Source organism: Amycolatopsis samaneae, assembly GCF_039541975.1.
Taxonomy (GTDB): domain Bacteria; phylum Actinomycetota; class Actinomycetes; order Mycobacteriales; family Pseudonocardiaceae; genus Amycolatopsis; species Amycolatopsis samaneae.
Genome location: NZ_BAABHG010000002.1, coordinates 403,700 through 516,195 on the forward strand (window position 1 = coordinate 403,700; position 112,496 = coordinate 516,195).

Consider the following 112,496-nt stretch of genomic DNA (forward strand, 5'->3'; position numbering starts at 1 on the left):
GAACCGGACCGGCCGGCCAGACCGAGCAGGGCGGCGCCGACGGCGAGGATCGCGCGGTCGGCACCGTCGAACCGGTCCGCGCGCCCGCACACGACCAGGTGCGACGCGGTCGCCTGCGGGTAGACCGGCTGCGCGACGACGTATCCGCCGGTGGCCAGTTCCGTGGTGGCGCTGCGGATCCCGGTGCCGGCGCGCAGGGTCGCCAGCAGCTCGCGGACCTCGTCCGGCAGCGGTGACGGCGCGTCGTGCGCGGCGGCGGGGACGTCGTCCGCGCCGACCATCGCGACCCAGCCCCGCAGGCGCGTGGCGAGCGCGCCCGTCAGCTCGCCGAGCCCGCCGCCCGCCGCGCGGGTCAGCGCCTCGCGCGCCACGGCGATCCGGCGCTGTTCCCGTTGTCCCGCTTCGGTGAGCGCGACCGACACGGCGCGGCTGATGGCGAGGAACGGTGTCCGCACCGGCACCACCAGCAGGGGCAGGCCGTGCCGGGCGCAGGCCCGGCGCAGCGGTTCCGGGAGCGTCTCGTGCACGGACGGCGTGATCCCGAACCCGAGCGCGGTGATGCCGCTTTCGGCCAGCCGCCGCACATAGCGCTCGACGTCGCGGGGCTCCCCCGGCAGGTTCACGCCGGCGGTGAGCAGCAGTTCGGCGCCGAGCAGGTACGGCGCGGGATCGCCCAGCTCGCTGACGTGCGCCCAGCGGACCGGCGCGTCGAGCGCGCCCGGCCGCACGGTCTCGCCGACCACGTCGAGCGCCAGGTCCGGATTGCCGGTGACCGCCCGTAACGGAATAGTCACCTCGGCGGCCGGAAGATCCAGGCTTCGGGTCATTTCATCCTCGCTTGTCCCTGATTGGGGATGAATCATCCCATCCCCGCGGGCTGGACGATGAACCTACGGTGACCCGGACGACAACACCCCACGACGAGCCAGGGAGGTCACCATGGCCGGTGACTACGCGGTGATCGCGCTGTACATCGCGGGCATGCTCGGGGTCGGCTGGTTCGGCCTGCGGCTGGCCAGGACGAAGTCGGACTACCTCGTCGCCGGCCGCCGCCTGGGCTGGGTCATGTACTCCGGCACGATGTCGGCGGTCGTGCTCGGCGGCGCGTCCACCGTCGGCGGCGTGAAGCTCGGCTACACCTACGGCGTCTCCGGCGCCTGGCTGGTGATCACGATCGGGCTGGGCATCCTCGTGCTGCACGCGGTGTTCGCCCGGCGCCTGGTGAAACTGCGCGTCTACACCGTCGGCGAGATGCTCGACCTGCGCTACGGCGGGGCCACCAGCACGATCTCCGGCGTCGTGATGTGGGTCTACACGCTCATGCTGACGGTGACCTCGACGCTTGCCTTCGCGACGATCTTCAAGGTCCTCTTCAACGTCCCCGGCTGGGCCGGGATCGCGATCGGCGGCGCGATCGTCGTGCTGTACTCGGTGCTCGGCGGCATGTGGTCGATCACGCTGACCGACATCGTGCAGTTCGGCGTCAAGACCGTCGGCATCCTGTTCATCCTGCTGCCGGTCGCGATCAGCTCGGCGGGCGGCTTCGGCGAAATGACGAAACGCCTCGACGCGACGTACTTCGAGTTCACCGCGATCGGTGGCCAGACGATCTTCACCTACGTCCTCGTCTACACCTTCGGCCTGCTCATCGGGCAGGACATCTGGCAGCGGGTGTTCACCGCCCGCACCCCGGCCGTCGCGACCGGCGGCGGCATCCTCTCCGGGGTCTACTGCCTGGTCTACGGCGTCGCCGGGGCACTGATCGGCACCGCCGCGAAGGCGCTCTACCCCGACCTCGGCAGCGCGCAGGACGCGTTCGCCACGATCGTGGAACGGCTCCTGCCGACCGGCGTGCGCGGGCTCGTCCTCGCCGCGGCGCTCTCGGCCATGATGTCGACGGCGAGCGGCGCGCTGATCGCCTGTTCCACGGTCAGCACGTCCGATCTGCTCAGCAAGGTGGGACTGCGCAAGGGAACCGGCGAGCTGCGCCGCAACCGGATCACCACCCTGGTGCTGGGCCTGGCCGCGATCGGCATCGCGATGATCGTCGACGACGTGGTCAACGCGCTCACCATCGCCTACGACGTGCTCGTCGGCGGGCTGCTGGTCGCGATCGTCGGCGCGCTGTTCTGGAAACGCGGTACGCGCCACGGCGCCTACGCCTCGATGATCGCGGGCACGGTCGTGGTGATCACGTTCATGATCGTCGACGGCGTCGACGCGAACAGCCCGATCTACTGGGGTCTCGGCGCGAGCCTGGTCGTCCACGTCGTCGTCAGCCTCGCCACCCCGAGAACCCCAGCGTCTACTTTGGACACCTGGACCGCGCGTCTGAACGGCTCCGCGGCCACCGGGGAAACGCCCGCACCACACCAGGAATCAGGAGCAGTCAGCAGTGTCTGAAACGAGCCCGATCGGCCCCGTCGACTCCTCGCGCGTCCCCCGGTTCGCCGGGTTCGCGACCTTCGCCAGGCTGCCGCGCATCGACCAGGTCGACCACGCCGACGTCGCGGTCGCCGGGGTCCCGTTCGACTCCGGCGTGTCCTACCGCCCCGGCGCGCGGTTCGGCCCGGCGGCGTTGCGCGAGGCGAGCAGGCTGCTCCGGCCGTACCACCCCGGCCTCGACGTCTCGCCGTTCGCCACCGCGCAGGTGGTGGACGCGGGCGACATCGCGGTCAACCCGTTCAACATCGGCGAGGCGATCGAAACCCTCCAGCAGGAGGCGGAAAACCTCACCGCGAACGGCACCCGGCTGGTCACCATCGGCGGCGACCACACCATCGCGCTGCCGCTGCTGCGGGCCGCCGCGAAGAAGCACGGACCGGTCGCGCTGCTGCACTTCGACGCGCACCTGGACACCTGGGACACCTACTTCGGCGAGCCGTACACCCACGGCACCCCGTTCCGGCGGGCCTCGGAGGAAGGCATCCTCGACACCAGCGCGCTGTCGCACGTCGGTACCCGCGGCCCGCTGTACGGCAAGCGGGACCTGGAGGAGGACCGGCGGCTCGGGTTCGGCATCGTCACCTCCGGCGATGTGCTGCGCCGGGGCGTCGCGGAGACGGTCGACGCGCTGCGGCAGCGGATCGGCGACCGGCCGCTGTATGTCTCCATCGACATCGACGTGCTCGACCCCGCGCACGCGCCCGGCACCGGCACGCCGGAGGCGGGCGGGATGACCAGCCGCGAACTCCTGGAGATCCTGCGCGGGCTGCGCGGCCTGAACCTCGTCGGCGGCGACGTCGTCGAACTGGCACCCGCCTACGACCACGCCGAGATCACCGCCGTCGCCGCGTCGCACGTCGCCTACGACCTGGTCAGCCTGCTCGCGCTGGGAAGGGAATCGTGACCCGCATTGGGGGCGACGTCGTCGTCGAGACCCTGCGGGCGCTGGGCGCCGACACCGTGTTCGGCCTGCCCGGCCAGCACGCGCTGGGGCTGTTCGAGGCGTTGCGGCGCGCGGACGACCTGCGGGTGATCGGCGCGCGGGTGGAGAACAACCTCGCGTTCGCCGCGGACGGGTACGCCCGGGCCCGACTCGCGGCCGACCCCGACGGTCCGGTGCCGGTGACGCCGATGGTCGTCTCGACCGGTCCCGGGGCGCTGCTCACGCTCGCTTCGCTCCAGGAGTCGCGGGCCGCTTCGGTGCCGGTGCTGGGGATTTCCAGCCAGGTCCCGGTCGCGGGCCTCGGCGGCGGGCGGCACGGGTACCTGCACGAGCTTCCCGACCAGCAGGCGAGTTTCGCCGGGGTGGTCAAGTCGGTGCACACCGTCCGCGCGGTGAGCCAGGTCCCGACGGCGCTGCGGGAGGCGTGGGAGTCCGCGGCCACCGCGCCATACGGGCCGGTGTGGGTGGAGATCCCGCAGGACGTGCTGCTCGCGCCGGCCTCGCTGCCGCCGATCACCACCGCGACCGCGCGCCCCGCGCCGCTCGATCCGCTGCCCGAACTCGTCGAGGAGGCCGCGCGGCTGCTGGGCGCGGCGGAGAACCCGGTCATCCTGGCCGGGGGCGGCGCGCTGCGCGCCGGCGCGCACGCCGAGCTGAAAGCGCTTGCCGAGGCGCTGCGGGCGCCGGTGCTCTCGACCTTCGGCGGCAAGGGCGTGTTCGGCTGGGACCACGAGCTGTCCGGCCGGTCCTGGCTGGAGGACTGGCATTCCACCGAGTTCCTCGCGCACGCCGACGTGCTGCTGGTGCTCGGCTCCGGGCTCGGCGAGCTGTCCAGCAACTACCGCGAGTTCGCCCCGCGCGGGCGGATCGTGCAGGTCGAGGCCGATCTCGGCAAGCTGGAGTCGAACTACCCGGCGCTGGGCATCCACGCCGACGTCCGGCTCACGCTCGGCGCCCTGCTGGAACGGGTGCCCTTCCGCGCGGCCGACGGGCTGGCCGAAAAGGCGGTCGGCGAGCTGCTGGGCAAGGTGTCGGCACGGCTCGACGCGCAGGACCTCGGCCTCGAACGGAAGCTGCTCGCCGATCTGCGCGCCGCGGTGCCCGAGGGCACGCAGACGTTCTGGGACATGACGATCGCGGCGTACTGGGCGTGGTCGGCGTGGAACCCCGACGGCGCGCCGATACACACCGCGCAGGGCGCGGGCGGGCTCGGTTACGGGCTGCCCGGCGCGCTCGGCGGCGCGGCCGCGACCGGCGGCCCGGTGCTCGCGGTGTCCGGCGACGGCGGCGCGATGTACGGCGTCGCGGAGCTGGCCACGGCGGTGCAGCACGGGCTGGACGTGACGTGGCTGATCGTCGACGACGGCGGCTACGGGATCCTGCGCGAGTACCTGACCGGCGAGTTCGGCCGCACCACCGCGACCGAGCTGGCCCGGCCGGACTACGTCGCGCTGGCCCGCTCGTTCGGCGTCCCGGCCGTTCAGGCCACTTCGGACAACGTCGGCGCGGTGCTGGCCGAGGCGCTGCGAACGCCCGGCCCCGGCGTCGTCGTGCTGCCCGCGCGGCTGAAGATGTTCGCCCCGACCCACCTGGAGAAGTCATGACGCACGTGGAGAACTTCGTCGACGGCGCGTCCGCCGCCGCCCCTGGCGGGCGGACGCTGGAGCTGACCGACCCGGCCACCGGCGAGGTCTTCGGCACCAGCGTCCTTTCCGGACAGTCCGATGTGGACGCGGCGATGGCCGCGGCGGACCGGGCCTTCGCGGTGTGGCGGCGCAGCACCCCGGCCCAGCGGCAGCTGGCGCTGCTGAAGCTCGCCGACGCCCTGGAGTCGCGGGCCGAGGAGTTCGCGGACGCCGAGATCCGGGAGACCGGCAAGGTCCGTCAGGTCGTGCTGGACGAGGAGATCCCGGAGTGCGTGAGCGCGCTGCGGTTCTTCGCCGGGGCCGCGCGGCAGCTGGAGGGCACCGGCGCCGGAGAGTACCTGCCCGGCCACACGTCGGTGATCCGGCGCGAGCCGGTCGGCGTCTGCGCCCAGATCGCGCCGTGGAACTACCCGCTGATGATGGCCGTGTGGAAGATCGCGCCCGCGCTGGCGGCGGGCAACACCGTGGTGCTCAAGCCCGCCGAGACCACGCCGTCGACCGCGGTACTACTGGCCGCCGTGGCCGCGGAGTTCCTGCCGCCGGGCGCGTTCAACGTCCTGTGCGGCGACCGCGACACCGGCCGCGCGCTGGTGCGGCATCCGGTCACCGAGCTGGTCTCGATCACCGGGTCGACCCGCGCCGGGATCGACGTCGCGACCGTGGCCGCGGCCGATCTCAAGCGCACCCACCTCGAACTCGGCGGCAACGCGCCGCTGCTGGTGTTCGCCGACGCCGATCTCGCCGGAACCGCGGCGGGCATCGCGGGCGCGGCGTTCTACAACGCGGGGCAGGACTGCACCGCGGGCAGCCGCGTCCTCGTGCACGCTTCGGTCCACGACGAATTCCTGGCCGAGCTGACGAAGGCCGCCGCCGCGTACACCCCGGGGCGGGACTACGGCCCGCTCAACTCCGCCGCGCAGTTCGACCGGGTGCGGGGCCTGCTGGACCGGCTGCCCGCGCACGCGCGCGTGGAGACCGGCGGCGGACGGCACGGCGACCGCGGGTTCTTCCTGTCCCCCACGGTGGTTTCCGGCCTCCGGCAGGACGACGAGCTCGTCCGGGAGGAGATCTTCGCGCCGGTGCTCACCATCCAGTCCTTTGTGGACGAGGACGAGGCGGTGGCGCTCGCCAACGGCGTCCCCTACGGGCTCGCGTCGTCGATCTGGACCCGCGACCTCGCCCGCGCGACCCGGCTTTCCGGCGAGCTGGACTTCGGCTGTGTATGGGTCAACACGCACGGGCCGCTGGTCGCGGAGATGCCGCACGGCGGGTTCGGCCATTCCGGGCACGGCAAGGACCTTTCCGCGTACTCCTTCGCCGAGTACACCCGTGTCAAGCACGTCATGACCCGTTTCGCCTGAAGCCTCTGAAGGCCACCTTGAGGGACTTGGGTTCCCTCAAGGTGGCCTTCAGAGACTGGGGAAGGAAGCCACGATGAGCGACAAAGTCACCGAAGTCGAGCAGCACGGGATCGCGCCGATCCCGCCGGCGGAACAGACCTCGCGCCCGCGCGACCTGTTCCGGCTGGCGTTCGGCGGGGCGAACACGTTCGCCACCATCATCCTCGGCACCCTGCCGATCGCCTACGGCCTGAGCTTCTCCGCCGCGCTCGCCGCGACGGTCACCGGTGTCGTGCTGGGCGGGCTGGTGCTCGCGCCGATGGCGTTGTTCGGGCCGCGCACCCGGACCAACAACGCGGTGTCCTCCGGCGCGCACTTCGGCGTCGTCGGCCGCTGCGTCGGCTCGTTCCTCTCGCTGCTGACCGCGATCACGTTCTTCGCGATCTCGGTGTGGGTCAGCGGGGACGCCGTGGCGGGCGCGGCGCAACGGCTCTTCGGCTTCGACGGCGGGGCCGCGCTGCGCGGCGTCGCCTACGGGCTCATCGCCGTCGCCACGCTCGTGGTCTGTATCTACGGCTACCGGTTCATGTTGCTGATCAACCGGATCGCCGTCGTGCTGGGCACCACGATCATGCTGCTCGGCGTCTTCGCCTACGGCGGCTCGTTCGACCCCGGCTTCGCGGGAACCGGCGCCTACGCGCTTGGCTCGTTCTGGCCGACCTGGATCCTCGCGACGCTCACCGTGCTGGCCAATCCGATCTCCTTCGGCGCGTTCCTCGGCGACTGGTCGCGCTACATCCCGGCGCGGTACTCCCGCCGTTCGCTGCTCGCCGCGCCGTTCCTCGCGCAGCTGGCGACGTTGCTGCCCTTCGGTTTCGGCATCGCGACGGCGACGCTGGTGGCCGACCCCGGGAACTACATCGCCGGGCTCACCGCGATCTCCCCGCTCTGGTACGCGATCCCGCTGATCGTGGTGGCGCTGATCGGCGGGCTGTCCACCGGCACCACGGCGTTGTACGGGACCGGGCTGGACTTCAGCTCGATCTTCGTGCGGCTGAGCCGGGTCCAGGCGACCGTCCTCATCGGATCGTTGAGCGTGGTGTTCATCTTCGTCGGCAACTTCGTGCTCGACATGGTCTCCAGCATCAACGCCTTCGCGACGCTCATCGTGCTGTGCACCTCGCCGTGGATGGTGATCATGATGATCGGCTTCGCGCAGCGGCGCGGGTTCTACGACCCGGACGACCTCCAGGTGTTCAACCAGGGCCGCAAGGGCGGGCGGTACTGGTTCCACCGCGGCGTGAACTGGCGGGCGATGGCGGCGTGGATCCCGGCCACCACGCTCGGTCTGCTCACCGCGAACACGCCGATGATCGCCGGGCCGCTGCGCGGGATCGCGGGCGGCGTCGACATCAGCCTCGTGGTCACCCTGTGCACCGCCGCGATCGCCTATCCCCTGCTGACGAAGCTCTTCCCCGAGCCCCGCGAGGTCTTCGGCCCCGGCACCGTCGAAGACGCCCCACCGGCCGTGGGCGCCGTCCAGCCCGGTCCGTGAATGCCACATTGAGGGACTCTGAGTCCCTCAATGTGGCATTCACGGACCGCTGGCGACCGGGCGGATACTCCATTCGTCCGCAGGTCGGGTGGAGCAGGCACCACCGGCGCGGGTCGAGCCCGCTGAACCCGGAGCCCGGGTGCTGTCGGCATGGCGGCGAACCGGCCGGGCTTCCTAACCTTGTGCCGACCGGTGGCCACGGGGGCCAACGGCGTTCACAAGGAGGAAATCCTTGCGAGTCAAGCGAATGAGGCGGGTGGCGCTCGGCACGGTGGTGGCGGCCGGCGCCGGTCTGCTGGCCGGGACCGCGACCGCCTCGGCCGAACCGGTCCAGGCCGGGCAGCCCGGCCTGGACCGGTTCTACCACCAGCGCGTCGGCTGGAAGGCCTGCGGCGACAAGGATCTGGACGCGGCGGGGGCGCGGTGCGCCGACGTCACGGTGCCACTGGACTACGCGCGGCCGGACGGCCGGACGATCACCGTGGCGATCTCCCGGTTGAAGGCCACCGACACCCGGAACCGGCGCGGCGTCATGCTTTCCAACCCCGGCGGGCCGGGCGGGGCGGGGCTCGGCATGATGCTGGACGTCCGGAAGGCGATGACCCCCGAGGTGTCGTCCCGCTACGACCTGATCGGCATGGATCCGCGGGGCATCGGCCGCTCGTCCCCGGTCGACTGTGGCTGGCCGGTGGGCATCATGCTCCGTTCGGCCGGGATCGACCGCGCCGGGTTCGACCGGACCGTCCGGCTGCAGGCCGACCTGGCCCGGCGGTGCGCGGTCACCGAGGGCCCGGACATCCGGCAGATCACCACCCGCAACACCGCCCGGGACATGGACGTGGTCCGCGGCGCGCTCGGCGAACGGAAGATCAGCTACTTCGGCTGGTCCTACGGCACCTACCTCGGCGCCGTGTACACCCAGATGTTCCCGCGCCAGAGCGACCGCGTCGTGCTGGACAGCGCCGTCGATCCCCGGCGCTACGGGGTGGGCCTGTTCCAGGCGATGGGCAAGCCGAACGAAGCCGCGCTGGACGACTGGGCGAACTGGGCCGCGGCCCGTGACGCCGAATACCACCTCGGCCGGACCGGGGCCGAAGTGCGGGCGCTGGTCGAGGACCTGATCCGCGGGGCCGCGAAGTCACCCATCCGCATCGGGGACTACCGGGTCGACGAGCACCTGCTGCCGATGCTGGCGTTCAACCCGCTGGCCGATCCCCGGCACAACGCCGCGCTCGCCACCAGCGTCCGGCGGCTCGCCGACGCCGCCGACGGCAAACCCGTCCAGCCCAATCCCGAGCTGGAGGCCGACCTGCGGTTCGTCACCAGGCCGACGCCGGAAACGCAGAACTCCGGCCAGGCGGCCGTGCTGTGCGGTGACGTGGCCGCGCCGCGCGATCCGGAGTGGTACTGGCGGAACATCCAGCGCAACCGCGCCGCTCTGCCGGTGTTCGGCGGTTTCGCCTACGGTCCCAGCGCGTGCGCCTCGTGGGCACCGCCGGTCGAACCGCCGACCGAAGTGCGCAACGCCGTGCCCGCGCTGATCGTGCAGGCCACCGGCGACACCCGCACCGCCTATGAGGAGGGCGTCGCCCTGCACAAGGCGATGACCGCGTCCCGGCTGGTGACGCTCCAGGACGTCCGCGTCCACGCCGTCTTCGGCAACTATCCGAACGGCTGCGTGGAGAACACCGTCAACACGTACTTCCGCGACGGCGTCCTCCCCCGCGCCGACACCACCTGCCGGGAGAACTGACCGGCGGATCGCGGGGAGCCCGAACGCCCCAATGTGGCATTGGGTGCGCTCAACGCACCGAACGCCACATTGGGTGCGTGGAATCCGGGTTGGGCGCGGAGCGTCTCCGTTGAGGGTGGCGGCGGGGGCAAGGGCGGAGCACCGAACGCCACATTGGGGCGCATGGCCCCGGTCGCGACCGCGGTCAGCGGCGGCCTTCCTCCTGCGGGGCGGGCTCGGCGGGGGCGGCGGTGCCGAGGCGGCCCGAGGCCCATTCGGTGACGCGGCGGGCGACATCCTGGGCGGTCAGGCCGACGCGGGCCAGCACCTGCTCCCGCGAGCCGTGCTCGTGGAAGTCCTGCGGCACCGCGAGATCCCGCAGCGGGACGTCGCATTCGGCGTCCCGCAGCAGGGCGGCCAGCGCGGAGCCGAACCCGCCGTGCCGCCCGTTGTCCTCGACGGTGACGACGAGCTTGTGCTGCCCGGCCAGCGCCACCAGCTCCGCGGGCACCGGCAGCACCCAGCGCGGGTCGACGACGGTGACGCCGATGCCCTGGTCGGCCAGCCGGTCGGCGGCCGCGAGGCTGAGCTTGGCGAACGCCCCGACGGCGACGAGCAGCACGTCGGTGTCCCCGCCCTCGGCCGGGCGGCGCAGCACGTCGACCGTGCCGATCCGTTCGACGGCGGGCACCGAATCGACCACGCCGCCCTTGGAGTAACGCAACGCGGTCGGCCCGTCGCCGACGGCGATCGCCTCGCGCAGTTCCTCACGCAGTGTCCCGGCGTCGCGCGGCGCGGCCACCCGCATCCCGGGCACCATGCCCAGCAGCGAGAGGTCCCACATGCCGTGGTGGCTCGGGCCGTCCGGTCCGGTGATCCCGGCGCGGTCGAGCATCAGGGTGACCGGCTGCCGGTGCAGCGCGACGTCCATCAGGACCTGGTCGAAGGCGCGGTTGAGGAACGTCGCGTAGACCGCGACGACCGGGTGCAGCCCGCCCATGGCGAGCCCGGCGGCGGAGGTGACCGCGTGCTGCTCGGCGATGCCGACGTCGTACCAGCGGTCCGGATAGGCCTTCGCGAACTTCTCCAGCCCGCACGAGCGCTGCATCGCCGCGGTGATCGCGACGACGTCGGAACGCTCGGCGCCGATCTTCACCAGCTCGTCGCCGAACACGCTGGTCCAGCTCGGGCCCTTCACCGGCGGCAGGCCGGTCTCCGGGTCGATCGGGTCGGTCTGGTGCATCTGGTCGGCCTGGTCGCTGACCGCGGGCGCGTAGCCGTGGCCCTTCTCGGTCACGACGTGGACGATCACCGCGCCGCCGAAGCTCCGCGCGCTGTGGAACGCCTTCTCCAGCGCGACCAGGTCGTGCCCGTCGACCGGGCCGAGGTACTTCAGGCCCAGGTCGGAGAACATCGCCTGCGGGCTCAGCGCGTCCTTGATGCCCGCCTTCGCCGCGTGCAGCGCGGCGTAGATCGGCTTGCCCACCACCGGGGTGCTCTTGAGGATCTCCTTGCCCCCGTCGAGGAACCGCTCGTAGCCCGGCTGGAGCCGCAGCGAGGCGAGGTGGTCGGCGAGGCCGCCGATGGTCGGCGAGTACGAGCGGCCGTTGTCGTTGATGACGATGACGACCGGGCGGTCGTCCTTGTGCGCGGCGATGTTGTTCAGCGCCTCCCAGCACATGCCGCCGGTGAGCGCGCCGTCGCCGACCACGGCCACCGCGTGCCGCGGTTCGCCGCCCGCCAGCGCGAACGCCTTCGCCAGACCATCCACATAGGACAGCGCGGTGGAGGCGTGGCTGTTCTCGACCAGGTCGTGCTCGCTCTCCGCGCGCGCCGGGTACCCGGTGAGCCCGCCCTGCTGGCGCAGCAGGTCGAAGCCCTCGTGGCGACCGGTGACGATCTTGTGCACATAGGACTGGTGCCCGACGTCCCACACGATCGCGTCGCGCGGGGAGTCGAAGACCCGGTGCAGCGCCAGGGTCAGCTCCACCACGCCGAGGTTGGGGCCGAGGTGCCCGCCCGCGCGCCGCACCTTGTCGACGAGGAAGTCCCTGATCTCGGCGGCGACCTCTTCGAGGTCTTCGACGCTCATCCGCTTCAGGTCCGCCGGTCCGTGTACGGACTCCAGCATCCTCACCACTCCCACGCTCCTGTCCCCGGGTTCCGCCGCAGTCCGGCCAGTCTACGGACGCCCGCCACGCGCCCGCCCTCGCCTGCGGCGGGTACCACACGTCAGACAATCACGAACCGCCACCCGATGGTGTGAACAACCTCTCGTGCGCCAGGTGGCGGTCACCCCCTGTGGTCGTAATAATCGCCTGTCGGGACAGTTGAGGAAGAGCCTGAGTGGAGTGGCTTGATGGCGGATTTCTATATCGGTGGCGAATGGGTCGACGCCCGTGACGGCGGACGACGCGAGATCCGGTGCCCCGCGGACGGGACGCTGGTCGCCGAGGTCGCGGAGGGGACCGGCGCGGACACCGAGGCCGCCATCGCCGCCGCCCGCCGTGCCTTCGACCACGGACCGTGGCCGTCGACACCCGCCTCGGCGCGGGGCGATCTGCTGCTGCGCGCGGCCGATCTGCTGGACCGCGACGCCGAGGAGTTCGCGCGCGCGGAGTCGCTCGACACCGGCAAGCGGATCGTCGAGAGCCGGTACGACATGGCCGACATCGCGGCCTGCCTGCGGTACTTCGGCAAGCTCGCGGCGAACGACGCGGGCCGCGTGGTGGACACCGGCTCGGCGGACTCGTTCAGCCGGATCGTGCACGAGCCGGTCGGGGTGTGCGGGCTGATCACGCCGTGGAACTACCCGCTGCTGCAGACGATCTGGAAGGTCGCCCCGGCACTCGCCGCGGGGAACACCTTCGTGCTGAAGCCGAGCGAGCTGACGCCGCACACCTCGATCATGCTGATGAAGCTGCTGGCCGAGGCCGGGCTCCCGGCCGGCGTCGCGAACCTCGTGCTCGGCGCCGGGCCCCGGGCGGGCGCGCCGCTGTCCGAGCATCCCGATGTCGACCTCGTGTCGTTCACCGGCGGGCTCGCCACCGGGAAGATCATCGCGGCGAACGCCGCGGCCACGGTGAAGAAGGTCGCGCTGGAGCTCGGTGGCAAGAACCCGAACGTCGTGTTCGCCGACGCCGACTTCGAGACCGCCGTCGACTACGCGCTCACCGCGGTGTTCCTGCACTCCGGGCAGGTCTGCTCGGCGGGCGCGCGGCTGATCGTGCAGCGGGAGTGGCACGATCGCTTCGTCGACGAGCTGGTGCGCCGGGCGGAGAAGATCCGCCTCGGCGGGCCGTTCAACGAGAACGCCGAGACCGGACCGCTCATCTCGGCCGCCCACCGGGACAAGATCGAGCGCTACGTGGCGGCCGCACTCGCCGAGGGCGCCGTGCTGCGCACCGGCGGGAAGCGCCCGGACGACGCGGCGCTGGCGAACGGCTTCTACTACCTGCCGACCATCCTCGACCAGGTGAAGCAGGGCTCGACGGCGGTCGTCGAGGAGTCCTTCGGCCCGGTGCTGACGGTCGAGACGTTCACCGACGAGGACGACGCCGTCCGCATCGCCAACGACACCCACTACGGGCTGGCGGGCGCGGTGTTCACCTCGGACGCTTCCCGTGCCCAGCGCGTCGCGAACCGGCTCCGGCACGGCACGGTGTGGATCAACGACTTCCACCCCTACCTGCCGCAGGCCGAGTGGGGCGGCTACAAGCAGTCCGGCTTCGGCCGGGAGCTGGGCCCGACCGGGCTGGCCGAGTACACCGAGGCCAAGCACATCTACCAGAACCTGAAGCCCGCTCCGCAGCGATGGTTCTCGGGGTGACCCGGCGCGTCGTCCGATCGTGATCAACCGAAAGGACCAGCAGCGTGACCACCGACACCGGTGACCGTGAACTGTCGGAATTCGGCTACACCAACCAACTGAAGAGAACACTCGGCAGCTTCCACACCTTCGCCGCCGGGATCAGCTACATCTCCGTCCTCACGGGCGTTTTCCAGCTTTCCTACCTGGGCATCTCCCAGGGCGGCCCGGCCTACTGGTGGTCGTGGCCGATGGTGTTCGCGGGCCAGCTGATGGTCGCGCTGAGCTTTGCCGAGCTGGCCGCCCAGTACCCCGTCGCGGGATCGGTCTACAACTGGGCGAAGAAGCTCAGCAGCGAGCACGTCGCGTGGCTCGCGGGCTGGATGATGCTGCTCGCCTCGATCGTGTCGATCTCCGCGACCGCGCTCGCCTACCAGCGGACGCTGCCGCAGATCGCCTCGTTCTTCCAGTTCATCGGCGACGGCTCGGGCACCAGCGACGCCGCCAACGGCGTCCTGCTGGCCAGCGCGCTGATCGTGTTCACCACCCTGGTCAACGCGTTCGGCGTCAAGCTGATGGCGCGGATCAACAGCGCCGGGGTGTTCGTCGAGCTGCTGTTCGCCGTGCTGCTCATCGTGTTCCTGGCGTTCCACTTCGTGCGCGGCCCCGAGGTGGTCACCGAGACCAACAACACGGGCGCGGGCCACGCGGGCGGTTATCTCGGCGCGTTCCTCATCGCGGCCATCGCGTCCTCGTACGTCATGTACGGCTTCGACACCGCGGCGTCGCTCGGCGAGGAGTCCGTGGACCCGCACCGCAACGCGCCCAAGGCGATCCTGCGCGCGCTGATCGCGTCGTTCGTGCTGGGCGGGCTGATCATCCTGTTCGCGCTGATGGCGGTCGGGAACATCCAGGCACCCGAGCTCGGCACGATCGGGCTGCAGTTCGTCCTCACCGACGCGCTCGGGCCCGAGATCGGCCGGATCTTCCTGTTCATCGTCTTCGTCGCGATCACCGTGTGCGTGCTGGCGGTGCACACCGCGGCCATCCGGATCGCGTTCGCGATGGCGCGGGACAACGCGCTGCCCGGCGGGTCGAAGCTCGCGAAGGTCAACAAGAAGACCGGCACCCCGGTGCTGCCCGCGATCGTGATCGGCCTGATCGCGATCGTGCTGCTGCTGGTCAACATCAACTCCTCGCAGATCTTCTCCGCGGTCACCAGCCTGGCGATCATCCTGATCTACCTCGCCTACCTGCTGGTGACGGTGCCGCTGCTGATCAAGCGGATCCGCGGCGAATGGCCGCGCAAGGACGCGCCGAAGGGCCGGTTCTCCCTGGGCCGCTGGGGCCTGCCGGTCAACGTCCTCGCGGTGCTGTGGGGCGTGGCGATGCTGGTCAACCTGGCCTGGCCGCGCAACGAGATCTACAACGCCACCCCGCCGTATCACTGGTACCTCCAGTGGATCTCGGTGCTGTTCGTCGCCGTGTTCGGCGGTGGCGGCTTCGCCTACTACTGGTTCGTGCAGCGGCACAGGATCGGCGTGCTCGCCGACCACGCCGCGCACGCGGCCGGACCCACACCTGACAACACGCCTGACAAGGAGGCCTCGCAGTGACAGCGGCAGAATTCGACTACATCGTCGTCGGCGGCGGAACGGCGGGCTCGGTGGTCGCCGCGCGGCTGTCCGAGGACCCGGACGTCACGGTGTGCCTGCTCGAAGCCGGACCGTCCGATGTGGACGACCCGGCGATCCTCGAGCTGACGAAGTGGATGGGGCTGCTGGAATCCGGGTACGACTGGGACTACCCGGTCGAGCCCCAGGAGTCCGGTAACTCGTTCCTGCGGCACGCGCGGGCCAAGGTGCTCGGCGGCTGTTCCTCGCACAACTCGTGCATCGCGTTCTGGGCGCCCGCCGAGGACCTCGACGAATGGGCCTCGCTCGGCCTGCCCGGCTGGTCGGCGAAGGACGTTTTCCCGCTGTACCAACGACTGGAGACCAACGACGGCCCCGGCGAGCACCACGGCCGTTCCGGCCCGGTGACCATCCGCTCGGTGCCGCCGAACGACCCGTGCGGGGCCGCGATGCTGGCCGCCTGCGCGCAGGCGGGCATCCCGACCACGGAGTTCAACTCCGGCACGACCGTGACGCACGGCGCGAACTGGTTCCAGATCAACGCGCGCGAGGACGGCACGCGGTCCTCGGCCTCGGTGTCCTATCTGCACCCGATCCTGGGCGAGCGGACCAACCTGGAGGTGCGGACCGGGGTGCGGGCCAAGCACCTGACCTTCGAGGGAAAGCGCTGCACCGGCGTCGAGTACCTGGCACCGGACCTCATCCACGGCGTCGAGCTGAAGGCGCGTCGCGAGGTGATCGTGTCCGCGGGCGCGATCGACACCCCGAAGCTGCTGATGCTCTCGGGGATCGGGCCCGCCGCGCACCTGCGCGAGGTCGGCGTGGACGTGCTGGTCGACTCCCCCGGCGTCGGCGAGAACCTGCAGGATCACCCCGAGGGCGTCATCCAGTGGGACGCGCTGCAGCCGATGGTGTCCGAATCGACGCAGTGGTGGGAGATCGGGATCTTCACCACCACCGAGGACGGGCTGGACCGCCCGGACCTGATGTTCCACTACGGCTCGGTGCCCTTCGACATGAACACCGCCCGGTACGGGTACCCGACCACGGAAAACGGTTTCTGCCTGACCCCGAACGTCACCCGGTCCCGGTCACTGGGAACCGTGCGGCTGCGCACGCGGGACTACCGCGACAAGCCGAAGGTCGACCCGCGGTACTTCACCGACGAGCACGACATGCGGGTGATGACCTACGGCATCAAGCTCGCCAGGAAGATCGCCGAGCAGCCCGCGCTGGACGAATGGGCCGGGACCGAGCTCGCGCCGGGCCGCGACGTCCGGACCGACGACGAGATCGCCGACTACCTGCGCAGGACGCACAACACCGTGTACCACCCCTCCTGCACCGCGAAGATGGGCGGCGACGGGGATCCCCTCGCCGTGCTGGACGCGCGGCTGCGGGTACGCGGCGTCGAGGGCCTGCGGGTCGCGGACGGGTCCGCGATGCCGTTCCTGGTCGCGGTGAACCCGTGCGTCACGACCATGGCCATCGGCGAGAAGTGCGCCGACCTGCTCAAGGAGGACGCCCGCGGCTGACGTTCCCGCGAATACGGAACCCGGGCGGCCCGGGTTCCGTATTCGGGCCCGTCGGCACGCGTGACATCCCAAACCCGGACGTCACGGTTACACACTCGGCCTCCCCTACCGGCCGGTAATAGCGCCCAGCGTGCTTGTACCGGAATACACACACCGGCACAACAGTCCGAAAGTCGGTATTCTCCGCTCGCGAGTACGCATCAGGTACCACATTCCCCATTCGCCACTCCGGCTACACCAATCCGTGACACTTTGGTTTCCGTAAGGGAATCAGAATCCACCTCCCGGCGGTTTACGATTCCGCGGCGCGACGCGCGCATCGCACCGTGGGAAAGGCAGCGCCGGCCAGTGGTTCCACCGACAACAGAACCGTTGCTCCATCCGGAGTATTCCGGGTACCGCCATCGACGAATTCGCGTCGCGAGCGGGGTGACGACATGACCGGCTTCCTCCTCCGCCGCTTCGCGAACTACATCGCGTTGTGCCTGGTCGCGACGTTCGCGGCGTTTTCCCTCGCGTCGCTCGCATTCAGCCCGCTGGACGAACTGAAACTGCGGAACCCGCCACCCCCGCAGGCCACAATCGACGCGAAGGCCGCGGAACTGCACCTCACCATGCCGATCCCGGAACGGTTCTTCGTCTGGCTCGGCGACGTACTCCACGGTAATTTCGGCCGCACGGTCACCGACCAGCCGATCACCGACGAACTGTTCCGCCGGATGGGGGTCAGCCTGCGGCTGTTCCTGCTCGGCATCACCATCGGCATCATCATCGGGGTGCTGGTCGGCGTGGTCAGCGCCATTCGCCAGTACAAGATCAGCGACTACCTCGCCACGACGTTCTCGTTCGTGGTGCTGTCCACCCCGGTGTTCGTCATCGCGACGGTGCTCAAGGCGGGCGCCCAGTCGGTGAACGACAACCTCCTCGGCGGCTACCAGTTCTTCATCGTCCAGGGCGAGACCAGCGGCCTCGACGGCGGTTTCGGCGACGTCCTGCTCGACCGGCTGCAGCACATCATCGTGCCCACCCTGGCCATCGTGCTGACCCAGGTCGCCTACTACAGCCGCTACCAGCGCTCGGCGATGCTCGACGTGCTGGGCTCGGACTTCCTCCGCACCGCCCAGGCCAAGGGCCTCACCCGGCGGAAGGCGTTGTTCAAGCACGGCCTGCGCACCGCGCTGATCCCGATGGCGACGCTGTTCGCGTTCGGCTTCGGCCTGCTGGTCACCGGCGGCATCTTCACCGAGAAGATCTTCGGCTGGTACGGCATGGGCGACTGGCTGGTGACCGGGATCCAGAAGCAGGACACCAACATCGTGGCCACGGTAACCCTGTTCATCGCCGTGTGCGTGCTGCTCGCGGGCTGGCTCGCCGACGTGCTCTACGCGCTGCTCGACCCGAGGGTGAGGATCCGTTGACCGAGCCGTCCCCCACCGCCGCGGCCGCGGCCGGACGCGGCAAGCTGGTACTGCGGCGCTTCCTGCGCAACCGGCTCGCCGTCGCCGCGCTCGGCCTGATCGTGCTGTTCTACCTCGCGGCGTTCACCTACACCTGGTACGCGCCGTGGGCCTACGACGAACTGGACCCGGCGGCGAACCTGCTGCCGCCCGAGGGCAGCCACTGGTTCGGGACCAACCAGATCGGCGGGGACATGTTCGCGCAGACCATGCGCGGGCTGCAGAAGTCGCTGACGATCGGCCTGCTGGCCGCGCTGTTCTCCACCGGGGTGGCCTCGATCGTCGGCGCCGCCGCGGGCTACTTCGGCGGCTGGACCGACCGGATCGCGATGTGGGTCGTCGACCTGCTGCTGATCCTGCCGCCGTTCCTGATCATCTCGATCCTCTCGCCCGCGTTCCGGGGCAAGACCTGGTTCATCCTGGTCGGGCTGATCGCGCTGTTCCAGTGGATGATCACCGCGCGGATGGTCCGCGGGATGACGCTGACCCTGCGCGAACGCGAGTTCGTCAAGGCCGCGAAGTTCATGGGCCAGCCCGCCTGGCGGATCATCGCCAAGCACATCGTGCCCAACATGGCCTCGCTGCTGATCATCGACGCGACCGTCAACGTCGGCGTCGCGATCATCACCGAGACGTCCCTGTCGTTCTTCGGTTTCGGCGTCCAGGCCCCCGACGTCTCGCTCGGCACGCTGATCGCGAACGGCTCGGACGCGGTCCGTACCTTCCCCTGGCTGTTCTACATCCCGGCCGGCTTCCTCGTGCTCACCGTGCTCGCGGTCAACTTCGCCGGCGACGGCCTGCGCGACGCGCTCGACCCGTCCTCCTCCCGTTCCCGGCGCCGCGAACGCAAGCGCGTCGCCGCCGCCACGCAGAGCACTCCCGACTCCGAGACCGCCACCGCAGGAGCTGTCGTATGACCCCCACCCCGCCCCCGGCCACGGACGCGCCCGTGCTGGAGGTGTCCGGCCTCGACGTCTCCTTCCCCTCGGAGTCGGGCCGGGTGCACGCCGTGCGCGGGCTGTCCTACCAGGTCGCCGCCGGCGAGGTGCTCGGGATCGTCGGCGAGTCCGGCTCCGGCAAGTCGGTCTCCTCCCTCGCGGTGATGGGACTGCTGCCGCCGCAGGCGCGGATCTCCGGCTCCATCCGGTTCCGCGGCCGCGAGATCATCGGGCAGTCCGACGCCGAGCTGTCGAAACTGCGCGGCAAGAAGATCGCGATGGTCTTCCAGGACCCGCTCTCGGCGCTCACCCCGGTGTACCCGGTGGGCGCCCAGATCGCCGAGGCGCTGCTCGTGCACGGCAAGGGCACAGTGACCAAGGAACAGGCGAACCGCCGCGCGGTGGAACTGCTGGACCTGGTGGGCATCCCGAACGCCGCGCAGCGGGCAAAGTCCTTCCCGCACGAGTTCTCCGGCGGGATGCGCCAGCGCGCGGTGATCGCCATCGCGATCGCCAACGACCCCGACCTGATCATCGCCGACGAGCCGACCACCGCGCTCGACGTCACCGTGCAGGCGCAGGTGCTGGAGGTGCTCAAGACCGCGCAGGAGGTGACCGGCGCCGGGATCGTGATCATCACGCACGACCTCGGCGTCGTCGCCGGGTTCGCCGACCGGCTGATGGTGATGTACGCCGGGCGCGCGGTGGAACAGGGCCCGGTCGACACGCTCTACGCCCGGCCGCGGATGCCCTACACCCTGGGGCTGCTCGGCTCCATCCCGCGCGTCGACGCGCACGAGAAGCAGCCACTGGTGCCGATCGAGGGCCAGCCGCCGTCGCTGGTGGACCTGCCCGGCGGCTGCCCGTTCGAGCCCCGCTGTCCCCTATCCGCCGACGTCTGCCGGGACACCGAACCGGCGCTGGTCACCCTCGCACCCGCCGCGCCGGACGCGGTGGTCGACACCGCGCACCGCGCGGCCTGCCTGCGCCTCGACGAGGTCACCGCGCACCACGCCGACGCCGCCGAGGTCTACGGCGCCGAGGTCGTCGCGCAGGCACCCGCCGCCCAGGTGCCGCGTGCCGAGCGGGACACCGTGCTCGACGTGCGTGACCTGGTGAAGCACTACGCGGTCACCAAGGGCGCCGTGTTCCGCCGCCGGGCGGGCACGGTGCGCGCGGTCGACGGGATCAGCTTCGACATCGTCGCGGGCGAGACGCTGGGCCTGGTCGGCGAGTCCGGCTGCGGGAAGTCCACCACCCTGATGGAGATCCTCGACCTCGCCATGCCGTCCGGGGGCTCGGTCGCCGTGCTCGGCAAGGACGTCGCCACCCTGACGGCGAAGGAGCGCAAGGCCATCCGCCGCGACCTGCAGGTCGTGTTCCAGGACCCGATGGCGGCGCTGGACCCGCGGATGCCGGTCGGCGACATCATCGCCGAGCCGATGCGCGTGCACGGCCACTCCGCCGGCGCGATCGAGCGGCGGGTACCGGAACTGCTCGGCCTCGTCGGGCTGCGTCCCGAGCACGCCGACCGTTACCCGGCGGAGTTCTCCGGCGGGCAGCGCCAGCGGATCGGCATCGCCCGCGCGCTCGCGCTGGAACCCAAGCTGGTCGTGCTCGACGAGCCGGTGTCCGCTTTGGACGTTTCGATCCAGGCGGGCGTGATCAACCTGCTCGACGAGCTGAAGGCGAAGCTCGGGCTTTCCTACCTCTTCGTGGCGCACGACCTTTCCGTGGTGCGGCACATCGCGGACCGCGTCGCGGTGATGTACCTCGGCAAGGTCGTCGAGATCGGCGACGTGCGCACGGTCTTCGAGGCCCCGCAGCACCCCTACACCCAGGCGCTGCTCTCGGCGATCCCGATCCCCGACCCGGTCAAGGAACGCGAGCGCACCCGCATCATCCTCACCGGCGACCTGCCCAGCCCGGCGGACCCGCCCTCGGGCTGCCGGTTCCGCACCCGGTGCTTCGTGTTCCCCCAGCTGTCCGAAGAGGACAGACAGCGTTGTGTCGAACTGGAACCGCCGCGCACGGCCAAGGCCGACGACCACGACGTCGCCTGCCACTACGCCAAGACCCGTGAAGTCGTGTAGCCACACATCCGTTTGGCGGCACACCCGAAAGGAAGGCAACGCATGAATCGACGGAGAATGGCCGCACTCGTCACGCCACTCGCCGTTCTGGGGCTGGCCCTGTCCGCGTGCAGCGGCGGCGACAGCGCGAAACCCGGCCTCCAGGACGCCGGTAACCAGGCCGTGAAGACCGCCGACATCAACGAGACGGCGCTCGACAAGGTCAAGGACGGCGGCGACTTCAAGTGGCCGGTCGACCAGCTGCCGGACAACTGGAACCAGAACCAGGTCGACGGCACCGTGCTCGCCGGGCAGAACATGTTCGGCGCGATCTTCCCGTACATCTTCCCGCAGAACGCCGACGGCAGTGTCTCGGAGAACCCCAACTACGTCACCTCGGTGAAGATGGTCAGCACCGACCCGCAGGTGATCGAATACAAGCTCAACCCGAAGGCGAAGTGGAGCAACGGCAGGCAGTTCTCCTGGGAGGACTTCGCCGCGCAGGCCAAGGTGCTCAACGGCAAGGACCCGGCGTACCTGGTTTCGCAGACCACCGGTTACCAGGACATCGCCAAGGTCGAAAAGGGCACCGACGACCAGGACGTCAAGGTCACCTTCGCGAAGAAGTTCGCCGAGTGGAAGTCCCTGTTCTCCCCGTTCTACCCCAAGGAACTCAACGCGGACGCGGAGACGTTCAACAAGTCGTGGGCGCAGACCCCGGCGATCACCGCCGCGGCGTTCAAGGTGCAGAAGATCGACCAGACCGCGAAGACCGTGGTGTTCGAACGCGACCCGAACTGGTGGGGTGAGAAGCCGAAGCTGGACACCGTCACGTTCAAGAAGGTCGAGCGGCCCGCCCAGGCCGACGCCTTCGCCAACGGGCAGGTCGACTTCTACGACCTGAACAACGACATCAACGCGTTCAAGCGGGCGCAGGCCGATCCCAACACCGCCATCCGGCAGTCCACCTACCCGGACTACACGCACCTGACCCTGAACGGCGCCTCGTCCTCGGTACTGACCGACAAGGACCTGCGGCTGGCGGTCACCAGGGGCATCGACACCGTGGCGATCAGCAAGGCGATCCTCGGGCAGATGCAGAAGGACACCAAACCGCTCGGCAACCACATCTACCTCAAGGGCACCAAGGAGTACGCCGACAACTCGGGCCAGTACGCGCCCAACGCCGAAACCGCCAAGCAGGAACTGGACAAGCTCGGCTGGAAGCAGGCGGGCGAGCTGCGCGCCAAGGACGGCAAGCAGCTCAAGCTCCGGCTGGTCATCCCCGCCAACACGCCGATCAGCCAGCAGGCCGCGCAGCTGATCCAGTCCCAGCTGAAGCCCCTCGGCGTCGGTATCGACATCCAGGCCGTGCCCAACACCGAGTTCTTCAAGCAGTACGTCAACGTCGGCAACTTCGACCTGACGATCTTCCGGTGGATCTCGACCGCGTTCCCGATCGCCGGCGGTCAGGGCATCTACTACCAGGATCCGAAGAACATCGGCCAGAACTACGGGCACATCGGGAGCGACAAGCTCAACCAGCTCTACGACAAGGCCTCCCAGGACCTGGACGACACCCAGCGGGCGAAGGACCTGAACGAGGCCGACCAGGAGATCTGGGCACTCGGCCACCAGCTGCCGATCTTCCAGTCGACCGGGGCGTTCGCGGTCCGCAAGACGGTGGCGAACTTCGGTTCCCCCGGCTTCGCGAACCAGCCCTACGACTTCACGAAGATCGGCTTCGCCAAGTAACACCCGGTTCCGCCGGTGAGGGGAAACCTCCTCACCGGCGCACGGCCGGCCAGCGGATGGAACGATGAAACGCTTTCTCGGCCTGCGCCCGGTGCGGCACATCGCGGTGACCAGCGCGCTGGTCCTCGCGGTGTGCGCGGGCGTCTTTCTCGTGCAGTACCTGGAGTTCTCGCACGCGCGCGACACCCTGCGGGAGCTGAGCGCCCGCGCGACGGCGACCGTGGTGGGCACCGGCGACGACACCGGCACCGTCGAATTCCCCTTGCCCGGTGGCGGAAACGCGACGGCGACGGTCGCCCTCGACGGCTCGCCGCCGAAGACCGGGACCCGGGTTCCCGTCGGGTACGACCCGCACGAGCCCGCCAACGCCGTCATCCCCGGCGCCACACCGCTAGTGACCGCCGACCGCGCGTCGAGCTACGCGACCGCGGCCGTCGTCGCCGCGCTGCTCGTCCTCGCCGTCGACGCCGTGGTGCTGGCGACCCGGTTCCGGCGCCCGGCGGGCTCGGCGGCCCGGCGTGTCCTCGTCCGGCGGGTGAAGTTCCAGCGTGGGCTGGTGACCCGCTCCTGGCTGGAGACCGGGACCGCGAACCCCCGCTGGATCCCGGTGTACTTCTCCCCCACGCTGATCGGCCTCACCTCCCCCACCGAGGCGGAGGTGTACGGCGACCCGGCGCGCGACCGCCGCGTCACGGTGCGGATCGGCGACGAAACGCTTTACCCCGCGGGCGCCGTGCGGCACAGCGAGCCGAGGGGAAGGCGGACCGACAACCCGGCCGAGCCGGACGAGGAACGCCGCGCCGCCGCGGGCCGTCCGGTCACCCTCGCGCGGCAGTTCCGGGTGGACCTGCCCGTGCTCGTGCCCGCCCCGTTCGCGGGACTGTTCTGGGCTTTGGTGGACGGCACCGGCGTGCCCGGCTGGCTCACCGTGACCGCGCTGTTCGGCGCCGCCGGGTTCTGGTGGGCCTCGCTGCGCGGCTCCGACCCGTCCTGACCCGGCGCCGCGACCGAGGGACGCCCCCGGTGCGTTCGCCGCGCCGAGGGACGCCCCCGGCGCATCGGACGCACCGAGGGACGCCCTTGTCGCACCCGGCCCCGCCACGGTCCCGGACACGGCGGCCCCGGGCCCTCGCGGTGTCCTTTGTGGATTACGGCTCGGTGAAGGGAACTTTCGCGGCGCTGAGCGCGCTGAAGGTGGCCTTCAGAGCCCTGGCGCACACCCCCAGAGCAGCCTCTCCGCGAGACGCTATCCGTCCTCTGTGGACTCACTGCAGCAGGGCGACGCACTCCACGTGGTGGGTCATCGGGAACGCGTCGAAGGCCCGCAGCGCGGTGAGCCCGTAGCCGTGCCCGGCGAACAGGGCGATGTCGCGCGCGAGCGTCGCCGGATCGCACGAGACGTAGACGATCCGGTCCGGGGTGCCCGCCGCGATCGCGTCCACCACCGCCCGCCCCGCGCCCTTGCGCGGCGGGTCCAGCACGACGACGTCGACCGGTGCCGGCGCGTCGGCCAGCACGTGCTCGACCCGGCCCGCGCGCCAGCCGACCTGCGGCAGCTCGGCGAGATTCCGTTCGCCGTCGTTCACCGCGCGCCGCCCCGACTCGACCGCCAGCACCCGCCCGTCCGGTCCGACCTGCCCGGCCAGCACCGCGGTGAACAGCCCGACCCCGGCGTAGAGGTCCCAGGCCAGCCCGCCGCGCGGCGCCTCGGCCCACTCCCCCACGACGGCGGAGAGCGTCCCGGCCGCGGCCGGGTGCACCTGCCAGAAGCCGTGCGCGTCGAGCCGCCAGTCGCGACCGGCGGCGTGCTGGACCGCGACGCCACCGGTGAGCTGCCGGGCCCGGACCTTGCCGCGCACAGTGGACAGCTCGCGCACGTGGGTACGGCCGTCCCCGTCGGCGGTCACCTCCAGCTCGCTGGCCGGCCGCCAGCGCCGCGCCAGCACGTCGTCCAGCGCGCCGGGCACCGCGATCGGGCACCCGTCGAGCGGCACGACACGATGACTGTGGTGGGCGCGCAGCCCCGCCCTGCCGTCCTTGCCCGCGACCAGCCGGACGCGGCTGCGCCAGCCGAGCGAACCGCCGTCGAGCTCCTCGACGACGACCTCCCGCTCGATCCCGGCGACGCGGTGCAGCTGCTCGGCCACCACCGCGGCCTTGAGCTCCCGCTGATACGCCGGATCCGCGTGTTGCCAGTCGCAGCCACCGCAGGCACCCGGCGCGGCCAGCGGGCACGGCGGCTCGACACGCCGTGCCGAGGCCTCCAGCACGCTCACCGCGTCGGCCCGGCAGAACGCGCCGCCCTTGTCCTCGGTGACCTCCGCCAGCACCCGCTCCCCCGGCAGCGCGTGCCGGACGAACACCACCCGGCCCTCCACCCGGGACACACAGTGCCCGCCGTGCGCCACCGGGCCGACCTCCAGCTCCAGCGTGCGGCCGTACCAGCTGCCCATCATTCGGGCTTCTCCGTGGTCGCACCACGTCCGGCCGGTTTGGCGGGCACGGCGGCGTCCGGGCGCTTGCCGCTGGGCGAGAAGCCCCGCCGGACGTCGCCCGCCGCGGGCCGGGCCCTGCGGTCGCGGGCCACGGCCTTCACCGAGGAGGCCAGCTGCCACGGCACGCTGGCGACGATCACGCCCTTCTCGAACAGCAGCCTGCCCTTGAGCCGCAACGCGCTCTGGTTGTGCAGCAGCTGCTCCCACCAGCGGCCCACGACGTACTCGGGGATGAACACGGTGACCACGTCGCGGGGGTTGGCGCCGCGCACGCGCTTCACGTAGTCCAGCACCGGCTTCGTGATCTCCCGGTACGGCGACTCGACGACCTTCAGCGGCACCTTGAAGTTGTGCGCGTCCCACTCGGCGGTCAGTCGCCGCGTGTCCGCGTCGTCGACGTTGACCGTGACGGCCTCCAGCACGTCCGGGCGCATCGCCTTCGCGTAGGACAGCGCGCGCAGCGTCGGCCGGTGCAGCTTCGACACCAGCACGATGGCGTGGTTGCGCGAGGGCAGCACCGGCTTGGTGTCCGGGTCCTCCTTGAGTTCCTCGGCGACCCGGTCGTAGTGCTTGCGGATCGCGGTCATCAGCACGTAGATCGCCACCATCGCCGCGATCGCGATCCACGCGCCGAGCAGGAACTTGGTGATCAGCACGATCACCAGCACGGTGCCGGTCATGGTCAGGCCGATCGCGTTGACCGTCTGCGAGCGCCGCATCCGCCGCCGCGCCACCGGGTCCTTTTCCTTGGCCAGCAAGCGGTTCCAGTGCCGGATCATGCCGGCCTGGCTGATCGTGAAGGACACGAACACGCCCACGATGTAGAGCTGGATGAGCTTCGAGACCTCGGCGTCGAACGCGAAGATCAGCACCAGCGCGAAGGCGGCGAGGAACAGGATGCCGTTGGAGAAGGCCAGCCGGTCACCGCGGGTGTGCAGCTGACGTGGCAGGTAGCGGTCCTGGGCGAGGATCGAGCCGAGCACCGGGAAGCCGTTGAACGCGGTGTTCGCGGCCAGCAGCAGGATGATCCCGGTGGAGAAGGACACGTAGTAGAACGCCGGCGGGAAGTGCTGGAACACCGCCTCGGCGATCTGCGCGACGATGGTCTTCTGCTGGTAGCCGGCCGGGGTGCCGCTCAGCTGGGCCGCCGGGTTCTCCGCGAACTTGACGCCGGTGACGATCGCCAGGGTGATGATGCCGATCAGCATCGTCACCGCGAGCACGCCCATCAGCAGCAGCGTCGTCGCCGCGTTCTTCGACTTCGGCTTGCGGAAGGCCGGGACGCCGTTGCTGATCGCCTCGACCCCGGTCAGCGCGGCCGCGCCGGAGGAGAACGACCGCAGGATCAGGAAGGCGAACGCGAACCCGGTCAGCGAGTGCTCGGCGTGCAGTTCGAACCCGGCGCTCGCGGCCTTCATCTCGGTGCCGCGCACCACCTCGAACAGGCCCCACAGGACCATGCCGAGGATGCCGATGATGAAGCCGTAGGTCGGGATGGCGAACGCTTTGCCCGATTCGCGCACTCCGCGCAGGTTCAGCGCCGTCAGCACGCACACGATCACCAGCGCGGTGAGCACCTTGTGCTCGGCCACCCAGGGCAGCGCGGACCCGATGTTCGCGACGCCCGACGAGGTCGACACCGCGACCGTGAGCACGTAGTCCACCAGCAGCGCGCTGGCCACGGTGAGCCCGAACCTGCCGCCCAGGTTGGTCCCGGCGACCTCGTAGTCACCGCCGCCACTGGGATAGGCGTGCACGTTCTGCCGGTAGGAGGCGACCACGACCAGCATGACCAGCGCGACGGCCACGCCGATCCACGGCGCGAACGCGTACCCGGACAGCCCGGCGACGCTCAGCGTCAGGAAGATCTCCTCCGGCGCGTACGCCACGCTCGACAGCGCGTCGGAGGCGAAGATGGGCAGCGCGATGCGCTTGGGCAGCAGCGTGTGGGACAGCCGGTCGCTGCGGAACGGACGCCCGAGGACCAGCCGTTTCAGCACGGTCGGGAACTTCGACACCACAGAAGAGTAACGGCGACGCGCAGCGTCTCCATTGAGGGTGGCGGTGGGGAGGACGGTGGCGCCACCACCGGCCGCACAAGGTAGGTTCGGCGCTGGTAGATCGGGGGAACCCACCGGGGACGACCCGCGGGCGAGCAGGAGGGCAACGAGCGTGCACGTGGTGATCATGGGGTGCGGCCGGGTCGGCGCGTCCCTGGCCGCGGCGCTGGAGCGTCTCGGCCACGAGGTGGCCGTCATCGACAAGAACCAGCAGGCCTTCCGCAGGCTGAGCAGTGACTTCCACGGCCAGCAGGTCGTCGGGGTCGGCTTCGACCGGCAGGTGCTGATCGAGGCGGGCATCGAGCGGGCCGGCGCCTTCGCCGCCGTTTCCAGCGGGGACAACTCGAACATCATCTCGGCGCGGGTCGCGCGCGAGAACTTCGGCATCGAGCACGTGGTCGCGCGGATCTACGACCACAAGCGCGCAGCGGTCTACGAGCGGCTCGGCATCCCGACCGTGGCGACCGTGCCGTGGACGACCGACCGCTTCCTGCGCACCCTGCTGCCCGACGGCGTCGCCTCGGCGTGGCGGGACCCGTCCGGCAACATGGCGTTGCTGCCGCTGCCGCTGCACGAGGGCTGGGTCGGGCACTCGGTCCGCTCGCTGCAGGAGGCCACCGGCGCGCGCGTCGCGTTCATCATGCGGTTCGGCACCGGCGTGCTGCCCGACGCGAAGACCGTGGTCCAGGCCGACGACCTCGTGTACGTCGCGGCGCGGTCGGGCACGGTCGGCGACGTCACCAGCGTGGCCGCCCGCGCACCGGAAGACGAGGAGAACTGATGCGGGTCGCGATTGCCGGCGCGGGCGCGGTGGGCCGCTCGATCGCCGCGGAGCTCATCGACGCGCGCCATCAGGTCATGCTGATCGAGCGCCAGGCCGACCAGTTCGAGCCGCACACCGTCGAGCAGGCCGACTGGGTGCTCGGCGACGCGTGCGAGGTGTCGATCCTGGAGGAGTCCGGGATCGAGCAGTGCGACGTCGTGATCGCCGCGACCGGCGACGACAAGGCGAACCTGGTGGTCTCCCTGCTGGCGAAGACCGAGTTCGCGGTGCGCCGCGTCGTGGCGCGGGTGAACAACCCGGCCAACGAGTGGCTGTTCACCGACGCGTGGGGCGTGGACGTCGCCGTGTCGACGCCGCGGATGCTCGCCGCGATGGTCGAGGAGGCGGTCAGTGTGGGTGATCTGGTGCGGCTCATGACGTTCCGGCAGAGCCAGGCGAACCTGGTCGAGCTGACGTTGCCGGAGGAAACACCCTTGGCGGGCAAGGCGGTCAGCGAGATTTCGCTGCCGAGGGACGCGGCGCTGGTGACGATCCTGCGCGGCGACCGCGTCATCGTCCCGCAGCCGGAGGATCCCCTGGAGCCGGGCGACGAGCTGCTGTTCGTCGCCACCTCGGACGTCGAACCCGAGATCCGCTCCGCACTGGGCTACTGATCCCGGAAGTGCCGTGAAGGCCTCCTTCACAGCGGTGAGCGCTGTGAAGGAGGCCTTCACGGACAGTCGATCAGGAGTCGGCCTGGGTGGCCTGCGGTGGCGGGGCCTGGGCGTACTTCTCGCGCAGCCGGGCCTCGACCTCGGCGTCGGTCTCCGGCTTCGGCGCCTCTTCGGCGAGCGCCTTGAGCCGCTTGTCCGACCGCCGGACCGCCCACACCACGACGAGCAGGCCCAGCGCGTACAGCGGATAGCCCATGGCGATCTTCGCGAACGCCAGCCAGCCGGTGTAGTCCTCCTGGTAGAGCCAGCGCTGCACGACGAACCGGGCGGCGAACACGACCGCCAGCGCCAGTGTCGCGACGTCGTAGCCGAACCGCGAGTACCTGTCCTTGCGCCAGGCCTGGCCGGTGCCGTTGAGGAAGTTCCACACGACACCCGCGAGCGGCCAGCGCACCACGACTGAAAGCACGAAGACGCCGCAGTAGACCAGGCTGGCCCAGATCCCGAAGAGGAAGAACCCCTTCGCCGACCCGGTGCGGAAGGCGATGAACGCGGCGATGGCGACCCCGAAGAAGCCGGAGATCGCCGGCTGCAGCGGTTCCTTGCGCACGACGCGCAGGACGGTGATGGCCACCGCGCTGCCGATCGCGCTCCAGATCGCGACGGTCAGCCCGAAGATCGCGTTGGCGAGCACGAAGACGATCACCGGCAGCGAGGAGTAGATCAGCCCGGACACACCGCCCATCTGCTCCAGCAGGGTGGGCTCGGGCTTGGGACCGTCCTTCCCGGGCGCGCTGTCCCCGGGTTCGCGCTTCTCGGCGGGCGGAGCGGGTTCAGTCACGGCAGCTGATCAACTCACTGGGCTCTGGAGTTCGTAATACGGGTTGTACAGCACCTTCTGGCCGGCACGCTCGGCGAGCCTGCCGCGGACCTTGATGGTCCGCCCCGGCTCGATGCCGGGGATCCGGCGGCGGCCCAGCCAGATTAGCGTCACGCCCTGTGTCCCGTCGAACAGCTCCGCCTGCAGCGTCGCCGCCTCGTTGGTGGGACACAGCTCGACGCTGCGCAGTCTGCCGAGCACCGTGACCTCGTCGCCCGAGCGGCAGTCGCAGGCGCGCTGCGCCCCCTGCGCTTCGGACCTTTCGGACAGATCGTCGGCGTCGAGATCCTCGACGTCGCTGGTCAGCTTCCTGACCAACCGGCTGAAGTAGCCGCCGTCCTTGGCGGGCATAGTGGTGCTCCTGTGCTCCGGGGCCCCCGACGTGTTTCTTGCGGCCCGTGCGTCGTCCAGCGTAACCGCGTCCACGCCAGGGAAGCCGCTTTGGGCCAAGATCGCAACGTGACGTCCACTATCCCGCGCACGGCCGTGCTGCTGCCCGGCACCGGCTCCGACGAGGTCTTCGTGCGGGCGGTCTTCGCGCGCCCGCTGGCCGCGCTGGGCATCGAGCTGCTCGCCCCCGCACCGCCCCCGGGAAAAGCGCTGGCCGAGGGCTACTTCGCCGAGCTCGACCGGCTCGCCGCGGCACACGGACCGCTGCTGGCGGGTGGGATCTCGTTCGGCGCGCACCTCGCCGCGGAGTGGGCGGTGCGCGCACCGGGCCGTTGCCGGGGCCTGCTGGCCGCGCTCCCGGCCTGGCACGGCGCGCCGGGCCCGGCACCCGCGGCACTGGCCGCGACGCTCTCCGCCGATCTGGTGGCCAGGCACGGCGTCGAGGGCGCGCTGGCCCAGGCCGCCACGGGGAGCCCGCCCTGGCTCGCGGCCGAGCTGGGCCGGGCGTGGCGCCGACACGGGAACGACCTCGCCGCGAGCCTGCGCGCGGCGGCCTCCCGGCCCGCGCCTTCCCTTGCCGCGCTGGGTGTTTTGTCCTTCCCCGCCGGAATCGCCACCTGTGTCGACGATCCGGTACACCCGACGAAAGTCGCACAGGAGTGGGCCGGGGCGCTGCCGCGCGCGGCGGTCGTGGAGACGACACTCACCGCGCTCGGCACGGACCGCGAGTCGCTCGGCCGGGCGACCGTGCTGGCCTGGCTGCGCGCCGCGCGCGGCTGAGTCCGGGTCAGTCCGCCAGCGCGACGAACCCGCCGAGGCCGATCATCGTGGCGCCCGAGGCGACACGCTGGCGGACCCGCCGGCGGACGTTGCCGTCGAGCACCGCGCCGAGCCTGCCCGCGAACACCGCGACGAGCAGGTCGGCCAGCATCGTCATGGCGAGCGCGATCAGCCCGAGCACGAGGAACACCAGCGGCGCCGGTGCCCGCTCGGGATGCACGAAATGCGGCAGCAGCGCCATGAAGTAGAGCGCGGTCTTCGGGTTGAGCACCTCGGTCAGCACACCCTGGACCAGCGGCGAACGCGCCCAGCGCGCGGCGGGACCGGCGTCGCCGGATGCCTCGTCGTCACGGTGGCGGTGACGGATCGCCTGCAGGCCGAGGAAGACCAGGTACGCCGCGCCCGCCAGCTTCACCACGGTGAACGCGACCGCGGACGTCGCCAGGAGCGCCGAGAGACCCAGCGCCGCCGCGACGACGTGCGCCGCGGCGCCGATCCCGTTGCCGAGCACGGAACGCACGCCCTCGCGCCGCCCGCCCCGGAGGCTGCGGGCCAGCACGTACAGGATCCCGGGGCCGGGCGTCACCGCGAAGATCGCCGCCGTGCCCAGGAAGACCATCCACTCGGCGAAGTCGGGCATGGGTACGACCGTACCAATCCGCACCCCGGTTTCCCGCGCCGCTCAGTTCCCCCGGCCGCTCAAGCGCCCCAATGTGGCGTTCGGTGCGTCCAACGCACCGAACGCCACATTGGGTGCGTCCAACGCACCCAATGCCACATTGGGGCGCTCGTCCCCCGGGCACCACACCCGGGGGTGCGGCTCAGGCCTGGCCCTGCTGCTGGGCGGCGATGTGCTCGGCGACGGCGTCGGGCAGCGTGATCGTGAGCGGCGTGCGGACCGGCATCGGGGAGTCGCCCCGGTCGACGACCGTGTGCCGGACGATCTCGCGCAGCACCTCGGGCGCATGCGCGGCCTGCGACTGCGGGCCCGCGATCACCCCGCGCAGCATCCACCGGGGGCCGTCGACGCCGACGAAGCGCAGCGCGACGTCGCCGACGATGGCCGACAGCTCCATCCCCCATTCGCCGCGGCCGATGGTCACCTTCGCGCCGTCGGCACGCAGCTGCTCACCCAGTTCGTCGCTGACCTCGCGCCACAGCCCGCCGGTACGCGGCGCCGCGTAGGCGCTGACCGTGATCTGCCCCTGCTCGGTGACGACGTGCACCGCCCGCACGCCGCCGCCCTCGGGGTCCATCTCGACCTGGACCTGGGAACCGTCCGGCACCGGCACCTTCACCGAGCCGAGGTCGATACGGGGCAGCTCGTCTTCCTCGAAATCCGCGACGTCGAACGGGCCGTCGGACACCTCGGACAGCTCCGGCTCCGGTTCGTCGTCCAGCTCCTCGGCGAAGTCGTCCTCGACCTCGGGCGCGGCGTGCCGCCCGCCGGACCGTTCCCCGGCCCGCCGCTTGCGTCCGAAAATCCCCACTAGTTCTCCGTTCCTTCCCCCGCGCTGCGCGCGTCGGCTCCCAGTGTGGCGTGTCCACCCGTGGAGCCGTAGCCTCCTTCGCCCCGTTCCGTGGGGTCGAGCTCGGCCACCTCGACGAATTCGGCGTGTTCGACCCGCTGCACGACCAGCTGCGCGATCCGGTCGCCGCGGGCGAGCACGATCTTGTGCACCGGATCATGGTTGATCAGGCAGATCTTGATCTCGCCACGGTAACCCGCGTCGATCGTGCCGGGGGTGTTCACCACCGAGAGCCCGGCCCTGGCGGCGAGCCCGGACCGGGGATGGACGAAACCCGCGTACCCGGGCGGGAGCGCGATGGCGACGCCGGTGCCGACGACGCCGCGCTCTCCGGGCCCGAGCACGATATCCGAGGTGGTGACGAGATCGGCGCCCGCGTCGCCCTGGCGCGCGTAGGCGGGCACGGGGACGCCGGGGTCGAGACGGGTGAGGAGGACCTGAACGCTGGACACGGGCGGCGAGATTACCCTGTGAGGGTGCGCAACACCGTGAACCCGGCCGTGCCGGACGTCGTCGAGCACCGCGAGCGGCTCTATGTCCCGTGGTGGGGCTGGCCGCTGCCGGTACTGGGCGCGGTCCTGCTGGCCGCCGAACTGCACATGGGCTACCCCGGCATCCGCGCCTGGCTGCCCTACCTGGTGACGCTGCCGCTCGTCGCGGCGCTGATGCTCTCGCTGGGCCGGTCGCGGGTCCGCGTCACCGGCGGCGACGAGCCCACGCTGTGGGTGGGCGACGCGCATCTCCCCCTGCGGTTCGCCGGCGAGGTCGAGGTCCTCGACAAGGACACCAAGCGGCCCGCGCTGGGCCGCGACGGCGACCCGGCGGCGTTCGTCCTGCACCGCGGCTGGGTCGGCCCCGCCGTGCGGGTCCGGCTCACCGACTCGGACGACCCGACCCCGTACTGGCTGTTCAGCACCCGGCACCCGGAGAAGGTCGCGAAGCTGCTCCGCGCGGCCGGGGCCCGCTGACCCCGGACATGTGGAAGGGGGCCGACCCGGAGGTCGGCCCCCTTTGCCCAGCTCGCGCGCGAGCCGCCCCGAACCCGCCGCCGCGTCTGTCGTCCCCTGAAACCCGTACGAGATCCCCGTACCACGCCCGGACGTACCGGGCGCGTCGTGCTCAGGCGCAGTCGCGGCAGATCAGCCGGCCGCCGTTGTCCTCGGCGAGCCTGCTGCGGTGGTGTACCAGGAAGCACACCGAACAGGTGAACTCGTCCGCCTGCTTGGGCACCACCTTGACGGTCAGGTCCTCACCGGAAAGCCCGGAGAGGTCCGCACCCGGAAGTTCGAAGTTCTCGGCCGTCGCGTCCTCGTCGACGTCGACGACGCCGGACTGGTTTTCGTTGCGCCGTGCCTTCAGCTCCTCCAACGAGTCTTCGGCCAGCTCGTCGGCTTCGCTGCGGCGCGGAGCGTCGTAGTCGGTCGCCATGTGTCCTCACCCCTGCGATCAGCTTGTATCTGTCTTGCCCGGCTCCACGGGCGCGCCCGTGAGTCCGTCGTGCCGCTGGTCAACGTTCCAGCGCCCCTGTTTGTGCCCGGCCGCGCAGTGACCGAGGTAACTTCTTTTCAGAAGGCGGGCACGGCTGTTCCTGCGGCCGGAGCCCGGGAAGGGTAGCCCATCGCCCGGCGGCTTCCACACGGAGGCGAGCAATGCCGGAGAATCGTCACCCGACAGGGGGAACCTGCAGGTGGGACGCCCATCCTCCGAACGGGTTGCCCCTGCGTCGGGAACCTCACCGGGCGGCCGTGTCCGCTTGCCCCGGCGGGTACCCGCGTGGTGCTATCCGAAGACAGGGGACGAGGTTCCGGGCCCGCCCGGAACGCGACGGGGAACACAAAACAAGGCGCGGGTGCCGCGGGAGTGACCCGAACCCACAGGCGTCGGCTGTAACGCTTAAGCTGATCAGCCGCGAAGGTGTCTGTGACCGCTGTGTGTGCTCACCGGCGGGTGACTACTACACCGATCGGGTTCCGGGTTCGGGAAGGGACGGGGACAGGTGGCGTCGGGGAGCGGCTCGAGCGGTTCAGCGGACCGTAAGGCGAAGCCGTATCGCAAGCACCGGCCGTTGCCGGCGCTCATCGTCATCGGCGTGCTGGCGCTCGGCGCGGTGATCGTGTGGGTCAACGCCGTGGTCGGCAAGGGCGACATCGACGCCGTGGTCCGCTGTGACCCGGCCGCGAGCCCACCGCCGGGCACCACGTTCACCCCGCTCCCGCACGACGCGCTGGACGACCGCACCCCGGTGCCGCCGGACAAGATCTCGATGCGCGTGCTCAACGCCAGCTCCGTGCGCGGCCTGGCCGCCATCACCACCGCGGGGCTCAAGGACCTCGGCTTCAGCGGTGCCGGCGAGCCCGCCGAGGACCCGGCCTACGACAAGCGCGAGGCCAAGTGCCGCGGCCAGATCCGCTTCGGCGAGAACGGGAGCGCCGCGGCCCGCACCCTCAGCCTCGCGGTGCCGTGCGCCGAGCTGATCCAGGACAACCGCAAGGACGCCAGCGTCGACCTGGCCACCGGCAAGAACTTCGGTGACCTCCGGCCGACCCCGCAGGCCCGGCAGATCCTCCAGCAGCTCACCACCTGGTCCCAGCAGCACCAGGGCGGCGGCGGGGGCGAACAGGCCACCGGCGCCCAGGCCCCGGTGGTCGACCAGACCCTGCTGGCCTCCGCCCGCGACGTCACCTGCTGACCCGCCCCTCCAGGCACACCCCGGCGCGCCCGGCCCCCGTCCGTCCCCGAAGGTCCGTGGGGGCCTCCTTGAGGGACTCCAGGTCCCTCAAGGAGGCCCCCACGGACCACGGCGATCAGACCTCGGCGGCACCGCAGGAGGCGAGTTCCGCGCGCAGCGGCGCGGCGACCGACGGAGCCGCCGCGTAGGTGGCGTCGGCCCCCAGCTCGGGCGCCTCGCCGGGCAGCGCGACGACGGCGCCCGCCTCCGCGGCCACCAGCGCGCCCGCGGCCCAGTCCCAGCGGTGCAGGCCGTGCTCGACGTAGGCGTCCAGCCAGCCGGCGCCGACCGCGCACAGGTCCAGCGACGCGGCCCCGTTGCGCCGGATGTCGCGCACCCGCCCCAGCAGCTCCGCGGCGAACCGCGCCTGCCGCTTCCGGCGTTCCGCGACGTAGGCGAACCCGGTGCCGACCAGCGTCAGCTCCAGCCGGTCCGGCGCCGACACCGCGAGCGGGCGGCCGTCGAGCCAGGCGCCCTGGCCACGCGCGGCGGTCCAGCGGCGCCCGCTCACCGGCTCGACCACGGCGCCCGCGACCGACACCCCGCCGATCTGCGCCGCGACCGACACCGCGAACCAGGGCAGCCCGTAGAGGAAGTTGACCGTCCCGTCGATCGGGTCGACCACCCAGGTCACCCCGTCCGGGGACGACGCGGCCGCCACGGAACCCCCGCCCTCCTCCCCCAGCACCGGCTCGCCGGGGCGCAGCTCGGCCAGGCGGGCCCGCACCAGCCGCTCGGACTCGTGGTCGACCGCGGTGACCACGTCGGTGTCCGCGGACTTGGTGTCCACGCGCACGCGGGCACCCCGGTTCATCTCGTCCCACGCGTTCTTGACCAGCTCGGCGGCCTCGACGGCGATACGCTCGGCGACACTCTTCAGCAACGACTCGTCAGCTCCCACGTCCGCCATGTCACCACATCCGGTTAAAGTCTCCGCAGCAGGCTTCTGAATCGTGCGAGAAGGGACCACGTCTGTGACCGCGACCCGAGGTTTCGGAATCGACATCGGCGGCAGTGGCATCAAGGGCGCCCTCGTCGATCTGGAGCAGGGGCAGCTCATCGGCGACCGCATCCGGATCGACACGCCGAAGCCCTCCACCCCCGAGGCGGTCGCGGACGTCGTCGCCGAGATCGTCACGACCGCGGGCTGGGACGGCCCGATCGGGGTCACGCTGCCCGCCGTGGTGAAGAAGGGCGTCGCGCATACCGCCGCGAACATCGACCGCAGCTGGATCGGCACCGACGCCGACGCCCTGTTCGCCAAGCGCCTCGGCCGCAGTGTCGAGGACGTCGCGATGCTCAACGACGCCGACGCCGCGGGCATCGCCGAGATCCGCTTCGGCGATCCGGCCGCGCGGACCGGCGTGACCGCGCTGCTGACCTTCGGCACCGGGATCGGCAGCGCGGTGTTCCACGACGGGAAACTGGTCCCCAACACCGAGTTCGGCCATCTGGAGGTCGACGGGCACGACGCGGAGAAGCGCGCGGCCGCGTCGGCGAAGGAGAACGAGGGGCTCTCGTACCACCAGTGGGCCAAGCGGGTACATCGTTATCTGACCGTGCTCGAGAACCTCGTCTGGCCGGACCTGTTCATCGTCGGCGGCGGGGTCAGCAAGAAGGCGGAAAAGTGGGTGCCGCTGCTGGACGTGCGCACCCCGGTCGTTGTGGCCTCGCTGCAGAACAACGCCGGGATCGTCGGCGCGGCGGCGGCCGCGGCGGAGGGCATCGAGCACTGAACGGGCACTGACAGACCGGCCACGAATGTCACGTACGCGGCGTCGGAGGGTGATCGGCGCGCGCCGCACCCGCGTACCGTCGTTACAATGGAACACGGCCCACGGCTGCGGAGCACAAAACCGCAGGCCGAGGCGTGTTCCCCGAATTTGAGCGAGCTGTGGCCGCATGGTCCGGCTCGTCACGATCGACCGCTGCGAAAGGGCGTAAGTGGCAGCCGCAAGAACCGCAACCCGAAGCGGGACGAAGACAGCGACCGCAGCAGCCGGCGAGCCGGCCGACGAGGTGACCACCGCGGAGACCGCGGCGCGCAAGACCACGGGCGCCAAGAAGGCTCCGGCCAAGAAGGCCCCCGCGAAGAAGGCTCCTGCCGCCAAGAAGGCCACCACCAAGGGCGCCAAGACCGAGGACGGCGAGCCCGACGGTCCCGGCGACATCGACGAGGCCGACCTCGAGTCGCCGGATCTGTCGGATCTGGAAGAGGTCGAGGTCGACGTCGTCGACGAGACGGTCAACGACGAGGTCGAGTCCGAGGACGACGAGGAGTCCGAGGAGGAGACCCCGAAGGGCCGCCGCGCCGCGACCACCGACAAGGGCGGGAAGTCCTCGGACAACCCGGACTTCGTGTGGGACGAGGAGGAGTCCGAGGCGCTGCGCCAGGCGCGCAAGGACGCCGAGCTCACCGCCTCCGCCGACTCGGTGCGTGCCTATCTCAAGCAGATCGGCAAGGTCGCGCTGCTCAACGCCGAGGAGGAGGTGGAGCTCGCCAAGCGCATCGAGGCCGGGCTCTACGCCGCCGAGCGCGTGCGCAACGCCGAGGAGGAGGGCGAGAAGCTCGTCACCCAGATGCGCCGCGACCTCAAGTGGATCGTGCGTGACGGCGAGCGCGCCAAGAACCACCTGCTGGAGGCGAACCTCCGCCTGGTCGTTTCGCTGGCCAAGCGCTACACCGGCCGCGGCATGGCGTTCCTGGACCTGATCCAGGAGGGCAACCTCGGCCTGATCCGCGCGGTGGAGAAGTTCGACTACACCAAGGGCTACAAGTTCTCGACGTACGCCACGTGGTGGATCCGCCAGGCGATCACCCGCGCGATGGCCGACCAGGCCCGCACCATCCGTATCCCGGTGCACATGGTCGAGGTCATCAACAAGCTCGGCCGTATACAGCGTGAGCTGTTGCAGGACCTCGGCCGCGAGCCCACTCCCGAGGAGCTCGCGAAGGAGATGGACATCTCCCCGGAGAAGGTCCTGGAGATCCAGCAGTACGCGCGCGAGCCGATCTCACTGGACCAGACCATCGGTGACGAGGGCGACTCGCAGCTCGGTGACTTCATCGAGGACTCCGAAGCGGTCGTCGCGGTCGACGCGGTGTCGTTCACGCTGCTGCAGGACCAGCTCCAGTCGGTGCTGCAGACGCTGTCCGAGCGCGAGGCGGGCGTCGTCCGGCTGCGGTTCGGCCTCACCGACGGCCAGCCGCGCACGCTCGACGAGATCGGCCAGGTGTACGGGGTGACCCGGGAACGCATCCGGCAGATCGAGTCGAAGACGATGTCGAAGCTGCGTCACCCGTCGCGGTCGCAGGTGCTGCGCGACTACCTCGACTGATTTCCCTTTAGTAGCAACGAAGAACCCCGCCGCCACATATCGTGGTGGCGGGGTTCTTCGTTGTGCGGAAGTCTGGAGAGGAGATCATCCGATTCCGTTGAGGAGCCCGCATGAAGATCGGCATCGGACTGCCGAACCAGGTCCGCGACGTCCGGCCCACGGTCATCCCCGAATGGGCCTCCCGCGCCGAGGAGGCCGGGTTCTCCACCCTCGGCACGGTCGGCCGGATCGCCTATCCGGGCGTGATGGACACCGTCGCGCTGGCCGCCGCGGCCGGGGCGACCAGCCGGATCGGCCTGATCAGCAACGTCCTGCTCGGCACGGTGTGGCCGCCGGTGCTGCTGGCGAAGGAACTCGCCGGGATCGACGGCGTCTCCGGCGGACGGCTCACCCTCGGCGTCGGCATCGGCGGGCGCCCGGACGACTTCGTCACCGACGGGCTCGGCCCGAAGGGGCTCGGCAAGCGGCTCGACGCCGACCTCGAGGTCTACCGGGACGTGTGGCGCGGGAACCCGGTCGGGGGCGGGGAAAACGCCGCCGTGCCGCCGGGCACCCGCGAGATTCCGTTGCTGTTCGGCGGCTTCGCGCCGAAGGCGCTCGCCAGGATGGCGAAGTGGGGCCAGGGCTACGTCGGCGGTTCGATGCCGCCGGAGATGGTCGCCGGATCGTTCGAGCAGGCCCGCGCGGCGTGGCGGGAGGCCGGGCGCGAAGGCGAGCCGAGGCTCGTCGCGATCACCTACTTCGCGCTGGGCGAGCCGGACACGGGACGCGGGAAGGTCCGCGACTACTACGGCACCATGGGCGAGCAGGCCGATTTCATCGCGTCCGGGGTGCGGACGACGCCGGAAGCGCTGCGGGACGCGGTGAAGGCGTTCGGCGACCTCGGCGCCGACGAGCTGATCTTCAACCCGGCCACCGACGTGCCCGACGACCTCACCAGGCTGGCCGACATCGTGCTGTGAACCCCGCGTGCGCGTGTCGGGGACGAACGCCCCAATGTGGCATTGGGTGCGTCCAACGCACCGAACGCCACATTCGCTGCGTCAGACGCACCGAACGCCACATTGGGGCGCTTGACCACCGCGTGACCACACCGCCGTCCCGGATCCGGACCGTCCGCAAAGGACGGTCGGAAATCCTTCCGGGGTAACGGAATCAGGGCACTGCGAGGCCGCAGGAGCGCAGTGACTCCTCGATCCGCAGCCGTTCCAGGTCGCGGTCGATCCCCTCGGGCAGCCCGTCGAGCCGGTGCGGGACCTCGACCTGGCGGCACGCCTGGCCGAGCAGCGCGTCGTACGCCCGCCGCGTGCCGATCCGCCGGGCGGCGGAGGTACCCGGCGGGCACCGCACCAGCTCGCGGTGGACCCGGCGCAGGTCCGCCGCGAGCCGTTCGATCGGCGGCCCGGCCGGGACGGGCGGGCGGCGCCGGGCCCGCCACCACCGCAGCAGCGCGGGGACACGCAGGGCGCACCAGAACAGCACCGTGGGGGCGACGGTGACCACGGCGTAGAGCACCAGGGGCCCGGCAACGCTGCCGGTCGCGGCGGGCATGTCACCAGGGTAACGCCGTGCGCGCGGCCCCGGCTCATTCCGGCTTGCGCCGCCGCTTGCGTCCCCGGTCGGCGAACAGCAGCGCCGCGCCGGCCAGCGCCATCACGACGCTCGCCGCGACGTGCAGGCTCGGCGGCAGCAGGTGCAGCTGCACGAACCAGCTCGGCGAGGACGCGTCGGCGAGCCGGTTGATGAGCCCGCCCACGCCCTGGACGACGAGCAGGATCCCCAGCAGTTCGATCATCGGTTCGCCCTTTCCGGGGTGCGGTCGGTGTGTTTCGTGTCGCCGAAGATCTCCTGCCAGAGCGGGCCGGTGGCGAACCAGATCACGGTGAGGATTCCCAGCCGGGGCAGCCAGCCCCACAGCGGCGCGACCTGTTCCGGCGTGCCGATCACCAGGATCGCGGCGAGCAGCAGCGCCGCGGCGATCGCGCAGGCCAGCACGCACTTGCCCCATTCACGCCATTCCCGGCGGGCCTTCTCCCGGCCCGCCGGCTTGGGCGGGGGCGGCGGGCCGCCCGCGAACCGGTGCGCGAAGCGGACGTCGGCCCAGCGGATCATGCCCGGCCCGAACACGACGCTGAACCCGAGGTACACCGCGGCGAGGCCGTGCACGAAGTTCGCCTTCGCCCCACCGGCCAGGTCGACGACGGTCAGCGCGAGCACGACGACGTCGATGACCGGTGTCATCGCCAGCAGCACCCCGCCGGTCCGCTTCAGCCGCAGCGGGTAGCGGGCGACGAGCCCGGCCGCGATGAACACCCAGAAGGCGATCTCGCCCGCCGCGATCACCGCGGCCATGGGGTTGTCCGCGAAGAATTTCCCGATGTCGTTCACCGCTCCAGGCTCGCGCGGGCGGGCCCGTCCGCGCGTCGGCGGAGCGCAGGAGAACGCCGTCATCAGTTCGTAGGACGCGGGCGCCGCGTGGATGTGCTGGGATGATGACGTGCCCCCGCGAGTTCTCCCCCGGTTGCGGACCCGGCCGGTGTGGCAGCAGGACGCGGTCATCGCGCTGGGTACCTGGCTGATCGGTTCGCTGGTCTACGTCGCCGGGCTCCATCAGCTGCTGAGCAACCGGGACGATCCGTTCCCGCTGTGGGTACGGCTGACCGAGCTGGCCGTCCTCTGTGGCCTGGAGATGCTGCGCCGCTGGGTGCCCGGCGGGCTGCTGCTCGCCTGCGGCGTGCTCGCGGTGGACATCGCGATCGGGCCGTCGCTGCCGGTGCTCATCGTCTTCACCGACTTCCTCTACGCCGCCACGCTGTACGGCTCGCGGCGGACGAGCCGGGCGATGATCGGCGTCGCCTTCGCGGCCACGGTCGCGGTGGTCCTGGCGGTGGCCCTGTTCTCGGAGCAGTGGCGGCAGGCGGTGCTCGCGGCGCTGGGCTGCCTGCCGTTCCTCATCACCCCGGTGTGGTGGGCCGCCAACGTCCGGCAGCAGCGCGACATCGCCGACTCGGAGCGGGCGAACGGCGAGCAGCTGGCGAAACTCGCCGAGCTGGACCGCCAGGCCGCGGTCGGGGCCGAGCGCGCGCGGATGGCGCGGGACCTGCACGACGTGATCGCCGGGCACCTCTCGGCCATCGCGATCCAGTCCGAGGCGGTGCTGGCCGGTTCGGGCGACAACCCGGCGCTGGCCCGCAGCGTGCTGGAATCGGTGCGGGAGAACAGTGTCAGCGCGCTGGAGGAGATGCGGGCGATGATCGGCCTGCTGCGTTCGGCGCGGGGCGACGGGGAGATGGAGACCACCGCGCCCGCGCGGCTGGCCGAACTGTCCAAACTGGTCGAATCGGCGCGGGCGAGCGGGCTGCGGGTCGAGGTGAAGTCCACAATGGATGGTCAGGGCCTGCCCGCCGCGGTCGACCTCACCGCGTACCGTATCGCGCAGGAGGCGCTGACCAACGCGGTCAAGCACGCGCCGGGCGGCCGGGTCGTGCTCGACATCCGGCGCGAGGGCGCCGTGCTGACCATCGAGGTGAGCAGCGAGCTGCGCCGGGACCCGGCCGCCGCCGACGGGACCGGCACCGGCCTGCTGAACATGCGCGAGCGCGCCACGGCGGTCGGTGGCACGCTGAGCGCGGGGCCGTCCGGGGCGGACTGGCTCGTCCGCGCCGAGTTACCTGTGGAGGGATGAGTGACGGTCCGGGTTCTGGTGGCCGACGACCACGGCGCGATCCGGGCGGGGCTGATGCTCATGCTCGGCAACGACCCGGAGATCGAGGTCGTCGGCGAGGCGGCCGACGGCGCGGCCGCGGTCCGGCAGGCCAGGGCGCTGCGCCCGGACGTCGTGCTGATGGACGTGCGGATGCCGGGCACCGACGGCATCGCCGCGACCCGGCAGGTGATCGCGGAGAACCTGGGCGAGGTCCTCGTGCTCACCACGTTCGACCTCGACGAGTACGTGCACGCCGCGCTCCGCGCCGGGGCGGCGGGGTTCCTGCTCAAGTCGGTCGAGGCGGCCCGGCTGGTCGAGGCCGTCAAGCTCGTCGCCGCCGGGGAGGGCGTGCTGGCCCCGCAGGTGACCCGGCGGCTGATCACCGCGTTCGCCGAGAGCAGCCGCGAACCCGCGCCCGCGCCGGACGGGCTGGCCGAGCTGACCGAACGCGAGCGCGAGGTGCTGGGCTGCCTGGGCGCCGGGCTCTCGAACGCCCAGATCGGGGCCCGGTTGCACATCGGCGAGACCACGGTGAAGACCCACGTCTCCCGCGTGCTGACCAAGCTCGGCCTCCGCTCACGCGTCCAGGCCGCCATCCTCGCCCAGGAAAACGACATCACCGCCCCCTGATCACGCGAGATCGCCGTTCAATCACGCGAGTTCCGCGTCCGATCACGCGAGTTCCGCGCCGGATCACCCCGAATGGCCGATCTGCGCGGCCGGGTGCGATCTTCTAACGTCGTCGCATGGGTGTGCGGCGAACTTTGGACGTGGACGAGGTCCTGGGCAGGCAGGAATCCGGCGAACTGAAGCGGCGCCTGCGGGGGCGGGACCTGATCGGGTTCGGCGTCGGGATCATCATCGGGACCGGGATCTTCACCCTCGCCGGGGTCCAGGCCAAGACCCACGCGGGCCCGTCGGTGACCCTCTCGTTCGTGCTCGGCGCCGTGGTCGCCGGACTCGCGGCGCTGTGCTACGCCGAGCTGGCCTCCAGCGTCCCGACCGCCGGGAGCGCCTACACCTACGCCTTCGCCACCCTCGGCGAGGTGTTCGCCTGGATCATCGGCTGGGACCTGCTGCTCGAGTTCGCGCTCGGCGCGGCCGTGGTGTCCCGCGGCTGGTCGGGGTACCTGGCGAACCTGCTGGGCCTGTCCCCCGACCTGTTCGGCGAGACGGCGCCGGTGAACCTCGGCGCGGTGCTGATCATCGCCGTGCTGACCGTGGTCGCGGTGGTCGGCATCAAGCAGTCGGCCTGGCTGACGAACCTGCTCGTCGTGGTCAAGGTCGCGGTCTGCGTGCTGATCCTGGTGGTCGGCGTGTTCTTCGTGAAGGCGGCGAACCTCACGCCGTTCGTCCCGCCGTCGGAACCCGCCGAGTCCGGGACGAGCGCGCTGCACCAGCCCGTCGTGCAGGCGGCACTGGGACTGAGCCCGACGATGTACGGCGTCGCGGGCATGCTCACCGCCGCCGCGGTGGTGTTCTTCGCCTACACCGGGTTCGAGGCGCTGGCCAATCTCGGCGAGGAGACGGTGAACCCGCGCAAGGACCTGCGGGTCGGGATCCTCGGCGCGCTCGGCGTCTGCGCGGTGCTCTACATCGGCGTGTCGATCGTGCTGACAGGGATGGTCCCGTTCGCCGAGATCGACACCGGCGCGCCGCTAGCGGACGCTTTCGACCGCATCGGCCAGCACTGGGTCGGCGCGCTGATCTCGCTCGGCGCGGTCACCGGGCTGACGTCGGTGATGATGGTCGAGCTCGTCACGATCGGCCGGATCGGGTTCGCGATGGGCCGGGACGGGCTGCTGCCGAAGAAGCTCGGCACGACCCACCCGAAGTGGGGCACGCCGCACCGGATGACGATCGCCGGCGCGGTGCTCATCGCGCTGCTGGCCGCGTTCGTGCCGATCTCGGAACTGGCCGACATGGTCAGCATCGGCGCGCTGTCGGCGATGATCATCGTCGCGATCGCGGTACCGGTGCTGCGACGGCGGCGTCCCGACCTGCCGCGCCCGTTCACCGTGCCGTTCTCGCCGGTGGTGCCGGTACTGGCCGCGCTCGCCTGCTTCTATCTGATGCTCAACCTCGACGTGCTCACCTGGATCCGGTTCGCGGTCTGGCTGGCGGTCGGCCTGGTCATCTACTTCGCCTACGGCCGCAGGCACTCCCGCCTCAACACCCCGGACGTCTGAGGCTCCGATTCGCCGGTGTTCGAACGCCCCAATGTGGCATTGGGCGCATGACCACGAGCGGTCAGGGAGCCCAGAAACTTGGGGTGAGGCGGGCGACGTCGACGGCGGCGCCCGCCACCAGTGCCTGGTCCGCGTCGACGACGAGCAGCACCCCGGACGGGCCCGCGCGCAGCGCGGCGGTCACCCACTCCAGCGGCTGGTCGTGCACCCCGTTGTCCCCCAGCGAAGGATAAGTGTCCACAACGGACACCAGGGTGCCCTCGGCGCCGATCCGGATCCCGGCCAGCGCGACGAAGTGCCGGGGCACCGGCCGCCAGCGCGCCGTCCACAGTGGAGGGACACCGGTGTCGAGGTAGTCGAGCAGCGCCCGCTCCGGGGTGTCGTCGGCGCCCAGCTCGGCCGCGTCGAGCTGGGCGAGCACCGCCACGCGCGGCAGCTCCCACAGCGAGACCAGCAGGTCGAACAGCGCGTCCGTGGTCCACTCGCCGGTCACCGGGACGCTCGTGAGCCGCGCGCCGGACAGCTCGGCGATCGCCGCCGCCAGCCCGTCGGGCGGGGTGCCCGCGGCGGCGGGGTCGGGGGTCTCCGGGATCGTCAGCCGGAAGTCCAGCCGCGGTGCGCTGCCGGGCGGGGCGTGCGCGGGACCGCGGACCGTGCCCGCGGCACGGGCGACCTCGTCCTGGCCGGGCACGGCGATCCCGGCGGCGCGCAACGCGGCGAGCGCGACGAACGCCGCGTCGAGACCGTCCTTCTGCGGCAGCTCCGCCCGCGCCTCGGCGGCCAGCCGGGCACCACCGGGCAGCCACCGCACGTCGGACAGGTCGGTGCGGCCACCGTCGATTCCCGACGACATCAGCGGGCGGGCATCGGCCGCACCGCTCGTGCGGCCTCGTTCGTTCGTGCCCGTCGAATGCCCACGTTCCCCCTTCGGCCGGTGCCCGTCGGCAGCGCCGCCGCCTGCGTCACCCGGCCAGTATCGCCGCTCGGCGCGGGCACGGCCATCACGGACCCGGCGGTTCCGGCGTGTTCTCCCGGCCACGCAGCGCGACGCCCGCGACCACGGCCAGCGTGCCGAGCGCCTCGACGGGACCGGGCACCTGGCCGAGCACCACGAACCCGGTCAACCCGGCGGTGACCGGCAGCAACGCCAGCAGCAGCGCGAAGCGGGCACGCCCAGCCCGCCGCAGCACGACCTGGTCGAGCGCGTAGGGCACCACGGTCGACAGCACGCCGACACCGATGCCCAGCACCAGCAGACGTGGCGAAGACCACACCTCGCCGGTGCCGAGCGCCAGCGGGGAGAGCAGCACCGTGGCGACCGCGAACCCGATCGCGAGACCGTCGATCCCGGTCCCGTCCGCCGCGACCCGCTTGCCGAGCACGATGTAGGCCGCCCACGCCGCCGCCGCGCCCAGCGCGAACAGCACGCCCAGCGCGGCGCCCTCGAGCCGCACGTCGGCGATCGCGACCACGCCCGCGGCCACCAGCGCCACCGCGAGGAAGTCACGCACGGTGCGCGAGCCGAACGCCGCGACCACCACCGGCCCGGCGAACTCCAGCGCGACCGCCGTGCCCAGTGGCAACCGCGCGATCGCCTCGTAGAACAGCACGTTCATCCCCGCCGTGACCACGCCGAACGTGGCCGCCAGCAGCAACGGCCTTCCCCGCCACGCCGCGGCGGGCGGACGGCGCCAGGCGATCAGCACGACCGCCGCGCCGAGACAGCGCAGCCAGGCCACCCCGGCGGGCGTCGCGTGTCCGAAAAGTCCGACTGCGACCGCCGCCCCGGCGTACATGGAAATTCCGCTGAGAACGAACAAGATCGGCGCGGGCACCGCGCCGAGACGGCGAACCGAGATCATCGAACCCACTCCCGCATGGTGCCTGACCACGCGAAACACCCTTCGACGGGGCCGCGTCTTCTGCGCTGCGTGATTGCGCTACGGCATCCGGGGTAATTCGGCGTGACACAGCTCCCACCGGCGCGGGAACACTTGCGGGCCCCGAAACGTCTGCAAGAGTGGAAGCACGAACACAGCGGAGCCGGGGCGATCCCGCACCGGAGTCACCACCGAAGTGGGCGTAGCTGGATCGAGGGCATCGGGCCACCGATGCCGGGACGGAGGGAGACCCCCATGACAACGCCGACGCTCACCCGCCCCGAATTGACCGCCGCCGACCGTTGCGACCGGTGCGGAGCCGCGGCACAGGTACGTGCCGTCCTCTCCACCGGTGGCGAACTGCTCTTCTGCGGCCACCACGCCCGCGAGCACGAGTCCAAGCTCAAGGAACTCGCTGCCGAAATCATTCGGTAGTCCGGGACCCCACGATCCGTTCGAGGGCGGCAGGCGAGAGCCTGCCGCCCTCCTTCTTTTCCGGGGCGGGATGTGCTGAAGGACGCTTTCAGTGCGCTGGGCGCGCTGAAGGACGCCATCAGTGCACCGAACGCACTGAAGGACGCCTTCAGCGCAGCGCGGCGTCGCGAACGGCCCCTTCGCGCCCCCGCGGTTCCCCCGTGTCGGCACGGTACGAGCCCGGCCCCTCGACCGCCAGGGAAGCCGCGGCAGAAGCGAGGATCACACGCGGTCGAGAGCGGATTCGAAGGCGACCTCGGCGGCGCCGAGCAGCTTGACGTCGGCACCGAGCGCCGAGCTCACGATCCGCGTCCCGCCGACCGCCCGGCTCACCAGGCTGCGCCGCCGCACGTCCGCGGCCACCGAGCGCACGATCTCCTCCGGCAGCACGGTGAGCAGGTCGCCCAGCACCACCAGCTGCGGGCCGAGCAGGTTCACCACGTTGACCAGGCCGAGGGTGAGCCATTCGACGAACTCCGCAAGCCTCGACGCCGCCGCCGAAGGGTCCCGACCCAGCGCCCGCAGCTCGACCACGATCGCCCCGCGCGGGGTGTCCTCGGGCAGTCCCAGCGCGCGGCACAGCGCGGCCTCGCCGACCTCGGTCTCCCAGCAACCGCTGCTACCGCAGTAGCAGGCCCGCCCGCCGGGCCGGACCACCATGTGCCCGACCTCGCCGACGTACCCGGCGCCCCCGCGCAGCGACGAGCCCTCCGCGATGACGCCGCCGCCGACGCCGACGTCCGCCGAGATGTAGACCGCGTCGGACGAGCCCCGCGCGGCCCCGCGCAGGTGCTCGGCGACCGCCCCGAGCTCGGCGTCGTTGCCGACCAGGATGGGGATCCGCAGCACGCCGCCGAGCCGCTCCCCCAGCGCGACGTCGGTCCAGCGCAGGTTGGGCGCCTCGTGCACGTACCCGTCCGCGCGCCGGACGACGCCGGGGACCGACACACCCGCCGCGACCGGCTCCACACCGAGGTCGCCGGCGAGCATGGCGGTGGATTCGAGGACGTGGGTGATGACCTCGTCGGCCGCGCGCATCCGGCCGCGCAGGTTCCAGCTGTTGCGGCCGAGGATCTGCCCGCCGAGCCCGACCAGCGCGATGGCGACGTGCTCCACCTGGAGGTCCACCGCGAGCACCACCGCGGCGTGCGGCTGCGGCAGCACGAGCAGCGAGGGGCGGCCCGCCCCCCGTCCCGGCCGCGGCACCCGCTCCTCGACGACACCGGCCTCGGCGAGCCCGTCGACCAGGGTCTTGATCGTGCTCCGGTTGAGCCCGAGTTCCGCGGCCAGCGTCGCCCGGGTGCTCGGCCCGCTGACGTGCAGCAGCCGCAGCAGCGTCGTGCGGTTGTGCCTGCGCACCTCGTCGGGTCGAGCAACGGGCGTGCTGGTCACGGGGTCATCTTTCCACGCGGCGACTCACCGCGCCGACACCGCCGCGCGCCTGCGGGACAGCGCGTCCACCGTGGCCGCGAGCAGCAGCACCAGCCCGGTGACGATGTTCTGCACCGCCACCGGCTGCTTGAGCAGGCCGAGCCCGTTGGCCACGACGGCGAGCACCATGCCGCCGATCACCGCGTCGAAGAGCCTGCCCCGGCCGCCGAACAGCGAGGTCCCGCCGATCACCGCGCCGCCGACCGCGAACAGCAGCGTGTTCAACCCGCCCGCCTGCGGGTCGACCGAACCGACCTTCGAGGAGTAGACGATCGCGCCGATCGCGGCGACGGTGGAGCAGATCACGAACACGCTGGCGCGGATCTTGTCCACGTTGATGCCCGCGCGCCGCGCGGCCTCGCGGTTCCCGCCGACGGCGTAGATGTGCCTGCCGTAGCGGGTCCGGTTCAGCACGTAGGTCCCGATCGTCAGCAGCACCAGCACGATCGGCACCACGTACGGCACGCCCTCGATGACGATGTTCGAGTTCGCCGCGCGGTTGAGGGTGAACAGGTAGGTCGCGACGGCGGCGATCACCGCCACCGCGCCGACCTTCGCCAGCGCGAGCGGCGTCGGCTGGACGACGAGTCCGCGCCGGAGCCGGGAAAAGTGCCTGCCGAGGGTCACCGCGGCGAACCCGCCCGCGCCGACGACGGCCAGCGCCCAGCTGCCCCCGATGGACAGGTTCCCGTTGGCGACCTTGTTGAGCACGTCCGAGTTGCTGATGTTCAGCGTGCCGCCCTCACCGATGAACTGCAGGATCACGCCCTGCCACACGATGAACAACGCCAGCGTCACCACGAACGAGGGCATGCCGATCTTCGACACCAGGAACCCGGTGATACAGCCGATCGCGGCGCCGACGCAGACCGCGAACAGCATCTCGATCCACGGGTTGGCCGCCACGCCCGACAACGCGATCGCCAGCGCCGCCACGGAAAGCACCGCGCCCGCCCAGATCCGCAGGAACAGCGCGAGCAGCGCGGCCAGCGCGAGCACCGCGACGAAGACGAAGAACACCGTGCTGCCCAACGAGCCGAGCAGGTTGCCGTCGCGCACGAAGTGCAGTGCCATCACGGATCCGGCGACACCGGACGCGGTGCCCGCGGACAGGTCGATCTCGCCGAGCAGCAGGACGTAGACGATGCCCATCGCGATGATGGTCTGCCCGGCGCCCTGCGCGAGCAGGTTCGCGATGTTGTTGAGGGTGAAGAAGAAGTCCGACAGCGCGGAGAACAGGATCACCAGCACGACGAGGCCGAGCAGGGCGGGCAGCGAGCCCAGCTGGCCCGCCTTGATCCTGGCGAAGTAGTCCTTGATCGCCTCCGAGGTCGACATCGAGGTCGTGTCGATGCCGAAGTCGGTGATCGCGGCGGACGGGGAGAGCTTGTCGGCGAGCTTGGGCTCGGCGGGGGTTCTCGAGGATGTCTCGGTCATTTCCGGTTCTTTCTTCCCGCTCACAGGACCGCGGCTTCGGGGCGCGCGAGGCCGAGTTCGCCGGACCGCCCGGCGGTGATGAGTTCCACGACCTGGCCGTGGGTGACGTCCTTGGTGTGCACCTCGGCGACCAGCCGCCCGAGGTAGAGCACCGCGATCCGGTCGGCCACCTCGAACACGTCGGCCATGTTGTGGCTGATCAGCACGACACCGAGGCCCTGCTCGGCGAGCCTGCGGACCAGGTCGAGCACCTGCCGGGTCTGCGCGACGCCGAGCGCGGCGGTCGGCTCGTCCAGCAGCACGACCTTCGAGTCCCACAGCACGGACTTGGCGATCGCGACGGTCTGCCGCTGCCCGCCCGACAGCGCGGAAACCGGCGTGCGCACCGACTTCACCGTGCGGACCGACAGCGACGCCAGCGTCTCGCGCGCCGCCTTCTCCATGCTCGCCTCGTCGAGCAGCCAGCGGCTGCCGCGTTCCCTGCCCAGAAACATGTTCTGCACGATGTCGAGGTTGTCGGCGAGCGCGAGGTCCTGGTACACCACCTCGATGCCGAGCGCGGCCGCGTCGCGGGGGCCGTGGATCTGCACCGGCTCGCCGTGGAAGCGGACACTTCCCGAGTCGGTGCCGTGGATCCCGGCGATGCACTTGACCAATGTGGACTTCCCGGCGCCGTTGTCGCCGACCAGCGCGGTGACCTCACCGGCCCGCACGTCGAAGTCGACGTCGTGCAGGACGTGCACCGGCCCGAAACTCTTGTTCACCTGTCGCAGTTCGAGAATGGGTTCACTCATCTTTTTCTCTGACTCTCCGGCGGGGTACCGGGCCGGGACACGTGTCGGGGGTACGTGTCCCGGCCCGGCTGTCTGCGGGGGAACTACCGGCCTAGGAGATGCCGAGCTGGGCGCAGGCCGCGGCGAGATCGCCACCGCAGACCTCGGACGCCTTCACGTAGCCCTGGGCGATGACGTCCTTCACACCGTCCTTTGTGGTCAGCTTCGGCTGGAGCAGCACCGACTTGACCTCGCGGTTGCCCTTGGGGTCCTTGCTCTTCGCGGTGGCGATCGCGTCGGCGGCGGCCTTGTCGCCCTTGGCCAGCGCGGTGACGAGCTTGGCGGTGGCCTCGGCTTCTTCCTTGACCGGCTTGAACACCGTCATGTACTGGTCGCCGCGCAGGATGGCCTTGAGGCCGTCGGCGGTGGCGTCCTGGCCGGTGACCGGGACCTTGCCGTTGAGGCCGACCTTCTTCAGCACGGTGATCACCGCGCCGGCGAGCCCGTCGTTCGCCGCGACGACGCCGTCGACCTTGCCGTTGTTGCCGGTGAGGATCTGCTCGAAGGTCTGGCCGCCCTTCTGGTTGTTCCAGTCCTCGATCGGCTGCGACTGGACCAGCCGCAGGTCGCCGCTGTCGTACTTGGCCTGCAGCACGCTCTTCTGGCCGTTGGCGAACAGCGTGGCGTTGTTGTCGGTCGGGGCGCCCTCGATCTGGATGACCTGCGCGCCCTTCTTGTCCTTCAACGCGTCCGCCAGCCCCTGGCCCTGGAGCGCGCCGACCTTCTCGTTGTCGAACGAGACGTAGTAGTCCGAGCTGCCGCCGAGGTTGAGACGGTCGTAGTCGATCGTCGGGATGCCCGCGTTCTGGGCCTTCTTCGCGACCGCGGCACCGAGTTCGCCGTTGATCGCGGCGATGACGAGCACCTTGACGTTCTGCGAGATCATGCCGTCGGCGAGGGTGCTGAACTTCTGCACGTCACCCTGGGCGTTCTGCACGTCGACGTCGAAACCCTGCGCCTTGAGCGCCGCGGTGAGCATCGGCTTGTCGAAGGCCTCCCACCGCGCTGAGGTCGCGGTCTCGGGCAGGATGACGCCGATCTTGCCCCCGGCGCCGCCGCCCGAGGAGGGCGCGGACGCCGCGGAGCTTCCCGGGCCCGCGGGCGTGGCACTGTTGGCACCGCAGGCGGTCAGCACCAGCGTGGCGCTCGCGGTGGCGGCGAGGAGGGTAAGGGTTCTGCTGCGCATCCTCGTTCGTTCTCCGATCCTGCTCGCGGGGCGGCGGTCCGGAGATGGCCGGCGCACCGTCGCGCATATGTTGTGGGCGACAACATATGTCGGAGACCGGCACCACGGAAGATGGCTGGATCGATTAAGTACCCGAGAACGGACACGGTTTGGCAACGTGCCCGCAACCCGGTACGGAAGAGCGGAAACCCGCTGACGATGTGATCGCTACCACGAACGGAGCGTGACGATCCGTTCTTCGAGCTGTTCGACGGTGGCCATCGCGGTGACCGGGCCACCGCAGACCCGGCGGAGCTCGTTGTGGATCGCGCCGTGCGGCTTCTTCGTGCGGTGGTGGTACATGCCGACCAGCGCGTTGAGTTCCTTGCGCAGCGCGCCGAGGCGCTCACTCACCGTCTGACGGACCGGGGCCGCGGCCGGCTTTTCGGCTTCCGCCGGCTTGCGGCGCTTCTCGTCCGAGAGCTGCTCTTCCTGGCGCTTGCGCAGCAGCGCCCGCACCTGGTCCGGCTCCAGCAGCCCGGGCAGGCCGAGGTACTCCTGCTCCTCGTCCGAGCCGGAGAAGACCGCGGTGCCGAACGAGTTGCCGTCGTAGATGACCTGGTCGAGCTCGGCCGAGGCGTGCAGCGAGGTGAACGCCTTCTCCTCCTCGCCCGGCTCGTCCTCGGTGCGGTTGGCCTGCGCGAGCAGCTCGTCGTCCCAGCCGTCCTTCTCGCGGTGCGGCTTGCCCAGGACGTGGTCGCGCTGGGCCTCCAGCTCACTGGCCAGCTCCAGCAGCACCGGGACGCTGGGCAGGAAGATGCTCGCCGTCTCGCCCTTCTTCCTCGCCCGCACGTAGCGGCCGATGGCCTGGGCGAAGAACAGCGGGGTGGACGCGCTGGTCGCGTACACGCCGACGGCCAGCCTCGGCACGTCGACGCCTTCGGACACCATCCGGACCGCGACGATCCAGCGCTCCGAGCTTTCGGAGAACTCCTTGATCCGCCCGGACGCCTTCGGGTCGTCGGACAGCACCAGCGTCGGCATCTCGCCGGAGATCCGCTGCAGGATCTTGGCGTAGGCGCGCGCGGTCTCCTGGTCGGTGGCGATCACCAGGCCGCCCGCGTCCGGCACGCCCTGGCGCACCTGGGTGAGCCGGGTGTCGGCGGCCTGCAGCACCGCCGGGATCCACTCGCCCGCCGGGTCCAGCGCGGTGCGCCAGGCGCGGGCGTTCTGCTCGGCGGTGAGCGGTTCGCCCAGCCGCGCGGTGAACTCCTCCCCCGCGCTGGTGCGCCAGGACGCCTCGCCGGAGTAGGCGAGGAAGACCACCGGCCGGACCACGCCGTCGGCGAGCGCGTCGGCGTAGCCGTAGGAGTGGTCGGCCTTGCTGCGCTGGAAGCCGGAGCCGTCGGGCTCGTAGGTGACGAACGGGATCTGCGAGTCGTCGCTGCGGAACGGCGTCCCGGTCAGTGCCAGGCGCCGCACGGCGGGGGTGAAGGCCTCGCGGACCGCGTCACCCCAGGACTTCGCGTCGCCGCCGTGGTGGATCTCGTCGAGGATCACCAGCGTCTTGCGGTTCTCGGTGCGGACGCGGTGCAGCGTCGGGTGCGCCGCGACCTGCGCGTAGGTGACCGCGACCCCGCGATAGTCCGAGGACGTGACACCGGTGGTGTTGCGGAAGTTCGAGTCGATGTCGATCCCGGCCGCGGCGGCCGAGGCGGCCCACTGGTGCTTGAGGTGCTCGGTGGGTGTGACGATCGTGACGGCCTCGATCGTGCGATCCGAGAGCAGCTCGGCCGCGATCCGCAGGCCGAACACCGTCTTGCCCGCGCCAGGGGTCGCCACGGCCAGGAAGTCCTGCGGTTTCCGCGTCAGGTACTTCGTGAGCGCGCGACGCTGCCAGGCCCGCAGCGGCCGCGCCGTCGAGTCCTGCTCGGCGGCCGGTGCGCCGAACCCGCTCGTGCGTTCCGCGGTCTCGGACAAGCCCGGTTCACCCCCTCCGATAGGGCCGCTCAACGGCCGTGACGTGCGAAAACCCCCACTGTGCCACCGGCTTCGATGCCGGCAATGGCGGTGAGGGCACTCCGCAGAGCTTACCTTCCGGGTCCGACAGGGCAGGGCACCGGCAGGGGTGGTGTCGGCCGACACGCCCGGGGATCGTCGTGGTGACGAGCCAAATTCGCGCGAATGGACCATGCTGGACACGTCATGAGCGACGAGGTGAAGGCCGTGCCCGACGAGGGCGGCAAGGTGCGCCGCAAGGGCCCGCTGCGCCTGATCGCACGTACGTTCGCCAAGGCGTGGGACGGCAACATCTTCTCCGAGGCCGCCGAGGCCGCGTTCTGGCAGACGCTCTCGCTGCCGCCGCTGCTGCTCGGGCTGCTCGGCAGCCTCGGCTTCATCGGCGAGTGGTTCGGCCAGGGCGTGGTGTCCGCCGTCCAGAACAAGATCATCACCTTCTGTCACACCATCTTCAGCGACAACGCGGTGCGGGAGATCATCGAGCCGACGGTCACCAGCATCCTCACCGTCGGGAAGGGCGAGATCGTCTCGGTCGGCTTCCTGATCTCGCTGTGGGCGGGTTCGTCGGCGATGTCGTCCTTCGTCGACGCGATCACCGTGGCGCACGGCCAGTACGGGGTGCGGCACGACGTCTGGCAGCGGATCTTCGCGCTGCTGCTGTACCTGGGCGCACTGGTCATCCTGGTGGTCGGGCTGCCGCTGCTGGCGATCGGGCCCGACCTGCTGCCGCAGTTCTTCCCGGCGAGCTGGCGGGACACGGTGACCAGCTGGGTCAGCGCGCTGTACTACCCGGTGCTCGGCGCGATGATCGTCCTGGCGCTCACCACGCTGTACAAGCTCGCGCTGCCGCGACGGCTGCCCTGGCACCGCGGGCTGCCGGGCGCGATGCTCGCGATGGTGGTGTTCCTGCTCTCCAGCATCGGGCTGCGGATCTACCTGAACTGGATCACCAAGACCGGCTACACCTACGGCGCGCTCGCCGCGCCGATCGCGTTCCTGCTGCTGATGTTCTTCATCGGGCTCGCGGTGGTCGGCGGGGCGTATTTCAACAGCGCGATCCAGGAGCTCTGGCCGGCCAAGCCGACGCGGCGGCAGCGCCGGAAGTGGCGGCGGCTGGAGATGGAGCGGGCCAGCGAGAGCATCCGCGCCGACGAGGCGAAGCCCGGCTCGGAACGCGTCACACTGCCGTTGCGCCGCCCGCGTCCGTCCGATCCCGAACCCGATCACCACGGCGACGCCCCCGTGCCGCCACTTCCACCGTCCACAGAGGACGAAGGGGCCGCTGCTCAGGCCCAGCCCCCGAGCCGGGCCCGCGTCCCCCGCGCCGACTGACCGACGTGCTCTGAAGGCCACCTTGAGGGCGTTCAAGTCCCTCAAGGTGGCCTTCAGAGACCTGCGGGTCCCGAGGGTGTCAGGAGCGCTGGAAGCGGTAGGTCTTGCTGTCGAAGGCGATGCAGACGCTCGGCGACATGACGATGACGCGCAGGGTGCCGTCCCGTTCGTCGAAGTCGATGCCCTCGACCTCGAAGTTCCCGCCGCACGTGCTGCGCAGCGGCAACTGGCCGAGCGACGTCACGTGCCCGGTGACGTCCGAGCCGGACAGCGGGCCCGCGAGGTCGACCTGAAGCAGCGGCTTCGTGGTGCCGAACAGGCTGCCCTCGGGATCGTCCGACGCGCAGAGCAGCCGCGTCGCGGAGACGAAGTCACAGCCCTGGACGTCCCGCACCGGGTGGTCGAGCCGGACGGCCGAGGCGTAGGGCAGGTTCTTCGACGCGTCGGGGAAGGCGGCGCCGGGCATCGGGTGCACGAGCAGGCGGTCCATCGTGCCCCACTCCCCCGCGACCAGCCAGCGCGCGTCCGGCGTCACCGCGGCGAAGGAGTTGTTGTTCGCCTCCCAGGATTCCAGCGCGTGCTGGTACTCCGCCCACGAACCGTCCGGGGCCTGCACGCGGAACAGCTTCGCGCCGCGGTCGTCCCGCTGGTAGGGCTCGACGTACCAGCCCTTCGCGGAGCCGGGGTCGCCGACGTGGTTCCAGCCGCGCGAGGCCAGGCCGGCGGGGATCGTGCCGACGCCGGTGTAACGGATGGTGGTCCCCGACGACCGCACGACGGTGGCCAGGCCCTGGCTCTCGTCGAGCGGCCGTGCCCGGTCGGACCCGATCTCCTTCCAGCCGGTGACGGCCTGGGCGAGTGCGGGCGCGGCGGTGGCGAGGAGTGCGACGAGGGCGAGCAGGATCGCGGTTCTGCGCATGAGGGCTCCGTCCAGGCGGGAAAGGCTGGCGAGTCAGCACTTCTACCAGCGATCACCGCGCCGGACAGCCGCCATGTGAAGGATTTTCACCTCTGTTCGCCGTGCTGTCTCCCTCGCGCCATCGCGGCTCCGAACGGTCCGTGAATGCCACATTGAGGGACTCTGAGTCCCTCAATGTGGCATTCACGGACCTGCACGACGGTACGCGGGGCAGGGTGAGGACCGGCGGGGGGTGCCGCCGGTCGGAGCCCGGGTGGGTTATTCGCCGCCGCCGGGGCGGAGACCCTGGTAGATCTCCTTGCACGCCGGGCACACCGGCGAACCGGGCTTGGGCGACTTCGTCACCGGGAAGACCTCGCCGCACAGCGCCACCACGTGCGTGCCCATGACCGCGCTCTCGGCGATCTTGTTCTTGCGCACGTAGTGGAACATCTTCGGGGCGTCGTCGTCCGTCGAATCGGTGCCCTCGGGCCGGGTATCCGGCTTCGTCAACGTCTCAGTGCTCACCCCAGCAGGATACTTGCCCGTGTCCGCCCAGGTGACGACCGAGGAGAACCCGATGCGCTGGGACCGTGCCCTGACCCTGCTCGGCGGCGACGGCCGTGCCGCCGAGGACGCCTGGACCGACCTGGAGCGGCGGTACGGCGAGCCCCACCGGCGCTACCACGACCTGCGGCACGCCGAGGCCGTCGCCCGGCACGCGGCGGAGTTCACCGCCGACCCCCGGGTCACCCTGGCGGCCTGGGCGCACGACGTCGTCTACGACGCCACTCCCGGTGACGACGAGCGCGCCAGCGCGGCCTGGGCACGCGAGTGGCTGACCCGCGCCGGGCTCGCCGAGGCGGACATCGCGCGGGTCGAGGAGCTGATCCTGACCACGATCGGGCACGACGCGCCGGACGAAGACCTGCTCGCCACCGCACTGCTCGACGCCGACCTCGCGACCCTCGGCGCCCCACCGGCTGTATACGACGAGTACGCACGCGGTGTCCGCGAGGAGTACGCGAAGTATCCCGACGAGGTCTGGCGGCCCGGCCGCGCCGCCGTCCTGGAGCGGATGCTCGCGAAGCCCCGACTGTACCGGGGCGAGATCGCGCGGGAACGCTGGGAGGCCCCCGCGCGGCGGAATCTCACGGCCGAGCTGGAGCGCTGGCGCTGACCGCCACGAACCCGCACCGTCGGAGCGAGACGGCTCGGGAACGCCGAGAAGCGGCCACATCATCTCCGCCGAACCGCTGGCGCCGGGCGAGCCCGATCGTCGATGATCCACCGGTGACTCCCCGACTGTTCCCCAGTGACGAGGTCTCCACCGCGCTGCGCGAAGGCCGCCCCGTCGTGGCGCTGGAAAGCACGCTGCTGTCCCACGGCCTGCCGCCGGGCCGCAACCTCGACCTCGCGCGGCGGCTCGAACGGACCGTTCGCGACGGCGGCGCCGTCCCGGCCACCATCGCGGTGCTCGACGGGCGGCCGGTGATCGGGCTGTCCGGCGCCGAGCTGGAACGCGTGTGCGCGGCGGATTCCGGACTGGACAAGCTTTCCCTGCGCGACCTCGGACCGGCCGCCGGGCTCGGCCGGTCCGGCGCGACGACGGTCGCGAGCACCTCGGCGCTGGCCGCCGCGGCGGGCATCGGGGTGTTCGCCACCGGCGGGCTCGGCGGCGTCCACCTCGGGGCGTCCGACAGCTGGGACGTCTCGGCCGACCTCGGCGTACTGGCCAGGGTGCCGACGCTCGTGGTGTGCTCCGGCGTGAAGTCGGTGCTCGACATCGCCGCGACGCTGGAGGTGCTGGAAACGAACTCGGTGCCGGTACTCGGCTACCGCACCGGCGAGTTCCCCGCGTTCTACCTGCGTTCCTCCGGGCACCCGGTCGCGCACCGCGTGGACGACGCGAAGCAGGCCGCCGCGGTGGTCGCCGCGCATCGCGCCTACGCGGATTCCGGTGTCCTGCTGGCGAATCCGATCCCCGAAGAGTCCGAAATGGACAAGGGCCTGCACGACCGGCTGCTCGCGGAGGGGCTGGAACTGCTGCGGGACAACGACGTCCACGGCGCGGACGTCACGCCGGTGCTGCTGGAGCACTTCCACACCGCGAGCGGCGGCGTGAGCCTCGACGCGAACGAGGCGCTCGTGCTGTCCAACGCGCGGCTGGCCACCGAGGTCGCGGTCGAGCTCAGCTGACGGCCTGCCGGACGTCGTCGGCGACCTGGGTGATCGCGGCGGACAACGCCTGCTGGAACAGGGGGATCTGGCCGGCCTGCAGGGAGAAGTACTCCCCGTCGGGGCCGCTGATGCCGAGCGTCCCGTTGTTCGCCTCGACACCGCAGACGGCGAGGAGGAGATCGGTGTCCTGGCAGCGGACCAGCCACTCCCGTCGCGGCGGAGTGGGCAGGGACAGGGTGGCGGCTTCGTTACTCATCGGGGCTCCTGGCATCATGGTTGTGACGTGGACCACCGACGAAGCTACACTTGAAATGCAAGTTGCAGCTTCTCTAGAGGTGATGTGCACTCCATCGAGCGAATGTCGCCGGGAGCGGCCCACCCGCCGGGCCGCCGGGGGCAGACTGCCCGGCATGAGCGACACCGATCCCGGCCCGATCGTCCAGCGCATCCTGCTCGGCGCCGACCTGCGCGACGCCCGCGAGGCCGCCGGGCTGACCAACGCCGAGGCGAGCAAGGCACTCGGCTGGTACACCGGCAAGCTGTCGAAGGTCGAGCAGGGCGACATGAAGGTCAGCGACAAGGACCTGACCAAGGTCGCGAAGGTCTACCGGATCCCGGAGGACCGCGCGGGCACGCTCCGCCTTCTCGCCACGGACTCCCGCCGCAAGCTCCCACCCGCCCGCGTGCCGGAACATTCAGTCAAGTACGTCAACCTGGAACGCGCAGCCATCGAGCTGAAGACCTTCAGCAGCGATCACTTTCTTGGCATAGTCCAGACCGCCGACTACGCCCGCGCCATGCTGGAACGTTCGGTCACCGCCTCAGCCGCCGATGTCGACCGCATGGCCGAGGACCGGGCGCAGCGCATGGAGCGAATGAAGGGACCGAACGCGCCGCGGCTGTGGTTGATCGTGGGCGAAGAAGCGTTGTACCGCGAGATCGGCGGCCCCGAGGTACTGCGAGCCCAGCTCGAACACATCAAGGAACTGGCCAAACTGCCCCATGTGTGCGTGCAGGTGATCCCGTTTGATGGCGGCGCTCATGCCTCACACGGCACCACATTTACGATCGTAACGCTCTTGGAAGGCCGTCCCGGCATCGTCTATGTCGAGGGACTGACTGCCTCCGACTACCTCGGCCGGGAACACTTTCGCGTCTACAACCTCGCGTTCGAGAACCTACGTGCTAACACCTTGAGTCAGCAGCGGACTTTGGAGAGGATCAACCGACGCATCAAGGAGTTGAAGTAGGAGGCCAGGATGATCGCCCCGGATCTCACCAGTGCTCAGTGGCGCAAGTCAGCGCACAGTGGCGGCGCACAAAGCTGCGTCGAGGTCGCGACAGGCACGCAGTGGCACAAGTCTTCCCGCAGCGGCGGCGGTGAGAACTGCGTCGAGGTGGCCAACTCGGGGCGCTGGGCGGCGATCCGGGACACCAAGAACCGGGACGCGGGCACGCTGATCTGCACTCCCGCCGCGTTCACGGCCTTCCTTGCCGTCGCCAGGAAGGCGTAGCGGCGTAGTCGTCGTCGGGGACGCCGCGCTCGACGTCACGGCGCGGCACACCGGGCCGGTCGTGCCCGGCGGCGACCTTCGCGCGCGGGTGCGGTTCACCGGCGGCGGCGCGGGCGCGAACACCGCGCTGTGGCTGAGTTCCCTCGACGTCGACACCACGCTGGTCACGCGCGTCGGCGACGACACCGGCGGCGAACTGGTGCGCGGGGAGCTGTCCGAAGCCGGGGTTCGGTGCGCGTTCACCGTCGATCCCGAGGCGCCGACCTGCTGTGTCGTGGTGCTGGTCGACGAGCACGGCGAGCGCAGCATGCTCGCCGATCGCGGCGCGAACGCGCGTCTGCGCCCCGAGGACATCAAGATTCCCGACGGTGCCGCGCATCTGCACCTGTCCGGATATGTCCTCCTGGAAGAGTCGTCCCGCCCAGCGGGACTCGCCGCGCTGGCGGCGGCGAAACGGGCCGGGCTCACCACGTCCGTCGATCCGCAGGCCGCCGCGCTGATCACCGGCAGCTTCCTTGACGACATCAGCGGCGTCGATCTGTTGCTGCCCAACACCGGCGAACTCGTCGCGCTCACCGGCTCACCCGATCCCGAGAGCGCGAAAGCACTCCTGGACACCGTCGGCGCCGTCGCGGTCACCGCGGGCCGGGAAGGGGCGAGCTGGGTCGACCGGGACGGGATCACCACGGTGCCCGCCGAGCACGCGGACTGCGTGAACTCCACCGGCGCCGGGGACGCCTTCGACGCCGGTGTCCTCGCCGCGTGGCTCGCCGGAGCGTCCACAGTGGACGTCCTGCGGGCCGGGACGCGGCTGGGCGCCCGCGCGGTCACCCAGTCCGGGGCCCGGGTTCCCGGTCCGTGAATGCCACATTGAAGGACTCCGAGTCCCTCAATGAGGTTTTCTCACTGGGAGTGGTGAGTTCCGGCGCCCGGGGTGTGCTGAAGGACGCCTTCGCTGCCTTGCAACTTACGTTGTTAAACCATGTACGACTCAGGGTTGAAAAAGCGGCCTGGACCTGCGGTTCTGCGGGTCCAGGCTCCGCTGTCCCGTGTCCCGGCCTTGGCCGGGGATTACGGACAGGCTGCCAACGCTCCCGAGACCGAAAAATGGTCGCTGACCTGCGGTTTCACAACTAGGATTGATCGGCACGGCAGGTTCCTGCCCGTGCGGCAGGGTCTGTGTCGAGTCGCTGGGGGTTGTAGGTGAGGAGAGCGCTGAATCGTCGGGTATCCGATGCGGCCAGCGAGGGTGACCTCCGGCTGTCCGTCGTGATCTACGCACGTGCCTCGAACGATGGGAAGGGCCGTAAGGTCTCGATTGCCCAGCAGATAGAAATCGGACGACGCTGGTGTCAGCAGGCTGGGGCCGTAGTGGTCGCTGTGCTGGTCGACAACGACTTGTCCGCGAGCCGGTACGCGACCGAGACGCGCGGGGACTACGAGGAAGCGCTTCGGCTTCTCGCAATCGGTGAGGCCAACACCCTGTGGACGTGGGAGAACTCGCGTGCTCAACGCGAGTTGGGCACGTTCGTACGGCTGCGGAAGATCCTGGAAGACGTCGGCGGCTTCTGGGCCTACGACGACCGGCTGTACGACATGCAGGACCCCGACGACCGGATGCGTGTCGCCGAGGACGCGGTAGACGCGGAACGCGAGTCGGAGAAGCTGCGCAAGCGCGTCCTACGCGGCGTGGAAGCACGGGCCATGAGCGGAATGTGGGCCGGTCCGCTGTCCTACGGATACCGCATCGTCTACGACCGTGACACCGGCGAAGCTGGCCGGGAGATCGACGAGAGCACCCGCGACTACGCCCGGGAGATCGTGCTAACCCTGACCGAGACCGGAAACGAAACAGCACTGGCGAAGGACCTGGAGCGCCGCGGAATCCCCTGCGCGCGGGCGACCAGGTGGCGCGCCGATCATGTGCGCAAGCTGCACGCCCTGTCCCAGGACCCCGAAGGCTGGTCGAAGTTCACCGCCGCGCTGTTGCCCGAACAGCTCGACTCGGCATATGAGGCGCTGGTCAAGGTGCGCACCGAGTCGCCGTCTCAGGTGGCCAAGGACATGAACCGGGGCCACTGGACCCACCCGATGCCGGGCAAGTGGAACGCATCGAAGACGCGCAACATCGCGTTGAACCCAGCACTTGCCGGTCTGCGGGTGTACCGAGGGAAAGTCATCGGCAAGGGGACGTGGCCCGCGATCATCACCGAGGCGGAGCACGCCGAGGTGGTGGCGAAGCTGGGTGATCCCGCGCGGCGCAGCGTTCGAGACGGGGACCGGGTGAAGTACCTGCTCTCAGGAATCCTGCTATGCAGCGTGTGTGACGAACCGGTGACCAGCGCCAAGCCCGCCAGGCACCTGGTGTACCGGTGCAAGGTCGGGCACTTGAGCAGAAACATGGCGAAGACCGATTCGGTGGTGGTCGAGCGGTTGCTCGCCCGGCTCGCCTCGGATGTGGCGCGCGAGTTCTTCCGGTACGAGGGACAGGCCAAGGAACTAACCGAGGCGGTCAAGACGGCGCAGGAACTTCGCGCACGGCTGGACGGGTTCACCGACAAGGCCGCAGACGGCGAGCTGTCGCCGGAGCGGTTGGCACGGATCGAGGCGAAGCTCCTGCCGAAGATCGAAGCGGCGGAGGAACGCGCCCGTCAGATCGGAGTGTCTCCGGTGGTGGCAGAGCTGGTCGGCCCGCAGGCACCCGAGGTTTGGGAAACGCTCTCGATTACCCAGAAACGGGCGGTCCTGCGCGCAGTCGTGCGGCCCCGGCTGCTGCCTACGGTGGCTGGCCGGGCTCCGTTCAACCCGAACGCCATCGCCATGGCGTGGCTGGGACGGCCCGCACCGATCCCTGGCGTGGACGGCGCAGCCCTGGTAGACGACGCGGCCCCAGTGGACGAACCGATTCTGCGGGACGATGCCGCCCTTGTAGACAGCGCGGCCTGACCGGCCCAGGAACGACGGAAAGCGGCCCCGGTGCTCGAATGTGAGCACCGGGGCCGCTGTCGTCTGCGTTAGTTCTGCGGGTCGGTCCGCATCCGTCGCACGGCCGGGCCGAAGATCTGCCGCAACCGGTCGCGCTGGTCATCGGTGAACGGCTCCTGCGCGTCCTCTGCGGCGGCCTCGCGGACCACGGCGAGTTCGGCCGGGGTCAACGCGGAACGCGGGTCCAGCGGAACCGGGCCGGTCGTGGTGTCAGGCATCGAAGTTCCCCCAGTCCAACGGCTTGGCCTGCTCACGTACTGGTGACGACACCAGCGGGTCACCGTGCCGGTCGCGCGGGTCGGCCAGCGGAGTGACCTTCCGTTCGGCGGAGACGACCACGCCGAACGCGGCGAGCAGGGTGATCACGGCCGTGATGATACCGGTCACGGCGTTGCCCTGGTCGGACGTGACAAGCCCGGACCCGACGAGGCCGGACACCAGCGCGGTCAGCCCTCCGACGATGGAACCGGCGACGCGCAACGGAAAACGAGTGGTCAAGCGAGTACTTCCTTCCGGGTGAGGTACGACTCAAGGAGCCGAGGTCAGGCGGCGCCGAGGCCGAAGGAATGGGCGGCGGTGTAGCGGACGGTGGCCATCGCGGCGCCAGCGGGCACCTCCACCGGCCCCGGGCGGTTCGGGTCGAAACGCCAGACCTCGCCGCGCTCGAAACCGTTGTATCCGCCTCCGACGCCGTGGGCGGACCCGTCTGGGTTGGTGTCGCCGTAGAACAGGATCGCGCTGACGTCGACGGTCTGCCCCCACGAGCACGCGACATAGAGCCTGGTCCTGTCCTTGACGATGATGTCCGCGTGTTCGTCGGTGCCCGCCGGGGCAAGCATGCTGGTGTCCTCCAAAGGGTTCGGTGACGGCGAGGCGCCGCCGAGGATGAGTTGCGCGAGGGTGTGCCCGCCCACCGTGGCGTTGCGGTCGACAAAACCGGGGATGCCGGGGACGGTCCCGTTCTGGGTGTGCTGGTGCAGCGCCAGCCGCGGGTGTGCCCAGCCAGGGCGCCCGGGGTCGCCGTTGTAGTGGGCGACCCACAACCACACATCGTCGTCGGCCCACTCGTCAGGCCGCAGGACCTGGCTGTACCAACTGGCGTTCGCGTACACGAGCACCCGGCGGACGCCAGTCTCGGCGCGCAGGTGCCGGATGAAGTCGCGGACGAACCCGTTCGCGTTAGCGCGCAGTCCTGCGGCTTCCACGTCGAGCATCGGGGCGAGCGCGCCAGCGTCGAGCAGACCGGTGGCGCGGAGCTGGCCGGCAAATCGCGCAGCCTGCCCGGCGACATCGCCGGGCCGGGCGAAGTGGTAGCCGCCCGGGATGATCCCCGCGGCTCGGGCGAGAGGGACGCGGCCGGGGCTGGTGGTGTCGGTGAATCCTGTGCCCTCGGTCAGCTTGAACGAGCAGAACGACACTCCGTTGCCGCGCACTGCTCGCCAGTCGGTGACAGGATTCCAGTTCGAGACGTCAATACCGTAGTCGGTCAGTGGTCATTCTCCGTGCTGTATCGGGGTTTTGAGCTGCGCTCGCAGCGCGCCGACCTCGACCAGGAGTCGCGCATTCTCCGCGCGCAGCGCGCCGAGTTCGGTCTTCACGGCGGCGAGTTCGGCCAGGACATCGCGGGTGTGGGTGGCGCGGTCCTCCAGCAGCGCCTGATAGCCGGTGTGCAGGGCGGTCAGCGCCTGCTGGTCGCTGGCGGTGCGCGCGGTGCGGACCGCGCGGCGGGCGGCCAGGAGCCCGGTCAGCAGGCCGGTGGTGGGTCCGAGGACGGCGGCCAGTGCGGTGAGCCAGTCAGGAGTCAGTGAGCCACCTCCCTTTCACGCGGCGGTCAGCAGTGCGGTGACGTTGGTGTAGGCGGAGCCGCCGTGTTGCCAGCCGTCGCCGGGGCCGCCTGCCCATTTGATGACGCACAGACTGATGGTGCGGGTGCCAGTGAGGGTTCCGCTGGTGCCGGTGATCGGGTGGACGAGGCGCCCGCCCTGGTTGCCGACGAACCCACCGTTGATGGAAGTGATGGCCGACAGGTTCGCGCCGCCGACGGTCGGGCCGTCCTTGACCACGAGGTCAACTCCGGTTGGGCTGCCCTGCGAGATCCACGCTTGCCCGCTGAAGGTGAGCTGGTAGGGATACCCCGGGTCGGGAATGGCGATGGTCGACAGGACCATGCTTTCGTACTGGCCGATCTCGGCCCCGTCGATGCTGTCGGTCTTGTAGATCTTGGGTGTCATCTGGTTGAGGCGGGCGGCGGTGATGACTTCCCCCGCCCGCCACGGTGTGATCGGGATCGAACCTCCCTGGCGTTCATGGAGCCGGTGTTCAGCGGGCGGCGACCGGCGCGGGCGCGACGGTGACCGCGCTGCCCTCGGCGTGGGAGCGGGTCAGTCCGTCGACGCCGCGCGCGACGGTGAACGTCTGCGGTGACGCGGTTCCGGTGATGGCGGTGACGCGCATGGTTTCCCCGCCGACCTGGAGCAGGAACGGGAACTGCGAGGGGTGGGTCGCGGTGGTGATCCACAGTGGACCTCGGGTGGTGCGCACCTGGAACGTTGTCGTGGTGGCGTCCAGTGCGGTGGTGAGCTGTGCGTCGTCGGTGTCGGCGCGGGAGGGTTCGCCGTCCGGCTCGGGCGTCAGCTGCGCGGCCTGCCACGGTGCGGCGGGTGAGGCGTTGACCTCGGCGTCGATCCGGTACGGGCGCAGGGTTTCGGTGTAGCCCTGGGCGAGCAGCCCGACCGGGCCGGGCGGGTGCTGCGGCGGCAGCTCGGTCACGTCGAGGCGGTCGCCAAGGTCAAGGTCGAACCACGCGGGCAGCAGTGCCGGGTTGACGGTGAGCGCGAGCGTCACCTGCGGGTAACGCATCCCAGGATCGGTGCCCAGGTGCACCTGCCACGCGGCGATATCTGCCAGTTGCGCGTCACGCGCCACGTTCAGTTCGGCCTGGGCGTCGTAGCGGCCCCGGGCCCGCACGTGCGCGGTGTCGACGTAGCGGAAGGTGCCGCCGCCGGTGCGGCGCACGGTGACGTCGTTGTGCACTGACCGGTCGTCCAGCACCGGCGCGAACCCCGGCGCCAGGTCCCCGGCCCCGGCGTTGAGGATGAGCGCGGGCGGCTGGTTGTAGAGGGACATCCGGGTGCGGTACGACAACCCGGGCAGGGTGCGGGTCTCGGACAGGATTCCGCCGTCCGCTTCCGCGCAGGCGCGCAGCAGGTCCGGCAGCGTCGTCCCGGCACGTTGCGCGCCGAGCGGTTCGGTGTCGATCGCGCGCCCGGCCAGCGCCAGCGGGATCTCGTTCTCCGCGCACAGCCGCAGCAGCCGGGACCCGGCGGTCTCGCCGGACCAGCCGCGGGCGGCGTTCACCATCGCGGTGTCCACGTCCCAGGCCGCGTTGTCGCAGAAGAGATGCCCGATCGCTGTCCCGTTCAGGTCGGCGAACCCGGAGGGTTGCCCGACCCACCAGCCGCCACCGATGACGATTCCCTGCGGAGGGTTGTACAGCGTGGAGAACGGAGTGGTGTAGCCGATCCCGTAGGGCGCGTTCTCGTGATACACGGAGATGGCGGCGGTGGTGCGGTCCCCATCGCGGCGGAGACTGAACCGGCACAGCACCGTCACCCCGTTGAGGCCAAAGGGGATTGGGTAGTAGGGCACGACTTCCAGGTCGCCGCCGAGCGCGCTGCGGGTGCGCATCCGCAGCGCACCGTCCGGCCGCGTCTCCACCGAGTAGTAGGCGGCCACTCCCAAGCCGAGGCCGTAGAGGGTGATCACCGGGGTGTCCGGCGCCTTCACCCCGTCGGCGGGCAGACGCAACAGGAACAACGCCGTGTACTCGCCGACGTCGGCGTAGCGGGCGAACATCGCCGAGGCCTGCCCGGCACGGAACGCGGGCAACGGCCCAGACGCGTCCACATCGGACACCGCCCCGAACGTGACGTCCCCGGCCGGGGACAGCGGGACAGCACCTTCGGCCGGGGCGAGCTTCTTCACCCCGGCCGGGTCCTCGCACGGCCAGTAGTGGCGCGGCGGCAGCCGCCTAGCGCCTTGGAGTTCGGCGCGCATCGGCGAGGCCGGGACGGTCTTGTTCTGCTCCAGTCGCCGCAGCACGCCTGCGGCGGTCACCTGCACCACCGATTCACCCGGGTCACCCGAGGCCGGGTCGGACAGGTCCCCGTGCGGCCAGGACGGTGCCCACTCGGCGACGAACCCAGAGAACCGGACCAGCCGGTCCACCACCGCCGCGCGGTCCTCGACCGTCCAGGCCCTGCCTGCCGCGTCGGTGAACGCGCTCGCACCAGCTGCGACGGTGGTGAAGTCCGGCGCGGCCACCAGCGGGCCGCCCGCGCCGCGCCGGACCTCGACACGGTGGACCTCGTCCAGCAGCGAGCCCGCGACGCCGGACAGCTGGCCGACGCGGATCGGGACGTCGCTGGCGAACAACGACGTCGTGATCGGCGCCGCGACCTGCCCGGCCACCGTCCACGGCCCGCGGATCGACGACGCGGCGTAGAGCGTGAGCACCAGGCCGCCGTGCCCGTCGTCGGCCACCAGCGACACCCGCACCGCCCGGTGCCGCCGCCGCAGATGCGCCGGGAACGGCGCGAAGTACGGCACCGGCACCGTTCCATCAGCACTCCAGACGAACAGCAGATCCTCATCCGCAGTCGTGCCCAACGCCCACGACTGCTTCCCGCCGCTGGCGTCCCACTTTCCGGCCAGCATGACCCCGGCCCAGGAATCCAGCGCGGCTTCCACCCGCACGTCCAGGTCCCCCGTGACCGCCGAGCCCGCCGGGTCTGCGCAGGCAGCGGCGCCCTGACGTGGCACGGTCAGGAACGACCGCCCGGCGGGCACGCTCACCCGCAACGGCGTGCCGAGCACGACGTTCGGATAGTGCGGTGACCCCGGATGCGCCGGGGTGTAGGCACCGGACCGGTTGTCCAGCGTCAGACGGCAGGACGACGGCGCGACGTGCGCGGCCTCGTCCTGCCGTCCCCGGCTGATCGCGATCGCCTGTGACAGCACATCCGGGGTGAGATCCGTCCACGACCAGTAGACCGGATTCACCACCGCTGGCGCGTCGAACGCGGCTTCCACGCGCACGTCCACCACATCCCCCATGGCGGTGACCTCCTTCCCTTGCTCGGGTGGCGGCTGCTCGGACTAGTGCCCGAACGCCAACTGGACGTTCCCGCCGCCTTGCGCGTGCACGGCGCCGCGCAGCCAGGCGGTCAGGTGCCGGTCCAGGCCGGACGCGTCGATGACCACCGTGACGTTCCCGGCGTCGCCGGTCGCGCCACCCGGCCCGGACGTGGCCGGCCAGCGGCGGGCCGACGCGGTGGCCCCGCCAGCAGGCGATACCGCGGAGCCGGGAGTGACCGTGCCGCTCACGTCGAGCGGAAGCGCCTCGGTCAGGCCGGTGAGGTAGTCCCGGATCTGTGGTTCGCCGTCCTGGAGGCCCGCTAGCAGCCCGCCCATGATCAGCCTGCCGTTGGCGGTCAGCAGGACCTTGTCCCGCGAGGGCGGTCCCTTCCACGAGGTGATCCAGGAGGTCAGTTCGCCGAGTTTGTCTTTCACCCAGCCGAACCCGGCCGTGAGTCCCTTGATCAGGCCCCGGATGATGTTCTTCCCGGCGTCGATCAGCAGGCCGCCGAGGTCGCCGAGCAGGCCGAGGAGCTTGCCTGGCAGTTCCACGAACAGGTTCCCCAGGAACTTCAGGGCATTGCTGACGATGCCCTTGATCATGTCCCAGATCCCGCCGAGCATGTTCTTCAGCCCGGACCACGCCCGATCCCAGTTCCCGGTCAGGACGCCCATCACCACGTCGATGACGCCGGAGATGTAGCGCATCGCCCCGGAGATGACCGCCACGATGCCCTCGAAGATCGGCTTCACCAGATCGAACAGCGCCTGTATCACCGGCATCAGCATCTGTCCGATTTGGACGATCAGTGGAGCGATCGCGGTCACCAGCTGCGCGAACAACCCGGCGCCTTGGGTGATGACCGGCAGCAGCGCGGTGACCAGGCTGAGCAGTGGCGGCAGCAACGCGGACACGATTTGCAGTAGCGGCGGAATGATCGGCAGTAGCGCCGTCACGATCGACAGGAACGCCTGCGCGAGCGGCGGCAGGATCGGCAGCAGCGCGGTGAGGACCTGTCCGGCGATCTGCCCGAGCAGTCCACCGACCTGAGCGAGCACCGGAGCGGCGACCTGGAGGGCGCTTCCGACGACGTCGGCTAGCTGCTGGATCGTCCCGACGATGACCGGAAGCACCGGCATCAGCGCGTTCAGCGCGTTCAGCAGCACCGAGGTGAAGATCCCGGACAGCGCGGACACCAGCGGCATGACGGCGGTCAGCACTCGCACGAGCGCGCCGCCGATTTGCGCGATGAACGGTGTCAGCGCGGAGACCAGTTGCGCGACCGCCGGGGCCGCCGTTTGCAGCGCCTGCACGAGCAGGCCGCCGAACCCTTCGATCAGCGGCGCGAGAACCTGCGCGAGCTGGACCAGCGCGGGCGTGATCGCGGTGATGGCCGCGCCGAGCGCGCCACCGAGCGCACCCACGACCTGGGTCAGCGCCGGGGCCAGCGCGGACACGATCGGCGCCAACGCGGCCAGTGCTGGAACGAGCACCGCGACCAGCGCTTGAGCCGCCGCGCCGAGCACCGGGGCCAGGGACGCGAGGATCTGGCCCAGTGGTGCGATCGCGGGAGCCAGCGCGGCGAACGCGCTGCCCAGGATCGGGCCGAGCTGTGCAATCGCCGGGGCGACCGAGGTCACGATGGCTTGGCCGATCGCGGCGAGCACCGGCAGCAGCCCGGCGAAGATCGCGTGCAGTCCGGTGAAGACTTGCGACAGCGCGCCCGCACCCTCGGCGGAGCGGACGAACGCGAGCACCTGATCGGTGACCGAGACCAACGTGGACAGCAGCCCGCCGCCTGATGCGTTGGCAGCGGAGAAGACCGCGCCGATGATCTTCGCCAGGTTGCCGACCACGGTCACCAGGTCCCCGACTGCCGACAGCCCAGCCGAGAGCCATTCGCGTAGCTTCCCCGACTCCCGAGCTGCGGCGATGAAGTCCGCGAACCGCTGCGTGGCCTCGGCGAACCCGACACCGAACCCGGGCAGGAACTCCGAGCCCACAGCCGCGATGTCCCGCAAGGCTTGCAGCAGCGGCCGGACTCCGGCCGAGGCGTTGCCCAGAGACTGTGCGGTGTTGTCCAGGATGACGCGGACGTCGGCGACGGTCCGGCCCTCACGCGCGAACGTGGCGAACCCGAGCGCGCCCGCGTTCAGCCCGCCCGCGATCTGCCCCAGCTCGGCGCGCAGCAACGGCAGATAGGTGCCCGCCAGAACGGTGATCTCTCCCGCGACCCCAGCGAACAGCCGTTGCTGGACGACCTGCCGCAGCCCGATCAGCTCGGGCCGCAGCGCGCGGGCCGCGTTCGCGGCTGCCGTCATCGACGGCGGGAACGTCGCGATCGCCTCGGCGTACTTCTGCGGGTCGGTCTCCTTGAGCGCGTCGGAAAAGCCCTCGACCCCGAGCTTCAACGTGGCGACCGCCGCAGCGGCGGCGATGCCGGCCGCGGGCACCACCAACAACGATCCCGAGGCGGTAGCCGCCGCCGAGCCCAGGCCGCCGAGCACGGTCACGGCCTGGCCCACGGCGGCGGCCAGCGCGGCATACTTGAGCACCGACGCGCCCACCGACAACGTCATCGCGGTGAACTGGGTGGTGGTGCGGTTGAGCCCGTCGTTCAGCTCGCCGAGGCCGCGCGCGGTCGAGCCCAGCGACTTGTCCGCCACGACCTTGAGCGAGACCGACCGGCCGTTCAGCTCCCGAACGAGCCGCTGAAACCGCGTCTCCGCCGGGGCGGCGTCCAGCTCGGCCAGCAGCCGGACCGCGCTGTCGTTGCCCTCCCGCGCGGCGGCGCGGATCTGCTCACGGAGTAGCGCCGTTTGCACCTGCGCCGCCAGGGTGATCGCAGGAGCTTCCCGCTCGGATTGCCGAACCTGGTCCCGGATCTCCCGGCCCAGCCCTTGCAGGCTCGGCAGCAGCTTGAAGTAGGCGTGACCGACCGTCGCCACAGACGATCACCTCCACTTGACTCTTTGGTGGAAGTGCGTCTGAGAGCAGGGAACTGTTCCTACCTTTACCGAGAACAGTTCCCTCACGCATTAGGACGCAAAGATGGGTCCTTCGCATACACGCAGCGAAAGACTTTTTGAAAGACCACCCGAGTGGACGCTCTTTAGCGATTCGGCGACCAGTTCCCGGTACCCTTCACCTGGAACGATGAGGCGCTTAACTCGCTGTGAACAGCCGAGACGCCGTTACGAATCCCTGCCCACTTGTCACTTAGAGGAGAGTGTGTGCCTTGAAGCCTTCTGCCTCCAACAGGGCCATTGCTGACCTACTCGTTACGCATCCACATCGCGATCTCACGCAGACTCGTCGGCTCCGTTACCGGGATATCCGGCTGTTGGGAGGTGGCCAAGGTCCGTGGGCTGTTGAACGCCTCGATGGGGTCGGCGAGTTGGGCGTCGGTGACCTCCTGGCCGAGTGCGGTTGCGACGACGGCCCACAGCGCGGTGAGTCGTCGTTCGGTGACTGAGGCCAGCAGGTCGGCGCGGGTCCAACCGCCGCGCGGGTCGAGCACGCGCCAGACTGCCGCGTCATCGGGCAGGTGGGCGACTAGCGCGCACACCCGCCGGTAGGACAGGGCGCCACGGTAGAGGTCGAGCAGATCGACGCCGTACCGCAGCAGGTCCGTTTCGAGCGCTTCCGCGGTCGCCTCGTCCGCGAGGAGTGCGGCGACCGTTACAGGTTTCCCCGGCCCAGCTCCTTCATCACCACGGCGGAGAAGTCCTCGGCGTCCGCGGCTGTGCTCGCGAGGCCGCGCCAGGTGGCGTACTGGTCGGCACCGAGGATGAGTTTCAAGGCGGTCAGGTGCTTGCCGTCTTCTTCGGCTTCGAGCGCTTCGAGTGGGAACTCGGCTGGGCTGGGCAGGGTGAACCGCTTGCCACGCCATGACACGGCCAGATCCGCGCTGGGTGAGGCGGGTTTGCCGGTCGCTTCCGCGCGCTGACGGGTTGCCATGAAGTGGGCTCCTTCAGGTGAGGTATGGATGGAACGTTTGGCTCTCAGGTTCGCCAAGATGAAGGTTTTTGTAACTTTCCCCCTGCTTGCGTGTGACCCTGTTAGTGCTTGGAGCAGCAGCCGAAAGGAGCGATGCGGATGTGGGCATGGCTGATATGGCTGTTCGCGCTGTTCGTCATCACTGTGAGCGGGGCGGCCTCCGCGGTCGCCCTGTTTGTGACCGACAAGCCCAGGCGCGAGATGGCCTACCGCGTGCTGAAGCTCGTGCTGGGGACAGGAACTGGCGCTGGAGGGGTGCTTACTGCTGCCCTCAAGCTGCATGACGTCGGTCTGCTGCCGTGAATACGTGGGTCTCAGGTCGGCGTGTCCTCGCTGATCACGTCCAGCAGGCCGGTGGCAACCGCTGGTGCGCCCATCAGCACGGCGGGGTCGTTGGTCAGCCACACCGCGACGAAGGTCTTCCCCTTCGGTGGTGCGAGAGCGGCGAAGGTCATGCCCCACCGGTTTTCCGCGACGCGGCTGAACTGGGTGTCCTGGGTTTCGGACACCTCGGCGCGCGGCAGCCACAGCCGGTGGCTGTAGATCTCGGTGTCGGACACGGTGTCGGTCCAGTCGATACACAGCGCGCGGACGTCACCACGGGGGACGGCGCTGATCTCGGCGCGGTAGTTCTTCGGGGTGCCGGTGCCCACGGCGGCGAACTTCATCCCGCCGAAGTACGCGGACAGCACTTCGCCCTTGGTCTCCTGGAACACCGCCGCCACGGTGAACTCCAGGGACTTGTAGATGTAGCGGGCGGGCGTGAGCTGCTGCCAGTGCTCGGTGCCCTCGCGCTCTACTTTCCGGTTCAGCGTCGTACCGTCCGATGTGGTCAGTCCCAGTCCCGTCCAGGGAGCTGCCAGAGGAGAGGTCGCGTCGGGCGGTTCCGGGGTGTCGGCCGGGGCGATCGACACTTCGCCTGTGCCAGGTACGCGCACGAGCGCGGAATTAATTGCCATATAAAGGGAATCCTCCAAGAATGATCATTCGCGGCACTCTTCCGAACGTGCGGTTTCTGAGTGCAGTAGATTATGATCTGCGCACAATCGAGTAACGAATCTCTCATGGCTGCAACGCTCGATAAGCAATGGGCGACCAATGTGCATGGGAAGCGTGGACTGGACAGAGCGAGAGACGATCTCGGCTTTTCTTAAGTATCGTCCGCCGCAGGGCGGAGCGCATTGGGTTTCCTGTCTAATTGCCGTGCTGCGCGATGCGAGACAGGCAACAGGACGTAACCTTAATACCGGGGAGGTTGAACCGGAAGAGGTGGAGCGCGTGGGCTGCTGGCTGGGCGCCGTCGGATATATGACGATGTTCGACCTTGTCGGCAGCGTATTCAAACCGGCGCATGCGATCGAACTTGCGGGCCAGCCCTTCATTCGAACGCTACAGTACTTTGCTCCGGAAATCGGCGAGGTCGAGCGGGACGCTCTTTACTCCTTACGTTGTTCGTTCGTTCATGACTTCTCGCTAGTGAACGTTCCTGCGACAGGGAGCCAACAAGCCCGCGAACGTCGTACCCATCACTTCATGCTCAACGACGCCGACGAAACTGGGCCAATTGTCAAACTTCCGCCGCAACGATGGGACGGGGACCTGAATCATGTCCGACTGCTCAATGCGACATGGGTAAACCTGCGCTCACTCGGCGACTTGGCCGAAGAAGTCTATAAAGAATTGGTTATGCTTCATGACAACGGGGAACTAGTTCTCGCACTTTCGGGCGGGCTGGACGAGCTCAAGCGTCGGTATGCAATGACTGTTAGACCGGGACTCCGTTTGCAGGAACCTTGAGGCCCTATGCAGGTGTCCGGGCGTAGACGGTGACGGCGGCGGTTGCCAGCGGCGCGGCCGTGTAGGGATCGAGTCCAGCGACGGGCGCGGCGACGGGTTCCCCGCGGAGCAACGCGGTGGCTGACTGCGGCGCACACAGCAGGCCGAGCGCGACCCCGGCAAGGTGCTTCGCCGCGTGGGTGTCGCGGTGCCAGCAGGTCAGCCGGATGACCGCGCGCTGGACGGCGGGCCAGTCCCAGCTGTGCCCGTCCTCGGCGACCAGCAGCCACGGCAACGACGGCGGACCGCCGTCCGTGCCGCGCCCGGTCTCGGTGGAGATCTTCACCCCGCCGACAGCCGGATCGGACACCGCCGTGAACAGGACGCGCAGGCGACGGACCACGAGTTCGGCCGCGTCAAGCGGGACCGGTACCAGCGGGCTCACCCGGCCTCGTCCGGGTCGAGCCCGGTCACCTCGAACCCGTTCGCCTCGGCCGCGCGCTTGAGCAGGCCGTAGCGGGCTTCCATGCCGACCCCGGCGGGGTGGGCGATCGCGACTGTGGCGGACACCCGGTCGGTCGGGTCCTCGGTGACGACCGTGACCGGAAGCCGTTCCTTGTTCTTGACGCGGTGGCCTTGGGCGTCGGCGGTGGCGGCCACCCGGTGCGCGGCGGCGCGGATGGCCTCGGCGACCTCCGGGGAGTTCAGCAGTTCGCGCGCGCCGTCTGAGTCGATCGTGATCCCGAAGATGCGCGGGACCGCCAAGGGTCAGCCCTCCGTGTGGGTCAGGACGGTTTCGTAGTGGACGAGGCCGGGATGGGGCGCGAACCGGGCGGGTTCGCCGTCCACGGTGAAGGTGCGGCCGTCGTGGACGACGCGTTCGCGCGGGTGGATCGGGTCGGTGGTCAGCAGCCACCAGCCGCTGGTGACCGGTGCTCGCCCAGGTGTGGGGTCGGTGCGGCTGGCGCGAACCGAGTCGCGGGGCAGCAGGAGCCCGGCGACGGCGCGGCGGGGTGCATCGGGCCCGTAGTCCAGGGTCGGGGTGGGGTTGTCGTAGGCGTCGGTGACTTCGCGGGGGCTGATGACCACGAGCTGGTGCGGCAGGTTCACAGCGGCGGTTCGTCCCAGGGGAAGGGCTCGGCCAGTTGGCCGTCCGGGTTGAGCACGGGCAGGGTGCGCGGTGGCGCGTTGTCGGGTTCGGCGGCGTAGGGGGTGCGGACCGAGCGCAGGCCGCTGCGGCGGCCGACGCGCCGCAGGACCTTGTGTTCGGCGTCGGTGAGGTAGACGCCGGTGGTGGTGTCGTCGCCGTAGCGGTAGGTGTACTGCCCGGCGGTCTCGCTCTGGTAGCCCTCGGGGTTGCGCACGGCCCGGCGCGCCGCCTGGCACACGACGGTGACGACGGCGGGCGGGACGGTCGGCGAGAGCAGGTCGGGCGGCAGCTCGGCGCGCACGAGGTTCGAGGCGTCCACCAGCGCGGTCAGTGCGCGAGCCTCGGCGTCGGGGCCGGTGATGGTGACTCCGGGGCGGGCCTTGAGCTGCGTGAGCGTCGCCAGCGGTTCCGGCTCCGCGGCTTGGGTCACGCGGCGGTGGTGGTGATCCGCACGGCGCGCTTGACCGCGCCGTCGTCCAGGGTGGTGCTCGCGCCCGCCAGCGTCGAGACCACGCTCCGGTCCTGCTGAAAGTTCGGGTCGTAGTCGCGGATGAGCCGCAGGGCGAAGTCGTTGTAGGTCATCGCCTGCCCGAACGTCGCTCCGGCCGGGACTTCCTGCGCGCGGGTCACGAGCGGGAACGCGGTCTGGTGGTAGGCCACGGCGCTGCCCTCGGCGAGGTAGTTGCTCGGCAGCACGGTGAACCCGTAGAGACGCCCGATGATCGCCTCGCGCAGCGCCTGCGGTGAACCGGAGGCGTCGACCGGGACCAGGCGCTTTTGCGGGTCGTTGAGCAGCATGGATTCCACCTCTGACGATACGGCGAACCACCGCTGGTCGAAGGGGACGCCCTGCTTGTTGAGCATCGCGCGGGCCTTGATCATCTGGGTGTGCACGTCGCTGCCGTCACCCTTGACCGTCAGGCTGGAGGTCAGCGCGTTCATCTGCGCGGCCACCATGGTTTCCACGCCGGTGGCCACGCTCTTGGCCTGCGGGGTCGCGACCTGCTTCACGAAGTCCTTGACCTGCAAGGTCAACTGCTCGTCGGGGAGGTTGATTCCCTTGTACAGGTAGGTGTCCAGCTTGACGTCAACGGACTTCTCGTCGGCGTCGTCGACGACGATCGGCTTGCCCTCGGCCCGGTTGAACGTGCGGGCCGGACCGACCACGGTTTCGGTGCGGACGGTCACGGTGTCGCCCTGCTTGCCGGTGAAGTCGGCTTCGGCGTCCCGCCAGGTCGTTCCGGCCAGGACGGTCTGCTGAGTCAGTGCCGCGATGGACGCGGCCGAGATCTGTTTCGGGGTAAGGAAATGGTTGGCCATAGGCGGTGGTGATCCTCCACAAGGGGACGGTGGGAAAGGGACGCGGGGTGCTGGTTACTTGCCCCAGACCAGGCGGCTGATCTGCTCGGGGGTGTCGGTCACCGGCTCGGCCGGGGCGCTGGCAGCCGGACGCAGCGTTTCCACCGGCGGCCGTCCCGCCGGAGCCCGCGGAGCCGGGACAGCGGCGGTGACCAGTGCGGAGATGACCTCGGCCAGCGCGGTGGCGTCGGCGGCCAGCTCCTGTTCGGTGGTGCCGCGCAGCCGGGCCGCGAGCGCGTCCGGCAGGTTCGCCGCGCGGACGACGGTCAGCCGGGCCAGGTCGAGTTCGGCGGCCTCGGCCCGCTGCTGCGCGGCCTCGGCCTGCGCGGTGAGCTGCTGCGCCTGCTCGCGCAGCGTCGCCACCTCCGCAGGCTCGGCGGGCTGCTCGACCGCCACGGCCGGCCGGGGCGTGGACGTGTCGGGCTCCGGCTGCGCGGCAGGCGCGGCCGGGGTGGTCTCGGCCGGGCTCGGGTCGGTCATGGGTACGGACCTCCAAAAGGGACGGGTAGGTGCGGGTGGAGGGTCGCCCGCCCGGTTTCCTCGCGGGGACAGCACGGAGTGGCTGTGAGGGGCTGTCCTGGGAATCCGGGCGGGCGGCCAGTCTGGGGGAAGCGCTTACGCATTGCGGGCGGCGTCGTGCGCGCGCCGGAACGCGCGGCGGGCCGCTGCGCCGGACAGGCCCTTGGTGGACTCGGCCCACACAGCGGCGAAGCGCTGGGAGGTGCCCGGCAGCACGGCGGTGCGAAAGAACGGTTCGGCCTGGCAGCCGCACCCGTCGTGGTAAGGCTCGTCGGTGCCGCCTCGAGTTCCGGCCGAGCGGCGCGACAGGTAGACCGCGCCCCGGCTGGCGAGCATCGCGCACCACCAGCATGGATCGGCGGCGGTGACGCGCAGCCAGCCGCGCGCGGCCGGGTCGGCGCGCAGCGCGGTGTCCACCACCGCGCGACCGGCTGCGAGCGCGTGCCGGGACGAAGCCGCCGCGACCCCCGGACCGGCCCGGTCGAGCGCGACCTCGGGGGCCAGGCCGCCCAGCAACAGCCGGGTGACCGCGCGGGTTCCGGTCACGCGCAGGGACGTCACCGCGCGGTCCCGCCACGGCGCGGAAGTGCCGGCCGCAGCGGAGCGCGGCGTGAACGCCGGGGCTGCGGGCACCTCGGCCCGCCGGAACGTCCGGTAGTAGTCGGCGGCCAGTTCGGCGGAGTCCTCGCGGTGCCGTGCGAGCGTGGCGAGGATCGGCCTCATCCACGCCTGATCGGTCAGCCGCAGCGGGTCCAGCGACCGCCAGAGGTCCAGCACTTCGGCCACGGCGCGCGAGGCGAGGCGGCCTTGCGCGAGCCGATGCCGGGTGGTGGCCGCTCGCCCTGCCGGGGTGGTGGCCACGGCTCACCTCCCGTCCGGGTCGGTGGTGGCGCGGGCCAGGGAATCGGCCAGCAGCGCATGACCATCGACCGGGCTGGGCATGTGTTCCCATCGGCGGACGTCCTGATCGGTGACGCCGGGCAGGCGCTCCCACGTCGCGCGCGGCGGAACGTCGAGCATCTGCACGGCCTTGCCCCAGGCGTCCACGACGGCGGCCAGGGACCGGGTCGAGGTGTCGCGCCAGCGGGCCACGGCCGTGGTGTCGAGCCACCCGGCCTCATCCCCGGCCGCGAGGCAGGACAGCCGTAGTGTCTGCTGCCACGACTCGCCGTAGGCGGTCTTGCGTTCGCCGACGCGGTTTTGAAGGCCCGCGTCGGCGGCGTCGATCGTGTCGGCCGCGATGTTGGCCAGCGACCCGTGTAACTGGTGCGCGGGGGTCTGGGTGATCGCGGCGAGGTGTCGGAGGATCTGCTCCAGCACGGCCACATAGCCGGACAGGTCGGTGGACTCGAACGTGCCGAACCGGGTTTCCGGCGAGTCGGAGTGCAGTAGCCTGTCCGGCCCGATCGGCGGTTCCTCGTCGTCGTCCAGCTCCAACCCGGCGGCCCAGCGCTGCCGGTGCGCGCCGTGCTCCCCGGTCGTCATCAGCAGGAACGTCTGGTAGTTCAGTCGGTCCTGGATATCCAGCACCGGCTCGACCACGCCGGGGCTGTCGCCGTCGAGGTCGTCCTCGTCCAGGAACCTGACCACCGGGCACACGCCGAGCCCATGCTCAGCGTGGTCGAGATAGCCCGGCCCCTTCCCCGGCTCGTTCTCCGCCAGGGTGTAAACGGCCTGGTCATCGAACAGCCGGTAGACCTGGCGCGGGCCGTCCGGTGCCCACGACGTTTTCCGCTGAAGCGCGTAGATCGGCCAGTGGTCGGCTTCGTCGGCGTAGACGGCGGTCAGATTGCGCGGCGAAACACCCCGGATCACCGGGACGGGATCGCCGGGCAGCACGGTGGCGAAGGCATGGCCGTACTTCAAGATGGCGCGGTGCACCGCGGACTGGCGTCGCCCCATGCCGTTCTGCTGCCAATGCCACCACCCCAGCGGCTCGTCCGCCTGGTCGTCACCCAGCGCGCGGTAGCCGTCCACGAACAGGTTCTGCGCCAGGAGTTGCACGAGCAGGCGGCACCAGTTCGTGCGCGACCGGTCCAGCATCCACCGGTACGCCGCACGAGCCGAACGCGGCGCGAACGGCAAATCATGATCACCCTTGACGTAGCGGTGGATGCGCTCGTTTCGGCCTTGGTCCGGCCATACGGCTTCGATCCGGCGAGCGATATCGACGGCTTGCACAGGTGACGAAGGCAGTTTGACCACCTCCCCTCTGTGCGCGACGTAACAAGCACTTGTCAAGCCGCGACTTATAGCCGACGTAGCGATTTCAAGATCGAAGAAGGCGGGTCAGCGCCATGGGGACGAAGCTTCCACCGCGAACAACCGGAGAGAAGATCGGGTTACTTTTTATGGTCATCCTCGGTGTAGTTGTGGGTGTTATATTTGGTGCTATTTCAGGAAGCATCGTCGCCGCAGCTGCACAGCTAAACGAAGTGCATCAAATAGTTTGGATTCTGCTTCTTTCAGTTCTCGGTGTAGCAATAGCGGTGCCATTTATGATTTATCAGGCTGACGAGCCCCGACGCAGGAAGGCGGCTCGAAATGCAAGGAGCGTCTCAGGTATTGCGCCACCAGTGGGCACAGCCGAATGGTATTTGTGGAAGCAGGACTTAGAAAGAAATTACCCGTGGGGAAAGCTTTAAAAACATCTTCCGAAGAGTGGTGATGGCGGTCTATTTGCCTACCTCTTGAGGTCAATTGAATACTCGCAATCGACCGGTGCGCCTGCGTCCACGCTTTGCCCACTCCGGGGACGCGAGCACCAGGCGCCGCACATGCCTAGCTCCGATGAGGCAGACGGCGAGGTCGATTTTGTGCGGTGACTCTCGGGACTCCTTGCGGATGAGCACGCCGTAGCGGCTGGGGCTTCGGCGTGCGTTGAGCACGTGCCGGGTAAGCCGGGCGTCTCCGTCATGGGTCAGGGCCTTCTGCCGGATCTCGGCGAGCGTGCGGCCCACGGCCGGGCCGAACTCCGGGGTCTTGACGCGCATGTCGAACGCCACGGCCGCGCGGTTGCGGCCGGTGGTGGCATCGACCAGCAGCCGGTCCCCGAACTCGAACCCCCAGGTGTCCACGTAGGACTCAAACTCGCGGACGTCGGCGAAGAACCCCACTACGTCGAAGCGGTCGAAGGCGGTGCGGACCGCCAGGTCGGCAGCCGCCCGGTCGACCTCCCAGCCGGCACCGGCGGGCCCTTCGGGCTTCTCCTGGCAGTGCAGCACGGCGGCGTGCCCGTCCGACATGCGCACGGCGAGCAGGCCCGTGGCGTCGTCGTTCTTGCTGCCGTCGAAGAACATGACCACGGTGTCGCCGTCGACCAGCGGGGGCCGGTCCGGGGCGTGGCAGGCGGACCACTCCGGCGCAGTGACCCACGCCGTAGCCGCGGACGACCGTTGGTTGAAGAAGTACCGGCGGGACTCTTCGGTGTCCTTGGTGAGGTCCCAGAATTCGTTTTCCACGATCCCGGGGAGATCCATCCAGTCGGCGGCGGGGCCGTAGACCTCCCGCAGCGCCGCCACCATCTGGTCCAGGTCGGTGAGGTCGACCTCGGCGGGTGCTTCGCGGTGGTCCCACAGCAGCCGCGCCGAGCGGGTGCGGCCTTCCCGGATCGCTTTCGCTTGCCGGTCGAGCGCTTCCAGGATCGAGTCCTCACCGGCCTGGTACATCGTGGACGTCAGCAGCCCCCAGGGCTGCGCGGCCTTGCGCTTGCGCAAGTTGCGGTCCACGGTCTTGAACATCCGGCGCAGCACGGGCGTGATGTAGAGGTGCGGCTCGTCGAAGATCGCCAGCGATTCCTTGCCGCCGTCTTTCGCGGACGAGCTGGCGGTGGACGGGACGATTTCCCCGCCGCCGGGCAGCAACACGCGCGTGAGCCCGGCGGCGTCCTTCGGCAGGTCCTCGCCGAGTGGTCCCTCGGTGAGATTGAAGTGGATGACGTCGTAAGTGTTGCCTGTCTGACTCTCTTCCGTTGCCAGGCAACGAATGTAGGGGTACGTGAGCGGCTGCCCCATCGGCTCGCCGGGCGCGTAGGCGTAGGTGAACCCGTGCCAGCGGTAGGTCTCGCCGCCTTCGGCCCACCCAGCGAACCGGCAGGGGCCGAACGCCTCGAACAGCCCGACAAACCCGGCGACCTCGGACTTGGCGCGGCCTTTCGCGCGGGAGAGCACCGCCCGGCTGTAGAGGCGGCGGCCGGTGCGGTCGAGCGCGTAGGCGTCGATGAGGAACCCGGCGAACTCGTCGTCCAGGTCGACGTCATCGCCTTGGACGTCGCCGGGGCCGTGGACGGTGAAGTGCTCGGTCCAGGCCGCCGCGAGCCAGCCGAGTGAGCAGGCGCGGTCGTGGCCGGGGGCGTAGACCAGCTCACGCACCGCTGCCCAGCCTCCTGCGTCGCTCGTCGAGCCGGGTCACCGCCGCCGGGTCCGGGGTCGCGGGCGCGTCGGTGTCCTCGCCGGGGGTGGTGTAGCGGATGCGCAGCTTGAGCCGGTCCTCGTGGGTGAGGCCGAGCTTTGCGGCGCGGAGCCGCAGCTCGGCGGCGCGGTTGGCTTCTCCGCGCCAGAACGCATCGACCAGTACGGCGGTTTCCATCGCGACCCGCCAGTCGGTTTCCGTCCACAAGCGGCAGTGGGGCATCCGGCGGACGGCTTCCCACCAGGCGAGTGTTTCGGCGTGCCAACGCTTCCGGCCGTTGCGCGGCAGGTCCGGTGACGGGCCGTCGAACGGCACGGCCTCAATCGAGGTCCAGTCGTAGGACTTCGGGTTGCGGTTGCGGGGGTTCGCCGAGGGAGGGCGGCCGGTGATCGCCACGGCTCACCCCCTCGGCTACGGCTTGGCCTGCTCCGGCTCGGAGCGGCGGGGGTAGGGCTTGGCCAGCGGAGTGACCGCGCGCCGAACTCGACGAGTGAGCGGGTAGAGATAGCGGTGCTTGACCCGCGAATCGTTCACGCGGCGAACCTCGGGATCGATGGTGCGCCGCACGAACTGCTCCGCGGTTTCCCCGGCTGGGCGCCCCACGGCCAGGTGCCGCAGGGTTCGGCCGTGCACCAGCTTGCCGTGCACGACGTAGCTCGCGTTGTGCGGGCTGGTCGTGCCGGTGTAGATCCAGGACCCGGCTTGGTAGACACCACCGTGGTGGCCCTGGGCGGTGTCGGCGTAGGACACGATCAGCCGCAGGCCGGGGCAGGCTGCGCGGAGCTGCCGCAGCGCCACCGTGAGCATCTGGGTGACCGGGTGTTCGTGGTCTCCCAGCGCGATGCGCAGCAGTTCCACGCATTCGGTCTGTCCGAGGCCGTAGGGGTTGCCGAGCCTCGCGGTGGCGCTGCGACCGAAGATGATCACGCCGATGAACTCGCCGTGTTCCCACACGCCGAACGGGGCGATCTTGCTGACGGGCATCTTCTCGGAGTAGTGCCAGCGCAGGACGGCAAACTTCGCCGCGGACCAGTGGCACGGTGCGACCAGCAGCGGCACGTCCGGGTCAGCGTGGGGTCCGCCGGGCGGCGGCGCGGGCGCGGCGGAGGAGGGTCCGCGGGGAGATCTGATCGAGGCGGGGAACGTGGTCGGTGGGGCGGAAATCGGGTTCGGGGGCATCCTTGGTCCGGGGTCGAGGCGGGGTTGCGGGCAGCGCGTCACCTCCGTGACGTGGGTGGATGTGGCGCCGCGCGGCCGGCCACTGGCGGGCCGCGCGGTGGCGGTGCGCAATCGCCGGAGTTTCGTACAGACGGCGAGCTGCTATGCCTAACCGGTAGGGCGTCGCGGGCGGCGGGGGTCACCCCCCAGGGGTGGCGCTGCGTGACGAGCGCCGCGCACGCGGCGCCGCGCTGGTCTCCGCCTCGGCGTCGTCGGCGGCGACCGCGTTACCTGTGGCCAGCAGCCATTCGGCGGCGGCCTGGTCGCGATCTACGACCGTGTTGGCGGGGTGTCCGCCGAGGCTGCGCAGCAGCTTCACGCGCATGGTTCACCTTTCGATCAGGCCGGGGTGCGGCTCGGTGGGCCGGTACGCGGACGCGCGGCGCGCGGCAGCGGCACGGCCGCCTTCGCGTCCGCTCTTGCTCGCGTGGCACGGCGTACAGATGCCTTGAAGGTTCGCGTCCGAGTGATCGTCGCCGGGGGTGATGTGGTCGACCTCGGTCGACGGTGCGCGCTGGCAGACACCACAGACGGGATCACGGCGCAGGATGCGAGCACGGCGGCGCGGCCAGTCGCGCGGGAGTCGGGAAGCTCGGTCGCTACCGGACCAGGCGAGCATGTGCTCACCGCCCCGGGACCGTCCTGCAGGCGGTCCGCGTGGCGAACTACCAGGGGTGGTGACGCGGGAGAGCCCCGGCAACCGTGAGGGAAGTTGCCGGGGCTCTCAACCGCTGTCCGTGCGGACCGTTGTGTGCGTACACGGGTCCAACATGAATGACTTTACGTTCGGTGCTGGTCAGACGCAACCGAGTTCTGTTCGCGGTGGGCTTTCACGTGCCGTTGCGCGGTGCGGTAGTTCACTCCGAGGCGGCGCGCGATCTCCGGTGTGGACAGTGGCTCGCCGTCGGGTTGCTCGTTCAGCAGCTCGGCCACGCGTGCGGCCAGCTCCCCGCGCGGTGTCTTCTCCGTGGTCCCTGCGGGACGTCCGCCGCCGCGTTTGCGGTCCGGGTCGGCGCGTTCGGCGCGGTAGGTCTCAACGGTGCGGCGGAACCAGAAGGGCTCGCCGCCAAACTCCCGGTTAGGTTCGGGCACCAACCGGTGTTCGCCCTCGGCGCGGGTTCGTTGCCGTTCCATGCTTTCGTACCGCGACCACGTAGCGGTGCTCAGCCCTGCCGCCTTGGCAGCCTCGGGCCGATCGAGCATGTCCTCGGGGTGTCCCTTCTCGGGTGGCTCGGGAACCGTGGGCAGCTCGGGTACCGCCTTGCCGAGTGCGAACGCCTTGGCCTGCTCGGCGTCCCACAGCTTGCGGTGCGTCTTGCCTCGATCCGCGTTGACCGGTGCCGGGTGGCCGGGCCGGTTCCATGGCGGAGGGTCGGCCCGTTGGGCGGTGCGCAGGCTCATGTCGTACAGCGCGGCGATGTCTTCCTGCGTGATCAGTGTCCGGCCTGCCGGTATCACGGGTCTGGTCCCTCCCTCGGCGCCTCTCGTGGTGATGGTGAGCCTAACGGGCCGCCCCGGTTCCGAGTCGGAACCGGGGCGGCCCGTGTGGTGCTTACTTGCCGTTCAGCGCGGCGTTGCCCTTGCCGCTGACCTTGGCCTGACCGGTGTCGGCGGTCCGACCGTCGCGGCGGCCCGCGATTGCTCCGGCCTCGTTGTGCTTGTCGGCGGCGGTGGTCTTGAGGTCCGGGAACCGCTTCTCAAAGGCGGCGCGGGTGCGCTCCGCGTCGGTCACCAGAACGAGTTCGCCCGGCTTGCCCTTGACCTTCTCGGCCATCTCCTGGCGCGACGCGGCGATCTTCTCGGCGACGCCGTTCCCGTAGCCGGGCAGGTAGGACCGGAAGAACGAGCGCCGTTCGATGTTCGCGTTCGCGGCGGTGTCGAACATGCCTTTCCGCTCGGCCATGTGCTTGCGGGCGGCCTCCGTTCCGGCGGTCTCGGCCTGGAGCAGGATGGAGGGCAGCAGCAGTTCCAGCGCCTTGAGTGTGGCGGCCGGGGCCATGATCAGGACCCAGCGAGGCGCACCGTTCATCTTGTTCCCGAGGGTGCAGACCTCGGCGCCGTAGGCCTCCGCGACGCGGTAGACCAGCGCGGCGCGAGCCTTGCCGTGCCAGCCCTGCCCGGACACCTCGAACTCAAGCAGCCGGATCGGCTCGGGACGCTTGCCTTCCTTGTGTCGGAGGATCGCGGCGTCCAGGTTGAACTTGGCGACCAAGGCGGCGGCTTTCGCCGAGTAGGTCTTCGCCTCTTCCTCGGTGACGGCGGCGTCCTCGGCCTTGTCCAGCAGCTTGCGGACCTTGTCGGCGATGTCGTGAGTGGTAGCCATGGTGGCGTTCCTTTCCGGTGATCACGGTGGTTGGTGGTGCCGGGCCCGGGGTTCTAGTTCCGTTCCCGACATGAAGAATACTATCTGAACTTAGCGACACTGGGAAGGATGTCGCAGGGTGATCCGCCCCACGTTGGTGGCTGAGGCGGATCGCCCTGCGGTCAGGTCCGGACAGCGCGGACTACTACGCGCCGGTGTCGCCGTCTCCGGTCGCGTGGTCGTTCTCTATGCGTCGCACCAGCAAGCCGTACAGGTGGTTCGCGCACATCAGCACGGACACGTGCGGCGGCATGCTGAACAGCTCCACGTGCAACGAGCGCAGGCCGGTGCGAACGCTCAGTTTCGCGCGTGCCATCTCTGCGTGGGCCTGCGCGCCAGGGCACGGGCTCACCGCCTCGATTGCCTCGCAGTAGCGACACTCCGAGGGGTTCGCGAGCACTGGAAACGTCCGCAGGATCGAAGGAACTTGCGGGTCCGGGAGTTCTGGCACGTGGTAGACCACCCAGACGTGGCGGTCATCAGAATGTCCATTGTGGTCGGTCATCTCCGACTTTCCTTTCAGGCGCAGGAAGTGTGCGCCCGGCAGCCGAGCAGCTTGCCCGGCCCTGCCGGGCAGTGCTGGGAAAGCGGGGCGGCGGAGGGGTTTCCGCCGCCCCGCGCGGGCTAGCGCTCGGGACTACTGGTCGGAGATGGCCCAGTCCGATGCCAGGCGGTGCCTGATCTCGCTCATTGCTTCAAACCAGCCCATTTCGGCAGGCAGCTCGAACATGGCCGTGTTCAGCAGCTCGGCGGTGTCGCATTCGGCGCGATCGCGCTCCATCGCTACGTGAAGCGTGATTCCCGGACACTTCGGGAGTCGGCGCTCGAAGCAGTAGGCGCACGGTTCGCCGTTGGTGATGTCGGCCAACAGGCGCACGATCACCGGCTCCCACTGCGGCACGATCACGGCCCCACGGTCCTGGGGACGCAGTCCCATCAGGTGACCGTCCAGTCGGATGGACGGGGTAGTGAAGCGGTACACCACGTACCACTGAATCATGTTGTCTCGCAAGGGAAATCCCTTCATCGCTGATCACGGTTTCTTGTCGTCGGGTCCGGGGTTCTAGGTCCGTTCCCAACAAGAACAATACTATCTGAACTTCACGACAAAGGGAAGGGTTTCCGGGTTGTGTGACCCGCCCCATATACTGGCGGTGCCCCTTCCGTTGATCACGGTGGAGCACGCGGGACCGGCGGGTTCTAGCCCCGTCTTCGCGGCGGGGTCGCCGGTCCCGCACCCGCCATCAGCCGGCCAGGAGAGCGCCGCGGCGACGCTGCCAGGACGCCAGCACGGCGTTGCGCTCGTACAGCGGCCGTCGCCGGGAACCGTGGTTGGTCCAGCCGTCCTCACTGCGCCAGCGCCGCAGCGTGCCCGGCGGAACGGTCAGCCACGCCGAGAGTGCCGCGACGTCGGACACCGGGGTGCCCTGCGCGTCGCTCAGCTCGTCCCAGCTCGCTCGCGGCCATCGTGTCCGGCAGCGCGGGCACGTGATCCACTCCGCGTTCGCGCGCACACGCAGTTGCGCCCCGCACGGCCAGCCCGGCGTCTCGCTCGGTACCGGGCACGTGCCGACCGGGATGGTGGCCTCGGCTGTGCCGGTCACCGTGCGCACCATGAACAGCAGGTCGCGGATCTCGTCGGCCAGGTCGGTCACCCAGTACTGGCGTGTGATCCAATCCAGCCATTCGACCAGGAACGCGGCTTCTCCGACGACGGTGCGCGGCGTCAGGCCGAGCTGTTCGGTGATCTCGTCGCGCAGCTTGCTCAGCGGGGTGTCCAGCTTGCCCGCCCAGGGCTGGTTCGCGGTGAAGTCCAGCCACCCGACCAGCAGGCTTCCCGCCTCGCGTGCGTTCGCGTCGGGCATGCCCATGCCGGTGTCCTCGCGGATGTTGTCGGCCCAGCTGGACAGGATTTCCAGGACCGAGTGGGGGTCGCCGTCGTCCTCGGCGCGGGTGCGTCGGTCGGTGAGCACCAGGACGGTGTCCCGCGCCGGGGAACGCGAGCCGTAGCCCGGTGAGGTCCGCCCGGTGCTGGGTGACCCGCCGCTGGGGACGGCCGCGTGGACCAGCTCGGGGAACAGCCGCGCCAGCTCTTGAATGTCCGTGCGCAGCGCGTCCGCGCACGGGTCGCATGTGCGGTAGCCGTGCTGGACCGGGAACGGCAGGCCCTCGCGGGTGCGGCAGCCAAGCACGCACCGGTCCTGGTCGTGGTTCTCGGCCGAGGCGGCGCGGGTGGTCATCGTGCGATCTCCTTGTGAGCGTGGGGTGTGCTGGTCGTCTGGCGGGCGCGTTCGAGACGGGAGGGGTGCATCCGGGTCACCGGGTCGCGCTTCTCCTTGTGCCCGGCGCGGTTGCGGGACAGCGGTCCGCACACCACCTCGGCCTTCGCCTTGCAGAACGGGCAGGGCACGGAGCGCGCTAGGTCGTGGTCCGGGTTGCGTTCCCAGCCCATGGCCGCGTAGGCGTTGCGGATGCCGCGCAGCCCGGCCTGCCGGTGGTACTCCCGCCGCGTCGTCGCGGTCGAGCTGGTGCTCGGCCGCCGCTGCTGCGGCGGTATCGCCGCGCTGGCGGAGTGCCCCGCGGGGCGGTCCCGTGCGGCGTCGCAGCTTCCCGCGACGTCGGACGGGGTAGCCCGCCGCGCGGTGGTGCCCATCGCGGTCAGCGCCGCGTGGCACTCGGCCAGGGAGTACCCGGCCAGCCCGGCCAGCCAGGCCGTGACCAGCTCGTCGGTGACGTGCGCGTCGGTGTGCCGCATGAGCAGGCCGCGCACGTCGCTGCGGCTCATCACCGCGTAGATCGTGCTCATGCCGCCTGTCCTTCGGCGGCCGAGGTCAGCGCGGCGTCCAGGAGCGCGTGAAGCTGGTCGGCGTCGGCGTGCTGCGGCCGGGCCTGCCGGATCGCCAGGCCGACCCCGTGTTGGTCATTCTCGGCGATCGCGGACGCGCGCAGGTCCTCGAAACGGGCGGCCATCGCGGCGTCCCGAGCCCTCTTTTTCGGGTCGGTGCCCGCGACACGAGCCGCGCGCATCTGCTCACCGACCAGCATGGGCAGGAAGCTGGTCGGCAGGTTCTTGGTCGACCAGGCCGCCAGCCCTGCGCCGACGGCAGCGCCGGGTATGCCCTCGCGCAGGAGCGGGATCACCTCGGCCACGAGCTGCGCGCCGACGCGGGCGGGCACCGACTCGGCGTAGAACTCGACCAGCCGCGCGGCCTCGGCCCGCCGTTGCTGCCGGGCCGAGCCGGTGTCGTCGCTGTGATCGGCCTCATCTTGCCGAGCGTGCCAGGGCGCGGCAGAACGCGCGTCGCGCGTGGCGCGCGCGGGGAACCCCTCTTTCTTGCTACGCAAAGGAAGAGATGCCTCTCCTGTCTCCCCGCTCCCTTCTCCCTGGTCCTTCTGCGAAGGGTTCGCGGAAGGGTTCGCTCTCGAGCCGACGCGGCCGGCCTCGGCGGGCCGCGCCGACGCCGCCGGGCGGGCCGAACCGCGGACCCGCATCGCCGCCTCCAATTCTGGTGGCGCCTTATGCGTGCCGGTCTCCAGCGCCTCGGCCGCCACGAGCGGGGCCGGACCGGTGATCTCGACCGGCAGCCGCCGCAGCTCGGCCGCCAGCGCGGCCCGCAGAATCGGCGACTCGATCTCGAACGCGCGCCTGAGTGCGCCGCGCAGCACATTCGGCTGCTTGTACAGCTTGTCGTTGCGGATGAAGCTGCGGACGAGCAGTTCCTCGGTGTCCTGGTCGATCACCACGAACCGCGCGGCGTCCAGCTCGGCCAGCGCCGCGCGCACCTCGGCCAGGTCCAGGTCCGGGTGCGGGCGGCCCCAGCGCTTGACCGACAGGTTCAGCACCCCGGCGTAGGTGAGGTTCGATTGAGACACCAGTTGCAGGTAGATCAGCTTCGCCGACGCCGACAGAGCACAGAAGTCGTCGTCGTTCCAGATGTACAGATCCAAGCGGGCGTGATCGCGCGCCACAGGGAATCTCCTTGGTCAACAGAATTTCGGGCATGGCAAGGCACCGCCGTGAACGAGCACGGCGGGCCGGAGCGAAGTCAGGACGCTGCTGCGCGCTGTTCGGACAGCGCGGCGACGTCGAGGCAGTAAATCGGTTGCGGCTTGCCGCCGTTGCGGCCCCGGGTGTCGGTACACCGCGCGTAGCGTCCGGTCGTGACCAGTAGGCCAGCGGCGCGCAGGCGCGTCACGGTCGCGCCGATGAGCTGGGGTTGCACCCACGCGGGCAGCAACGGTCGCCAACGGTTCGCGGTGGTCTCCCGGAACGGGTCGGCCAGCGCGTCACCGATGATCACGGCCAGGATCGTCAGCACTTCGGATTCGTTGCGGGGTTCGCTGGTCAGCAACGCGGCGATAGTCGCCGCCGTCTCGTCAGCGCCCGCAGGACGTCCGCTCGTGCTGGTCTGGACCACCATGGCCTTGGCCAGCGTAACCAGCTCGCGCAGGGGCACGGGGCCGGTCATGGGTTCAGCAGGCGGAAGGTCCACACCTCCTGCTCGGCGCTGCACTCCTGCGCGATCTCGGGATAGCGCTTTCTCAAAGTGGTCTGGTCCAGCGTGGTCCGCTGCTGTGGGACAAAAGAAACGCTCGGGACACCGTCGACGGTGCCGACCGCGCCCATCTGCGCGTCGGTCGCGACGAGTGCGGCCTTGAGCAGGTTCTCAAGGTCCTGACGTCGTGCCTTGAGCTTGGCCTGCTGTGTCTTGACCCGCTGTAGGTCGCGGATGACGCGGGCGAAAGAGTCGAGGGGACGCGTGGGCGGACGCTCCGTGTCCAAACGATCACCTTCGAGTGCTGTGCTGTTCGTCACTACAGTGAAGCCCCTTGAATCGTTAACACACCGCAAAGACGCCCGATAAGGATCTCTGGGAGTGCAAGTCATTGCGTGGTCGGCCGGGTGGGCCGCGCATCGCGAGGATGTCGAATGTTTATGTACGTAAACACTTTCTGGTGGCGGGTCTGCGCTGGTGGGCAGCGCTTCCGTGTCCGAGGTTAGCGGGACTGTGTCCGCGCCTGTCAACTAAAAACACGGAACTCGGCCGAAAATGCTTACACCTGTAAACAAAATGGAGGAATGGTGACCGGGGCGGGCGTCTCGATCCAGGAGGCGCTGACGTTCCTGTACGCCAAGCGGAAGCGCGAAGATGGGAAGCCGTATAGCGATCGTGATGTTTCCGAAGCCTTGGCCGGTTATGCCGTAGAGGCTTCGCACAGCTATCTGTGGCAGTTGCGCAACGGGCGCAAGGACAACCCGCGCGCCAATGTCCTTTATGGACTCGGGAAGTTCTTCGGCGTCCCGGCGGGGTTCTTCCTCGACCTGGAGGTCTACGAGCGGTGGCGGATGCGCATCAGCGCGGGCGCGGACGCCGACATACCCGCGCCACGCGGCCAACACGCCATGCTGCTGCGGGGAGATCGTCGGGTATCCGATCGGTTTCAGGCGTTGCTGGACCAGCTCACGGATCACGTCAGTGAACTGGAGAACGACGACGGTACGGCGGACACCTATGGCTGAGCGCACCATGCTGCGCCGCCTGCTCGACCGGTTTCGCCGACCCCGCCGCGTGCTGATCACCAGTCAGGAGCGCATCACGCGCACCGAGGACGTCAAGCGGCTGGTGTCCGAACTGGACTTGTCCGCGACGGTCACCTACACCGAGCTGGCCGCGCGGCTGTCACGGCTGCGCGGGCGGCCTATCGTGATCAAGCCCTACCCCGAGTCGCTGGTGGCCGAGTCGCGGCGGATCGACGAGCCGCTGCCTCACGGGGTCTGGACGCCGCGTGCGAGCGCGGATTACGTGTTCTACCGGCAGGACACCACGCCCAGTCACCAGCGGCGCATCATCCTGCACGAACTCGGTCACATCTGCTGCCGCCATGTCGACGAGCAGGCCGAACCAGCGGGAATCGACGACGGGCCGCCCTGCCCGGCCGAGATCGCCCGCGCGGTGCAACGCGCGGGCTGCTTCGCTGCGGACCAGGAGCAGGCCGCGGAGACCTTCGCCTACCTCATCGAGCGCCGAACGCGCCCCAACTTGTCGGCCACGGGCGACACCCAGGCCGACCGCTACCGCCTCCTGGAGGACTAGAACCCCCATGCTCGTGCTGCTCGCGAACCTGCAATCGGTGCTGATCATCTTCGCCGTCACCGGCGCGCTGTACTACTGGATCCGCTCGTGGCGCCGATCCCGCACCCCCGCGCTGCTGGCCAACGTCAAGGCGCTGGCCGCGCTGGACGTCGCGCTGCTGCTCGGCGTCGACTTCGGCGCGCCGGGCTGGCTGTTCGGGATCACCACCCTGCCGAACTACGTCGTTCACGTGCTCGGGGTGCTCGCCGCGTACTGGCTCCAGGCGTTCGTGCTCTACCTCGCCGTCCCGGTCGCCGACGTTCCTCCGAAACTGCGGACCCGTCGACGGATCTTGATCGGCTCGCAGGTCACGCTGGCGGTGCTGTACGTGCTCGGCCCGATGCACGGCGACCTGCTGCCCGCCATCACCGGTCAAGCGGGCAACCACGCGCTCGCCGTCGCCTACCTCGCCGTGTTCGAGCTGTACCTCGGCCTCGCGATGCTGGACGTGGTCCTCGTCGCCCGCCACGCCCGCGAACTGCCCCGCGGCTACCTGCGCACCGGCCTGCGGCTGCTGCGCTGGGGCGGCATCCTCGGCTTGGCCTTCGCCGTGCACAAGGCACTGACGTCGGTCGCCGTCGCGGCCGGTCTGCCGTGGTGGGCGCAGGTCATCAACGGCGTGCTGCCCGGACTGCTCACCACCGCCGCGATCCTGCTACTGATGGCCGGGATCACCGTCCCCGCCGTCGCGCCCCGGCGCCTCATGCGCCGCCACTACCGCGAGATGGAACCGCTGTGGCGAGACCTGGTCACCTTCGCACCCGAAGTGCGGTTCGAGCAGATCGGCCGGGCCGACATCACCGACCGGGTCCGGCAACGGATGACCGAGATCAACGACGTGCTGGCAGGCGCGCTTCAACCGTGGATCGACCCGGCGGTCCACGCGCGCGTCCTGGCGGAGGCCGAGGCGCGCCCCGATGCCGGCCACCCGCCCGCCGCGACGGCGCAGGCCGCGACCATCGCCACGGCCTTGGTCACCGCGGAGCACGGCGCGCCGGTCAACGCCGAGCGGCCAGTATCGTTCACCCCGGCCGTCACCATCGACTACCGCGACGAAGCCGCGTGGCTGGCCGCCGTCGCCACGGCCTATAGCACCTCACCCGTCGTCGCCCAGAGCCGCCAGGAGGCCCAGCACCATGCCGACCCAGCCCACTGAGACCGCGACCGGCGGGACCCGGCGGACACTGGCCCGGCTCGCCACCGAGGTGCTGGCTCCGTGGGTGTGGGTGCTGGGCTTGCCTTTCGCCGTCGCGTGGAAGGTCACCGATTACCACCTCGGCCGCACCATCCTGTGGGGGCTGGTCATCGGCATCACCGGCGCCGTCGTCCCCATGGCCGTCATCGTGCGCGGCGCGAAACGCGGGAAGTGGGACAGCCACCACGTCACCAACCGAGCCGGGCGGGTCGTCCCGTTCGCCGTGTGCATTACCTCGCTCGCGACCGGGTTCGCCGCCCTGCTCCTCGGCGGCGCCCCGCGCGACCTGGTAGCGCTCACCGCCGCCGAACTTGCCTGCCTGCTCGTCGCCGTGCTGGTCACCTTCGGCCTGAAGTTCAAGATCAGCATGCACGCGATCGTCGCGGCCGGAGCCACCCTCATGCTGATCAAGGTCTACGGCCCCTGGGCCGCCCTGCTCGCCCTCGGCGTGCTCTGGGTCTGCTGGTCCCGCGTCGAACTCGGCGACCACACCACCGCCCAGGTCACCATCGGCACCGCCGCCGGACTCGTCGTCGGCGGCGGTGTCTACCTCGGGCTCGCCGCGATGCTGTAGTGACCAACTCCAGTTCCCGTTCCCGACGAACGTACAGTTCGCGCCGGGCACTGACTGCTGGGTCTGCTCACCCAGTCGTGTAGCGGCTACGCTGTTAGTTGCACCTCTTCGCGGAGGGACGCCCCCGGCTGATCACCGGGGGCAACGCGAAGAAGTCGACTCCGCGAACGAAGGTGGTGGTCTTCGTGACCGATCCTGAGATGCCGTTCGGCGCACGCCTGAAGACCGCACGTCTACGTGCTGGCATGTCCCGGCCGGTTCTGGCTGGGCTCGTGGGCAAGTCCGCAGAGTGGCTGAAGAGCATCGAGAACGGGCGGCTGCTGCCGCCCCGGCTCCCAGTCCTTCTTCGGCTGGCCGAGGTCCTGGGCATCGACAATCTCGCCGAACTCACCGGCGACGAACGGATGTCGACGCCGACGTTCGGCAAGGCGTCCCATGAGTACCTTCCCGATGTCGCCCGCGCTCTCGCGACCTATCCCGTGCAGAACGGTGATGGACCTCCCGATGTGGCGGGCCTCCTGGCCCGCGTCGCGCAGGTCTGGGAGTTGTGGCACGGTACGCGTCGACACCGCAGCGCCGTCGCAAGCCTGCTGCCCGGCCTCTTGCACGACGCTCGGACGACGGTCCGGCGCGTAGACGGCGACGCCCGGCGCGCGGTGCTCGTCGCGCAGGCGCAGATCTACCACCTCACCCAGCTGTACCTGTCCTTTCAGCCAGCGCCCGAGTTGGTGACGTTGACGAGCGACCGGGCGATGATCGCAGCGCAGGACGCGGACGACCCACGCGCCATGGCGGCCGCGGCCTGGTACGTCAACCACGTGTACCGCGACGGCGAGCAGCAAGCCGAGGCGCGCGTGCAACTCGCCCACGACGCCGCTGCCCTCCTGTCCCCGGAGAGCAGCGTTGAGGATCGTGCTCTGTTCGGGCTGCTGCACCTGGCGACGGCGCTGTCGCACGCCAAGACGGGGCGCGACGGCGACGCCTGGCGGCATTGGGACATCGCCGATCAAGCGGTGAACGCGCTTCCGACCGGCTATCGGCACCCCTGGCTGATCTTCGGGCGCAATATGGTCGACGCCTACGTAATCACGATGCTGAACGATCTGATGCGGCCTGGCGACGCAGCACGCCAAGCGGAGCACGTTCACCTTGATCACATGGGCTCGGCAACACGACAGTCCTTCCACACCATCGAAGTCGCGCGGGCTTACCACCAAAATAGGGAATCCGTCGCCGCGATACATCTGCTTCGCAAAGCAGAGGAATACTCGCCGGAGACGGCCCAGTTCAACCTGTTCACTCGCGCCGCAGTGACCGACCTCGCCGAGAACGGCGGGGCGACGGTGCGCGGCGACGCGCGGGATCTCTCGCAGAAGCTCGGCCTCGTCACAGCCTGACGGAGGGGTACAAAATGTACCCCTCCGCCACCGGGCGTATCTGTACCACCTTCGTGCTGATGTGCGTCGCATCATGATCTTGTGACGGCGCGAGATGGTGACAAGCCCCCTGCCAATAGGGGCGACAAGGGTGACCGGCGTTCTGACGGCCAGGCCGACACCGATTCCACCCGCTCTGCGCCATCGCACCCGACGCGATCCCGCTCCGTGGAGCCCGGCGAGCATCGGGGATGGGCGCGGGAGCGGGTAGTGACCACCGTCAACACCCTCGGGCAAATGGTCAACATCGTCACCGGGATATCCCGTAGCCCTCATGACGGGCACCCGGTCGCTGTGATCGCGCTCGGGCCGGGCCCGTCGCTCGTGCTCGACGAGGCGTTGGTGCGGCAGATCTGCCGCAACATGCGAGCCGCTGCGGCCGACGCGGTGCGGGCGGAGTCCAGCGCGCGACTGCGGATCGACACCGCCCAGCGTGCCAGGCAGGCCGGTGCGTGATGGCCGACGAACAACCCGCCGATGAGACGCCTGTCGACGTGGAAACCGAGATCGAGCAGCGGTGGCCGAAGCTGAACAAATGGCCCGGCGCCGCGCCGAAAGACGCGAAGTATCCCACGTGGGAGCCACGATGAGCACTGCACTGATCTACATCAACCTCGATGCCGTGCACCCGATCATCAACAGTGTGTGGCACCGGACGAACATCAATCGGTTGCCGAGCTCGGGCGAGCCGATCACGATGTTGTGCGGCGCGACCGCGCCCGCCGAGTTTGAAGGCGCCGCGCACCGCGACGTGATCCGTGTGGCTCGTCAGTGCTGGGACTGCGAGCGCGTGTATCGGGAGAAGCGCGGTCTCCCGGCACCCCCGAACGGCTATCCGGAACCGGCGCATCCGGTGCCGCACCCCCGCTAGCCCCCGGTCGGCGCGGTGGCGGCTGCGCCCCGGCACCGCGTCGCCCGGGTTCCAGAATCCGGCCGCTGGCCGCACCTTCCCCGGTGTTCGGCGGCCGGGCCGGTTCACCCGTCGTGCGAGCTTGGCCCCCCGGGCGAGCACGACGGGTGAACCTCGGAAAGCGAAGGATCATGAGATAGGTGAAGAAGTGCAGATGACAGGTCACGATACGGAACTGGATATTGACCGGTCGCTCGCGGTAATCCGGCCTGTCCTCGACACGTCGCCCGCGGATGTCGAGCGCCTGCTGGCCGAACTGGACAACGTGGTGCGAACGCCGTCGTTCACGGTGGATCTGTTCGTCGGCCCGGCTACGGGCATCGCCGAGCAGATCCGGAGCACGTTGCCGCCGCGAGACCACGAGGCCGCCGGTCTCGGGTTGGTCATAGGGCTCAACAGGGCCTTCACGGCCTACAACGACGAGCACCGCGCCAGCCGGGGCACGCTCGTCCTGCTGGGCAGCCTCGCCGGGCACGACCTGGTTCGCGTTGCCCGCTCACGAAAGCGACGCATGGAACCGCAGGCTCTGCGCGCCGACTACGAGAACGGTGTCCCTGTGACGAAGTTGGCCGAGCAGTGCGGCGTGTCGCTTTCCACCATGTACCGCCGCCTTCGCCGCGCCGGGACGACGTTCGGACCGCCCGGTCCTCGCTGCGAATAAGGCCGCGCTGACCCCGGTGGGTTCAGGCGGTCGGTGGGGCCTGCTCGTCGGTCCACTCGACATTCGTCGGGCGCGCTCCGGCCGAGGCAAGGAATTCGTGGGCTGCGGCGCGGGCGTCGGTGGCGGGGATCTCCGCGTCGTCGGGGTAGTAGAAGTCGGCGCGGTCGAGGTAGTAGATCACTTCGTCCCCTTCCGGCAGCGGGTACGGCGTGCCGGTGTTCTTGCTGTAGCTCACGCTCGGCAGGCCCTCACCCGCGTAACGAAGCGTGCCGCGCTCCCCGTTGAGTCCGACGTCCATGTGCGGCTTACGCACGTCCCCTTCGGTCAGGAACTGCACCAGTTGCGGCGCACCGGCCTTGACGACGTCGTCCAGCACCGCGTCCAGCTCGGCCCCGGTCGTGACGGTCACCGGGGTCTCGGTGTGGCCTTCGTACCACGCCTGGATCATTCTCGTGCCTTTCCGATGTAGGTGTCGACCGTTGATGCGCCGTCTTCTGTCGTGCCGTAGACGGTGAGCTTCGCGCCCGGGGGCAGCACCGCGGGCAACAGGGTGTCGCACCCCATCGGTCCGGGGCAGGGCAAGTTGTTGATGGTAACGGTGACATCGTCCAGACCCGTCCGGGCCATGTGCACCGCCAGCTTGGTCTCGACGTGCGCTGCGATGGCGTAGTGGCTCATCCCGATGGACGCGAGATACCTCTCGGTGTCCTGGTAGTAGTCATCCTTCCGGCCGCTGACGATCGGCGCCGGTTCGCTTTCCCTGCCCGCGCTGGTCCACCGGCCGTGGGTCTTCTGGCCGGTGTTCTTGGCAACCGGCGGCGGTAGGTGCGCGCGGGCGGCCCGGACGTGTTCGGGTTCCTCGGACGCCTGCGCGCCGCGCACGGGCGAAGGTGGTGTGGTGTGGCTCGTCGTCGGGCCGGGCGGCGTAGCCGGTGGCGTCGGCGAACCGGTCAGGCTGTCGCGGTAGGCCGCCAGATCCGCCATGGTCGCGCGTAGCTGCGCCGCGAGCGCGTCGGCGTCGACGCGGACACTCTCGGCGCCGCCTTCGGCTTCGATGGCCTCCTGTACCCGCCTGCCCTGCCACGCTTGTGCCCAGCCCTCGCGGACCGCCTCGGCCTGGTCGCGGGCCTGCTCCAGTGCTGCCGCGGCGCGGTTCATGGCGTCGAGCGCAGCACCGACCAGGGCGACCAGCTCTTCGACGTCGGCCACAGCGCCCCTCCTGGCGGTTCACCGCCAGGATGTCACCCACCACCGACAAGAACCGGGCTACCGGTCACCGCGTACCCGGCTTCCCGTCCGGGGTGTCGTAGATCGGGACATCCGGCGAGTGCCCGTCGTCGCGGGGCAGCAGCGCGGCGGGCAGGTTCTACGCCGGGTTGTATGAGCGGCAGGCACACTTCCCCGCACGCGCGGGGTCGACGTCTTGCACCACTTGCCGCGCGCCGCCGATGGGACCAGCCCCGCCCACGCGGGGACGACAACTTGACGTCCGGCTGGGCCTGGATGTCGTACGGACCAGCCCCGCCCACGCGGGGACGACCTTACGGGGTCTTCGGCCAACGACAAGATCCTCGGACCAGCCCCGCCCACGCGGGGACGACCACCCGCGATCGGCGAGCGGGTCACGATCTGGAGGGACCAGCCCCGCCCACGCGGGGACGACACTTCCTGACCAGCAGGTTTAGAGCGCAGATGCCCGGTTTTCATTCACTTTGCCGTCATCCTTCCACGTGTTGGGTGTCGACGCGGTGACGGCGGCCGGGCCGAGGATCGCCGCACCCACGGTGATGATCCACGCGGCTGTGCCCGGATCGATGTGGACGCCGACGAGCGGGAGCACACTGACCATCACCGGAACGGTGTGTGTTCCCCGCACCTGCTCAACGCGGCTTCGGACGTCTTCGTGCTCATGCTCGCGAACGTCGAAACAGCCGAGGTGTCTGGACGGCTGAGCTGCGGACACTGCGGGGCCCGTTCGATGGGACGACTGCCAGCACCGCCGGGTCACCCCCACCTACCCTAGGCCTCTGAACTGCGGTAATGGCCTCCGACCTTTTGGTGCGTCAGCTGCAATTTGACATTCGGTGCGCTCAACGCACTGAAAGCGTCCTTCAGCACCCCGCGTGCCCCACGAAAGCCCACCGGCATCGCTCGCCGCCCCCAACGCCCCGCTCAGGACGCGGGCTTCCAGCTCAGACGATGTCACGAATGCGACATTCGCGACGCTGAACGTCGGCAAGGCGTCCTTCAGGACGTGCTTGCGCCCGTCTCGCCCTGGCGCTCATATCGCGAACGCTCCATGGGGGACGTTGAACGTCGCGAAAGTCGCTTTCGGGACACCGACTCTCCTACAGTGATGCCCGCTCGTGCCGAGGGACGCCTTCGGTGCATCCAGCGCAGCGAGGGACGCCCTTGGTGCATCCAACGCACCTAGGGCGTCCCTCGGGCGCCGCGCCGCGCTGACGGAGTGTGCACAAATGACAGGTCTCGAATGCGACATTCGCGACACCAGCACACCCCAACCGCTACCGAGAAAACCCCAATGTGGCATTCACGGACCGCGCCCTTACCCGCCCCCGGCCGCGTTCACACCCCCGCCGTCCGCACGCCGGAGATCGCGGCGGCCAGCCCCTCCGCGTCGTCCGTGCTGATCAGCAGTTCGTCGAACCGGCCGCCGTGCGCCGCCCGGTCGAGCGTGACCCGCAGCGCGGGGACCGCACGACGGACCGACACCAGTTGACGCCTCCCCGTGCCCAGCCCCCAGACGCCGACCTTCACCAGCCCGCTGACCAGGAAACCCACCCGGCCCCCGCGAGTACGCGCCAGCGGATCGCCGACGCACTCGACCGCCCGGACGGCGGCCAGTGGAACGACCAGTCCGGCGCGCCGCGCCGCGAGCCGTTCCCACCGGGAAAACCCCACGCGCAGCTCGTCACCGACGACCTCGACCACCGCCATCACGATCACCCCTTCACCCGGAGCTCTGCTCCATCTGTTCTATGAAATGTATAGCAGATATCCTAGGTGCGTGTTGCTGACCCTGGACCTCGACAGCGAGGTGCCGATCTACCAGCAGATCCGGGACCGGATCGTCGAAGCGATCGCCGACGGCGCCCTCACCGAGGGCGACACGCTGCCCTCGACCCGACAGCTCGGCACCGACCTCGGAATCAACTTCCACACCGTGAACAAGGCCTACGACCTGCTCCGCGCGCAGGGCCTGCTCCGGATCAACCGCAAGAGCGGCGCGGTGATCCGCCGGGACGCCCGCTCCGGTCCCGCCGAACCCGGCTACGCCGACGAGTGGCAGGAACGGCTGCGCACGCTGCTCGCCGAGGCCGTCGCGCTCGGACTGGACGCGGACGAGGCGAGCGGCCGCTGCGGTGCCGTGCTCGCCGCGTTCGGCGCGAAGGCGAACGCCACCTCATGACGGTGTCGACCTTTCTCGACCTCGCGCTGATCGCGTTGATCACGGTGACGTTCTGGTCGGCACCGGCGCTGGCCCGGCCCACGCTCCCCTTCGGTGTCCGGGTGCCGGGGCGACGCGCGGCCGAACCGGCGATCGTCCGGGCGCGTCACCGCTACACCCGCGGCGTCGCCCTCCTCGGCGCGCTGACCTACGCCGTGGTCGGCGCCGTTTCGCTGGGGTTCGGGCGGGAACTCCCGCCCGCGCTCGTGCTGCCAATCCTGGCCGCGTGCTGCTGCGGGCTGGGGTATCAGGCGCACCGCGCGGTCGCCGCCGCGAAACGGGACGGCGACTGGTACGCCGGCACCCGCCAGGCCGTCGCCACCGACACGTCGCTGCGCACCGATCCTGTCCGTCCACAGTGGATACTGCTGGCGCCCGCGGTGGCGCTGCTCGTGCTCACCGCCGGGATCGGCGTGTGGCGGTACGGGGCGCTGCCCCCGACCCTGCCGACCCCGAACGATCTGGTCGTGGACGCCGGACGGCGAGGCACCACAACCTTCGCCGCCGCCTTCGCCACCGTCATCGCGCAGCTCGTGCTTGTCCTGCTGATCGGCCTGCTCGCCGTCGCCCTCCCCCGCGCGCGGCCCGAACTCGACGCCGCGCGCCCGGCGGGCTCGGCCGCCCAGTACCGGGCCTACCTCGGCGGCGTACTCCGGTTGCTGTTCGTCTCGGCCTGCGGCGTCACCGCGAGCCTGCTCGTGATCTCGTTGCAGGTGTGGGAAATCCTCCCGGCTACGGTGGCCGTCACCGTCGTCGGCTACCTGCCCCTCGCCGCCGCGACGGTGGCGTGGGCGGTGTTCGCGGTCCGGGCCGGCGACGCCGGGCACCGGCTCCCCGCCGGCGAAACGGACGACGAGTCGCCGCGTGTGCAACGCGACGACGACCGCCACTGGTACGCCGCCGGGATGATCTACCTCAACCGCCGCGACCCGGCCGTCCTCGTCCACCGGCGGGCGGGCGCGGTCTGGACGCTCAACCTCGGACATCCGGTCAGCTGGGCCGTGCTCGCGGCCATCGCGCTGGTCGCGGCCCTGGCCGGGTTCGGCGTCATCGAGCTGCCCACCCGAGGTTAGGCACACCGCGGAGCGAGGTCGGCGAGCGATGACGTACTTCTGCCATCATCGCCGTTATGACCGTTCGCAAGCCGCGACACCGATCCCGGTGGCTCGGCACGGCCCGCGTGGCCCAGACAGCCTGGTTTTTCGGCAACCTCTACGAGGGCGTGGTCGGGATACCGCAACTGCTCGCGGACGCCCGGCCCCGGCGGTCCAGCGGGCTGCTCGCCGCGGGAAGTCCCGTCCGGTACTTCGCACCGACCGGACCGGCGGCCCTCGGCTCGACCGCGCTCGCGCTGTCGCGGTGCTGGAGGTCGGGCGCCGACCGGCGCGTGATCGTAGCCAACGCCGCGTGTGTGGTGTCGGCGGCGGCGCTGAGCGGCTACCTGATCCGCACGGTGAACGCGCGCCTGTTGGCCTCCGGCGAGCCGCTGCCCGAGCCTGAGCGGCACCGGCTGGTCACCACCTGGCACGCCGTGAACGGCATCCGCCTCGCCGCGCTCGCCGGGGCGCTGGCATCGCTGTCCCGCGTGATCACGAACGACCGCGGTCCTCGACCCGAGTGACGTCGCGGCGTGGACCGTGGCGTCACCAGGGCACGGTCTGACCGAACCGGTCCAGGTAGGCGATCCCGGGTGTCCCCCGCCGGGAGAGCAGGACGTCCACCACGCGCGGCACGGTCTCCTCGATGGTGAGCGGCGCGCCGGGGCCGCCGAGCGTGGTGCGGATCCAGCCGGGCGCCATCAGCACGAAGGCGCGCTTCGTGTCCGCCTGCCGCGCCGCGAAACTCCGCAGGAACATGTTCAGCGCGGCCTTGCTGCCCCGGTAGACCTCGCGCAGCCCGGTGGTGTTGTTGGTGATGCTGCCCTGGCCGGAGGACATCGCGCCGATGAGCCCGTCCGGGGTGACGAGGTCTTCGAGCGCCTCGATGACCCGCAGCGGGCCGAGCGCGTTGGTGACCATCACCTCGACGAAGTCGGCGGTGGGCACCGCGCCGATCGGGGTCTGCTCGTTGCTCGTGGTCCCCGCGTTGACGAAGAGCAGGTCGAGCCGCCGGTGCGCGAGCCGTTCGCGGAGCGGAGCCAGCTGATCGGGCTCGGTGATGTCGAGGCGCTCGACGGTGACGTGCCCGCCGGAGCGGTCGGCGAGTTCGCGCAGCGGGGTCCGGGCGGTGGTGTCGCGGACGGTGCCGACGACGTCCCAGCCCCGGTCGAAGAGTTCGGCGGCGAGGGCGTGCCCGAGGCCGCGTGACGCGCCGGCGAGCAGCGCGACCGGCCGGTCGTTGTCCGTGTCTGGTGCTGTCATTTTGTCCCCTGGGGATTCGTGGATACGTCCCCAGTCTTTCCGCGCTTCCTCGTCCGGGTCATCTTTGAAGGGCTGATCCGTAGGATTGCCTTCATGACGGGAGCGTTCATGAGCGAATCCGGCGATTTGCAGCCCGATGATGTGCGAATCATTCGCTCGCTCCAGGTCGCGCCGCGGGCCTCCTTCGCCGCGATCGCGGACGTGCTCGGCCTCACCGAGAACGCGGTCGGCCGCCGATATCGCCGGATGCGTGCCGACGGCGTCGTCCGGGTCGCCGGGATCGTCGACCCCGGCGCGCTGGGGCAGGGCAGGTGGCTGGTGCGGTTGCGCTGCCGTCCCGGCAGTGTCGCGACGATCGCCGACGCCCTCGCGCGGCGCGACGACGTCAGCTGGATCTCCCTCGGCGCGGCGGGCTCGGAGATCACCTGCGCGGTCCGGTCACGGACGCGGGAGCAGCGCGACGACCTGCTCGGCAGGCGGTTGCCGCGCACCGCGGCGGTGCTCGACATCCACGCGTCCGCGCTGCTCCGCCAGTTCGTCGGGGGCCGCGGCCACTACTGGGCCGCGCTCAGCGGAACGCTGACACCGGAGCAGGAAGCGGCGCTGGGGAACGAAGGCGGCCCCTTCACCGAAGCCCCGGTCGTCGCCAGGGAACCCGTCCGGCTCGCGCCCGAGGACGAAAAGCTGCTCGACGTCCTCGCCGGGGACGGCCGCGCCAGTCTCGTCGACCTCGGCGCGGCCTCCGGCCTCACGCCAGGACGCGTGTCACGCCGTCTGCACGCGCTGCTGGCGCACCGGGTCGTGCACATCGACGTCGAGATCGCCGCGGCGGCGCTGGGCTATCACGCGCGGGCGAACCTCTGGCTCCGCGTGCATCCGTCGGCGGTCAAAAGCGTCGGGCGGACACTGGCGAAAATGCCCGAGATCGCTTTCGCCGCAGCGGTTTCCGGGCCGCACAACCTGCACGCCGTCGCCCACTGCCGGGATCTCGACGAGTTGTTCGAGTTCACCACGGATCGGATCGGTTCCCTGCCGGGACTGGAAAGCATGGAGGTCTCGCCGGTGCTGCGGCACGTCAAGCAGGCGGGCACGCTGCTGTCCGGCGACCGGCTCGCCTAACCGTCGATCACCTGGTGGTTCCTGCTCTCGACCGCCTTGGCCTCGTGCTGGTAGCGGTTGACCTTCTCGGACTTGCGGGGCGGACGGTCGTTGGCGATCAGCACCGCGACCCACGGCAGCGGCACCGAAATGACCAGGAAGATCAGCGCCAGCCACCAGGTGTGGTAGGTCAGCCCGGCCAGGATGAGACACGGGATACGGCAGCCCATCATGATGACGTACTTCCGCTTGCGTGCCGCCAGCTGGTCGTCGTACGACGGGGCCGCCGCGGTGATGAGCACCGGGTCGGGACCGTGGGCGGGCGCGTTCACAGCACCACCTCCGTATCCCATCGTCTCACCCTGGGGGACTACCCGACAGAGGGGCCGTCGAAACGGTGCAGAGCCGCGACCGTCAGGGTCTCGACGCCGGTCCGCAGTGTCGGGTGCAGGACCGGCGCGAACTTCGCCGAGTGGTTGGACGGGATGTCCTTCTCGAAGCGGCCCTCGGTCATCGCGCTGATCACCGCCTCCGCGTCCATTCCGCCGACCAGCCAGAACACCGAGGCCGCGCCGGTCGCGGTGCCGAAGTGGCCGAAGTCCTCGCTGCCGGTCACCAGCGGCGCCTCCATCACGCGCGAGTCGCCGAAGTGCGCGCGGAACACGCCGCTCAGCTCGCCGGTCGCGGCGTCGTCGTTGCGGGTCACCGGGAAGCTCGCGATCGTCTCGATCTCCGGCGGTTTCGGCGCGCCCGCGGCCTCGGCCTCGCCACGCACGATCCGGTGCACCGCGGCGACCACGCGGTCGCGGACGGCGGTGTCGAACGAGCGGATGTTGATCTCCAGCACCGCGTCGTCGGCGATGACGTTCGCCGCGGTGCCCGCGTGCAGCGAGCCGACGGTGAGCACGGCCGAGTCGGTGGCGGCGATCTCGCGGGAGACGATCGTCTGGAGCCGCAGCACGACCGAGGCGGCCAGCACCACCGGGTCCACGGTCGTCTCCGGGCGCGAACCGTGCCCGCCGCGCCCGTGCAGGGTGACGCGCAGCGAGTCGGTGGCGGCCATGATCACCCCGGGCCGGGTGAGCACCCAGCCCGCGGGACCCGGCGTGACGTGCTGGCCGAGCACGACGTCCGGCTTCGGGGCCAGGTCGAACAGCCCGTCGGAGACCATCCGCTCCGCGCCGGCGCCCTGCTCCTCCCCCGGCTGGAAGACGACGAGGAGCGTGCCCGACCAGCTGTCGCGGCCCGCGGCCAGCAGCGCGGCGGCGCCGGTGAGCCAGGTCGCGTGCATGTCGTGCCCGCACGCGTGCATCACCGGCACGTCGCGGCCCTGCTCGTCGGCGGCCCGCGCGGTGCTCGCGTAGGACAGGCCGGTCTTCTCCTCGACCGGCAGCGCGTCGATGTCGGCACGCAGCATGACGACCGGGCCCTCGCCGTTGCGCAGGATGCCGAGCACCCCGGTCCCGCCGATGCCCGTGTGCACTTCGTAACCGTCTTGTTCGAGCCGGGCGGCGAGGATCCCGGCGGTGCGGGTTTCCGCGAAGGACAGCTCGGGGTGCTGGTGGAGGTCGACATAAAGCGCTTCGAGATCAGGCAGGGCCGCTTCGAGCGGGGCCAGGACACGTTCGTTGCTCACGTGGTCATCGTGGCAGGCTTACCGACCGTGAGCACGTTTGCCGTCCCCGGCGCCCCCGACCTGTCCGACGACGTCTGCGCGCGCCTGCGCGAGGCGTTCCAGCGCACCGGATACGACGCGGACGGTGTGGTCGCCGTCCTCGGCGGTGCCGCGCACGCCGCGCTCGGGCGCGGAGAGCCGGAGCTGGCCCACCGCGCGAGCCTCGACGCGGGCGAGCTCGGCACCCTGATCCGGCTCTTCCTGCTCGGCAGCGCCGAGCCCGCTGCCGAGGTGAAGGCGGCCTTCGCGCCGCTGAGCACCGAAGACGCGGTCGCCGCCGGGGTGCTGCGGGGCGGCGATTCCTCAGGAGACTCCTTCCGCGCGGCGCTCGACATCCGCCCGCACGGCGACGACGACGGCTCGTGGTGGGTGGTGGCCGACCTCGACTCCGACGCGCTCGGCCACGCCGTGCCCGAGGACCACGTGCTCGGTGTCGGGCACGCCTCGCTCAGCCTGATCCGGGCGACCAGCCGCCGCCCGGTGGGCAGCCTGCTCGACCTGGGCACCGGCAACGGCGTCCAGGCACTGCACGCGACCCGGCACGCACAGCGGGTGACCGCGACGGACCTGTCCGGCCGTGCGCTCGCACTGGCGAGCGCGACCTTCCGGCTCAACGAACTCGACGTCGAGCTGGCCCACGGCGAATGGTTCGCGCCGGTCGCGCGGCGGAGGTTCGACCAGATCGTGTGCAATCCGCCGTTCGTGGTCGGCCCGGCCCGCGTCGACTACACCTACCGTGACTCCGGTCTCGCCGGGGACGACGCGAGCGCGCTCGTGGTGCGCCAGCTGCCCGGTTTCCTGACCGAGGGCGGCGTCGGGCAACTGCTGGCCTCGTGGCTGCACGTGGGCGGCGAGGACTGGGGCGACCGGGTGGCGCGCTGGCTGCCCGCGGAGACCGACGCGTGGTTCGTGCAGCGGGACGTCGCCGACCCCGGTCTCTACGTCGGCACCTGGCTGCGCGACGCCGGGATCGACCCGCGTTCGCCGGAGGGGCGGGCGAAGTCCGCGGCGTGGCTGGACTGGTTCGCCGCCAACGACGTCCGTGGCATCGGGTTCGGATTCGTCACACTGCGGCGGGCGAGCGGGGTCACCCCGACGGTCGTCTGCGAGGACCTGCGGCAGGCCTACGACGACCCGCTCGGCGCGGAGGCCGGACGCTGGCTCGACCGCGTGGACTGGTTGCGCCACAACGGCGATTCGCTCCCGGATGTCCGGTTCCGGGTGCCGCCGACGGTGCTGCTGGAGTCGGTCGACGAGCCGGGCGAGGAGGGCTGGCGGACCACCATCCGGCGCCTGCACCGCACCGACGGGCCCGGCTGGCAGCACGAGGTCGACGACCTCGCCGCGCGGCTGCTCGCGGGCTGTCAGGGCGCGCTGCCGCTGGAGGACCTGATCGAGCTGCTGGCCGCCGCGCAGGGCCTCGACGCGGACGAGCTGACCGCCACCGCGTTGCCCGTGGTCCGGGAGCTGGTGCGGCACGGAATGCTCGTCCCGGTGGCGGAATGAGGGCGGTGGCGGCCAGGGTCAGCCGGGCGAGCGTGACCGTCGACGGCACGGTGACCGGCGCCATCGACGAGCCGGGTTTGCTGGTATTGCTGGGAATTCACGTCGAGGACGACGTCGCGAAGGCGGCGGTGATGGCGCGGAAACTGCACGAACTGCGGCTGCTGCGCGACGAACAGTCGTGTGCCGGCGCGGGTGCCCCGCTGCTCGTGGTGAGTCAGTTCACGCTCTACGGGGACACGAAGAAGGGCAGGCGGCCCTCGTGGGGAAAGGCGGCCCGTCCGGAGGTCGCCGAGCCGCTCGTGGACGCCGTCGTCGCCGAACTGCGCGGGCGCGGCGCGACCGTGGCGACCGGGGTTTTCGGCGCGATGATGGCGGTGGAGAGCGTCAACGACGGACCGTTCACCGTGCTCGTGGAGGTTTAGACCACACTGGATTTTCCTCCCGCGCGCGGGGGACTTCCCCGTGCGCGAATTCCCCCGGCGCTCTCAGCATTTCCCCAGGTTTCCGGTTCCAGGCCGAGTTTTCTCAGGAAAGGCTCAGCATTGGTCGAGCAACCGGTGCCGCGGTACGCCCGTCTCCTTTTCAGCGAGCCGGGAACGTTTCGGAAACCCGGCGCGTTGACCCAAGTGTCCAGCCCAAGCCGGCTGGGCCCGCGCACCGGGTTTTCCACAGGGCCCGACGCGCAGGGTGCAGACCGGCGTGACACACCGCAGCACGTTCAGCCCGTGACCGGGGAGGCAGAATGTCAGTCCAGACTCTCGAACGCGAAGCGCGCGGGATTCGCGAACGCGGGATTCCCACCCAGCAGATCGACGAACCGGCGAGCGTGGGGGCGCTCACCGACGCCGACCTCGACGCGCAGAGCCCCGCCGCCGACCTCGTCCGCGTGTACCTCAACGGCATCGGCAAGACCGCCCTGCTGACCGCGGCCGACGAGGTCGAGCTCGCGAAGCGCATCGAAGCCGGTGTGTTCGCCCAGCACATGCTGGAGACCGGGGAGAACCTCACCACCAAGCGGCGCGGCGAGCTGGCCGCGCTGGTGCGTGACGGCCACCGCGCGAAGAACCACCTGCTGGAGGCCAACCTCCGCCTCGTGGTCTCGCTCGCCAAGCGCTACACCGGCCGGGGGATGCCGCTGCTCGACCTGATCCAGGAGGGGAACCTGGGTCTCATCCGCGCGGTGGAGAAGTTCGACTACTCCAAGGGGTTCAAGTTCTCCACCTACGCCACCTGGTGGATCCGCCAGGCCATCACCCGCGGCATGGCGGACCAGGGGCGCACCATCCGGCTGCCGGTCCACCTGGTGGAACAGGTGAACAAGCTGGCCCGCATCAAGCGCGACCTGCACCAGCAGCTCGGCCGCGACGCCACGCACGAGGAGCTGGCCGCCGAGTCCGGCATCCCCGCGCACAAGATCTCCGACCTGCTCGACCACTCGCGTGACCCGGTAAGCCTGGACATGCCGGTCGGCACCGAGGAGGACGCGCCGCTCGGCGACTTCATCGAGGACTCCGAGGCCACCGACGCCGAGAGCGCGGTCATCTCCGGGCTCCTCCAGGACGACCTCCGCCGGGTCCTGGCCACGCTGGACGACCGCGAACAGCACGTCATCCGGCTGCGCTACGGCCTCGACGACGGCCAGCCCCGCACCCTCGACCAGATCGGCAAGCACTTCGGGCTCTCCCGCGAGCGCGTCCGCCAGATCGAGCGCGAGGTCATGTCCAAGCTGCGCCAGGGCGAGCGCGCCGACCGGCTGCGGGCCTACGCCAGCTGACGCGGTTGTTGGGGCGAGCTGTGCTCGCGGAGCACGCTCGCCCCAATGCGTCAGCTGGGTGTCTTTTGGGGGTCGAACCCCCAAACCCCCGCCAGGGGGCAAGCCCCCTGGACCCCCTGCCGTGGTCACCTCGTGCGCTTCACTCACTTGCTTCACTCACTTGCGTTTCGGTCTTCACCGGCGTCGGGCTTGCCTGCGGTCGAGCGCCCCAATGTGGCATTGGGTGCGCTGGACGCACCCAATGTGGCGTTCGGTGCGTTGGACGCACCGAACGCCACATTGGGGCGCATGGGGGCCGCCCGGGAGAGGAGCTCCGCGCGAGTCCCCGGGGTATATGCCGGTAAGGACCCCTTCGCGGCGCTCAACGCTGTGAAGGAGGCCTTCACGGATCGATGACCCGGCGGTGGTGATTCGATCAAGATCGGGGATCTTCGGGCGGGCGGGGTTTGAGAACTCCGGGGGCGGGGCATTGAACCGGACGGCTACACCCGTTCGGCCGCGTTGACTTCTTATGACCTGGGTCACGACACTGTCGTGTCAGGTGTCACGTTTCCGGCGGGGGTGGCACCGGGCCAGGCTTCGCGGTCGGATGTGTCCCCCACGTCCGGATCGCGCCCCCCGGGAGGTCGGGTCCGTCGGGGTGGGCCCGGCCTCCCGACCCAGCCACACACGGACTTTCCGCTACGAAGGCGCCGCTTCGGTCACCGAGGCGGCGCCTTCGATTTTCCCGCCACCGCCCGCAATTCGCGGCCCGCAAGATGCAGACGCGGTCCTGCCCTGTGACACACCGCCGGCATGCCGTATGGCACACGGTGCGCGACGGACCGGCCGGGTTGGGTACTTTGGGCGGGTTCCCGATTCGCCCGGCAAAGGAGCCGCGCTGTGGCGCCCACCACCCCGTTCCAGCACACCGAGGTCCTGCCGCTGGGCAAGGACACCACCACCGAGTACCGGCTGCTCACCACCGAAGGTGTCGAGCAGGTCGAGGCCGCGGGCCGGAAGTTCCTCCGGATCGACCCCGGGGCACTGACCCGGCTCGCGCGGACCGCGATCACCGACATCCAGCACCTGCTGCGCTCGTCACACCTCGAGCAGCTGCGCGCGATCGTCGACGACCCCGAGGCCAGCGGCAACGACCGGTTCGTCGCGATGGACCTGCTGCGCAACGCCGCCATCTCCGCCGGCGGGGTGCTGCCGATGTGCCAGGACACCGGCACCGCGATCGTGATCGGCAAGCGCGGCGAGGGCGTGCTCACCGGCGGCGATGACGAGCGCGCGCTGTCGCGGGGGATCTTCGACGCCTACCAGGAACTCAACCTGCGGTACTCGCAGATGGCGCCGGTGAACTTCTGGGAGGAACGCAACACCGGCACCAACCTGCCCGCCCAGATCGAGCTGTACCACAAGGATGGTCAGGACGACCCGGCGTACGAATTCCTGTTCATGGCCAAGGGCGGCGGCAGCGCCAACAAGACTTTCCTTTACCAGGAAACGAAAGCCGTGCTGAACCCGAAGCGGCTCGCCCGGTTCCTCGACGAGAAGCTGCGGAGCCTCGGCACCGCGGCCTGCCCGCCGTACCACCTGGCGATCGTGGTCGGCGGCATGTCCGCGGAGTTCAACCTCAAGGTCGCGAAACTCGCGTCGGCGCGGTATCTGGACACGTTGCCGCGGACCGGTTCCGAGCTGGGCCACGCCTTCCGCGACACCGATCTCGAACAGCAGGTGCTGGAGATGACCCGGCAGTTCGGGATCGGCGCGCAGTTCGGCGGGAAGTACTTCTGCCACGACGTCCGCGTCATCCGGCTCCCCCGCCACGGCGCCTCGTGCCCGGTCGGGATCGCGGTGTCCTGCTCGGCCGACCGCCAGGCGAAGGCGAAGATCACCGCCGACGGCGTGTTCATCGAGCAGCTGGAGCGCGACCCGGCGCGGTTCCTGCCGGAGGTCACCGAGGACGACCTGTCCGACGAGGTCGTCCAGGTCGACCTGAACCGGCCGATGACCGAGATCCGCGCGCAGCTGTCCGAACTTCCCGTCAAGACCCGGCTTTCGCTGACCGGGCCGCTGGTCGTCGCGCGCGACATCGCGCACGCGAAGATCGCCGAGCGGCTCGACGCCGGCGAGGAGATGCCGCAGTACCTCAAGGACCACCCGGTGTACTACGCGGGCCCGGCGAAGACCCCGGACGGGTACGCGTCCGGGTCGTTCGGCCCCACCACGGCCGGGCGCATGGACTCCTACGTCGCGCAGTTCCAGGCCGCGGGTGGCTCGCTGGTCATGCTGGCCAAGGGAAACCGGTCCCAGCAGGTGACCGCCGCCTGCCGCGAGCACGGCGGGTTCTACCTCGGCTCGATCGGCGGCCCCGCGGCCCGGCTGGCCAAGGACTGCATCCGCAAGGTCGAGGTGCTGGAGTACCCCGAACTCGGCATGGAAGCGGTGTGGCGCATCGAGGTCGAGGACTTCCCCGCCTTCATCGTCATCGACGACAAGGGCGACGACTTCTTCGCGGCCACCTCGGAACCGGTGCTGCAGATCAGTTTCCGCTGAAACCGCGGATCTCGCCCGGCCGTCCACAATGGCCGGAAACGGCCGTCGAGGCGGTGCGCACCGAGGCCGGACCGGTGGACGCCGGGCTCGCGGAGCGGTTCCAGGAACCGCTCCGCGAGCCCGGCGCGCTGAACTACCGGGGCTGGATTACTTCGGCGGGGAGTGCTTGAGGACGACGGTCCGCTCGCCCAGCGGCGCGGCCAGGGGCACCGAGATCACCGGGTAGCGGATGTCCATGGTGCACATCTGGCCCGTCTGGGCCTTCGTCTCGCTCAGGTCGACGACGACGCGCTGCGCGGTCTGCTCGATCGCCGAGCCGAGCGCGTGCCCGCAGCCGCCCTCCTGGGCGCGGATGTTCAGCACGGCCCCGCCGTTGGCGGTGTACGCCTCGTGCGGGAATCCCGATGGCAACGCACTGACGTCGAGTTTGCCCGGCGGCACCGGGGTACTGCCCTCGGGAACCTCGAGGCGGGGCTTGCCGGGCGGGTTCGCGTGGGGCGATTCGGGCGGTTTGGCGCCCGGTGACGCGGACGGTGACCCGGATGGCGCCGTCGAGGGCGACGCGCTGCCGCTGGGGGCCGCCGCGCCGTCGCTGGTCGCTGGCTTCGCTGTCGTGGTGTGACCGCCGCAGGCCGTCGCGAACACGAGGACCAGGCCTGCACCGGCCAGCTTCGCTGTGTACCTCATGCCCGTAAGGACGGAGCGGGGTCCGCCCCGGGTTGCACCGGATCCTGGATCCACGCGTTGCGGATCGCGTGCAGCGCCAGCTGGAAGCGGTTGGCCGAGCCGGTGCGGCGCATCAGGTTCTCCAGGTACCGGAACAGGGTCCGCCTGCTCACGCCCATCGCGCGGGCCGCCTGGTCGTCGGTCAGCCCGGCCGCGAGCAGGCCGAGCAGCCGTCGTTCGCTGGGCCGCGCCGAGGATCCCGGGGCGTCGGCGGCGATCCCCAGCGGCAGCGCGGCCCGCCAGCACATGTCGAACAGCCCGATCAGCGCGTCGAGCAGGCCGCACGGGCGGATCAGCAGCACCGAGGAGCGGTCCGCGCCGCTCGCCGGCGAGACCACCGCGTAGTCGTCGTCGACCAGGAGCAGTTTCACCGGAACCTCCGGCAGGATCCGGGCCTGTTCCCCGGCCTTTCCGCACGGCAGGACGTTTTCGGCGAGGTATTCGGGTCTTTCCAGGGCGAGCCGTCCGTAGACCGCGCGGTAGCGGACGCCGCGCGCGAGGTTCTCCAGCTCGACCTCGTTGGCGTCGGCGTCGGCGTAGTAGGGCGGCGAATCGAGACCACGCACCTCCGTGCGGGCGGAGCGTTCCAGCCGGCGCACGCGTTCGGCCGCGGCCGGTCCGCCGATCACCTCGACGAACTGCCCGGCGCGGTCGGCGCCCGGGCTCCGGCGACGCCGGTCGAAGGCGTGGGTGACGGCGATCCGCGCGCGGGCGAGGTCGGCTTCGCGGCGCCGGACGAGCGCCGCGAGCGCGAGCTCCGGGGGCAGCGCGACGACGGACTTCTCGTCGCCCTCGGCCGGGCCGGCCAGCCCGTGCTCGACCAGCACGGCCAGGCAGCGCAGGACTTCGGCGACGTCCCGGCCCGCCGCCGCGGCCAGGGTTCCCGGTGCGGCGGGTCCCGACGAAAGTAGGTGCAGATAGGTTTCCGCCTCGTCCTCTTTGAGACCGAGAGTCCGGAGATGACCGATTGAGTCCGGGACCATCCGGGCCTCCTCGACCGCGCGAATCGACACTTTTGCGCCACTGACACGACGACGTCACCGGCGGGAACCCACGCACTGTATACAACGTGACATCGATGGGTTATCCCCATTCGGATGAATCTCCCCTTGGAGGGTTCATGTCCCGTTCCGCTCGAAGATTCCTTGCCACGGCGGCCTTCTCCGCACTGGCACTGACCGCTCCCGCGTTGCCCGCGTCCGCCGCGCCCTCGGCACCGGCGGCCGCGCACCCCACCGCCTACACCTGCGACCAGCACGTAAAGCCAGGCATGGCAACGTGTTTCGCGCAGCGACAGACCGACACGATCCGGGCCCGGCTGGCCCCGAACGCCGCGCCGAGCGGCTACGGACCCACGGACCTACGCTCGGCGTACAACCTCACCGCCAGTGGAAGCGCTTCCGCGACAGTGGCCATTGTGGACGCCTACGACGACCCCAACGCCGAATCGGACCTGGCGAGCTACCGCTCCACCTACGGCCTGCCCGCGTGCACCACCGCGAACGGATGTTTCAAGAAGGTCAACGAACACGGGCAGACGAGCCCACTGCCCAAGGCGGACACCGGCTGGGCCGGGGAGATCTCACTCGATCTGGACATGGTTTCGGCGATTTGCCCGAACTGCCACATTCTTCTCGTCGAGGCGGACCAGCCGTCGATGGAGGATCTGGGGACGGCGGTGAACGCCTCGGTTTCGCTGGGCGCGAAATACGTGTCGAACTCCTACGGCGGCGGTGAGGACGGCAGCGAGAACACCTACGACACCAGCTACTTCCAGCACCCGGGGGTGGCGATCACCGCGAGCACGGGCGACAGCGGTTACGGCATCAGCTACCCGGCTTCGTCGCAGTACGTGACGGCCGTCGGCGGTACGTCGTTGTCGCGGAGCAGCGGTGGCCGCGGCTGGTCGGAAAGCGCGTGGAACGGCGCGGGCAGCGGCTGCTCGACGAGCGTGCCCAAGCC

The 112,496-nt window shown here is 70.3% G+C and carries 118 protein-coding genes (2 of these 118 running past the window's edge); 54 read left to right on the top strand and 64 right to left on the bottom strand.

Annotated features, from left to right (window positions below):
- A protein-coding gene (locus tag ABD987_RS05045) for a PucR family transcriptional regulator (RefSeq protein ID WP_345387424.1) crosses the window boundary here: on the bottom strand, nt 1–827 show its 5' portion. Its footprint begins 682 nt before the window's first position; the window shows 827 of its 1,509 coding nt (coding positions 1–827); the start codon lies at nt 825–827; the stop codon falls past the left edge of the window.
- Nucleotides 828–939: 112 nt separating this feature from the next.
- On the opposite strand from ABD987_RS05045, the gene ABD987_RS05050 reads away from it, so the two are divergent.
- From ABD987_RS05050 to ABD987_RS05075, 6 genes are all read left to right on the top strand, one after another.
- Entirely contained in the window at nt 940–2,403 is a 1,464-nt protein-coding gene (locus tag ABD987_RS05050; RefSeq protein ID WP_345387426.1) for a sodium:solute symporter family protein, read from the top strand.
- Nucleotides 2,396–3,349 (top strand): agmatinase, encoded by a 954-nt coding sequence (gene speB, locus ABD987_RS05055; RefSeq protein WP_345387428.1) that lies wholly within the window; start codon nt 2,396–2,398, stop codon nt 3,347–3,349. Before ABD987_RS05050 ends, speB begins: the two co-directional genes overlap by 8 nt.
- A complete protein-coding gene (locus ABD987_RS05060; protein WP_345387430.1) occupies nt 3,346–4,992 on the top strand; it encodes a thiamine pyrophosphate-binding protein in 1,647 nt (548 codons plus the stop codon). The genes speB and ABD987_RS05060 overlap by 4 nt, the downstream gene beginning before the upstream one ends.
- Nucleotides 4,989–6,395, top strand: a complete 1,407-nt coding sequence (locus ABD987_RS05065) for an aminobutyraldehyde dehydrogenase (protein ID WP_345387432.1) — start codon at nt 4,989–4,991, stop codon at nt 6,393–6,395. The genes ABD987_RS05060 and ABD987_RS05065 overlap by 4 nt, the downstream gene beginning before the upstream one ends.
- Before the next feature lie 73 nt (nt 6,396–6,468).
- Nucleotides 6,469–7,929 (top strand): purine-cytosine permease family protein, encoded by a 1,461-nt coding sequence (locus tag ABD987_RS05070; protein WP_345387434.1) that lies wholly within the window; start codon nt 6,469–6,471, stop codon nt 7,927–7,929.
- 232 nt (nt 7,930–8,161) lie between these two features.
- Nucleotides 8,162–9,682, top strand: coding sequence for an alpha/beta fold hydrolase (locus ABD987_RS05075; RefSeq protein ID WP_345387437.1), 1,521 nt, complete (start codon nt 8,162–8,164; stop codon nt 9,680–9,682).
- Nucleotides 9,683–9,866: 184 nt separating this feature from the next.
- On the opposite strand, the gene dxs is transcribed toward ABD987_RS05075, so the two are convergent.
- Nucleotides 9,867–11,798 (bottom strand): 1-deoxy-D-xylulose-5-phosphate synthase, encoded by a 1,932-nt coding sequence (gene dxs / locus ABD987_RS05080; protein WP_345388255.1) that lies wholly within the window; start codon nt 11,796–11,798, stop codon nt 9,867–9,869.
- A gap of 222 nt (nt 11,799–12,020) precedes the next feature.
- On the opposite strand from dxs, the gene ABD987_RS05085 reads away from it, so the two are divergent.
- From ABD987_RS05085 to ABD987_RS05120, 8 genes are all read left to right on the top strand, one after another.
- Complete coding sequence (locus tag ABD987_RS05085) at nt 12,021–13,490, top strand: aldehyde dehydrogenase family protein (protein WP_345387439.1); 1,470 nt, start codon at nt 12,021–12,023, stop codon at nt 13,488–13,490.
- 44 nt (nt 13,491–13,534) lie between these two features.
- Nucleotides 13,535–15,085 (top strand): APC family permease, encoded by a 1,551-nt coding sequence (locus ABD987_RS05090; protein ID WP_345387441.1) that lies wholly within the window; start codon nt 13,535–13,537, stop codon nt 15,083–15,085.
- Nucleotides 15,082–16,638 carry a GMC family oxidoreductase gene (locus tag ABD987_RS05095; protein WP_345387443.1) on the top strand — a complete coding sequence of 519 codons (1,557 nt, stop codon included), beginning with the start codon at nt 15,082–15,084 and terminating at the stop codon, nt 16,636–16,638. The genes ABD987_RS05090 and ABD987_RS05095 overlap by 4 nt, the downstream gene beginning before the upstream one ends.
- Nucleotides 16,639–17,075: 437 nt before the next feature.
- Entirely contained in the window at nt 17,076–18,056 is a 981-nt protein-coding gene (locus ABD987_RS05100; protein ID WP_345387445.1) for an ABC transporter permease, read from the top strand.
- Nucleotides 18,053–19,012, top strand: coding sequence for an ABC transporter permease (locus ABD987_RS05105; protein WP_345387447.1), 960 nt, complete (start codon nt 18,053–18,055; stop codon nt 19,010–19,012). Before ABD987_RS05100 ends, ABD987_RS05105 begins: the two co-directional genes overlap by 4 nt.
- Nucleotides 19,009–21,126: an ABC transporter ATP-binding protein gene (locus ABD987_RS05110; protein WP_345387449.1), complete on the top strand. Its 2,118-nt coding sequence runs from the start codon at nt 19,009–19,011 to the stop codon at nt 21,124–21,126. Before ABD987_RS05105 ends, ABD987_RS05110 begins: the two co-directional genes overlap by 4 nt.
- 42 nt (nt 21,127–21,168) lie before the next feature.
- Nucleotides 21,169–22,860 (top strand): ABC transporter family substrate-binding protein, encoded by a 1,692-nt coding sequence (locus tag ABD987_RS05115; RefSeq protein ID WP_345387451.1) that lies wholly within the window; start codon nt 21,169–21,171, stop codon nt 22,858–22,860.
- Nucleotides 22,861–22,924: 64 nt separating this feature from the next.
- Nucleotides 22,925–23,854, top strand: a complete 930-nt coding sequence (locus tag ABD987_RS05120; protein ID WP_345387453.1) for a hypothetical protein — start codon at nt 22,925–22,927, stop codon at nt 23,852–23,854.
- A gap of 271 nt (nt 23,855–24,125) precedes the next feature.
- Here the strand turns inward: ABD987_RS05120 and ABD987_RS05125 are convergent, their stop codons facing one another.
- The gene (locus ABD987_RS05125) at nt 24,126–25,313 is read right to left on the bottom strand and encodes a class I SAM-dependent RNA methyltransferase (RefSeq protein ID WP_345388257.1); all 1,188 of its coding nucleotides are present in this window, start codon (nt 25,311–25,313) and stop codon (nt 24,126–24,128) included.
- A complete protein-coding gene (locus ABD987_RS05130) occupies nt 25,313–27,373 on the bottom strand; it encodes an APC family permease (RefSeq protein WP_345387455.1) in 2,061 nt (686 codons plus the stop codon). The genes ABD987_RS05125 and ABD987_RS05130 overlap by 1 nt, the downstream gene beginning before the upstream one ends.
- A 154-nt stretch (nt 27,374–27,527) precedes the next feature.
- Between ABD987_RS05130 and ABD987_RS05135 the strand changes: the two genes are divergently transcribed.
- Together ABD987_RS05135 and ABD987_RS05140 are read left to right on the top strand one after the other, a co-directional pair.
- Complete coding sequence (locus ABD987_RS05135) at nt 27,528–28,196, top strand: potassium channel family protein (RefSeq protein WP_378214041.1); 669 nt, start codon at nt 27,528–27,530, stop codon at nt 28,194–28,196.
- A complete protein-coding gene (locus tag ABD987_RS05140; RefSeq protein WP_345387459.1) occupies nt 28,196–28,852 on the top strand; it encodes a potassium channel family protein in 657 nt (218 codons plus the stop codon). Before ABD987_RS05135 ends, ABD987_RS05140 begins: the two co-directional genes overlap by 1 nt.
- 70 nt (nt 28,853–28,922) lie before the next feature.
- Here the strand turns inward: ABD987_RS05140 and ABD987_RS05145 are convergent, their stop codons facing one another.
- Nucleotides 28,923–29,693: a DUF3159 domain-containing protein gene (locus ABD987_RS05145; RefSeq protein WP_378214042.1), complete on the bottom strand. Its 771-nt coding sequence runs from the start codon at nt 29,691–29,693 to the stop codon at nt 28,923–28,925.
- Between the two features lie 9 nt (nt 29,694–29,702).
- Nucleotides 29,703–30,083: an OB-fold nucleic acid binding domain-containing protein gene (locus ABD987_RS05150; RefSeq protein ID WP_345387461.1), complete on the bottom strand. Its 381-nt coding sequence runs from the start codon at nt 30,081–30,083 to the stop codon at nt 29,703–29,705.
- Between the two features lie 108 nt (nt 30,084–30,191).
- On the opposite strand from ABD987_RS05150, the gene ABD987_RS05155 reads away from it, so the two are divergent.
- Entirely contained in the window at nt 30,192–30,902 is a 711-nt protein-coding gene (locus ABD987_RS05155) for an alpha/beta hydrolase (RefSeq protein ID WP_345387463.1), read from the top strand.
- Between the two features lie 7 nt (nt 30,903–30,909).
- On the opposite strand, the gene ABD987_RS05160 is transcribed toward ABD987_RS05155, so the two are convergent.
- The 3 genes from ABD987_RS05160 to dut form a co-directional block, all read right to left on the bottom strand.
- Nucleotides 30,910–31,542 (bottom strand): LysE family translocator, encoded by a 633-nt coding sequence (locus ABD987_RS05160; protein WP_345387465.1) that lies wholly within the window; start codon nt 31,540–31,542, stop codon nt 30,910–30,912.
- 181 nt (nt 31,543–31,723) lie between these two features.
- Nucleotides 31,724–32,392 (bottom strand): DUF3710 domain-containing protein, encoded by a 669-nt coding sequence (locus ABD987_RS05165; RefSeq protein WP_345387467.1) that lies wholly within the window; start codon nt 32,390–32,392, stop codon nt 31,724–31,726.
- The gene (gene dut, locus ABD987_RS05170) at nt 32,392–32,883 is read right to left on the bottom strand and encodes a dUTP diphosphatase (RefSeq protein ID WP_345387469.1); all 492 of its coding nucleotides are present in this window, start codon (nt 32,881–32,883) and stop codon (nt 32,392–32,394) included. Before dut ends, ABD987_RS05165 begins: the two co-directional genes overlap by 1 nt.
- A gap of 24 nt (nt 32,884–32,907) precedes the next feature.
- On the opposite strand from dut, the gene ABD987_RS05175 reads away from it, so the two are divergent.
- Nucleotides 32,908–33,399: a DUF3093 domain-containing protein gene (locus tag ABD987_RS05175; protein ID WP_345387471.1), complete on the top strand. Its 492-nt coding sequence runs from the start codon at nt 32,908–32,910 to the stop codon at nt 33,397–33,399.
- Between the two features lie 151 nt (nt 33,400–33,550).
- Here the strand turns inward: ABD987_RS05175 and ABD987_RS05180 are convergent, their stop codons facing one another.
- Complete coding sequence (locus ABD987_RS05180; RefSeq protein ID WP_345387473.1) at nt 33,551–33,859, bottom strand: DUF4193 domain-containing protein; 309 nt, start codon at nt 33,857–33,859, stop codon at nt 33,551–33,553.
- 568 nt (nt 33,860–34,427) lie between these two features.
- On the opposite strand from ABD987_RS05180, the gene cei reads away from it, so the two are divergent.
- Nucleotides 34,428–35,120, top strand: a complete 693-nt coding sequence (cei, locus tag ABD987_RS05185) for an envelope integrity protein Cei (RefSeq protein ID WP_345387475.1) — start codon at nt 34,428–34,430, stop codon at nt 35,118–35,120.
- A 115-nt stretch (nt 35,121–35,235) separates the two neighbouring features.
- Here the strand turns inward: cei and ABD987_RS05190 are convergent, their stop codons facing one another.
- Nucleotides 35,236–36,069 (bottom strand): inositol monophosphatase family protein, encoded by an 834-nt coding sequence (locus tag ABD987_RS05190; RefSeq protein WP_345387477.1) that lies wholly within the window; start codon nt 36,067–36,069, stop codon nt 35,236–35,238.
- A 64-nt stretch (nt 36,070–36,133) separates the two neighbouring features.
- Between ABD987_RS05190 and ppgK the strand changes: the two genes are divergently transcribed.
- The 3 genes from ppgK (at nt 36,134) to ABD987_RS05205 (ending at nt 39,460) form a co-directional block, all read left to right on the top strand.
- Nucleotides 36,134–36,895: a polyphosphate--glucose phosphotransferase gene (gene ppgK / locus ABD987_RS05195; RefSeq protein WP_345387479.1), complete on the top strand. Its 762-nt coding sequence runs from the start codon at nt 36,134–36,136 to the stop codon at nt 36,893–36,895.
- A 208-nt stretch (nt 36,896–37,103) separates the two neighbouring features.
- Nucleotides 37,104–38,498, top strand: a complete 1,395-nt coding sequence (locus tag ABD987_RS05200; protein WP_345387481.1) for an RNA polymerase sigma factor — start codon at nt 37,104–37,106, stop codon at nt 38,496–38,498.
- A gap of 110 nt (nt 38,499–38,608) precedes the next feature.
- Nucleotides 38,609–39,460: an LLM class flavin-dependent oxidoreductase gene (locus tag ABD987_RS05205; protein WP_345387483.1), complete on the top strand. Its 852-nt coding sequence runs from the start codon at nt 38,609–38,611 to the stop codon at nt 39,458–39,460.
- 193 nt (nt 39,461–39,653) lie between these two features.
- Here ABD987_RS05205 and ABD987_RS05210 read toward each other — a convergent pair whose 3' ends face one another.
- From ABD987_RS05210 to ABD987_RS05220, 3 genes are read right to left on the bottom strand one after another with little or no spacing between them, the layout of a single operon-like run.
- Nucleotides 39,654–40,049, bottom strand: coding sequence for a hypothetical protein (locus ABD987_RS05210; protein WP_345387485.1), 396 nt, complete (start codon nt 40,047–40,049; stop codon nt 39,654–39,656).
- A gap of 34 nt (nt 40,050–40,083) precedes the next feature.
- Complete coding sequence (locus tag ABD987_RS05215; protein ID WP_345387487.1) at nt 40,084–40,293, bottom strand: hypothetical protein; 210 nt, start codon at nt 40,291–40,293, stop codon at nt 40,084–40,086.
- On the bottom strand, nt 40,290–40,886 hold the full coding sequence (locus ABD987_RS05220; protein ID WP_345387489.1) for a hypothetical protein: 597 nt from the start codon (nt 40,884–40,886) through the stop codon (nt 40,290–40,292). The genes ABD987_RS05215 and ABD987_RS05220 overlap by 4 nt, the downstream gene beginning before the upstream one ends.
- A 109-nt stretch (nt 40,887–40,995) precedes the next feature.
- On the opposite strand from ABD987_RS05220, the gene ABD987_RS05225 reads away from it, so the two are divergent.
- The 3 genes from ABD987_RS05225 to ABD987_RS05235 all read left to right on the top strand — a co-directional run bounded on the left by ABD987_RS05225 (nt 40,996) and on the right by ABD987_RS05235 (nt 44,393).
- Complete coding sequence (locus ABD987_RS05225) at nt 40,996–42,183, top strand: sensor histidine kinase (RefSeq protein ID WP_345387491.1); 1,188 nt, start codon at nt 40,996–40,998, stop codon at nt 42,181–42,183.
- Nucleotides 42,184–42,834: a response regulator gene (locus tag ABD987_RS05230; RefSeq protein ID WP_345387493.1), complete on the top strand. Its 651-nt coding sequence runs from the start codon at nt 42,184–42,186 to the stop codon at nt 42,832–42,834.
- 116 nt (nt 42,835–42,950) lie between these two features.
- Nucleotides 42,951–44,393, top strand: coding sequence for an amino acid permease (locus ABD987_RS05235; protein WP_345387495.1), 1,443 nt, complete (start codon nt 42,951–42,953; stop codon nt 44,391–44,393).
- 61 nt (nt 44,394–44,454) lie between these two features.
- Here the strand turns inward: ABD987_RS05235 and ABD987_RS05240 are convergent, their stop codons facing one another.
- Together ABD987_RS05240 and ABD987_RS05245 are read right to left on the bottom strand one after the other, a co-directional pair.
- A complete protein-coding gene (locus ABD987_RS05240) occupies nt 44,455–45,246 on the bottom strand; it encodes a DUF6885 family protein (protein WP_345387497.1) in 792 nt (263 codons plus the stop codon).
- Between the two features lie 148 nt (nt 45,247–45,394).
- Complete coding sequence (locus ABD987_RS05245; RefSeq protein WP_345388261.1) at nt 45,395–46,189, bottom strand: EamA family transporter; 795 nt, start codon at nt 46,187–46,189, stop codon at nt 45,395–45,397.
- A 339-nt stretch (nt 46,190–46,528) separates the two neighbouring features.
- Here ABD987_RS05245 and ABD987_RS05250 point away from each other — a divergent pair, with 339 nt between their 5' ends.
- Nucleotides 46,529–46,708: a DUF7455 domain-containing protein gene (locus tag ABD987_RS05250; protein WP_345387499.1), complete on the top strand. Its 180-nt coding sequence runs from the start codon at nt 46,529–46,531 to the stop codon at nt 46,706–46,708.
- A gap of 261 nt (nt 46,709–46,969) precedes the next feature.
- Here the strand turns inward: ABD987_RS05250 and ABD987_RS05255 are convergent, their stop codons facing one another.
- The 5 genes from ABD987_RS05255 to ABD987_RS05275 form a co-directional block, all read right to left on the bottom strand.
- Nucleotides 46,970–48,139: an ROK family protein gene (locus ABD987_RS05255; RefSeq protein WP_345387501.1), complete on the bottom strand. Its 1,170-nt coding sequence runs from the start codon at nt 48,137–48,139 to the stop codon at nt 46,970–46,972.
- 24 nt (nt 48,140–48,163) lie between these two features.
- Nucleotides 48,164–49,615, bottom strand: coding sequence for a sugar ABC transporter permease (locus ABD987_RS05260; protein WP_345387503.1), 1,452 nt, complete (start codon nt 49,613–49,615; stop codon nt 48,164–48,166).
- Nucleotides 49,616–49,635: 20 nt separating this feature from the next.
- On the bottom strand, nt 49,636–50,409 hold the full coding sequence (locus ABD987_RS05265; RefSeq protein ID WP_345387505.1) for an ATP-binding cassette domain-containing protein: 774 nt from the start codon (nt 50,407–50,409) through the stop codon (nt 49,636–49,638).
- Nucleotides 50,410–50,500: 91 nt separating this feature from the next.
- Complete coding sequence (locus ABD987_RS05270; protein WP_345387507.1) at nt 50,501–51,634, bottom strand: sugar ABC transporter substrate-binding protein; 1,134 nt, start codon at nt 51,632–51,634, stop codon at nt 50,501–50,503.
- A gap of 207 nt (nt 51,635–51,841) precedes the next feature.
- On the bottom strand, nt 51,842–53,593 hold the full coding sequence (locus ABD987_RS05275) for a DEAD/DEAH box helicase (protein WP_345387509.1): 1,752 nt from the start codon (nt 53,591–53,593) through the stop codon (nt 51,842–51,844).
- Between the two features lie 225 nt (nt 53,594–53,818).
- On the opposite strand from ABD987_RS05275, the gene ABD987_RS05280 reads away from it, so the two are divergent.
- A complete protein-coding gene (locus tag ABD987_RS05280; RefSeq protein ID WP_345387511.1) occupies nt 53,819–54,964 on the top strand; it encodes a YihY/virulence factor BrkB family protein in 1,146 nt (381 codons plus the stop codon).
- Between the two features lie 79 nt (nt 54,965–55,043).
- Here the strand turns inward: ABD987_RS05280 and ABD987_RS05285 are convergent, their stop codons facing one another.
- Nucleotides 55,044–55,883: a hypothetical protein gene (locus tag ABD987_RS05285; RefSeq protein ID WP_345387513.1), complete on the bottom strand. Its 840-nt coding sequence runs from the start codon at nt 55,881–55,883 to the stop codon at nt 55,044–55,046.
- Nucleotides 55,884–56,141: 258 nt separating this feature from the next.
- Complete coding sequence (locus tag ABD987_RS05290; protein WP_345387515.1) at nt 56,142–56,390, bottom strand: DUF3039 domain-containing protein; 249 nt, start codon at nt 56,388–56,390, stop codon at nt 56,142–56,144.
- 52 nt (nt 56,391–56,442) lie between these two features.
- Between ABD987_RS05290 and ABD987_RS05295 the strand changes: the two genes are divergently transcribed.
- Nucleotides 56,443–57,042 (top strand): HD domain-containing protein, encoded by a 600-nt coding sequence (locus tag ABD987_RS05295; RefSeq protein WP_345388263.1) that lies wholly within the window; start codon nt 56,443–56,445, stop codon nt 57,040–57,042.
- Nucleotides 57,043–57,155: 113 nt separating this feature from the next.
- Nucleotides 57,156–58,061 (top strand): pseudouridine-5'-phosphate glycosidase, encoded by a 906-nt coding sequence (locus tag ABD987_RS05300; protein WP_345387517.1) that lies wholly within the window; start codon nt 57,156–57,158, stop codon nt 58,059–58,061.
- Here the strand turns inward: ABD987_RS05300 and ABD987_RS05305 are convergent.
- Entirely contained in the window at nt 58,054–58,299 is a 246-nt protein-coding gene (locus tag ABD987_RS05305) for a hypothetical protein (protein ID WP_345387519.1), read from the bottom strand. The two genes, ABD987_RS05300 and ABD987_RS05305, sit on opposite strands and share 8 nt — an antisense overlap.
- Nucleotides 58,300–58,453: 154 nt before the next feature.
- Here ABD987_RS05305 and ABD987_RS05310 point away from each other — a divergent pair, with 154 nt between their 5' ends.
- The 4 genes from ABD987_RS05310 to ABD987_RS05325 all read left to right on the top strand — a co-directional run bounded on the left by ABD987_RS05310 (nt 58,454) and on the right by ABD987_RS05325 (nt 62,503).
- Nucleotides 58,454–59,293: a helix-turn-helix domain-containing protein gene (locus ABD987_RS05310; protein WP_345387521.1), complete on the top strand. Its 840-nt coding sequence runs from the start codon at nt 58,454–58,456 to the stop codon at nt 59,291–59,293.
- A gap of 9 nt (nt 59,294–59,302) precedes the next feature.
- The gene (locus tag ABD987_RS05315; RefSeq protein ID WP_345387523.1) at nt 59,303–59,557 is read left to right on the top strand and encodes a DUF397 domain-containing protein; all 255 of its coding nucleotides are present in this window, start codon (nt 59,303–59,305) and stop codon (nt 59,555–59,557) included.
- Nucleotides 59,535–60,419, top strand: a complete 885-nt coding sequence (locus ABD987_RS05320; RefSeq protein WP_345387525.1) for a carbohydrate kinase family protein — start codon at nt 59,535–59,537, stop codon at nt 60,417–60,419. Before ABD987_RS05315 ends, ABD987_RS05320 begins: the two co-directional genes overlap by 23 nt.
- A 407-nt stretch (nt 60,420–60,826) precedes the next feature.
- A complete protein-coding gene (locus tag ABD987_RS05325) occupies nt 60,827–62,503 on the top strand; it encodes a recombinase family protein (RefSeq protein ID WP_345387527.1) in 1,677 nt (558 codons plus the stop codon).
- A gap of 68 nt (nt 62,504–62,571) precedes the next feature.
- Here the strand turns inward: ABD987_RS05325 and ABD987_RS05330 are convergent, their stop codons facing one another.
- The 3 genes from ABD987_RS05330 to ABD987_RS05340 are packed head-to-tail and all read right to left on the bottom strand — an operon-like array spanning nt 62,572 to nt 64,032.
- Complete coding sequence (locus ABD987_RS05330) at nt 62,572–62,760, bottom strand: hypothetical protein (protein WP_345387530.1); 189 nt, start codon at nt 62,758–62,760, stop codon at nt 62,572–62,574.
- Entirely contained in the window at nt 62,753–63,040 is a 288-nt protein-coding gene (locus tag ABD987_RS05335) for a hypothetical protein (protein WP_345387532.1), read from the bottom strand. Before ABD987_RS05335 ends, ABD987_RS05330 begins: the two co-directional genes overlap by 8 nt.
- A 44-nt stretch (nt 63,041–63,084) precedes the next feature.
- Nucleotides 63,085–64,032 (bottom strand): glycoside hydrolase family 25 protein, encoded by a 948-nt coding sequence (locus tag ABD987_RS05340; RefSeq protein ID WP_345388265.1) that lies wholly within the window; start codon nt 64,030–64,032, stop codon nt 63,085–63,087.
- Between the two features lie 12 nt (nt 64,033–64,044).
- Between ABD987_RS05340 and ABD987_RS05345 the strand changes: the two genes are divergently transcribed.
- A complete protein-coding gene (locus ABD987_RS05345) occupies nt 64,045–64,350 on the top strand; it encodes a hypothetical protein (RefSeq protein WP_345387534.1) in 306 nt (101 codons plus the stop codon).
- A gap of 12 nt (nt 64,351–64,362) precedes the next feature.
- Here ABD987_RS05345 and ABD987_RS05350 read toward each other — a convergent pair whose 3' ends face one another.
- The 5 genes from ABD987_RS05350 to ABD987_RS05370 form a co-directional block, all read right to left on the bottom strand.
- Nucleotides 64,363–64,773, bottom strand: coding sequence for a hypothetical protein (locus ABD987_RS05350; RefSeq protein ID WP_345387536.1), 411 nt, complete (start codon nt 64,771–64,773; stop codon nt 64,363–64,365).
- 88 nt (nt 64,774–64,861) lie between these two features.
- Nucleotides 64,862–67,657 carry a hypothetical protein gene (locus ABD987_RS05355; protein WP_345387538.1) on the bottom strand — a complete coding sequence of 932 codons (2,796 nt, stop codon included), beginning with the start codon at nt 67,655–67,657 and terminating at the stop codon, nt 64,862–64,864.
- A 42-nt stretch (nt 67,658–67,699) separates the two neighbouring features.
- Nucleotides 67,700–70,627: a phage tail protein gene (locus ABD987_RS05360; RefSeq protein ID WP_345387540.1), complete on the bottom strand. Its 2,928-nt coding sequence runs from the start codon at nt 70,625–70,627 to the stop codon at nt 67,700–67,702.
- Between the two features lie 326 nt (nt 70,628–70,953).
- Nucleotides 70,954–71,199: a hypothetical protein gene (locus tag ABD987_RS05365; protein ID WP_345387542.1), complete on the bottom strand. Its 246-nt coding sequence runs from the start codon at nt 71,197–71,199 to the stop codon at nt 70,954–70,956.
- 161 nt (nt 71,200–71,360) lie between these two features.
- A complete protein-coding gene (locus ABD987_RS05370; protein ID WP_345387544.1) occupies nt 71,361–71,639 on the bottom strand; it encodes a hypothetical protein in 279 nt (92 codons plus the stop codon).
- A gap of 108 nt (nt 71,640–71,747) precedes the next feature.
- On the opposite strand from ABD987_RS05370, the gene ABD987_RS05375 reads away from it, so the two are divergent.
- Nucleotides 71,748–71,981, top strand: coding sequence for a hypothetical protein (locus tag ABD987_RS05375; protein WP_345387546.1), 234 nt, complete (start codon nt 71,748–71,750; stop codon nt 71,979–71,981).
- 11 nt (nt 71,982–71,992) lie between these two features.
- Here the strand turns inward: ABD987_RS05375 and ABD987_RS05380 are convergent, their stop codons facing one another.
- Nucleotides 71,993–72,637, bottom strand: coding sequence for a phage tail tube protein (locus tag ABD987_RS05380; RefSeq protein WP_452039172.1), 645 nt, complete (start codon nt 72,635–72,637; stop codon nt 71,993–71,995).
- A 154-nt stretch (nt 72,638–72,791) separates the two neighbouring features.
- Between ABD987_RS05380 and ABD987_RS05385 the strand changes: the two genes are divergently transcribed.
- Nucleotides 72,792–73,475, top strand: a complete 684-nt coding sequence (locus ABD987_RS05385; protein WP_345387550.1) for a hypothetical protein — start codon at nt 72,792–72,794, stop codon at nt 73,473–73,475.
- Nucleotides 73,476–73,479: 4 nt separating this feature from the next.
- Here ABD987_RS05385 and ABD987_RS05390 read toward each other — a convergent pair whose 3' ends face one another.
- The 8 genes from ABD987_RS05390 to ABD987_RS05425 form a co-directional block, all read right to left on the bottom strand.
- Complete coding sequence (locus ABD987_RS05390) at nt 73,480–73,899, bottom strand: hypothetical protein (protein WP_345387552.1); 420 nt, start codon at nt 73,897–73,899, stop codon at nt 73,480–73,482.
- Complete coding sequence (locus ABD987_RS05395; protein ID WP_345387554.1) at nt 73,896–74,219, bottom strand: hypothetical protein; 324 nt, start codon at nt 74,217–74,219, stop codon at nt 73,896–73,898. Before ABD987_RS05395 ends, ABD987_RS05390 begins: the two co-directional genes overlap by 4 nt.
- 3 nt (nt 74,220–74,222) lie before the next feature.
- On the bottom strand, nt 74,223–74,564 hold the full coding sequence (locus ABD987_RS05400) for a hypothetical protein (RefSeq protein WP_345387556.1): 342 nt from the start codon (nt 74,562–74,564) through the stop codon (nt 74,223–74,225).
- On the bottom strand, nt 74,561–75,034 hold the full coding sequence (locus ABD987_RS05405) for a hypothetical protein (protein WP_345387558.1): 474 nt from the start codon (nt 75,032–75,034) through the stop codon (nt 74,561–74,563). The genes ABD987_RS05400 and ABD987_RS05405 overlap by 4 nt, the downstream gene beginning before the upstream one ends.
- A complete protein-coding gene (locus ABD987_RS05410) occupies nt 75,031–75,924 on the bottom strand; it encodes a major capsid protein (RefSeq protein WP_345387560.1) in 894 nt (297 codons plus the stop codon). The genes ABD987_RS05405 and ABD987_RS05410 overlap by 4 nt, the downstream gene beginning before the upstream one ends.
- 54 nt (nt 75,925–75,978) lie before the next feature.
- Entirely contained in the window at nt 75,979–76,443 is a 465-nt protein-coding gene (locus ABD987_RS05415) for a hypothetical protein (RefSeq protein ID WP_345387562.1), read from the bottom strand.
- A gap of 135 nt (nt 76,444–76,578) precedes the next feature.
- Entirely contained in the window at nt 76,579–77,343 is a 765-nt protein-coding gene (locus ABD987_RS05420) for a VG15 protein (RefSeq protein WP_345387564.1), read from the bottom strand.
- Between the two features lie 3 nt (nt 77,344–77,346).
- The gene (locus tag ABD987_RS05425) at nt 77,347–78,687 is read right to left on the bottom strand and encodes a phage portal protein (RefSeq protein WP_345387566.1); all 1,341 of its coding nucleotides are present in this window, start codon (nt 78,685–78,687) and stop codon (nt 77,347–77,349) included.
- Nucleotides 78,688–78,779: 92 nt separating this feature from the next.
- Between ABD987_RS05425 and ABD987_RS05430 the strand changes: the two genes are divergently transcribed.
- A complete protein-coding gene (locus ABD987_RS05430; protein ID WP_345387568.1) occupies nt 78,780–79,127 on the top strand; it encodes a hypothetical protein in 348 nt (115 codons plus the stop codon).
- A 51-nt stretch (nt 79,128–79,178) separates the two neighbouring features.
- Here ABD987_RS05430 and ABD987_RS05435 read toward each other — a convergent pair whose 3' ends face one another.
- From ABD987_RS05435 to ABD987_RS05500, 14 genes are all read right to left on the bottom strand, one after another.
- The gene (locus ABD987_RS05435) at nt 79,179–80,852 is read right to left on the bottom strand and encodes a Terminase (RefSeq protein WP_345387570.1); all 1,674 of its coding nucleotides are present in this window, start codon (nt 80,850–80,852) and stop codon (nt 79,179–79,181) included.
- Entirely contained in the window at nt 80,845–81,288 is a 444-nt protein-coding gene (locus tag ABD987_RS05440) for a phage terminase small subunit (protein WP_345387572.1), read from the bottom strand. Before ABD987_RS05440 ends, ABD987_RS05435 begins: the two co-directional genes overlap by 8 nt.
- A 15-nt stretch (nt 81,289–81,303) precedes the next feature.
- Nucleotides 81,304–81,951, bottom strand: coding sequence for a Mom family adenine methylcarbamoylation protein (locus ABD987_RS05445; RefSeq protein WP_345387574.1), 648 nt, complete (start codon nt 81,949–81,951; stop codon nt 81,304–81,306).
- 298 nt (nt 81,952–82,249) lie between these two features.
- Nucleotides 82,250–82,435, bottom strand: coding sequence for a hypothetical protein (locus ABD987_RS05450; protein WP_345387576.1), 186 nt, complete (start codon nt 82,433–82,435; stop codon nt 82,250–82,252).
- 3 nt (nt 82,436–82,438) lie between these two features.
- Nucleotides 82,439–82,729 (bottom strand): HNH endonuclease, encoded by a 291-nt coding sequence (locus ABD987_RS05455; protein ID WP_345387578.1) that lies wholly within the window; start codon nt 82,727–82,729, stop codon nt 82,439–82,441.
- Nucleotides 82,730–82,890: 161 nt separating this feature from the next.
- Complete coding sequence (locus tag ABD987_RS05460; protein WP_345387580.1) at nt 82,891–83,568, bottom strand: hypothetical protein; 678 nt, start codon at nt 83,566–83,568, stop codon at nt 82,891–82,893.
- Nucleotides 83,569–83,662: 94 nt separating this feature from the next.
- Nucleotides 83,663–84,433 (bottom strand): DUF2786 domain-containing protein, encoded by a 771-nt coding sequence (locus tag ABD987_RS05465; protein WP_345387582.1) that lies wholly within the window; start codon nt 84,431–84,433, stop codon nt 83,663–83,665.
- Between the two features lie 184 nt (nt 84,434–84,617).
- Entirely contained in the window at nt 84,618–84,977 is a 360-nt protein-coding gene (locus ABD987_RS05470; RefSeq protein WP_345387584.1) for a hypothetical protein, read from the bottom strand.
- Between the two features lie 132 nt (nt 84,978–85,109).
- Nucleotides 85,110–85,379 carry a hypothetical protein gene (locus ABD987_RS05475; RefSeq protein WP_345387586.1) on the bottom strand — a complete coding sequence of 90 codons (270 nt, stop codon included), beginning with the start codon at nt 85,377–85,379 and terminating at the stop codon, nt 85,110–85,112.
- A gap of 337 nt (nt 85,380–85,716) precedes the next feature.
- The gene (locus ABD987_RS05480; RefSeq protein WP_345387588.1) at nt 85,717–86,712 is read right to left on the bottom strand and encodes a hypothetical protein; all 996 of its coding nucleotides are present in this window, start codon (nt 86,710–86,712) and stop codon (nt 85,717–85,719) included.
- The gene (locus ABD987_RS05485) at nt 86,709–87,278 is read right to left on the bottom strand and encodes a zinc finger domain-containing protein (RefSeq protein WP_345387590.1); all 570 of its coding nucleotides are present in this window, start codon (nt 87,276–87,278) and stop codon (nt 86,709–86,711) included. The genes ABD987_RS05480 and ABD987_RS05485 overlap by 4 nt, the downstream gene beginning before the upstream one ends.
- Nucleotides 87,275–88,441 (bottom strand): hypothetical protein, encoded by a 1,167-nt coding sequence (locus ABD987_RS05490; protein ID WP_345387592.1) that lies wholly within the window; start codon nt 88,439–88,441, stop codon nt 87,275–87,277. The genes ABD987_RS05485 and ABD987_RS05490 overlap by 4 nt, the downstream gene beginning before the upstream one ends.
- A 77-nt stretch (nt 88,442–88,518) precedes the next feature.
- Entirely contained in the window at nt 88,519–88,941 is a 423-nt protein-coding gene (locus ABD987_RS05495) for a hypothetical protein (RefSeq protein WP_345387594.1), read from the bottom strand.
- Complete coding sequence (locus tag ABD987_RS05500) at nt 88,938–89,255, bottom strand: hypothetical protein (protein WP_345387596.1); 318 nt, start codon at nt 89,253–89,255, stop codon at nt 88,938–88,940. The genes ABD987_RS05495 and ABD987_RS05500 overlap by 4 nt, the downstream gene beginning before the upstream one ends.
- Before the next feature lie 297 nt (nt 89,256–89,552).
- Here ABD987_RS05500 and ABD987_RS05505 point away from each other — a divergent pair, with 297 nt between their 5' ends.
- From ABD987_RS05505 to ABD987_RS05540, 8 genes are all read left to right on the top strand, one after another.
- Entirely contained in the window at nt 89,553–89,993 is a 441-nt protein-coding gene (locus ABD987_RS05505) for a hypothetical protein (RefSeq protein WP_345387598.1), read from the top strand.
- A complete protein-coding gene (locus ABD987_RS05510) occupies nt 89,986–90,567 on the top strand; it encodes a hypothetical protein (protein ID WP_345387600.1) in 582 nt (193 codons plus the stop codon). Before ABD987_RS05505 ends, ABD987_RS05510 begins: the two co-directional genes overlap by 8 nt.
- Nucleotides 90,568–90,574: 7 nt before the next feature.
- A complete protein-coding gene (locus tag ABD987_RS05515) occupies nt 90,575–91,762 on the top strand; it encodes an MAB_1171c family putative transporter (protein WP_345387602.1) in 1,188 nt (395 codons plus the stop codon).
- Nucleotides 91,743–92,375 carry a phosphatase PAP2 family protein gene (locus ABD987_RS05520; RefSeq protein ID WP_345387605.1) on the top strand — a complete coding sequence of 211 codons (633 nt, stop codon included), beginning with the start codon at nt 91,743–91,745 and terminating at the stop codon, nt 92,373–92,375. Before ABD987_RS05515 ends, ABD987_RS05520 begins: the two co-directional genes overlap by 20 nt.
- A 185-nt stretch (nt 92,376–92,560) precedes the next feature.
- Nucleotides 92,561–93,772, top strand: a complete 1,212-nt coding sequence (locus tag ABD987_RS05525) for a helix-turn-helix domain-containing protein (RefSeq protein WP_345387607.1) — start codon at nt 92,561–92,563, stop codon at nt 93,770–93,772.
- A gap of 249 nt (nt 93,773–94,021) precedes the next feature.
- Nucleotides 94,022–94,267: a hypothetical protein gene (locus ABD987_RS05530; protein ID WP_345387609.1), complete on the top strand. Its 246-nt coding sequence runs from the start codon at nt 94,022–94,024 to the stop codon at nt 94,265–94,267.
- A 130-nt stretch (nt 94,268–94,397) separates the two neighbouring features.
- Nucleotides 94,398–94,682, top strand: a complete 285-nt coding sequence (locus tag ABD987_RS05535) for a hypothetical protein (protein ID WP_345387611.1) — start codon at nt 94,398–94,400, stop codon at nt 94,680–94,682.
- A gap of 193 nt (nt 94,683–94,875) precedes the next feature.
- On the top strand, nt 94,876–95,382 hold the full coding sequence (locus ABD987_RS05540) for a hypothetical protein (protein WP_345387613.1): 507 nt from the start codon (nt 94,876–94,878) through the stop codon (nt 95,380–95,382).
- A gap of 22 nt (nt 95,383–95,404) precedes the next feature.
- Here the strand turns inward: ABD987_RS05540 and ABD987_RS05545 are convergent, their stop codons facing one another.
- The 4 genes from ABD987_RS05545 to ABD987_RS05560 all read right to left on the bottom strand — a co-directional run bounded on the left by ABD987_RS05545 (nt 95,405) and on the right by ABD987_RS05560 (nt 98,340).
- Nucleotides 95,405–95,830, bottom strand: a complete 426-nt coding sequence (locus tag ABD987_RS05545) for an Imm1 family immunity protein (protein ID WP_345387615.1) — start codon at nt 95,828–95,830, stop codon at nt 95,405–95,407.
- Nucleotides 95,827–96,591, bottom strand: a complete 765-nt coding sequence (locus ABD987_RS05550; protein WP_345387617.1) for a DddA-like double-stranded DNA deaminase toxin — start codon at nt 96,589–96,591, stop codon at nt 95,827–95,829. Before ABD987_RS05550 ends, ABD987_RS05545 begins: the two co-directional genes overlap by 4 nt.
- Before the next feature lie 472 nt (nt 96,592–97,063).
- A complete protein-coding gene (locus ABD987_RS05555; protein ID WP_345387619.1) occupies nt 97,064–97,231 on the bottom strand; it encodes a hypothetical protein in 168 nt (55 codons plus the stop codon).
- A gap of 737 nt (nt 97,232–97,968) precedes the next feature.
- A complete protein-coding gene (locus ABD987_RS05560; protein WP_345387622.1) occupies nt 97,969–98,340 on the bottom strand; it encodes a hypothetical protein in 372 nt (123 codons plus the stop codon).
- Between the two features lie 70 nt (nt 98,341–98,410).
- Here ABD987_RS05560 and ABD987_RS05565 point away from each other — a divergent pair, with 70 nt between their 5' ends.
- Genes ABD987_RS05565 through ABD987_RS05575 form a run of 3 tightly spaced genes read left to right on the top strand, consistent with a single transcriptional unit; the run spans nt 98,411 to nt 100,472 of the window.
- Nucleotides 98,411–98,812, top strand: coding sequence for a GntR family transcriptional regulator (locus tag ABD987_RS05565; RefSeq protein ID WP_345387624.1), 402 nt, complete (start codon nt 98,411–98,413; stop codon nt 98,810–98,812).
- The gene (locus ABD987_RS05570) at nt 98,809–99,924 is read left to right on the top strand and encodes a DUF1648 domain-containing protein (RefSeq protein ID WP_345387627.1); all 1,116 of its coding nucleotides are present in this window, start codon (nt 98,809–98,811) and stop codon (nt 99,922–99,924) included. Before ABD987_RS05565 ends, ABD987_RS05570 begins: the two co-directional genes overlap by 4 nt.
- Nucleotides 99,925–99,980: 56 nt before the next feature.
- Nucleotides 99,981–100,472 (top strand): DUF1772 domain-containing protein, encoded by a 492-nt coding sequence (locus ABD987_RS05575; protein ID WP_345387629.1) that lies wholly within the window; start codon nt 99,981–99,983, stop codon nt 100,470–100,472.
- A gap of 22 nt (nt 100,473–100,494) precedes the next feature.
- Here ABD987_RS05575 and ABD987_RS05580 read toward each other — a convergent pair whose 3' ends face one another.
- The gene (locus ABD987_RS05580) at nt 100,495–101,211 is read right to left on the bottom strand and encodes an SDR family oxidoreductase (protein WP_345387631.1); all 717 of its coding nucleotides are present in this window, start codon (nt 101,209–101,211) and stop codon (nt 100,495–100,497) included.
- A 93-nt stretch (nt 101,212–101,304) separates the two neighbouring features.
- On the opposite strand from ABD987_RS05580, the gene ABD987_RS05585 reads away from it, so the two are divergent.
- Nucleotides 101,305–102,330, top strand: a complete 1,026-nt coding sequence (locus tag ABD987_RS05585; protein ID WP_345387633.1) for an Lrp/AsnC family transcriptional regulator — start codon at nt 101,305–101,307, stop codon at nt 102,328–102,330.
- On the opposite strand, the gene ABD987_RS05590 is transcribed toward ABD987_RS05585, so the two are convergent.
- Together ABD987_RS05590 and ABD987_RS05595 are read right to left on the bottom strand one after the other, a co-directional pair.
- The gene (locus ABD987_RS05590; protein ID WP_345387635.1) at nt 102,327–102,662 is read right to left on the bottom strand and encodes a DUF3099 domain-containing protein; all 336 of its coding nucleotides are present in this window, start codon (nt 102,660–102,662) and stop codon (nt 102,327–102,329) included. The genes ABD987_RS05585 and ABD987_RS05590 overlap by 4 nt on opposite strands.
- Nucleotides 102,663–102,679: 17 nt before the next feature.
- Nucleotides 102,680–103,945, bottom strand: coding sequence for an amidohydrolase (locus ABD987_RS05595; RefSeq protein ID WP_345387637.1), 1,266 nt, complete (start codon nt 103,943–103,945; stop codon nt 102,680–102,682).
- 27 nt (nt 103,946–103,972) lie between these two features.
- Between ABD987_RS05595 and ABD987_RS05600 the strand changes: the two genes are divergently transcribed.
- The 4 genes from ABD987_RS05600 to ABD987_RS05615 all read left to right on the top strand — a co-directional run bounded on the left by ABD987_RS05600 (nt 103,973) and on the right by ABD987_RS05615 (nt 109,808).
- Nucleotides 103,973–105,490, top strand: coding sequence for a DUF7782 domain-containing protein (locus ABD987_RS05600; RefSeq protein ID WP_345387639.1), 1,518 nt, complete (start codon nt 103,973–103,975; stop codon nt 105,488–105,490).
- Nucleotides 105,487–105,912, top strand: coding sequence for a D-aminoacyl-tRNA deacylase (dtd, locus tag ABD987_RS05605; RefSeq protein WP_345387641.1), 426 nt, complete (start codon nt 105,487–105,489; stop codon nt 105,910–105,912). The genes ABD987_RS05600 and dtd overlap by 4 nt, the downstream gene beginning before the upstream one ends.
- A gap of 320 nt (nt 105,913–106,232) precedes the next feature.
- Nucleotides 106,233–107,264: a sigma-70 family RNA polymerase sigma factor gene (locus ABD987_RS05610; RefSeq protein ID WP_345387643.1), complete on the top strand. Its 1,032-nt coding sequence runs from the start codon at nt 106,233–106,235 to the stop codon at nt 107,262–107,264.
- An 882-nt stretch (nt 107,265–108,146) separates the two neighbouring features.
- Nucleotides 108,147–109,808, top strand: a complete 1,662-nt coding sequence (locus ABD987_RS05615) for a fumarate hydratase (RefSeq protein ID WP_345387645.1) — start codon at nt 108,147–108,149, stop codon at nt 109,806–109,808.
- A gap of 147 nt (nt 109,809–109,955) precedes the next feature.
- On the opposite strand, the gene ABD987_RS05620 is transcribed toward ABD987_RS05615, so the two are convergent.
- Together ABD987_RS05620 and ABD987_RS05625 are read right to left on the bottom strand one after the other, a co-directional pair.
- A complete protein-coding gene (locus tag ABD987_RS05620; protein WP_345387647.1) occupies nt 109,956–110,495 on the bottom strand; it encodes a hypothetical protein in 540 nt (179 codons plus the stop codon).
- Nucleotides 110,492–111,517, bottom strand: coding sequence for a helix-turn-helix domain-containing protein (locus tag ABD987_RS05625; protein ID WP_345387649.1), 1,026 nt, complete (start codon nt 111,515–111,517; stop codon nt 110,492–110,494). Before ABD987_RS05625 ends, ABD987_RS05620 begins: the two co-directional genes overlap by 4 nt.
- A 137-nt stretch (nt 111,518–111,654) precedes the next feature.
- Here ABD987_RS05625 and ABD987_RS05630 point away from each other — a divergent pair, with 137 nt between their 5' ends.
- Nucleotides 111,655–112,496, top strand: the 5' end (the start) of a protein-coding gene (locus ABD987_RS05630) for a putative Ig domain-containing protein (protein WP_345387651.1). It continues 1,090 nt past the right edge of the window; the window shows 842 of its 1,932 coding nt (coding positions 1–842); its start codon is at nt 111,655–111,657; its stop codon lies off the right edge, out of view.

Bases quoted from the DNA above. Each gene is read 5' to 3' on its own strand.
- ABD987_RS05050 (WP_345387426.1), top strand. From the start codon at position 940: ATGGCCGGTGACTACGCGGTGATCGCGCTGTACATCGCGGGCATGCTC.
- ABD987_RS05065 (WP_345387432.1), top strand. From the start codon at position 4,989: ATGACGCACGTGGAGAACTTCGTCGACGGCGCGTCCGCCGCCGCCCCT.
- ABD987_RS05070 (WP_345387434.1), top strand. From the start codon at position 6,469: ATGAGCGACAAAGTCACCGAAGTCGAGCAGCACGGGATCGCGCCGATC.
- ABD987_RS05085 (WP_345387439.1), top strand. From the start codon at position 12,021: ATGGCGGATTTCTATATCGGTGGCGAATGGGTCGACGCCCGTGACGGC.
- ABD987_RS05100 (WP_345387445.1), top strand. From the start codon at position 17,076: ATGACCGGCTTCCTCCTCCGCCGCTTCGCGAACTACATCGCGTTGTGC.
- ABD987_RS05110 (WP_345387449.1), top strand. From the start codon at position 19,009: ATGACCCCCACCCCGCCCCCGGCCACGGACGCGCCCGTGCTGGAGGTG.
- ABD987_RS05115 (WP_345387451.1), top strand. From the start codon at position 21,169: ATGAATCGACGGAGAATGGCCGCACTCGTCACGCCACTCGCCGTTCTG.
- ABD987_RS05120 (WP_345387453.1), top strand. From the start codon at position 22,925: ATGAAACGCTTTCTCGGCCTGCGCCCGGTGCGGCACATCGCGGTGACC.
- ABD987_RS05125 (WP_345388257.1), bottom strand. From the start codon at position 25,313: ATGGGCAGCTGGTACGGCCGCACGCTGGAGCTGGAGGTCGGCCCGGTG.
- ABD987_RS05140 (WP_345387459.1), top strand. From the start codon at position 28,196: ATGCGGGTCGCGATTGCCGGCGCGGGCGCGGTGGGCCGCTCGATCGCC.
- ABD987_RS05150 (WP_345387461.1), bottom strand. From the start codon at position 30,083: ATGCCCGCCAAGGACGGCGGCTACTTCAGCCGGTTGGTCAGGAAGCTG.
- ABD987_RS05160 (WP_345387465.1), bottom strand. From the start codon at position 31,542: ATGCCCGACTTCGCCGAGTGGATGGTCTTCCTGGGCACGGCGGCGATC.
- ABD987_RS05180 (WP_345387473.1), bottom strand. From the start codon at position 33,859: ATGGCGACCGACTACGACGCTCCGCGCCGCAGCGAAGCCGACGAGCTG.
- ABD987_RS05190 (WP_345387477.1), bottom strand. From the start codon at position 36,069: ATGGCGGACGTGGGAGCTGACGAGTCGTTGCTGAAGAGTGTCGCCGAG.
- ABD987_RS05205 (WP_345387483.1), top strand. From the start codon at position 38,609: ATGAAGATCGGCATCGGACTGCCGAACCAGGTCCGCGACGTCCGGCCC.
- ABD987_RS05210 (WP_345387485.1), bottom strand. From the start codon at position 40,049: ATGCCCGCCGCGACCGGCAGCGTTGCCGGGCCCCTGGTGCTCTACGCC.
- ABD987_RS05215 (WP_345387487.1), bottom strand. From the start codon at position 40,293: ATGATCGAACTGCTGGGGATCCTGCTCGTCGTCCAGGGCGTGGGCGGG.
- ABD987_RS05235 (WP_345387495.1), top strand. From the start codon at position 42,951: ATGGGTGTGCGGCGAACTTTGGACGTGGACGAGGTCCTGGGCAGGCAG.
- ABD987_RS05240 (WP_345387497.1), bottom strand. From the start codon at position 45,246: ATGTCGTCGGGAATCGACGGTGGCCGCACCGACCTGTCCGACGTGCGG.
- ABD987_RS05245 (WP_345388261.1), bottom strand. From the start codon at position 46,189: ATGTACGCCGGGGCGGCGGTCGCAGTCGGACTTTTCGGACACGCGACG.
- ABD987_RS05250 (WP_345387499.1), top strand. From the start codon at position 46,529: ATGACAACGCCGACGCTCACCCGCCCCGAATTGACCGCCGCCGACCGT.
- ABD987_RS05260 (WP_345387503.1), bottom strand. From the start codon at position 49,615: ATGACCGAGACATCCTCGAGAACCCCCGCCGAGCCCAAGCTCGCCGAC.
- ABD987_RS05265 (WP_345387505.1), bottom strand. From the start codon at position 50,409: ATGAGTGAACCCATTCTCGAACTGCGACAGGTGAACAAGAGTTTCGGG.
- ABD987_RS05270 (WP_345387507.1), bottom strand. From the start codon at position 51,634: ATGCGCAGCAGAACCCTTACCCTCCTCGCCGCCACCGCGAGCGCCACG.
- ABD987_RS05280 (WP_345387511.1), top strand. From the start codon at position 53,819: ATGAGCGACGAGGTGAAGGCCGTGCCCGACGAGGGCGGCAAGGTGCGC.
- ABD987_RS05285 (WP_345387513.1), bottom strand. From the start codon at position 55,883: ATGCGCAGAACCGCGATCCTGCTCGCCCTCGTCGCACTCCTCGCCACC.
- ABD987_RS05295 (WP_345388263.1), top strand. From the start codon at position 56,443: ATGCGCTGGGACCGTGCCCTGACCCTGCTCGGCGGCGACGGCCGTGCC.
- ABD987_RS05305 (WP_345387519.1), bottom strand. From the start codon at position 58,299: ATGAGTAACGAAGCCGCCACCCTGTCCCTGCCCACTCCGCCGCGACGG.
- ABD987_RS05310 (WP_345387521.1), top strand. From the start codon at position 58,454: ATGAGCGACACCGATCCCGGCCCGATCGTCCAGCGCATCCTGCTCGGC.
- ABD987_RS05315 (WP_345387523.1), top strand. From the start codon at position 59,303: ATGATCGCCCCGGATCTCACCAGTGCTCAGTGGCGCAAGTCAGCGCAC.
- ABD987_RS05330 (WP_345387530.1), bottom strand. From the start codon at position 62,760: ATGCCTGACACCACGACCGGCCCGGTTCCGCTGGACCCGCGTTCCGCG.
- ABD987_RS05350 (WP_345387536.1), bottom strand. From the start codon at position 64,773: ATGACACCCAAGATCTACAAGACCGACAGCATCGACGGGGCCGAGATC.
- ABD987_RS05355 (WP_345387538.1), bottom strand. From the start codon at position 67,657: ATGGGGGATGTGGTGGACGTGCGCGTGGAAGCCGCGTTCGACGCGCCA.
- ABD987_RS05370 (WP_345387544.1), bottom strand. From the start codon at position 71,639: ATGGCAACCCGTCAGCGCGCGGAAGCGACCGGCAAACCCGCCTCACCC.
- ABD987_RS05380 (WP_452039172.1), bottom strand. From the start codon at position 72,637: ATGGCAATTAATTCCGCGCTCGTGCGCGTACCTGGCACAGGCGAAGTG.
- ABD987_RS05410 (WP_345387560.1), bottom strand. From the start codon at position 75,924: ATGGCCAACCATTTCCTTACCCCGAAACAGATCTCGGCCGCGTCCATC.
- ABD987_RS05415 (WP_345387562.1), bottom strand. From the start codon at position 76,443: ATGACCGACCCGAGCCCGGCCGAGACCACCCCGGCCGCGCCTGCCGCG.
- ABD987_RS05430 (WP_345387568.1), top strand. From the start codon at position 78,780: ATGGGGACGAAGCTTCCACCGCGAACAACCGGAGAGAAGATCGGGTTA.
- ABD987_RS05450 (WP_345387576.1), bottom strand. From the start codon at position 82,435: ATGCGCGTGAAGCTGCTGCGCAGCCTCGGCGGACACCCCGCCAACACG.
- ABD987_RS05455 (WP_345387578.1), bottom strand. From the start codon at position 82,729: ATGCTCGCCTGGTCCGGTAGCGACCGAGCTTCCCGACTCCCGCGCGAC.
- ABD987_RS05465 (WP_345387582.1), bottom strand. From the start codon at position 84,433: ATGGCTACCACTCACGACATCGCCGACAAGGTCCGCAAGCTGCTGGAC.
- ABD987_RS05470 (WP_345387584.1), bottom strand. From the start codon at position 84,977: ATGACCGACCACAATGGACATTCTGATGACCGCCACGTCTGGGTGGTC.
- ABD987_RS05480 (WP_345387588.1), bottom strand. From the start codon at position 86,712: ATGACCACCCGCGCCGCCTCGGCCGAGAACCACGACCAGGACCGGTGC.
- ABD987_RS05485 (WP_345387590.1), bottom strand. From the start codon at position 87,278: ATGAGCACGATCTACGCGGTGATGAGCCGCAGCGACGTGCGCGGCCTG.
- ABD987_RS05495 (WP_345387594.1), bottom strand. From the start codon at position 88,941: ATGACCGGCCCCGTGCCCCTGCGCGAGCTGGTTACGCTGGCCAAGGCC.
- ABD987_RS05505 (WP_345387598.1), top strand. From the start codon at position 89,553: ATGGTGACCGGGGCGGGCGTCTCGATCCAGGAGGCGCTGACGTTCCTG.
- ABD987_RS05510 (WP_345387600.1), top strand. From the start codon at position 89,986: ATGGCTGAGCGCACCATGCTGCGCCGCCTGCTCGACCGGTTTCGCCGA.
- ABD987_RS05515 (WP_345387602.1), top strand. From the start codon at position 90,575: ATGCTCGTGCTGCTCGCGAACCTGCAATCGGTGCTGATCATCTTCGCC.
- ABD987_RS05520 (WP_345387605.1), top strand. From the start codon at position 91,743: ATGCCGACCCAGCCCACTGAGACCGCGACCGGCGGGACCCGGCGGACA.
- ABD987_RS05535 (WP_345387611.1), top strand. From the start codon at position 94,398: ATGAGCACTGCACTGATCTACATCAACCTCGATGCCGTGCACCCGATC.
- ABD987_RS05540 (WP_345387613.1), top strand. From the start codon at position 94,876: ATGACAGGTCACGATACGGAACTGGATATTGACCGGTCGCTCGCGGTA.
- ABD987_RS05545 (WP_345387615.1), bottom strand. From the start codon at position 95,830: ATGATCCAGGCGTGGTACGAAGGCCACACCGAGACCCCGGTGACCGTC.
- ABD987_RS05555 (WP_345387619.1), bottom strand. From the start codon at position 97,231: ATGGTCAGTGTGCTCCCGCTCGTCGGCGTCCACATCGATCCGGGCACA.
- ABD987_RS05560 (WP_345387622.1), bottom strand. From the start codon at position 98,340: ATGGCGGTGGTCGAGGTCGTCGGTGACGAGCTGCGCGTGGGGTTTTCC.
- ABD987_RS05570 (WP_345387627.1), top strand. From the start codon at position 98,809: ATGACGGTGTCGACCTTTCTCGACCTCGCGCTGATCGCGTTGATCACG.
- ABD987_RS05575 (WP_345387629.1), top strand. From the start codon at position 99,981: ATGACCGTTCGCAAGCCGCGACACCGATCCCGGTGGCTCGGCACGGCC.
- ABD987_RS05580 (WP_345387631.1), bottom strand. From the start codon at position 101,211: ATGACAGCACCAGACACGGACAACGACCGGCCGGTCGCGCTGCTCGCC.
- ABD987_RS05585 (WP_345387633.1), top strand. From the start codon at position 101,305: ATGACGGGAGCGTTCATGAGCGAATCCGGCGATTTGCAGCCCGATGAT.
- ABD987_RS05590 (WP_345387635.1), bottom strand. From the start codon at position 102,662: ATGGGATACGGAGGTGGTGCTGTGAACGCGCCCGCCCACGGTCCCGAC.
- dtd (WP_345387641.1), top strand. From the start codon at position 105,487: ATGAGGGCGGTGGCGGCCAGGGTCAGCCGGGCGAGCGTGACCGTCGAC.
- ABD987_RS05610 (WP_345387643.1), top strand. From the start codon at position 106,233: ATGTCAGTCCAGACTCTCGAACGCGAAGCGCGCGGGATTCGCGAACGC.
- ABD987_RS05620 (WP_345387647.1), bottom strand. From the start codon at position 110,495: ATGAGGTACACAGCGAAGCTGGCCGGTGCAGGCCTGGTCCTCGTGTTC.
- ABD987_RS05625 (WP_345387649.1), bottom strand. From the start codon at position 111,517: ATGGTCCCGGACTCAATCGGTCATCTCCGGACTCTCGGTCTCAAAGAG.